Origin of the sequence: Flavobacterium degerlachei (genome assembly GCF_900106645.1) — a bacterium.
GTDB classification, from domain to species: domain Bacteria; phylum Bacteroidota; class Bacteroidia; order Flavobacteriales; family Flavobacteriaceae; genus Flavobacterium; species Flavobacterium degerlachei.
Map to the genome: position 1 here is coordinate 288357 of NZ_FNMV01000001.1, position 115343 is coordinate 403699.

104 protein-coding genes and 2 tRNA genes (2 of these 106 cut by a window edge) are annotated in these 115343 nt (G+C 33.2%); 63 read left to right on the forward strand and 43 right to left on the reverse strand.

The window, feature by feature from the left end:
* A protein-coding gene (locus tag BLV91_RS01210; protein WP_091428702.1) for a glutamine--tRNA ligase/YqeY domain fusion protein crosses the window boundary here: on the reverse strand, window positions 1-1847 show its 5' portion. The gene continues 256 nt to the left of window position 1, outside the view; only the first 1847 of its 2103 coding nucleotides appear in the window; its start codon is at window positions 1845-1847; its stop codon lies off the left edge, out of view.
* Between the two features lie 146 nt (window positions 1848-1993).
* On the opposite strand from BLV91_RS01210, the gene folB reads away from it, so the two are divergent.
* Both folB and BLV91_RS16945 read left to right on the forward strand, forming a co-directional pair.
* The gene (gene folB / locus BLV91_RS01215) at window positions 1994-2353 is read left to right on the forward strand and encodes a dihydroneopterin aldolase (RefSeq protein ID WP_091428704.1); all 360 of its coding nucleotides are present in this window, start codon (window positions 1994-1996) and stop codon (window positions 2351-2353) included.
* Between the two features lie 105 nt (window positions 2354-2458).
* Window positions 2459-2529 (forward strand) — tRNA-Cys (locus BLV91_RS16945).
* Between the two features lie 392 nt (window positions 2530-2921).
* Here BLV91_RS16945 and BLV91_RS01220 read toward each other — a convergent pair.
* Genes BLV91_RS01220 through rnr form a run of 3 tightly spaced genes read right to left on the reverse strand, consistent with a single transcriptional unit; the run spans window position 2922 to window position 6498 of the window.
* Window positions 2922-3605, reverse strand: a complete 684-nt coding sequence (locus BLV91_RS01220) for a LysE family translocator (RefSeq protein ID WP_091428707.1) — start codon at window positions 3603-3605, stop codon at window positions 2922-2924.
* Between the two features lie 29 nt (window positions 3606-3634).
* Window positions 3635-4303 (reverse strand): head GIN domain-containing protein, encoded by a 669-nt coding sequence (locus BLV91_RS01225; RefSeq protein WP_091428709.1) that lies wholly within the window; start codon window positions 4301-4303, stop codon window positions 3635-3637.
* A 5-nt stretch (window positions 4304-4308) separates the two neighbouring features.
* Window positions 4309-6498 (reverse strand): ribonuclease R, encoded by a 2190-nt coding sequence (gene rnr / locus BLV91_RS01230; protein ID WP_091428712.1) that lies wholly within the window; start codon window positions 6496-6498, stop codon window positions 4309-4311.
* 120 nt (window positions 6499-6618) lie between these two features.
* Between rnr and BLV91_RS01235 the strand changes: the two genes are divergently transcribed.
* Window positions 6619-6858, forward strand: coding sequence for a hypothetical protein (locus BLV91_RS01235; RefSeq protein WP_040473640.1), 240 nt, complete (start codon window positions 6619-6621; stop codon window positions 6856-6858).
* A 695-nt stretch (window positions 6859-7553) separates the two neighbouring features.
* Window positions 7554-7982, forward strand: coding sequence for a ribose 5-phosphate isomerase B (gene rpiB, locus BLV91_RS01240; RefSeq protein WP_091428714.1), 429 nt, complete (start codon window positions 7554-7556; stop codon window positions 7980-7982).
* Between the two features lie 172 nt (window positions 7983-8154).
* On the opposite strand, the gene BLV91_RS01245 is transcribed toward rpiB, so the two are convergent.
* Window positions 8155-8433, reverse strand: coding sequence for a DUF1294 domain-containing protein (locus BLV91_RS01245; protein ID WP_091429113.1), 279 nt, complete (start codon window positions 8431-8433; stop codon window positions 8155-8157).
* 54 nt (window positions 8434-8487) lie between these two features.
* On the opposite strand from BLV91_RS01245, the gene BLV91_RS01250 reads away from it, so the two are divergent.
* Window positions 8488-10611, forward strand: a complete 2124-nt coding sequence (locus BLV91_RS01250; protein WP_091428716.1) for a Tex family protein — start codon at window positions 8488-8490, stop codon at window positions 10609-10611.
* 129 nt (window positions 10612-10740) lie between these two features.
* On the opposite strand, the gene BLV91_RS17275 is transcribed toward BLV91_RS01250, so the two are convergent.
* From BLV91_RS17275 to tatA, 3 genes are all read right to left on the reverse strand, one after another.
* Window positions 10741-10929, reverse strand: a complete 189-nt coding sequence (locus BLV91_RS17275) for a hypothetical protein (protein WP_317039668.1) — start codon at window positions 10927-10929, stop codon at window positions 10741-10743.
* Window positions 10930-10934: 5 nt separating this feature from the next.
* Window positions 10935-11258, reverse strand: a complete 324-nt coding sequence (locus BLV91_RS17280; RefSeq protein WP_317039669.1) for a hypothetical protein — start codon at window positions 11256-11258, stop codon at window positions 10935-10937.
* 330 nt (window positions 11259-11588) lie between these two features.
* Window positions 11589-11771 carry a twin-arginine translocase TatA/TatE family subunit gene (gene tatA, locus BLV91_RS01260; protein WP_091428718.1) on the reverse strand — a complete coding sequence of 61 codons (183 nt, stop codon included), beginning with the start codon at window positions 11769-11771 and terminating at the stop codon, window positions 11589-11591.
* A gap of 213 nt (window positions 11772-11984) precedes the next feature.
* Between tatA and BLV91_RS01265 the strand changes: the two genes are divergently transcribed.
* The 7 genes from BLV91_RS01265 (at window position 11985) to BLV91_RS01295 (ending at window position 20548) form a co-directional block, all read left to right on the forward strand.
* Window positions 11985-12485, forward strand: a complete 501-nt coding sequence (locus BLV91_RS01265; protein WP_091428720.1) for a peptidase — start codon at window positions 11985-11987, stop codon at window positions 12483-12485.
* Window positions 12486-12555: 70 nt separating this feature from the next.
* Entirely contained in the window at window positions 12556-14043 is a 1488-nt protein-coding gene (locus BLV91_RS01270) for a GH3 family acyl-acid amido synthetase (protein ID WP_091428722.1), read from the forward strand.
* Between the two features lie 35 nt (window positions 14044-14078).
* Window positions 14079-15758, forward strand: coding sequence for a DUF6909 family protein (locus BLV91_RS01275; protein WP_091428725.1), 1680 nt, complete (start codon window positions 14079-14081; stop codon window positions 15756-15758).
* 189 nt (window positions 15759-15947) lie between these two features.
* Window positions 15948-16757 carry a hypothetical protein gene (locus BLV91_RS01280; RefSeq protein ID WP_245709579.1) on the forward strand — a complete coding sequence of 270 codons (810 nt, stop codon included), beginning with the start codon at window positions 15948-15950 and terminating at the stop codon, window positions 16755-16757.
* Between the two features lie 85 nt (window positions 16758-16842).
* Entirely contained in the window at window positions 16843-18147 is a 1305-nt protein-coding gene (locus BLV91_RS01285) for a lipopolysaccharide biosynthesis protein (RefSeq protein WP_091428730.1), read from the forward strand.
* A 75-nt stretch (window positions 18148-18222) separates the two neighbouring features.
* Window positions 18223-19293, forward strand: coding sequence for a hypothetical protein (locus BLV91_RS01290; protein ID WP_091428733.1), 1071 nt, complete (start codon window positions 18223-18225; stop codon window positions 19291-19293).
* Complete coding sequence (locus BLV91_RS01295; protein WP_091428735.1) at window positions 19256-20548, forward strand: O-antigen ligase family protein; 1293 nt, start codon at window positions 19256-19258, stop codon at window positions 20546-20548. Before BLV91_RS01290 ends, BLV91_RS01295 begins: the two co-directional genes overlap by 38 nt.
* A gap of 28 nt (window positions 20549-20576) precedes the next feature.
* Here the strand turns inward: BLV91_RS01295 and BLV91_RS01300 are convergent, their stop codons facing one another.
* Window positions 20577-20963: a hypothetical protein gene (locus tag BLV91_RS01300; RefSeq protein WP_091428737.1), complete on the reverse strand. Its 387-nt coding sequence runs from the start codon at window positions 20961-20963 to the stop codon at window positions 20577-20579.
* A gap of 202 nt (window positions 20964-21165) precedes the next feature.
* Between BLV91_RS01300 and BLV91_RS01305 the strand changes: the two genes are divergently transcribed.
* The 5 genes from BLV91_RS01305 (at window position 21166) to BLV91_RS01325 (ending at window position 26414) form a co-directional block, all read left to right on the forward strand.
* Window positions 21166-22284, forward strand: a complete 1119-nt coding sequence (locus BLV91_RS01305) for a glycosyltransferase (RefSeq protein WP_091428739.1) — start codon at window positions 21166-21168, stop codon at window positions 22282-22284.
* Window positions 22285-22297: 13 nt separating this feature from the next.
* Window positions 22298-23038 (forward strand): class I SAM-dependent methyltransferase, encoded by a 741-nt coding sequence (locus BLV91_RS01310; protein WP_091428741.1) that lies wholly within the window; start codon window positions 22298-22300, stop codon window positions 23036-23038.
* A 173-nt stretch (window positions 23039-23211) separates the two neighbouring features.
* The gene (locus tag BLV91_RS01315) at window positions 23212-24195 is read left to right on the forward strand and encodes a UDP-glucuronic acid decarboxylase family protein (RefSeq protein WP_091428743.1); all 984 of its coding nucleotides are present in this window, start codon (window positions 23212-23214) and stop codon (window positions 24193-24195) included.
* Between the two features lie 66 nt (window positions 24196-24261).
* Window positions 24262-25629 carry an exopolysaccharide biosynthesis polyprenyl glycosylphosphotransferase gene (locus BLV91_RS01320; RefSeq protein WP_245709580.1) on the forward strand — a complete coding sequence of 456 codons (1368 nt, stop codon included), beginning with the start codon at window positions 24262-24264 and terminating at the stop codon, window positions 25627-25629.
* A 2-nt stretch (window positions 25630-25631) separates the two neighbouring features.
* Entirely contained in the window at window positions 25632-26414 is a 783-nt protein-coding gene (locus BLV91_RS01325) for a glycosyltransferase family 2 protein (RefSeq protein WP_091428748.1), read from the forward strand.
* Here the strand turns inward: BLV91_RS01325 and BLV91_RS01330 are convergent.
* Entirely contained in the window at window positions 26398-27708 is a 1311-nt protein-coding gene (locus BLV91_RS01330) for a phenylacetate--CoA ligase family protein (RefSeq protein WP_091428750.1), read from the reverse strand. The genes BLV91_RS01325 and BLV91_RS01330 overlap by 17 nt on opposite strands.
* A gap of 131 nt (window positions 27709-27839) precedes the next feature.
* On the opposite strand from BLV91_RS01330, the gene purD reads away from it, so the two are divergent.
* Window positions 27840-29114, forward strand: a complete 1275-nt coding sequence (gene purD, locus BLV91_RS01335; RefSeq protein WP_091428752.1) for a phosphoribosylamine--glycine ligase — start codon at window positions 27840-27842, stop codon at window positions 29112-29114.
* A 46-nt stretch (window positions 29115-29160) separates the two neighbouring features.
* On the opposite strand, the gene BLV91_RS01340 is transcribed toward purD, so the two are convergent.
* A complete protein-coding gene (locus tag BLV91_RS01340) occupies window positions 29161-29391 on the reverse strand; it encodes a DUF6341 family protein (protein ID WP_091428753.1) in 231 nt (76 codons plus the stop codon).
* A 122-nt stretch (window positions 29392-29513) separates the two neighbouring features.
* Between BLV91_RS01340 and BLV91_RS01345 the strand changes: the two genes are divergently transcribed.
* On the forward strand, window positions 29514-30443 hold the full coding sequence (locus tag BLV91_RS01345) for a DUF6427 family protein (RefSeq protein ID WP_091428755.1): 930 nt from the start codon (window positions 29514-29516) through the stop codon (window positions 30441-30443).
* Here the strand turns inward: BLV91_RS01345 and upp are convergent.
* Window positions 30438-31091: a uracil phosphoribosyltransferase gene (gene upp / locus BLV91_RS01350; RefSeq protein WP_091428756.1), complete on the reverse strand. Its 654-nt coding sequence runs from the start codon at window positions 31089-31091 to the stop codon at window positions 30438-30440. The two genes, BLV91_RS01345 and upp, sit on opposite strands and share 6 nt — an antisense overlap.
* Window positions 31092-31226: 135 nt before the next feature.
* Between upp and BLV91_RS01355 the strand changes: the two genes are divergently transcribed.
* Window positions 31227-31832, forward strand: coding sequence for a DUF4254 domain-containing protein (locus BLV91_RS01355; RefSeq protein ID WP_091428758.1), 606 nt, complete (start codon window positions 31227-31229; stop codon window positions 31830-31832).
* Window positions 31833-31953: 121 nt separating this feature from the next.
* Entirely contained in the window at window positions 31954-32964 is a 1011-nt protein-coding gene (locus BLV91_RS01360) for a glycosyltransferase family 9 protein (protein WP_091428760.1), read from the forward strand.
* On the opposite strand, the gene BLV91_RS01365 is transcribed toward BLV91_RS01360, so the two are convergent.
* Together BLV91_RS01365 and BLV91_RS01370 are read right to left on the reverse strand one after the other, a co-directional pair.
* The gene (locus BLV91_RS01365; RefSeq protein WP_091428762.1) at window positions 32950-33333 is read right to left on the reverse strand and encodes a ribosomal maturation YjgA family protein; all 384 of its coding nucleotides are present in this window, start codon (window positions 33331-33333) and stop codon (window positions 32950-32952) included. The two genes, BLV91_RS01360 and BLV91_RS01365, sit on opposite strands and share 15 nt — an antisense overlap.
* A 172-nt stretch (window positions 33334-33505) precedes the next feature.
* A complete protein-coding gene (locus tag BLV91_RS01370; protein WP_091428764.1) occupies window positions 33506-34558 on the reverse strand; it encodes a ferredoxin--NADP reductase in 1053 nt (350 codons plus the stop codon).
* Window positions 34559-34708: 150 nt separating this feature from the next.
* On the opposite strand from BLV91_RS01370, the gene BLV91_RS01375 reads away from it, so the two are divergent.
* The 25 genes from BLV91_RS01375 to BLV91_RS01495 all read left to right on the forward strand — a co-directional run bounded on the left by BLV91_RS01375 (window position 34709) and on the right by BLV91_RS01495 (window position 56721).
* Window positions 34709-35050: a PadR family transcriptional regulator gene (locus BLV91_RS01375; RefSeq protein ID WP_091428766.1), complete on the forward strand. Its 342-nt coding sequence runs from the start codon at window positions 34709-34711 to the stop codon at window positions 35048-35050.
* Between the two features lie 10 nt (window positions 35051-35060).
* Complete coding sequence (locus tag BLV91_RS01380; RefSeq protein ID WP_091428768.1) at window positions 35061-35732, forward strand: hypothetical protein; 672 nt, start codon at window positions 35061-35063, stop codon at window positions 35730-35732.
* Window positions 35733-35738: 6 nt separating this feature from the next.
* Window positions 35739-36419: a hypothetical protein gene (locus tag BLV91_RS01385; RefSeq protein ID WP_091428769.1), complete on the forward strand. Its 681-nt coding sequence runs from the start codon at window positions 35739-35741 to the stop codon at window positions 36417-36419.
* Window positions 36416-37123, forward strand: coding sequence for a hypothetical protein (locus tag BLV91_RS01390; protein ID WP_091428770.1), 708 nt, complete (start codon window positions 36416-36418; stop codon window positions 37121-37123). The genes BLV91_RS01385 and BLV91_RS01390 overlap by 4 nt, the downstream gene beginning before the upstream one ends.
* 47 nt (window positions 37124-37170) lie before the next feature.
* Entirely contained in the window at window positions 37171-38640 is a 1470-nt protein-coding gene (locus tag BLV91_RS01395) for a DUF5687 family protein (protein ID WP_091428771.1), read from the forward strand.
* Window positions 38641-38703: 63 nt separating this feature from the next.
* A complete protein-coding gene (locus BLV91_RS01400; RefSeq protein WP_091428774.1) occupies window positions 38704-39399 on the forward strand; it encodes an ABC transporter ATP-binding protein in 696 nt (231 codons plus the stop codon).
* 87 nt (window positions 39400-39486) lie between these two features.
* Window positions 39487-42126, forward strand: a complete 2640-nt coding sequence (gene porW, locus BLV91_RS01405) for a type IX secretion system periplasmic lipoprotein PorW/SprE (RefSeq protein WP_175513926.1) — start codon at window positions 39487-39489, stop codon at window positions 42124-42126.
* Between the two features lie 2 nt (window positions 42127-42128).
* The gene (locus BLV91_RS01410; protein ID WP_091428776.1) at window positions 42129-42539 is read left to right on the forward strand and encodes a bactofilin family protein; all 411 of its coding nucleotides are present in this window, start codon (window positions 42129-42131) and stop codon (window positions 42537-42539) included.
* A 16-nt stretch (window positions 42540-42555) separates the two neighbouring features.
* Complete coding sequence (locus BLV91_RS01415) at window positions 42556-42732, forward strand: AtpZ/AtpI family protein (RefSeq protein WP_262488593.1); 177 nt, start codon at window positions 42556-42558, stop codon at window positions 42730-42732.
* Complete coding sequence (locus tag BLV91_RS01420) at window positions 42732-43115, forward strand: hypothetical protein (protein WP_091428780.1); 384 nt, start codon at window positions 42732-42734, stop codon at window positions 43113-43115. Before BLV91_RS01415 ends, BLV91_RS01420 begins: the two co-directional genes overlap by 1 nt.
* A gap of 179 nt (window positions 43116-43294) precedes the next feature.
* Complete coding sequence (gene atpB / locus BLV91_RS01425; RefSeq protein WP_394331828.1) at window positions 43295-44392, forward strand: F0F1 ATP synthase subunit A; 1098 nt, start codon at window positions 43295-43297, stop codon at window positions 44390-44392.
* Between the two features lie 40 nt (window positions 44393-44432).
* Window positions 44433-44633 carry an ATP synthase F0 subunit C gene (gene atpE / locus BLV91_RS01430; RefSeq protein WP_031453874.1) on the forward strand — a complete coding sequence of 67 codons (201 nt, stop codon included), beginning with the start codon at window positions 44433-44435 and terminating at the stop codon, window positions 44631-44633.
* Window positions 44634-44715: 82 nt separating this feature from the next.
* Window positions 44716-45207, forward strand: a complete 492-nt coding sequence (locus BLV91_RS01435; RefSeq protein WP_091428782.1) for a F0F1 ATP synthase subunit B — start codon at window positions 44716-44718, stop codon at window positions 45205-45207.
* A gap of 4 nt (window positions 45208-45211) precedes the next feature.
* Window positions 45212-45745: an ATP synthase F1 subunit delta gene (gene atpH / locus BLV91_RS01440; RefSeq protein ID WP_091428783.1), complete on the forward strand. Its 534-nt coding sequence runs from the start codon at window positions 45212-45214 to the stop codon at window positions 45743-45745.
* Between the two features lie 38 nt (window positions 45746-45783).
* Window positions 45784-47361 (forward strand): F0F1 ATP synthase subunit alpha, encoded by a 1578-nt coding sequence (gene atpA, locus BLV91_RS01445; RefSeq protein ID WP_091428784.1) that lies wholly within the window; start codon window positions 45784-45786, stop codon window positions 47359-47361.
* Between the two features lie 84 nt (window positions 47362-47445).
* Window positions 47446-48306: an ATP synthase F1 subunit gamma gene (atpG, locus tag BLV91_RS01450; RefSeq protein WP_091428785.1), complete on the forward strand. Its 861-nt coding sequence runs from the start codon at window positions 47446-47448 to the stop codon at window positions 48304-48306.
* A 150-nt stretch (window positions 48307-48456) separates the two neighbouring features.
* A complete protein-coding gene (locus tag BLV91_RS01455) occupies window positions 48457-48891 on the forward strand; it encodes a DUF547 domain-containing protein (protein WP_091428787.1) in 435 nt (144 codons plus the stop codon).
* Between the two features lie 185 nt (window positions 48892-49076).
* The gene (locus BLV91_RS01460) at window positions 49077-49520 is read left to right on the forward strand and encodes a GNAT family N-acetyltransferase (RefSeq protein WP_091428790.1); all 444 of its coding nucleotides are present in this window, start codon (window positions 49077-49079) and stop codon (window positions 49518-49520) included.
* An 11-nt stretch (window positions 49521-49531) separates the two neighbouring features.
* Window positions 49532-49993 carry a hypothetical protein gene (locus BLV91_RS01465; RefSeq protein ID WP_139262250.1) on the forward strand — a complete coding sequence of 154 codons (462 nt, stop codon included), beginning with the start codon at window positions 49532-49534 and terminating at the stop codon, window positions 49991-49993.
* Between the two features lie 74 nt (window positions 49994-50067).
* Window positions 50068-51534, forward strand: coding sequence for a lipopolysaccharide biosynthesis protein (locus tag BLV91_RS01470; RefSeq protein WP_091428794.1), 1467 nt, complete (start codon window positions 50068-50070; stop codon window positions 51532-51534).
* Window positions 51535-51669: 135 nt separating this feature from the next.
* Window positions 51670-52104 carry a dUTP diphosphatase gene (gene dut / locus BLV91_RS01475; RefSeq protein ID WP_091428795.1) on the forward strand — a complete coding sequence of 145 codons (435 nt, stop codon included), beginning with the start codon at window positions 51670-51672 and terminating at the stop codon, window positions 52102-52104.
* Window positions 52105-52191: 87 nt separating this feature from the next.
* The gene (locus tag BLV91_RS01480) at window positions 52192-53208 is read left to right on the forward strand and encodes a sugar nucleotidyltransferase (RefSeq protein WP_091428796.1); all 1017 of its coding nucleotides are present in this window, start codon (window positions 52192-52194) and stop codon (window positions 53206-53208) included.
* 78 nt (window positions 53209-53286) lie between these two features.
* Window positions 53287-54630 carry a tetratricopeptide repeat protein gene (locus BLV91_RS01485; RefSeq protein WP_091428802.1) on the forward strand — a complete coding sequence of 448 codons (1344 nt, stop codon included), beginning with the start codon at window positions 53287-53289 and terminating at the stop codon, window positions 54628-54630.
* Between the two features lie 7 nt (window positions 54631-54637).
* Entirely contained in the window at window positions 54638-55408 is a 771-nt protein-coding gene (locus BLV91_RS01490; protein WP_091428804.1) for a lipoprotein insertase outer membrane protein LolB1, read from the forward strand.
* A 23-nt stretch (window positions 55409-55431) separates the two neighbouring features.
* Window positions 55432-56721 carry a murein hydrolase activator EnvC family protein gene (locus tag BLV91_RS01495; protein WP_175513927.1) on the forward strand — a complete coding sequence of 430 codons (1290 nt, stop codon included), beginning with the start codon at window positions 55432-55434 and terminating at the stop codon, window positions 56719-56721.
* A gap of 85 nt (window positions 56722-56806) precedes the next feature.
* Here the strand turns inward: BLV91_RS01495 and BLV91_RS01500 are convergent, their stop codons facing one another.
* The 6 genes from BLV91_RS01500 to BLV91_RS01525 all read right to left on the reverse strand — a co-directional run bounded on the left by BLV91_RS01500 (window position 56807) and on the right by BLV91_RS01525 (window position 63567).
* Complete coding sequence (locus BLV91_RS01500; protein WP_091428808.1) at window positions 56807-57745, reverse strand: transglutaminase family protein; 939 nt, start codon at window positions 57743-57745, stop codon at window positions 56807-56809.
* Window positions 57746-57750: 5 nt separating this feature from the next.
* Complete coding sequence (locus BLV91_RS01505; protein WP_091428810.1) at window positions 57751-58704, reverse strand: alpha-E domain-containing protein; 954 nt, start codon at window positions 58702-58704, stop codon at window positions 57751-57753.
* Between the two features lie 31 nt (window positions 58705-58735).
* Complete coding sequence (locus BLV91_RS01510; protein WP_091428811.1) at window positions 58736-60172, reverse strand: circularly permuted type 2 ATP-grasp protein; 1437 nt, start codon at window positions 60170-60172, stop codon at window positions 58736-58738.
* Window positions 60173-60544: 372 nt separating this feature from the next.
* Window positions 60545-61402, reverse strand: a complete 858-nt coding sequence (locus BLV91_RS01515) for a polysaccharide deacetylase family protein (protein ID WP_091428813.1) — start codon at window positions 61400-61402, stop codon at window positions 60545-60547.
* Between the two features lie 10 nt (window positions 61403-61412).
* Window positions 61413-62438, reverse strand: coding sequence for a hypothetical protein (locus BLV91_RS01520; protein WP_091428814.1), 1026 nt, complete (start codon window positions 62436-62438; stop codon window positions 61413-61415).
* A gap of 127 nt (window positions 62439-62565) precedes the next feature.
* Window positions 62566-63567 carry a LacI family DNA-binding transcriptional regulator gene (locus tag BLV91_RS01525; protein ID WP_245709581.1) on the reverse strand — a complete coding sequence of 334 codons (1002 nt, stop codon included), beginning with the start codon at window positions 63565-63567 and terminating at the stop codon, window positions 62566-62568.
* A gap of 196 nt (window positions 63568-63763) precedes the next feature.
* On the opposite strand from BLV91_RS01525, the gene BLV91_RS01530 reads away from it, so the two are divergent.
* The 5 genes from BLV91_RS01530 to BLV91_RS01550 all read left to right on the forward strand — a co-directional run bounded on the left by BLV91_RS01530 (window position 63764) and on the right by BLV91_RS01550 (window position 73504).
* Entirely contained in the window at window positions 63764-66355 is a 2592-nt protein-coding gene (locus BLV91_RS01530) for a TonB-dependent receptor (protein ID WP_091428818.1), read from the forward strand.
* Window positions 66356-66426: 71 nt separating this feature from the next.
* A complete protein-coding gene (locus BLV91_RS01535) occupies window positions 66427-67737 on the forward strand; it encodes an amylo-alpha-1,6-glucosidase (protein WP_091428820.1) in 1311 nt (436 codons plus the stop codon).
* An 18-nt stretch (window positions 67738-67755) separates the two neighbouring features.
* Window positions 67756-69378, forward strand: coding sequence for a sodium:solute symporter family transporter (locus tag BLV91_RS01540; RefSeq protein WP_091428823.1), 1623 nt, complete (start codon window positions 67756-67758; stop codon window positions 69376-69378).
* Window positions 69379-69647: 269 nt separating this feature from the next.
* Window positions 69648-70775, forward strand: coding sequence for a glycerate kinase (locus tag BLV91_RS01545; RefSeq protein ID WP_091428830.1), 1128 nt, complete (start codon window positions 69648-69650; stop codon window positions 70773-70775).
* A gap of 641 nt (window positions 70776-71416) precedes the next feature.
* Window positions 71417-73504, forward strand: coding sequence for a TonB-dependent receptor family protein (locus tag BLV91_RS01550; protein WP_091428834.1), 2088 nt, complete (start codon window positions 71417-71419; stop codon window positions 73502-73504).
* Window positions 73505-73517: 13 nt separating this feature from the next.
* On the opposite strand, the gene BLV91_RS01555 is transcribed toward BLV91_RS01550, so the two are convergent.
* The 3 genes from BLV91_RS01555 to BLV91_RS01565 all read right to left on the reverse strand — a co-directional run bounded on the left by BLV91_RS01555 (window position 73518) and on the right by BLV91_RS01565 (window position 75533).
* Entirely contained in the window at window positions 73518-73988 is a 471-nt protein-coding gene (locus tag BLV91_RS01555; RefSeq protein ID WP_091428836.1) for a c-type cytochrome, read from the reverse strand.
* A 1-nt stretch (window position 73989) separates the two neighbouring features.
* Window positions 73990-75105, reverse strand: a complete 1116-nt coding sequence (locus BLV91_RS01560; protein ID WP_091428837.1) for a PQQ-dependent sugar dehydrogenase — start codon at window positions 75103-75105, stop codon at window positions 73990-73992.
* Window positions 75106-75209: 104 nt separating this feature from the next.
* Complete coding sequence (locus tag BLV91_RS01565) at window positions 75210-75533, reverse strand: hypothetical protein (RefSeq protein ID WP_091428838.1); 324 nt, start codon at window positions 75531-75533, stop codon at window positions 75210-75212.
* A 361-nt stretch (window positions 75534-75894) separates the two neighbouring features.
* Between BLV91_RS01565 and BLV91_RS01570 the strand changes: the two genes are divergently transcribed.
* On the forward strand, window positions 75895-76314 hold the full coding sequence (locus BLV91_RS01570) for a DUF2452 domain-containing protein (RefSeq protein ID WP_091428839.1): 420 nt from the start codon (window positions 75895-75897) through the stop codon (window positions 76312-76314).
* Between the two features lie 389 nt (window positions 76315-76703).
* On the opposite strand, the gene BLV91_RS01575 is transcribed toward BLV91_RS01570, so the two are convergent.
* The 11 genes from BLV91_RS01575 to rseP form a co-directional block, all read right to left on the reverse strand.
* Window positions 76704-79091 carry an AIPR family protein gene (locus tag BLV91_RS01575; protein ID WP_091428840.1) on the reverse strand — a complete coding sequence of 796 codons (2388 nt, stop codon included), beginning with the start codon at window positions 79089-79091 and terminating at the stop codon, window positions 76704-76706.
* On the reverse strand, window positions 79091-80062 hold the full coding sequence (locus BLV91_RS01580) for a PD-(D/E)XK motif protein (protein ID WP_091428841.1): 972 nt from the start codon (window positions 80060-80062) through the stop codon (window positions 79091-79093). The genes BLV91_RS01575 and BLV91_RS01580 overlap by 1 nt, the downstream gene beginning before the upstream one ends.
* 2 nt (window positions 80063-80064) lie before the next feature.
* Complete coding sequence (locus tag BLV91_RS01585; protein ID WP_091428843.1) at window positions 80065-82887, reverse strand: Z1 domain-containing protein; 2823 nt, start codon at window positions 82885-82887, stop codon at window positions 80065-80067.
* A complete protein-coding gene (locus BLV91_RS01590; RefSeq protein ID WP_091428844.1) occupies window positions 82884-84353 on the reverse strand; it encodes an ATP-binding protein in 1470 nt (489 codons plus the stop codon). Before BLV91_RS01590 ends, BLV91_RS01585 begins: the two co-directional genes overlap by 4 nt.
* Window positions 84354-84456: 103 nt before the next feature.
* Window positions 84457-85692, reverse strand: a complete 1236-nt coding sequence (locus BLV91_RS01595) for a DNA cytosine methyltransferase (RefSeq protein WP_091428847.1) — start codon at window positions 85690-85692, stop codon at window positions 84457-84459.
* Window positions 85682-85894 carry a helix-turn-helix domain-containing protein gene (locus BLV91_RS01600; protein WP_091428848.1) on the reverse strand — a complete coding sequence of 71 codons (213 nt, stop codon included), beginning with the start codon at window positions 85892-85894 and terminating at the stop codon, window positions 85682-85684. Before BLV91_RS01600 ends, BLV91_RS01595 begins: the two co-directional genes overlap by 11 nt.
* A gap of 617 nt (window positions 85895-86511) precedes the next feature.
* A complete protein-coding gene (locus BLV91_RS16815; RefSeq protein WP_139262252.1) occupies window positions 86512-86724 on the reverse strand; it encodes a hypothetical protein in 213 nt (70 codons plus the stop codon).
* 229 nt (window positions 86725-86953) lie between these two features.
* Window positions 86954-87091 carry a GIY-YIG nuclease family protein gene (locus tag BLV91_RS17160; RefSeq protein ID WP_245709582.1) on the reverse strand — a complete coding sequence of 46 codons (138 nt, stop codon included), beginning with the start codon at window positions 87089-87091 and terminating at the stop codon, window positions 86954-86956.
* Between the two features lie 394 nt (window positions 87092-87485).
* Window positions 87486-87776 carry a GIY-YIG nuclease family protein gene (locus BLV91_RS01610; protein WP_091429119.1) on the reverse strand — a complete coding sequence of 97 codons (291 nt, stop codon included), beginning with the start codon at window positions 87774-87776 and terminating at the stop codon, window positions 87486-87488.
* Between the two features lie 334 nt (window positions 87777-88110).
* Window positions 88111-88184 (reverse strand) — tRNA-Asn (locus BLV91_RS01615).
* 141 nt (window positions 88185-88325) lie between these two features.
* Complete coding sequence (gene rseP / locus BLV91_RS01620; protein ID WP_091428850.1) at window positions 88326-89669, reverse strand: RIP metalloprotease RseP; 1344 nt, start codon at window positions 89667-89669, stop codon at window positions 88326-88328.
* Between the two features lie 200 nt (window positions 89670-89869).
* On the opposite strand from rseP, the gene BLV91_RS01625 reads away from it, so the two are divergent.
* From BLV91_RS01625 to BLV91_RS01650, 6 genes are all read left to right on the forward strand, one after another.
* Window positions 89870-90937 carry an NADH:flavin oxidoreductase/NADH oxidase gene (locus BLV91_RS01625; RefSeq protein WP_091428851.1) on the forward strand — a complete coding sequence of 356 codons (1068 nt, stop codon included), beginning with the start codon at window positions 89870-89872 and terminating at the stop codon, window positions 90935-90937.
* A 731-nt stretch (window positions 90938-91668) separates the two neighbouring features.
* Entirely contained in the window at window positions 91669-92709 is a 1041-nt protein-coding gene (locus BLV91_RS01630; RefSeq protein WP_091428856.1) for a Gfo/Idh/MocA family oxidoreductase, read from the forward strand.
* 213 nt (window positions 92710-92922) lie between these two features.
* Window positions 92923-94134 carry an MFS transporter gene (locus BLV91_RS01635; RefSeq protein ID WP_091428858.1) on the forward strand — a complete coding sequence of 404 codons (1212 nt, stop codon included), beginning with the start codon at window positions 92923-92925 and terminating at the stop codon, window positions 94132-94134.
* Window positions 94135-94946: 812 nt separating this feature from the next.
* Complete coding sequence (locus BLV91_RS01640; protein WP_091428860.1) at window positions 94947-97784, forward strand: carboxypeptidase-like regulatory domain-containing protein; 2838 nt, start codon at window positions 94947-94949, stop codon at window positions 97782-97784.
* A 17-nt stretch (window positions 97785-97801) separates the two neighbouring features.
* Window positions 97802-99154, forward strand: coding sequence for a DUF5689 domain-containing protein (locus BLV91_RS01645; protein WP_091428861.1), 1353 nt, complete (start codon window positions 97802-97804; stop codon window positions 99152-99154).
* Between the two features lie 82 nt (window positions 99155-99236).
* A complete protein-coding gene (locus BLV91_RS01650) occupies window positions 99237-99698 on the forward strand; it encodes an FKBP-type peptidyl-prolyl cis-trans isomerase (protein ID WP_091428862.1) in 462 nt (153 codons plus the stop codon).
* A gap of 96 nt (window positions 99699-99794) precedes the next feature.
* Here the strand turns inward: BLV91_RS01650 and BLV91_RS01655 are convergent, their stop codons facing one another.
* Both BLV91_RS01655 and BLV91_RS01660 read right to left on the reverse strand, forming a co-directional pair.
* Complete coding sequence (locus tag BLV91_RS01655; RefSeq protein WP_091428863.1) at window positions 99795-101978, reverse strand: glycoside hydrolase family 97 protein; 2184 nt, start codon at window positions 101976-101978, stop codon at window positions 99795-99797.
* A gap of 319 nt (window positions 101979-102297) precedes the next feature.
* Window positions 102298-103944: a DUF6377 domain-containing protein gene (locus BLV91_RS01660; protein WP_139262254.1), complete on the reverse strand. Its 1647-nt coding sequence runs from the start codon at window positions 103942-103944 to the stop codon at window positions 102298-102300.
* 713 nt (window positions 103945-104657) lie between these two features.
* Here BLV91_RS01660 and hflX point away from each other — a divergent pair.
* The 3 genes from hflX to BLV91_RS01675 all read left to right on the forward strand — a co-directional run bounded on the left by hflX (window position 104658) and on the right by BLV91_RS01675 (window position 108364).
* The gene (gene hflX, locus BLV91_RS01665) at window positions 104658-105917 is read left to right on the forward strand and encodes a GTPase HflX (protein WP_091428865.1); all 1260 of its coding nucleotides are present in this window, start codon (window positions 104658-104660) and stop codon (window positions 105915-105917) included.
* Between the two features lie 343 nt (window positions 105918-106260).
* Window positions 106261-107220 carry a Fic family protein gene (locus tag BLV91_RS01670; RefSeq protein WP_091428867.1) on the forward strand — a complete coding sequence of 320 codons (960 nt, stop codon included), beginning with the start codon at window positions 106261-106263 and terminating at the stop codon, window positions 107218-107220.
* A 190-nt stretch (window positions 107221-107410) separates the two neighbouring features.
* Complete coding sequence (locus BLV91_RS01675) at window positions 107411-108364, forward strand: CorA family divalent cation transporter (RefSeq protein WP_091428868.1); 954 nt, start codon at window positions 107411-107413, stop codon at window positions 108362-108364.
* 197 nt (window positions 108365-108561) lie between these two features.
* On the opposite strand, the gene BLV91_RS01680 is transcribed toward BLV91_RS01675, so the two are convergent.
* The gene (locus BLV91_RS01680; protein ID WP_091428869.1) at window positions 108562-108888 is read right to left on the reverse strand and encodes a winged helix-turn-helix transcriptional regulator; all 327 of its coding nucleotides are present in this window, start codon (window positions 108886-108888) and stop codon (window positions 108562-108564) included.
* Window positions 108889-109027: 139 nt separating this feature from the next.
* On the opposite strand from BLV91_RS01680, the gene BLV91_RS01685 reads away from it, so the two are divergent.
* Window positions 109028-110026 carry a YhdH/YhfP family quinone oxidoreductase gene (locus BLV91_RS01685; protein ID WP_091428875.1) on the forward strand — a complete coding sequence of 333 codons (999 nt, stop codon included), beginning with the start codon at window positions 109028-109030 and terminating at the stop codon, window positions 110024-110026.
* A gap of 121 nt (window positions 110027-110147) precedes the next feature.
* Here BLV91_RS01685 and BLV91_RS01690 read toward each other — a convergent pair whose 3' ends face one another.
* From BLV91_RS01690 to BLV91_RS01715, 6 genes are all read right to left on the reverse strand, one after another.
* On the reverse strand, window positions 110148-110996 hold the full coding sequence (locus BLV91_RS01690; RefSeq protein ID WP_091429122.1) for a DUF3078 domain-containing protein: 849 nt from the start codon (window positions 110994-110996) through the stop codon (window positions 110148-110150).
* Window positions 110997-111016: 20 nt separating this feature from the next.
* Window positions 111017-111523 (reverse strand): DUF2480 family protein, encoded by a 507-nt coding sequence (locus BLV91_RS01695; RefSeq protein WP_091428878.1) that lies wholly within the window; start codon window positions 111521-111523, stop codon window positions 111017-111019.
* Between the two features lie 77 nt (window positions 111524-111600).
* A complete protein-coding gene (locus BLV91_RS01700) occupies window positions 111601-111924 on the reverse strand; it encodes an SUF system Fe-S cluster assembly protein (RefSeq protein ID WP_091428881.1) in 324 nt (107 codons plus the stop codon).
* A gap of 79 nt (window positions 111925-112003) precedes the next feature.
* On the reverse strand, window positions 112004-112423 hold the full coding sequence (locus tag BLV91_RS01705) for a SufE family protein (RefSeq protein ID WP_091428887.1): 420 nt from the start codon (window positions 112421-112423) through the stop codon (window positions 112004-112006).
* Window positions 112413-112856, reverse strand: coding sequence for a hypothetical protein (locus tag BLV91_RS01710; RefSeq protein ID WP_091428888.1), 444 nt, complete (start codon window positions 112854-112856; stop codon window positions 112413-112415). The genes BLV91_RS01705 and BLV91_RS01710 overlap by 11 nt, the downstream gene beginning before the upstream one ends.
* Window positions 112857-112866: 10 nt before the next feature.
* On the reverse strand, window positions 112867-114081 hold the full coding sequence (locus BLV91_RS01715; RefSeq protein ID WP_091428889.1) for an aminotransferase class V-fold PLP-dependent enzyme: 1215 nt from the start codon (window positions 114079-114081) through the stop codon (window positions 112867-112869).
* A 339-nt stretch (window positions 114082-114420) separates the two neighbouring features.
* Between BLV91_RS01715 and BLV91_RS01720 the strand changes: the two genes are divergently transcribed.
* Window positions 114421-115343, forward strand: partial view of a serine hydrolase domain-containing protein gene (locus BLV91_RS01720; protein ID WP_091428890.1) — the 5' portion only. The gene runs 424 nt beyond the window's last position; 923 of the gene's 1347 nt are visible here — the first part of the coding sequence; the start codon lies at window positions 114421-114423; its stop codon lies off the right edge, out of view.

A 115343-nucleotide genomic window follows, 5' to 3' on the forward strand; every position in this document is an offset into this window, starting at 1 on the left:
TTGTCATTTTTTACATTCTTGACTACCGTTTGATTGATCAAACTGAAATTATCAATACTTATAATGTTGTCAACTATGCTTTTTAATAACAAATTAGCATTGTCTGCATCCTTCTCTTTCACATATTTATTAATTTCCTTTTGGGTATTCATCAATAAATTAGCCTCTTTCTTACCTTTTTCTTCCCATGCATCCTTCAAGCCAACCGTTTTATTAAATACTATTTTGCCTTCTTTACTGTCTTTATCAACATTAAAATAACCCAAACGTTGAAATTGAAATTTATCACCAGCATCTGCAGTTACCAAACTAGGTTCTACAAATCCTTTTATGATTTCAAGAGAATTTGAATTCATAAATTCAAGGAAATTCTTTCCTTTATGACTATCTGGCGCCTCATCAGTGAACAAACGGTCATACATACGAACCTCTGCCTCAACAGCATGTTTCAATGAAACCCAATGTAATGTACCAGCAACTTTTCTTTGAGAAGCTTCACTCCCACTCCCACTTCGGCTATCTTCATCATAAGTAACATGGATTTCTGTAATGTTTCCTTCAGCGTCTTTTATTACACTTTCTCCCTTGATAATATATCCATTTTTAAGTCGAACCTCGTTTCCAATGCTCAATCTAAAAAATTTAGGTGGCGCAACTTCTAAAAAATCTTCTCTTTCTATATACAATTCAGCTGAAAAAGGAACTTCTCTAAAACCTGCACTTTCATCTTCTTGATTGTTTTCAGCTTCTAACCATTCTACTTTATCCGCTGGATAATTTGTAATAACCACCTTAATTGGATCTAAAACAGCCATTACTCTAGGAGCCGTTTTATTCAAATCTTCGCGCAAGCAAAATTCCAACAGCGAAACATCAATTACGTTTTCACGTTTTGCTACACCAATAATATCACAAAACTTCCGAATAGAATTTGGCGTATATCCGCGTCGTCTCAATCCTGAAATAGTAGGCATTCTAGGATCATCCCAACCATTAACAATATTTTCTTGAACTAATTGCAATAGTTTTCTCTTGCTCATTACGGTGTAATTCAAGTTCAAACGTGCAAATTCATATTGATGTGGTCTTACCTTGTTCTCATCATAAATTTGGTCTAAAAACCAATTGTATAACTCGCGATGCATCACAAATTCAAGAGTACAAATAGAATGCGAAATCTGCTCTATATAATCGCTTTCACCATGAGCATAATCATACATAGGATAAATATTCCATTGATTACCAGTTCTGTGGTGATGACGATGTAAAATACGATACATCAATGGATCACGCATCAACATATTAGTTGATTTCATATCAATTTTAGCGCGCAAAACATGAGTTCCTTCCGGAAAATCACCATTTTTCATTCCTTCAAATAAAGTCAAGTTCTCCTCAATTGAACGGTTTCTATACGGACCGTCAACACCTGGCTGAGTTGGAGTTCCTTTTTGAGTAGCCATATCCTCAGAAGATTGACTGTCTACATAAGCTTTTCCATTTTTTATCATGGCAATCGCCCAGTCATATAACTGCTGAAAATAATCAGAAGAATATAATTCTTCCGACCAATTAAAACCTAACCATAGTAAATCTTCCTTGATTGCATCTACATATTCCTGCTCTTCTTTGGCTGGATTTGTATCGTCAAAACGTAAATTAACTGGCGCATTATATTTTAATCCCAAACCAAAATTTAAACAAATTGATTTGGCATGGCCAATGTGTAAATACCCATTAGGTTCTGGAGGAAAACGAAAGCGCAATTGATCCTGTGGAAAACCGCTAGCTAAATTTTCCTCTATTATTTGCTCTATAAAATGTAATGATTTTTCTTCTGTAGACATGTTGTTGTATTAAAAAAGCAAAGTTATCAAAAATGTCGTGCAAACGATTAATCGGTAAGTTGTTTCTTTTGTATTGGTAACCAAAAAAAGAAATTATTCGTACTTTTATCGAATAAACAAACAACCACATTAACAAATACACTAAAATGGGAACTATAAAATTAAAAAATATACGCACTTATTCTTACCACGGTTGTCTTATAGAGGAAGGAAAAATAGGTTCTGACTATTCAGTTGACTTAGAAATAAAGACAGATTTAAGAAAATCATGTGTCTCAGATAATTTAGAAGATACAGTAGATTATGTACTTTTAAACGCCATTGTTGTCGAAGAAATGGATATTCGCTCCCATTTATTGGAACATGTAGCCCAAAGAATAATCACTAGGGTATTTAGTGAAATTCCTGAAGTATCAAGAATTCTTTTGGCAGTTTCTAAGTTAAACCCTCCTATAGGTGGTGATGTTGAAGCGGTTACCGTAGAATTGGAAGAGTATAGAAGTTAAACGAACAGTTGCTGTTTGACAAGAGATAATCTTTTTTTGAAATTTTATAAACTTAAGCTTTTAAACTCTAAACTTTTTAAGTACTTTTGCCATCCATTCAACAATGGCGTCGTGGCCGAGTGGCTAGGCTGGGCTCTGCAAAAGCTCCTACTGCGGTTCGAATCCGCACGATGCCTCAAAAACCTTCAAAGTAATTTGAAGGTTTTTTTATGTCTAATTTTTAAGAAAAATTAAATAAAGCATAGGTTCGAATCCAAACGATGGGTTAAAACCTGCAAGGAAACTTGGAGGCTTTTTTTTTGTTTAATTTTTTATAAAAATTAATTAAAGATTAGGTTCGAATCCAAACGATGGGTTAAAAACTTCAAAGCAATTTGCAGGTTTTTTTTATGTCTAATTTTTAGAGATGGATCACAGAGAGTCACAGAGAATCGCAAAAATTTAAACCATTAAACTAGATTTAGAGAGCATAATTTTTTTTAATCCCTTAATGATTAAATTTAAATTCATTTTTAAACATAAAAAAACCGCTCAAATTGAGCGGTTTAAAACAATCTATAAAACAAATTTAATTTTGTTTTTCTATATTTTGAAATGCTTTCTTTACCATTTCTTTTTCTTCTGGAAACCATCCTTGAGTTATTAAAACCAACCCAAAAACCATTAGTACAACACTGATTCCTTTTTTGATTTTAAGAATATTAGTAGGTGTCATTTTTGATTTTAATTGCTTTGCTAATAAAATCTTAATACAATCTACAAACAAATAGGTGATAATTACCGCACTAAAAAAGGTCATCATTCTAGAGGCCTCCATCTCCATTTTTGGACCAATTGAAATGATAATTGCCAACCAAAATCCTAAAACTCCTATGTTGATAATATTTAAGAAAAATCCTTTAATGAATAAGCTGAGATAGTTTTTTCTAATGATCTCGTTATCTATTTCTTTAGTGTTTATCTTTTTTTCTTTTCTTAAACTTATAAAGGAAATTACTCCATAAGCCAGCATTAATATTCCACCAAAAATAAAGAGGGCTGGTTTATCTTTTAAACTTTGAATTAATCTATAACTCCCCAAATAGGCTATTCCAATGAAAACAATGTCTCCTAAAATAACACCTAAATCAAAAACAATAGCAGCTCTAAAACCTTTTATTATACTAGTTTCAAGTAGAATAAAAAAAACAGGACCAATCATAAAACTTAAGAAAATTCCCCAAGGAATACCAGATAAAATATCGTTTATCATTAAAATTGATTTTCAATAAATATATATAATTATTCCTTCTCTACAATTTTTCCACCAAAGAGAGTCTCTTTATTAATTTGTCTTGGCTTACCATAGATGTAAACAGAGCCTCCTGCTTTTACTTTTGCATCTACCAATGTACTAGCATTGATTTCAGCATTTCCGCCCGCAGAAACGTTTATTGAGGTTTGAGAGGTACTTAATTCCCTTGATTTCAAAACTCCACCTGACATAATTGTTACATCTTGGTTAACAGCTTCTCCAGATAAAGCGATAATTCCTCCAGTAACTGCCTTAACATTTACTTTTTGTGTGTCTAATTTTACATTTATCTCTGCTCCTTCCCTAGCATTTAAATCCATAATAGTTTGCTTGAAAACAGACTCACTAGAAACATAAGATCCTTCACTTGCTGAGATAGCTTCAATATTTGTAAAGTATAATTTGATAGAAATATCATCCCCAGACAACAATTTTGGAAAAGGCATTCTTAATTTCAATTCGCCATTATTGTTTACCACTTCCACTTCACTCTCCCTGTTTCCTGTAATAACTACCTTATTTTCTGACGCTGGGATTAGCTTTACGTTCAGTTTGTCAAAAACTTTCACTTCATTAAAGTCACCTAAATTTTTGGTTACTTGTGCAAAAGTTGCCTGAGCAGCTAAAGCAAATACTAAAATCAATACTTTTTTCATTTTTTTTATTTTAAAGGTTCTTCGATTCTTCTTATAAAATTAAAATCCAATTGTTTTTTAACTAAATCGGCATTTTTAACTTTAACGAAGATTTCGTCACCTAATTGTAATAATTGATTGGAAGTTGCTCCAACCAATGCATATTGTTTTTCATCGAATGTATAGTAATCGTCTTTTATATCACGAATACGAACCATTCCTTCACATTTGTTTTCGATAATTTCAACATAAATTCCCCATTCGGTAACTCCTGAAATTACACCTAAAAACTCCTGATCTTGATGATCTTGCATGTATTTAACCTGCATGTATTTGATGGAATCCCTTTCGGCATTTGTCGCTAAACCTTCCATAGTAGAACAATGCAAACACTTTGTTTCATATAATTCTTCATCAGCAGATTTTGCTCCATCTAAATAAAACTGTAGCAAACGGTGTACCATAACGTCAGGATAACGACGAATTGGTGAAGTAAAATGAGAATAATAATCGAAAGCTAATCCGTAATGACCAATATTATCAGTTGAATATTTAGCTTTACTCATGGTACGAATAGCTAAAGTATCAATTAAATTTTGCTCTTTTTTACCATTCACATCTTCCATTAATTTGTTCAAAGCTTGAGAAATAGAACCTTGTTTGAAATCAATTTTATGTCCAAATTTAGCGATCACTGCTTGCATCGCAAAAAGCTTATCTTCATTTGGTTCATCATGGATTCTATAAATGAATGTTTTCTTTTGTTTTCCAATAAATTCAGCTACTTTTTTATTAGCCAAAAGCATGAATTCCTCAATCAAATGATTGGCATCCTTAGAAACTTTAAAATAAACACCTTCTGGTTCTCCCTCTTCACTTAAGTTGAATTTTACCTCTACTTTATCAAATGAAATGGCACCATCGTTCATTCTTTTTCTTCTGAAAATCTTAGCTAATTCATCTAATTTAAGCGTTGCTGAGACAATTTCTGGCGAAACTTGATACGAACTACCTGTAATCGAAATTTCTTCCGGAATAGTATCGTCTTTCGTTTCTATGATGTACTGCGCTTCTTCATAAGCAAAACGTTGATCTGAATAAATTACTGTTCGACCAAACCATTCGCTAATCACTTTGCATTTGTCATCTATTTCAAAAACAGCCGAGAATGTATATTTTTCCTCTTGTGGACGCAGTGAACAAGCAAAATTAGATAAAACCTCAGGCAACATAGGTACTACCCTATCTACTAAATAAACAGATGTCGCACGTTGATACGCTTCATCATCCAGGATTGTTCCTTCTTCAAGATAATACGAAACATCGGCAATATGAATACCAATTTCGTAATTACCATTTTCTAATTTTTTAAAGGATAAAGCATCATCAAAATCTTTCGCATCCTTTGGATCTATTGTAAACGTCAACGTATCACGCATATCACGACGCTTCGCAATTTCGGCTTCTGTTATCGTAGTATCTATCTTTTGAGCATAGGTTTCCACTTCAATAGGAAATTCAGACGGCAAACCGTATTCAGCTAAAATGGCGTGAATCTCAGTATCGTGTTCTCCTGGTTTCCCTAAAACTTTAATCACTTTTCCAAAAGGACTATCGGCTCTAGTAGGCCAATCTTCGATATGTACTAAGACCACATCTCCTTGTTCTGCTTCGCCTATTTTATCTTTTGGAATAAAAATATCAGTGTACATTTTTGGATTGGCTGTTGACACAAAAGAGAAGTTCTTTTGAATATCAATTACTCCAACAAAATCAGTTTTACTTCGTTCTAAAACTTCAATAACCTCACCCTCAGGCTTTTTACCTTTTCTTTTGTTGTAAACATATACTTTTACGATATCTTTATCTAGTGCATGATTTAAATTATTCGTAGGAATAAATACATCTTCTTCTAGTTCAGCACAAACAAAATAAGCTGTTTTACGGCCGGTCATGTCTATTTTTCCTTCGTAATATTCTTTGCTTTCGGCTTTTATTAAATATTTACCTGGTTCAGATTCAATAATCTTGTTCTGGCCTGCAAGTATTTTCAAATCCTTAATTATTTGATTTCTACTTTGGGTATCGTCTAACTCTAGCTTTGCTCCTATTTGTTTATAATTGAATGCTTTATTAGCACTTTGCGATAATATTTTTATAATTTGTTCAGAGAAATCTTTCTCTTTCTTTATCGGCTTTCTAATTCTTTTACTCATAAATCTTTTCTTAAAAGCCGAAAATTACAAAATAGTTGACAGTTATCGTATAATAGAGCCGAGTTTTAAAGAAAATATAACTTTAAAGAATAGTTGTATCTTTATGAAAAGAATCTAATTATGGAAGCATTTATCACTATCGCTGTTTTTGACTACATTCATGAAATTGAAATTCTGAAACATCGTTTGGATCAGGAAGGTTTGCAATACTTTTTTGAAAATGAAATCATGTCTTCTTTTGCTCCAATGTATTCCACTGCTTTGGGCGGAATCAAACTTAAAATTCATCCTAACGATTTTGCAACAGTTAAAACTATTCTTCAAGAAATGAAGTACGACAACAATTTAAAAATCGTTTAATTTTTTTGAAAGTTGTCAACACATATATAATACAACAAAAAGAAAAATTAAATTTAAATTATTTATTAATGGGTATTATAGCTTGTTAATAATGGCTATAAAATTAATTTAAAAAGACTTGAAATGAAGTTTTAGGTTGTTATTGGGAGTTATTAACAACGTTATATGTACTTAATTATCTAGTTTTAAAGAGTTTTTGTATTTTAATTAACAATGGTTGATAAAGTAAAAACTATTCTAATTGTAAATAAGTATTTTTTATTTTTTTGTTGATAAACTACTTTTTAATATTGATAACTATTCTAAAAATTCCGCTAACTAAATTAGGATTTTAAAAGTGGGTTTTGGATTACTTATTTTTTTAATACAACCATAAAATACTTATAATATTCTATCTGAAGTTATTAACAATTACTGTTAATATAAGGTTAACTGAATATCAAGCAATTGCGTTTCGCTATTAACAATGTAATTTTTTAACATTTTATATTAAGACTATTCATTGATTACCAATATTTTATATATTTATTAAAAATGTTTATAACTCTATAAATAGATGAAAATCTGATAGTTATAAAGGTAATAAATGAAACTGTATTTGTGGACTTTGTATTTTTTAAAATAAACAAATCTATCATTTATATTATCCAATATTCTTTTGGTAAATTTGCCAAACACAACTTAATAAAAATAGAATGAAAATCTCAATAGGAAACGATCACGCTGGTCCAGATTATAAACATGCAATTGTAGAAATGCTTATCGCTAAAGGTCATGAAGTAACTAATTATGGAACTGATACTGTAGATAGTGTAGATTACCCTGATTTTGCACACAAAGTAGCTACAGATGTTTCTGAAGGTAAAGCTGATTTTGGAATTATAATATGCGGAAGTGGTAATGGAATTGCAATGACCGCAAACAAGCATGCAAAAGTGCGCGCTGCTCTATGTTGGATGAAAGAGATTGCAGCTTTAGCGCGTCAACATAATGATGCTAACATAATAAGTATTCCTGCACGTTATACTTCAATTCCACAAGCAATTGAAATGGTAGATACTTTTTTGAATACTGAATTTGAAGGCGGAAGACATCAAAATAGAGTAGATAAGATTTCTTGTTAAAAAAGGAATTTTATTTTAAAATAAAATAAGGGAGAAGTCCTAAATTGTAAACGAGCTGAGTTGTCAAACTTAGCTCGTTTTTTATTTTAAACTCAATGAATTAATGTTAATTGAGTCAGTGGATGTATTTATTTATTATTTTTTTGAGGTTTTAATTTTTAAAGTAAAACAATTAGAAAGTTATTAGTTCCTTATAAAAAAGAAGATATATAAACACAATTTGTAGCAGCACTAAACCAAAGTACTTCCATAAAAAAGAAGCTTTTGCGGTTTTATGTCTAAAAAAGAACATCGCAATTCCGGCTCCTATAGTTCCTCCAAATGCTACGAAGCTTAAAAGTGTTTTCTCTGAAATTCTTCTTTTGTTTTTTATCGCCAGCCTTTTGTCATAGGCAGTGACTAAAAAAGAAATACAATTTAGGATTATAATAAAGTAGAATAAAATATACATTTTCACAGAAATTAGAGCCAAAGATATTATTTTAGCTATTCGAAAAAAATTAAAATGAACAACATACAATTCATATCAAAAACAGTTGCAACTGCAGCAGTTAATATTCAAAAAACGGTGCAACTTTTACAGGAAGATTGCACGATTCCATTTATTTCACGTTACCGAAAAGACACGACAGGAAACCTGGATGAAGTGCAAATCGAAAACATTGCCAAGCTTCAAAAAGAGTATGAAGCAATTGTAAAAAGAAAGGAAGCTATTTTAAAATCTATTGATGAACAAAATGCACTAACTCCTGAATTAGGTAAAAAAATAGAGCAAAGTTTTGATTTACAGGAACTGGAAGATTTTTATTTGCCTTACAAAAAGAAAAAGAAAACCAAGGCTGATATGGCTCGAGAAAACGGCCTAGAGCCCTTGGCTAAAATTATCATGGCGCAAAGTAATGATGATGTCGATTTTATTTCTACCAAATATTTAAATGATAATGTCATTAATGAAGATGCGGCGCTTCAAGGAGCTCGTGATATTGTTGCCGAATGGATTAATGAAAACATTTATGTTCGTAAGCAATTGCGTCGTTTATATGAACGTAAAGCGACAATCACTACAAAGGTTGTGAAAACCAAAAAAGACGATGAAGCAGCCCAAAAATTCAATCAATATTTTGATTGGGCAGAGCCATTGACAAAGGCACCATCACATCGATTATTAGCGATGTTACGTGCCGAAAACGAAGGTTTTATCAAGTTTAAAGTTGAAGTGGATCTGGATGAAGCCTATGATATTATAGATGCATTAGTTTTAAAAGGTCAAAATAAAACTACGCCACATGTGCAACTCGCTATTGAAGACAGTTACAAACGTTTGCTGAATCCGGCAATTTCAAATGAAGCTTTGCAAGAAGCTAAAGCTAAGGCTGACGCCAATTCTATTCAGGTTTTTGCTAATAATCTTGGACAATTGTTGCTGGCTCCACCTTTAGGAGAAAAACGAATTCTGGCTATTGATCCCGGTTTTAGATCTGGATGTAAAATCGTTTGTTTAGATGAAAAAGGAGATTTGCTATACAACGAAACCATTTATCCGCATGCTCCGCAGAAGGAGGAAGCGATGGCGATGAAAAAAATCCGTTCTATGGTAAATTCCTATAAAATTGATGCTATTTCGATAGGCAACGGAACGGCTTCCCGCGAAACGGAGTTCTTTATCAAGAAAATTGCTTTTGATAAACCGGTGCAAGTATTTATCGTTTCTGAGGCGGGAGCTTCGGTATATTCCGCATCCAAAATTGCACGTGAGGAGTTTCCTGATTATGATGTAACCGTTCGTGGATCGGTTTCTATTGGGAGACGACTTTCTGATCCATTGGCTGAATTGGTAAAAATTGATCCAAAAGCCATTGGCGTAGGCCAATACCAGCATGACGTTGATCAAGCTAAACTGAAAGAAGAATTAGATAACACCGTAATTCGTTGTGTGAATTCTGTTGGAATCAATATCAACACTGCAAGTAAACATTTATTAAGTTATGTCAGTGGAATAGGAGATAAGTTGGCCGAAAATATTGTGAACTATCGCTCAGAAAATGGCCCTTTCGAAAATAGAAAACAACTGAAAAAAGTACCCCGATTAGGCGAAAAAGCCTATCAGCAAGGGGTTGCCTTTATTCGAATTTCGAATGCAAAAAATCCATTGGATAATTCAGCTGTCCACCCAGAGGCTTATTCGATTGTGGAAAAAATGGCAAAAGATTTGAAACTGACAGTAAATGATTTAATTGCAAATAAAGAAAAAACAGCTTTGATAAAACCAGAGAATTATATCACTCCAGAAATTGGATTGTTAACCTTGAAAGATATTATCAAAGAGCTTGAAAAACCAGGATTAGATCCAAGAAAATCAGCCAAAGTATTTGAGTTTGACCCAAATGTTAAAACGATAAAGGACGTAAAAGCAGGGATGATTTTACCTGGAATTGTGAATAACATTACCAATTTTGGTTGTTTTGTGGATATTGGAGTGAAAGAAAGCGGATTGGTACACATATCACAACTCAAAGCGGGCTTTGTGAGCGACGTAAACGAGGTTGTCAAATTACACCAACATGTTCAGGTAAAAGTGAGCGAAGTAGATGAGGATAGGAAACGTATTCAATTGACTATGATTCTCTAAGTAGGACGCTAATTCTGCAGCATTTACTGAAATGTAGTAATCGACAAAGACTAAAATTTGCATAAAAAAACCAGCTTCTTTACAAAGTAGAAGCTGGTTTTTTATTTGAATACTAACTTATTTTTTGCCTTACAAAAAGAGCATTATAAGTGTCAATAGGATTCCTGCTGCCGTAAAGTACATTCCTTTTTTGAATATAGTTGTTTTGGGTAAAAACATCCAAAAAGTAGAAATAACGAAGAAAAGCAAGGATAAACCAAAAAATACATTCAAAAAGAATAGCGGTTCACCAGTTTTTGCTTTATGCAAATGATTCATTTTTTCTACAATAAATGGTAGACTCGTTGTAGTATATTTAGTTGCTCCTGTTTTTTTATTGTAGGTTCCTTCTTTAAAGAAAATAACACATCTCCTTCTTCATGTTCTGCTTTAAATTTTCTAAGATGTAATTCTTTCCCTAAATCTTCCCCGCTTAAATTGGGTGCTACTGTTTTAACAATATTTTTTTCTTGTTTTAAAAATTGAGTGTCCCTAAAAATTAATAAAACACCACTTAGCGCATAGACAGCCATAATTCCTGCAAGGAAAAAGCCTAAATAACGGTGGATTATTCGCATTAAATTACTTTGTTTATTTTTTTTTGCCATTTTTCTGTCAATTGTTGGTGATGATTTTTTTAGGCGACAAAAGTAAACAATCTAGTATATTTCTTAATATAACTTAGAAAATTTTATGACATTCTATTGCATTAGCTGTGTGTGGTACTTTATAGGTATTTGTAATAATAGAGTTTTGCATTCCTGAAAAGGTAGTTTTATTAAATGAATAGGACAGGGAAAATGAAAAGCAACTAATTGGGTATACTGATAGTTTTTTCTCAAAAAAAACAGAAAGTAATCTACATTATGTTTAAACAAAAAAATCCCAAATTCTAATAATACATTAGAGTTTGGGATTCAAATAAGAAACGATATTTCTTATTTAGTTTCTTCTTTGCTGTCTTCTTTTTTATCAGTTGAAGGCTCTTCTTTAGCGGCATTTTTAAATTCTTTAATTCCGCTTCCTAATCCTTTCATTAATTCTGGAATTTTTTTACCTCCAAAAAGTAATAAAACAACTGCTAATATAACTAGGATTTCTGTAACACCAAATCTTCCCATGATTGAATAATTTATGCCGAAGCAAATTTGTAATAAATCTTGTGACAAAGGTAAATAGAATAACTTAATATGAATTCAATTTAAGTCAATTATTTAATTTCAATTACGTTAAAAGTATATTAAAGTTAATTTACTATTAGGATTACGACCTTAGTTTGCAGTCAAAGTGCTTTATTGACATTAATTATTATATTTGTAACATAAAGAAATTGTATGTCAAAAAAGAGGTTGAAAAGGAAAAAACTCCACAATAAATTATTCGTAAAAAATCGTTTGGTGATATTGAATGAGGATACTTTTGAAGAAATTTTCTCGTTGAAATTGAACCTGATGAATGTTTTTATAGTGGCTTCTATTGGGGCTATTTTATTGATTTCAATCACTACTTTTATTATTGCTTTTACTCCTTTACGGGAATTTATTCCAGGATATTCCTCTTCTAAATTAAAAAGGGATGCAACAGAATTGGCTTTAAAATCAGATTCTTTGACCGTTGCACTAAAGAAAAATGAAGCCTATATTTTATCAATTCAAAAAGTACTAAATGGGCAGCTGGAATACGCAAAATTCAATAAAGATTCCATATTGTCATCGATTGAAGAGCCAATGCCAAAAGTAAAATTATCTGCCTCAGAGGAAGAATTAGAACTGAGGGATCAAGTGACTAAAGAAGAAAAGAAATACCTACCTACTAGCCCCAAAAAGAAGAAGTAAGCATTAAGTGACAATAAAGTTGTTTTTTTAAACTTTTAGCGGGAAAAACCCATAAAATCAGTAGTATAAAATGTCAGTAAAATCAATTGCAGCAAAATTATTTGCAAAAAAAATATATAAAAAAACTCAGGCTTGGGCAACAAATCCTGTGGCGAGTCAGCAGGCTGTTTTTAAGAACCTGATAAAAGAGGCGAAACAAACTGATTTTGGTCAGGATCATAATTTTGCTGAAATAAAAACATTTGAGGATTTTGCTAAAAATGTGCCTATCCGGGATTATGAAGATTTAAAAAACTATGTTGAAAAAGTGGTTAATGGTCAAGAAAATGTTCTCTGGAAAGGGAAACCACTTTACTTTGCCAAGACTTCCGGAACTACATCTGGAGCAAAATATATTCCGCTTACAAAAGAATCCATGCCTTATCATATTGAGGCTGCTCGAAATGCTATTTTGCATTATATACACGAAACGGGAAAAGCTGATTTTGTCGATGGGAAAATGATTTTCCTACAAGGAAGTCCAATTTTGGAAGAAATACACGGAATACAATTTGGACGATTATCAGGAATTGTAGCTCATTTTATTCCAAAATATTTACAAAAAAACCGAATGCCTTCTTGGGAAACCAATTGTATTGAAGATTGGGAGACTAAAATTGACGCAATTGTTGATGAAACCATCAACGAAAATATGACAGTCATTTCAGGAATTCCTTCTTGGGTACAAATGTATTTTGAAAGATTGCATCAAAAAGGAGGAAAGAACATAGGTGAAATATTCAAGAACTTTAATTTGTTCATTTACGGCGGAGTCAATTACGAACCTTACAGAGCCAAGTTCGAAAATTTAATAGGTAGAAAAGTAGACTCTATTGAATTGTTCCCGGCATCGGAAGGATTTTTTGCTTATCAGGATTCCCAAAAGGAAAAGGGAATGTTGCTGTTGCTGAATGCAGGAATTTTTTATGAATTTGTCAAGAGTGAGGAATTTTATTCTGATAAACCTAGGCGCTATACCATTGGAGAAGTCGAATTAGGAGTAAATTATGTTTTGATAATTTCTACTAATGCGGGACTTTGGGGATATAATATTGGAGATACAGTGCAGTTTACTTCATTAAAACCGTATCGAATTATCGTTTCGGGAAGAATTAAACATTTCATCTCTGCTTTTGGAGAACATGTTATTGCTAAGGAGGTAGAAAGTGCTTTACAGGAAGCAGTGGAAGGAACGACCGCTCGAGTGAATGAGTTTACAGTTGCTCCACAAATAACACCTGCCAGCGGATTGCCTTATCACGAATGGTTTATTGAATTTGAAAACGAACCAGATGACATCGTTGCTTTTGCGGAAGCGATCGATAATGCCATGCGAAAACAAAATATGTACTATGACGATTTAATTATCGGAAACATCTTGCAAAAAGTAGTTATAACAAAAGTGACTAAAAATGGATTTCAAGACTATATGAAATCTATTGGGAAACTGGGGGGACAAAATAAGATCCCGAGACTTTCTGATAACAGAAATATTGCGGACTTACTAAGCAAGGCATAAAAGAATTACATTTGAATTTCAATACTAATAAAAAAATGAAAGAAACTAAAAATATATCACGTTCAAGAGCACAAGAATCATCTGCTGCCATAGAGAAAATGTACATTACAATGCGCCATTTATTCAATAGGGGTTTTTATAAACCAATGGGAATTTCTGGGGACACTTTACGTGAAGCTTTATTGGCCTTACGTCCTGAAATATATGGAAATATTGCAGAAGAGAAAGTGGAATTAAATGGACTTTTGTATGTTATCGAACGTCTTCCTTTGGGAATTGAGGAATGTCGATTTATTAACCTTACCTCTGCAGAAGGATACTCAAAATCTCATTTCCAGGCAATTATTCCTCCAAAAAGAAGAAGAAATTGTTATCGAATTGATGAGGAGCAAATGAATGTGGAAATCACTCGTGGTCGTTCAGATATCTATGATATTTTAACGCATTTGACTTTTATTTTTATAGAAAGTCATAAAATTAGAAACCGAGTATTATTAGATGATGCTGGTGAAGTATCACGCGATTGGATGAAATTGCAATATGCCGTTTCTCAAAATAAAAAGTTATCTCTTGTAGAAAAAGAGAAAGCAATCTCACATACAGCTAATATTCTGGGGAGAACCTTTGAAGAAGTATTGGACATCTATGATGCCTTTGGTTCAATAACTGCACCAGATCGTTTTTTACATGTTATCTACTGGTTAGGAAAATTAGCCATTGAAGAAATTCTCGACAACAAAAAAAGAACCATCACCTTTAGCCCTATTTTAAGAGAGCGACTAGGTCACCATATTCATGGTGAAATTTGGGCTACTAACATCAAGGAGGTTTTAAAGGAAAAGAATCTTATAGATCGTCCTATTCATGTTATAAGCGCTAATATGCACTCTGTGATGAATTCCATTTTTGCTACAACCGTTTTAAAAACGCAATTCAAAGAAAAATCTGATTTCTTTATTTATGAAGAATTAAGCAAATCAGGTGCCAATGAAGTTCGAAATAAAGTAGAAGAAGTGGCTTTAAAGCACGGTATGATTTCGATTCCGGATACTTCTGGAACTAATATTGACGTACAAATTTTTGACACTGCTAAAATTAATTGGGCGCACTCTTCATTTCCTACAGCAAAATTAGGAGATAAAAAACCAGTATTAATTGTAATGGATTATGCTTTTGGGGAACAAGCGTACGAAACGATTGATGAGTTGTTAAAACCCTTCAAAAAAGACACTTTGCTAAATGTAGAATCCGTTTCTATAATGGGGAAAGCAGGAATTCTTGAAGGTGGAAAGGGAGATATCATGATTCCAAATGCTCATATCAATGAAGGAACGGCTGATAATTATTTTTTCGAAAATGAATTAACTGCTGAAATGTTTAAAGACAATGATATTGCAGTTTTTGCAGGGCCAATGGTTACGGTGTTGGGAACTTCGCTTCAAAATAGGGATTTATTAAAGTTTTTCCATGAATCTACTTGGGGAGTAATAGGTCTGGAAATGGAAGGTTCTTATTATCAAAAAGCCATTCAATCCGCTTCAAAAATTAGAAAAAGTGTACCACAAGATGTAAAAGTAAGATATGCTTATTATGCTTCAGATAATCCATTAGAAACAGGAAGTACGTTAGCTTCAGGTGGACTTGGGACAACAGGAGTAAAGCCTACTTATTTGATTACCATTAAAATATTGGAACAAATTTTCAACGTAAAATAGAATTATAATATGAGTGTAAACTTACCCCAACATAATCCTAACGATCAAGAAATTGATTTAACACAAATATCTAAAAAGATAAAAAGCTTTTTTCAAGGAATTAATACATTGATTTTTAATTGTATTCGGTTTTTTGTAAAAAATGCTGTTGTGATTGCCATTTTGTTGATTGTTGGATTCGGTTTGGGATTGTTTTTAGATAAAACACAAAAAAAGTTTGATCATCAAATAATAGTAACACCAAATTTTAAATCAGCAGATTACTTATATTCTAAAATTAATTTATTAAACGCTAAAATTATTGAAAGGGACACTGCTTTTTTAAAGAGAAGTGTTGGTTTAAAACATCCAGAAATACTAAAAGGAATAAAAATCAAACCGATAACAGACGTATATAAATTCATTGAAAATAAAACTGAAAACTTTGAGCTAATCAAATTAATGGCCGAAGCAGGTGATATTAATAAAATCCTTGAAGATAATTTGACTAGCAAAAATTATACAAATCATGAAATTATAGTCAAAACAGATGAGTTAGCATCCGATGAATCAACCATTCAGCCTATTTTAAATTTCTTGAATGAGTCCGATTATTTTAAGAAAATTCAAATAGAAGAGTTTAAGAATACCCAAATAAAGCTGAGTCAAAATGATACGATTATTTCGCAAATTGATGCTGTTTTAAATGGATTTTCAAGCTCTGTAAACAGGAATCAACAAAGTGATAAACTGGTTTATTATAATGAAAATACGCAGCTAAACGATGTTATCAAAACAAAAGAAGCTTTAATTTATCAGCAAGGAGTTCTTAGGGTTGATTTGATAGGAATGGATAAGATTATTAAAGAAAACAGTGCAACATTAAACATAGAGAATAGAAGCTCAATCAATGGTAAATTAAAACTGGTTTTGCCAATTTTGTTTTTGCTTTCATTTATTTTCATACACTTATTTTTAAAGTATTACAAAAGTCAAATGAGAAAGGCACAATTGATATAATTTCTTTTAAAATGAAGCAGAACCAAACAGAGATTTAATTAATTCAACTACATACAATTTCCTGAAATTTTGAAAAAAAATCAATATGGGTTTCAATAAAATAAAAAAAAATCCAATTGTTTTACAGAGTTTTACAACTATGTTTTTAAGAATCATAGGGGTAATCACTCTTTTTGGTTTTTCTTTGTTTTTAACCCATAATTACGACCCAAAAATCATTGGTCAATTTGACTTTATAAGAATGGTTTTATTGGTTTTAAGCAGTATTTGTGTTCTGGGTACTGATCAATCCATATTATATTTTACCGGCATTTTAAAAAGCAGCAATGAAACAGAAAAGTTAAGGGCGATTTATAAAAAAATTGCTGTGCTGATTTTTGCATTGTCTATGCTGGTGTTGATTGTGTTTTTAATCATTGGTCAAAATAGAATTAATGTTTTTTTTAATCAAAAAGGCACCTATTTACTGATTTATAAGGCCATTATCGCCTTGTTTTTCTATTGTATAACTTTGTTTAATACTGAAACAATTAGAGCATTAGACAAAATTTATACTGCTGAATTGTTTAGAAATACCTTTAAGTATGTTTCCGTTATTATTGGGGCTGTCGTTTTGTTTTATATACATGAGGAAAGCTATTTGGTAGATACTTTTTTAGTTGGGTTTGTTGCACTTTCGATTATAACGACGATTATTGTTTTTAGACTGTTCGAAAAGCAAAAAAACGATTCAGTACTTGTAGATGACACGGATCGTTTTAACTACTCTTTTATCGCTCACAAATCATATCCTATGGCTATAAGTAATTTAGCTATTTTCTTGATGATGACCTTTGATGTAGTGTTTTTGAAAAAGTTTAAAGGAGATGAAACAGTCGCTTATTATTCAATTGTGATGAAGTTAGTTTCTGTTTTGTTCATGATTAACAACTCCGTGTATATTTCTGTTTCTTTAAAAATTGCACAGCTTTATACTGAAAAGAATCACAGAGAATTAGTAAAAGTATTGAGAGAAAGCGCGAGAATAATTGTTATGTTGACATTGGCGGTGGTTATAACCGTTTGTTTGTTTTCTGAAGATATTTTATATTTCTTTGGAGAAAACTATATAGAAGGAAAACAGGCGCTCTTGATATTAATGGTGGGTCAATTGTTGGCTTCTTTTTTTGGAGTTGCTGCGATATATTTGAATATGACGGGAAGACAAAGTATTTTCCAAGTCATCTTGATTTTTGCGGTATTGCTTAATTTAGTTCTAAATATTATATTAATCCCAATGTATTCAATGACAGGAGCAGCAATTGCTTTTGTTGCGAGTTTACTTTTTTGGAATATAATTACAGCAATAATTATTTATAAAAAAGATAAAGTAGTGGTTCTATTTCATTAAAAATCGATTGTAAACAGCATCGATTTTTAACTGAATTATTCATAAACAAATTAAGGTTTCCTATAAAAAGCAAAAATGCGAACACTAGTTAAAAAAAATAAGGCAGTATTTATAGGGTTGTTTTTTTGCAATTTACTAGTTGCCTTTTTGACGCCTTATATTTTACCGGAAAGGTATTTTAATGATACTGTAATAATTGTGTTTGACAAAGGGCGCGAAATAGGTTGGTTTGGTAGTTATCCGTTTGCGATTATGTTTTATAAACTTACGGGTTTACGGCATCTCTCTTTTTTTCTTATTGCCTTGATTCAATTTCCCATAGTAACCTACATATTATATAAAATTGGGGTTCCGCACAACTTTCATAAGCTAAATGTAAAAAATATTTTGGTCTATATTGGACTGCTGCTTTTAGGAATATATATGTCGATGCCCACTAAGGAATTCATTACGTTTTTAATGTTTTGTACTATTCCTTTTATATTTCAATCTAATAAAAAGCCAGTATTTAAAATTGCGTTTTCACTTATTTTAATCGCTTGTTTTTCATTTTTCAGGCCTTATTATCTTTTGATGCCAATATTTGCAATTGGAATGTATTTACTGTCGTTTATCAAATTTGAAAACAAAACAATATCGATTATTTTTTATGGAATATTGATCGCGATTTTTTTATCACTGAGTCACGGAGCTATAAGAGGAGAATATATTTCGAAACAGACAAGGGAAAATTATGTCGTTGAGAATATAAATAAAAAGAATATAAATACGGCTGTAGTATCGCCAATATCACAAGACACATGGTACGGTGAAGCATTTGGTATTGTTTATGGTTTTATGGCTGTAAATGTACCCGTAATTGAAGCAATTAAACATATTTTATCACCACAAGTATTGGTTTTTGTATTGTGGCAGTTATTGCTATTTTATATTTTGTTTGTCCGGTTTTCCAGATGTTTAAAAAACAGGAAACAATATCAATTTGAGTTATGGACCTTATTGATTTTATTTGCTTTTTTTATCGTTCAAGGTATATTTGAACCAGATTTAGGCACTTCTATCCGACATAAAATAGGGCTTTTTCCTTTAATATATTTTGCATTGTATTATGAAGATTTCAGAAAAGACATTCGACAAAGTATTTAATTTATTTCTGTTTCTAATTGCTATTACATTAATTTTCAGAAAACTGTCTACTGTTTTTTTGATAGCTTTTGTAGTTTTCAATTTGCTGTTTTTAAAAAAAATAAAAATTTCAAAAAAACAACTGCCAATTATCTTGTTAGTGGCAGCTCCATTCTTAATGGAAATGTTGTTTTTTTGGAATAATGATTCTTACGCTCTCGGCTTAAAATCATTAGAGAAAAGTGTTTCGCTACTGTTTTTCCCAATATTTATAATTGGAAATTATCAGCGTATTCAATTTATAAAAATTTTGAAAGCCTATTGCATCACTACAACGCTTATTATGGTCTTCTTTTTTGTACGTTTTATAGTGCTGGACTCGGAGCATTTTTTTAAGTACCTCAATGGGAAAGACCTTTGGGAAATGGGCTATGTTTTTGCTGACAGTATTGGTATTCATGCACCAGCGCTCAATATGCACTTGGCTTTTGTTGCTTTTTCTAATTTTTATTTCTTGTTTGAAGCTTCCAAAATTAATTACAGTAAATGGTCTAAAACAAGAGATTTACTAGTTTTAATTATTTCCTTCTTTTTTGTTTTGTATGTGAATACCAGAATGGCTTTATTAGCCACTTTAATTGGTTTTCTGATAGTTGTTTATTTCCAAATTTCAAAAAGATACAGCTCTAATGTAATCTTCAAAAGAGCGATAATTTCTCTAGTTTTGATTGCTTCAGTTTTATTTTTATTCATACAGAAGAATCCCTTTATGAAAGAGAAGTATTCGACTCAAATTTTTTCGAATATGGATAAAGTAGGGAAATTAGACGAGATCGATCATCCTGAAATAGCGGTTTATAGTTCTTTTGTTACAAGGGTTTCCATCTGGAAATCGGTCTGGGAATTATCACTCAAGAACCTTCCTTTTGGAGTAGGAGCTTCAGATGGAAAGGCAGAATTAGTAAAGTATTTTAAAGAAACGAATCAGGTATTTCTAGCGGAATATGAGTTTCCAACGCACAATCAATTTTTAGATTTTTTATTGAAATTTGGAATATTGGGTCCCATTGTTGCCTTGTTCTATATTGGATTTATTGCTTATTTGGGAATTAAGACTAAAAACGCAGTTATAATATCGTTCTTTTTATTGTTTTTTACCTCAAACCTGACAGATGATTTTCTGCTTCGTTTTGATGGAATTGTCTTCAGCGGATTATGGATTTCTATATTTGCTAGTTATTGGCTTCAACAAAAAAGGGAGGCAATTTTAGCTTAATATTTTTAGAATGAAACAAAAAAACCGCTTATTTAGCGGTTTCAATTACATCTTTTTTAAATTCTAGATGTGGGTATATTTCTCCAACTTCTGAAAATTGTTGCAGTGTTTCCATAGGTACATTTTTCACAACATAATCTTTTCCAGGAGGCAATGTTTTTATATAATCATCTGTTGCTGCTATTGAATTTGTTCTCCAACGAGCGCCTTCTTTTATTAAATACCATTGACCATTAGTTCCTAAAACTATTTTGCCTTCGTAACGGTCAAAGTCAGTAACTTCGACTTTTACTTCATTAGATGTTTCCGGTGCAATCTCTTGCATGGCATCTTGCTGAGGCGTTTCCTCGTTCTTGTTTCCGCATGACAATGAAAATACTACAACAAGAGTCGCAATTAAAAACCTTTTTTTCATTTGAATTTATTTAATATAGTAAAATTAAAATTTTGGTAAATATCGCTATTTTTTTTATCAAAGAAACTGACTATATTTCATAAATTTAATTGTCTTTTTTTAAAGATTCAAATGGCATAATTTAAGGCAATACTATGTAATCATTAAAATAATGATACATTTGGATTTAAATGCAAATGGATAAATTGCGCATATAATTAAAATGGCAAAAACGAAAATAGCTCATCTATTACATTCCTTAGGAGGAGTCGATATTTATGTAAGATTGTTATTAAATAACATTGATACAGACTCATTTGAAAATATAGTCATTCATGGCACTAAAGACACCGCTGTGCCTTTTTTGGATAAAAATAAGAAGAATCTAAAAGAGTATAAAATTTCAATTTTTAGAGAAATATCAATATTCAATGATCTAAAAGCTACCTATCAAACCTACCAAATTTTAAAGAAAGAAAAACCCGATTTAATACATAGCCATAGTGCTAAAGGAGGGATAATAGGAAGGGTTTTAGGACCAATATTAGGTGTAAAAGTAATTTATACACCTCATGCTTTCTCGTATTTGAGCAGCCAAAGTAAATTAAAAAGAGGCATTTTTCTGGCTATTGAAAAACTGCTGGCAAAAAGAAGCAGTTTGCTGTTAGCAACCTCTAATTCTGAGAAAAAACGTGCGATTGATGAAGTGGGGTTTGATCCTCAAAACACCATCGTTTTTAATAACTGTATTGAACCAATATTAAAAATAGAACCCTTATCCATTCCTAAAACATGGCCTGATTATTATATCTGCACCGTGGGCCGACCTTCTTATCAAAAAAATATTGAACAGATGGTAAGGGTAATGAATGAGGTGAATAAAGAAGTTAAAATTCATTTAGTGGTAATGGGAGTAGGGCCTGTTTCAGATCAATTAGAATCAGTAAAAAGTCTTATTCAAGAACTTGATATGGAGAATGAGGTAACTCTTCTGAGCTGGACTGAAAGAACAGACGTTTTTAATATAATTGACCAATCTAAATTGTATATTTCGACAGCTCGATATGAAGGGCTTCCATACGCTGTCATAGAAAGTTTAGCATTATCGAAGCCTTGTGTCGTAACAAATTGTGACGGAAATAGAGATTTAATTAAAGACGGTTTTAACGGTTTTGTTATTAATGAAGACGTGATTCAATTCAAGGAGAAAATTTTAGAGTTGCTCGGAGATGAAAAGTTATTAGAGCGCATGTCAAAAAAATCGCAGCAAGTTTTTGCGGAAAATTTTTCAATTAAATCAAATATCAAACAATTGGAAGCAATTTATAAAAGCTACAATTAATTATAACAAATTCATGTTTAGAGAAGTAATTAAAAAAAGGATTAAAAAAGAAAAATTTAACCCTGGGGTACTTGGTTTTTTTATCAACTATAATTTTCTGATTAGAAGATCGATATTTTCAGTTATTAAGGATCATGCCGCTAAATTAGATGGTTCATTATTAGATTTTGGTTGTGGTACAAAACCGTACAAGGATTTATTTGTCAATGTAAAAGAGTACATCGGAGTTGATTATAAAATAGAAGGAAGAGAACAAAATACTGATGAAATTGACCGTTTTTATGATGGAAAAGTGATTCCATTTGAGAACGAAAGATTCGATTCTATCTTATCTACAGAAGTCTTGGAACATGTTTTTAATATTGATGAATTGTTGCAAGAGTTTAATCGAGTTTTAAAAGAAAAGGGGAGAGCAATAATAACAACTCCATTTACATGGGAAGAACATGAAATGCCTTATGATTTTGCTAGATATACTACTCCAGCCTTACAATTTTTATATCAAAAACATGGTTTTAGAGTTATTGAAAATTTTAAAACAGGGAATTATATTGAAGTGATTTTTCAATTTCAGTTAAATTACATAAAGAACATACTTCCCAGCAACAAGAATGTAAGGCAGGTATTTCTTATTCCTTTCATCATTTTCTTCAATTTTTTTGGACTACTGTTCAGTTTTATATTACCAGTAGATAAAAACGCCTATTTTAACAATGTCTTTGTGTTGGAAAAAACATCAAATATGGTAGAGTAAATAGTGGATTTGATAAATCGATTTACAATACTAAAAATTTTATACTAATTACTTTCGGAATCCTAATGATAAAGTTATTTTTGACAGAATCAAATTTATCATAAAAGCGGAGGTCCGTTTTTTTTATTCGCTTCTGTATTTTTTTATACAGGCATATTTCTAAATGTTTTACTATGAAAAGGATACTTATCACTGGTGCAGCCGGATTTTTGGGATCACATTTATGTGACCGTTTTATTAAAGAGGGTTATTTTGTTATTGGCATGGATAATCTCATCACTGGAGATTTAAAAAATATAGAACACCTGTTCAAACTGGAAAATTTCGAATTTTATCATCATGATATCACAAAATTCGTCCATGTTCCTGGTCAATTGGATTATATCTTACATTTTGCCTCACCGGCAAGCCCTATCGACTATTTAAAAATTCCAATTCAAACACTAAAAGTGGGCTCTCTTGGAACACATAATCTTTTAGGTCTGGCAAGAGTGAAGAAAGCTCGAATCCTGATCGCTTCAACATCTGAAGTGTATGGAGATCCCTTAGTTCATCCACAAACGGAGGAATACTATGGTAATGTAAACACAATAGGGCCCAGAGGGGTTTATGACGAGGCTAAGCGCTTTCAGGAATCCATAACGATGGCCTATCATACTTTTCACGGGGTAGAGACTAGAATTGTACGTATATTCAATACCTACGGTCCAAGAATGCGACTAAATGATGGAAGAGTTATTCCTGCATTTATCGGTCAGGCTTTGCGTGGTGAAGACCTCACTATTTTTGGCGACGGTATGCAAACACGTTCTTTCTGTTATGTGGATGATCAGGTGGAAGGTATTTTCAGATTGTTGCATTCGGATTACGTATATCCAGTGAATATTGGAAATCCTGACGAAATCACAATTAAGGATTTTGCTGAAGAGATTATAAAATTGACGGGTACCAATCAAAAGATTGTCTACCATGCTTTGCCAGAAAATGATCCTTTGCAACGTCAGCCAGACATCACTAAGGCCAAAGAAATTCTGGGTTGGGACGTTACAGTAAATCGTGCCGAAGGAATGAAAATAACCTATGATTATTTTAGATCATTATCAAAAGAGGAACTTTCAAAAGAAGAACACAAAGATTTCTCTAAATACATCAATTAAAATAGGATACATTTAAACCAATAAATTTAATTCTATTACAATTCAGTTAGAATAGATTCGCTACTCATGACATTACCCCAAATAGGAAGATATTCAAAATACATAAGGCCAATAAGTATCTTAATGGACTTATGTATTATTTCTGTTTTAGGGTTTTTTTTATTCGAAGATCTTAAAATAAATCTTGTTTTCTATTTAATATACCAAGGATTAGGCTGGATCGTTATTGCATTTCTTATAAAGTTTTATGGAGTCTATCGCTTTACAAAACCTATAGAAATAATCTCGAAAATAATAAAACAAGGCGTTCTTTTTCTTTTGATTGTCATTGCTTTTTTCCCCTTTTCGGATCAGGCTATTTTTAATGCGGAGCGTATTGGTTTATCCATAGTATGTAGCTTGATTTTAATCACTATTTCAAAATTATTTTTGTTTTATTGTTTGATAAAATACCGACTAATAGTAGGGAATAATCGCAGATACGCTGTAATCGTAGGCTATACGCCAGAATCTATTCAACTGAAAGAGCTTTTTGAAACTAGGAAAGATTATGGTTATCAGTTTTTGGGTTACTTTTCAGATAAAAAAATAAATCCAGAAATTAAGGGGAATTTGTTGGATTTTAAGAGCTTTTCAATAGCAAATCAAGTAGATGAAATATACTGTTCGCTAAGTGAAGTTTCAAATTCACAACTGAAAGATTTAGTAGAATTTGCTGATGAAAACAATAAAACAATAAAATTCATTCCAGACACAAAAGAGATTTTTTCAAAGAATTTAAAGGTAGATTTTTACGATTTTTTTCCTGTACTATCTTTGAAAGACACTCTTTTAAATGAGCCGACAATAAAGATATTTAAACGTTTTTTTGATATTATTTTTTCGTTGATTGTAATAATTGGTGTGTTATCTTGGTTAGCACCGTTGTTGGCAATTTTAATTAAATTAGAGTCCAAAGGTCCTATTATGTTCAAGCAAGGAAGACCGGGAATTGGTGAAAAACCATTTAACTGTTATAAATTTCGTTCGATGCAAATAAATGCGGTCTCAGAAACAGAGGCTTCTAAAGACGACCCTAGAGTTACTAAGATAGGGAAATTGATGCGGAAATCGAGTATTGATGAAATGCCTCAATTTGTAAATGTTTTGTTTGGAGATATGTCTATTGTTGGACCGCGGCCTCATCTTTGGTCACAAAATAAAACTTATGGCGGTAAAATTAAGAAATACATGAAGCGTCATTATGTAAAACCTGGGATTACGGGTCTAGCTCAAGTTAGTGGTTATAGAGGAGAGATTGAGACCGAAAAAGACATGATTAACAGGATAAAAATGGATGTTTTTTACATTGAAAATTGGTCTGTAATTTTAGATTTAAAAATCATTTACATGACTATTGTAAATATTTTAAAAGGAGATAAAAAAGCATATTAAAAATGGAAAGTCCACTTGTATCTGTAATTATTCCCACATTCAATTCTGAAAAATTTATTTCAGATGCGATTTTTTCTGTGCAAAATCAAAGCTACTTGAATTGGGAAATTATCCTTGTTGATGATTGTTCTACTGATGCAACTCTTAGTATTGTTTCAGAAATGGCTTTAAACGATAAGCGAATTAAATACTCTAAATTATCCAAAAATTCTGGAACTGGAGTGGCAAGAAATTCGGCTTTGGCTGAAGCCAAAGGAAAGTATATAGCTTTCTTGGATGCTGATGATTTATGGAAGGCCAATAAGTTAGAGCTACAGCTTAATTTCATGAAAACCAATAAATTGCCATTCACTTTTTCTTTTTATGACTGTATTGATGAAGAGGGGAAGCCCTTAAATAAAAGAGTGGAAGCGCCTATAAATTTGAGTTATCGACAATTGTTTTTTTGTAATTATATTGGGAATTTGACTGCTATTTATGATGTCAATTGCTTTGGCAAAATCCCCATTTCCTCTATTCGTAAACGCCAAGATTGGATGCTGTGGTTAACAGTTTTGAAAAAGATAAAAGTTGCCCATCCTGTTACTGAAAGTTTAGCGTATTATAGAGTAAGAGATAACTCCATTTCGACTTCTAAGTTTGATTTGATAAAATATAATTTTGCAGTTTATAGAAAGTATCATGGTTTTAGTTTTCTTTTTGCCGTAGCTTGTATGAAACTATTTTTATTCACACAATTGTTGATAAAGCCATGGTATATCAAGACAATTAAACCATCGATTTAAACTGTTTCAATTTCCCTCTTTTGTTTCTTTTTAAAACAGCTTTTCTTATAAAACTAAACTTTAAGTTGGGTTCCAAATACAGAATAATGGCTTGTTCAATTTTTTCAATTTGAACTAAATTTAATTCATTATCGCTAACATATTTTATCTGAAAAGTATCTATTTTGGTTTGCTTAATCGTAAACTCTTTCACATTTCCGTCGTCTTCAATGATACTTTTTGTTATGTAGTAAAAGGTTAATCCCGGGGCTTTTTTTCCACTAGGCAATACCGCAATATCATTAGTTCTTCCAATTAGTTTTTTCAGAATCGGTTTTTGAAGGATACTTTTTTTATCCAAGATGCCAATATCACCTATGTCATATCTAATAAAAGGATGTGCTTTGTTAAATAGGGAAGTGATTACAATGCGACCTTCTTTTCCATAAGGTAAAACACAATTATTTTCATCCAAAATTTCCACAAATAAGGTTTCCGAATTCACTTGCCAATCTCCTTCCGGATTCTCAAAAGCTATCAAATCAAGTTCTGATGCGCCGTATTCATTGACAATGGGAATCCCTAATTGTTTTTCTAAAAGTAGTTTATCATCTTCAAAAAGCATTTCTGAGGTAACCATGCAAACTTTAAGCGAAGGACAGATGTCTTTTAGTACGATATTTTTTCGCTGCAAAAATTTAGCAAAAAGTACAATTGAACTAGTATATCCGTTGATGTAGTCGAATTTTTTGTTTCTAAAGTGAGTCAGGAATTCTTCCAAAACTGGATCTGACAAGTCAAAAATGGCAAAACGGAAACGATTGCTTAAAAAATCTTTTAATCTCTCTTTTTTATTACCAATGAAATCCATCGGGATTCCATAAAAACGAGCTTGGTATGAGTTGTTAAAATCAAGACCGTACCAACCAAACCGATAGATGTTTGAAGCCCAAGTCAAAGCATGGCAATATTTGTCTTTGGCAAAAACAAAAGGATCTCCGCTTGAACCTGATGTTTTGTTTCGATAAATGTTTTTAAGTGTATAGCCGTTAGAAAGCCTTTCCTGCAAAGGTTTTTGCAAGTTTTTTTTATTCAAAATAGGCAAATCGGCCCAATTATTACAATCTTTTTCACCAACTAATTCCCGATAAAACGGATTATTTTCCAAATGGAAAGATACAATTTCTTTCTTTTTTTGTTCAATAAAAACCTGCTTATCCAATTCAGATAGCGCTGTGATTTTCAATAAATCGGCATTGGCCCTTTTTATTGGATATCCGTTTAATTGAAGCGATAAGTCAAAAAGAGATAGCATTTTATGTGTTTATTTGGTCAAAAATAATATTTAACGGCAACTAATAGGGGAGAACCAACAAGTTTTTAAAAATTAATTATTATTTACGTGCAAAAGCAATTATTTTTGCACGACAACTAAAATAACAACACATGAATATTTTACTATTGGGTTCAGGAGGAAGAGAACATGCATTTGCATGGAAAATGATTCAAAGCCCGCTTTGTGACACTCTTTTTGTAGCACCGGGAAATGCAGGGACCGCTTCGATTGCAACGAACGTCAACATGAGTCCAACAGATTTTGATGCCATAAAAGCATTTGTAATTCAGGAAAAAGTAGAAATGGTTGTTGTAGGGCCGGAAGATCCTTTGGTAAAAGGGATTTACGACTTTTTTCTAAATGACGATAAATTAAAGCATATACCAGTTATTGGTCCCTCAAAAATAGGAGCACAACTAGAAGGAAGTAAGGAGTTTGCAAAGGAATTCCTGGTAAAACACAATATTCCAACCGCAGCTTATGATAGTTTTACTGCTGAGACTGTAGAAAAAGGATGTGATTTCCTTGAAACTCTAAAACCTCCGTATGTATTAAAAGCGGATGGATTAGCGGCAGGAAAAGGGGTTTTGATTATTCATGATTTGGCAGAAGCCAAAGAAGAATTGAGAAACATGTTAGTAAATAAAAAATTTGGTGCTGCAAGTTCAAAAGTAGTTATCGAAGAATTCCTTGACGGAATTGAATTGAGCTGTTTTGTTCTTACAGACGGTAAAAGTTATAAAATTTTGCCAACGGCCAAAGATTACAAACGTATTGGCGAAGGCGACACAGGACTAAATACAGGCGGAATGGGAGCTGTTTCTCCGGTTCCTTATGTAAATGCTGTTTTGATGGAAAAAATAGAAACACGTATCGTTAAACCTACGATTGACGGTTTCCAGAAAGATGGAATTCCTTATAAAGGATTTGTTTTTATTGGATTGATTAATGTTAATAACGAACCAATTGTTATTGAATACAATGTAAGAATGGGTGATCCAGAGACCGAAGTGGTGGTTCCTAGATTAAAAACGGATTTAGTTCAATTGTTTATGGCTGTAGCCAATGAAAAGCTAGACGAAATCACACTTGAAATTGACGAAAGAAGCGCGACTACTGTTATGCTTGTTTCTGGTGGTTATCCTGAAGATTTTGAAAAAGGAAAAGTTATTTCTGGATTAGAAAACATCACCGATTCAATTGTTTTTCACGCAGGAACAAAATTGAATGACAATGAAGTTGTTACTAATGGAGGAAGAGTATTAGCAATAACGTCTTATGGGAATGACTTCCAAGAGGCCATAAAAAAATCTTACCAAAATATAGACAAGCTACATTTTGATAAGATGAATTTTAGAAAAGATATCGGTAACGATCTTTTATAGAAAAATATGATACTTAACCCTAAATTTTATTTGGGGTTAGGTTATTTTATTTAAAAAAAGAGTGCGCTGTAGTATCTTGGTTTTCTTCTCCATTGTCTTCAAATATTTTTAATTGTTTGATCCAATATACCATTGCAACCGCACAAATAATCATGAAAATCCAATTGATTGTATTAGCAACAAACCAAGATGAAAGTTCCAAAGAACGTAAAAAATCTAGGGGAGCAAATAAAATATTTACAAATAGGTATTGAATTCCTTCAAAAAATGCTTTCATATCGTATAAAATTATTTTGTTATTTTTTTAATTCTCAGCGTAAAGGATTTTCTTTTTAAACTAAAGGGTTTCCTTTTTAAACAAGTATTATATTTACAGTCACAAAAGTATAAAATATCCTTATGATTACAAGTGTTTTTAAAAAATCTACACCATTAAATTTTTCTCTTGTTGTATTTTTAATTTTTATCTTTTTTTTAATTTATCAAATTCAAGATCTGAGTTGGACTAATTCTGCTTTGATGATTTTTCAAAGAGTGGGATTGTTGTCAGTTTTGTTTGCTTCCGTTTTTATCTCAAATTTCGTTTCAAAAAAGAACGGAATGAGTAAAGACAGTAGTTACACGGTTTTATTCTACTTATTATTTCTGCTATTTTTCCCTTCGGTCTTAGATAATATTAACTTAGTTCTAGCTAATTTCTTTATCCTTTTGGCACTTCGAAGATTAATTTCACTTCAGTCACTAACTGCCTCTAAAGAAAAAATATTCGATGCCTCTTTATGGATTTTTGTAGCCTCTATGTTCCATTTTTGGAGTATTATTTTTATCATTTTGGTTTTTATTTCTATAATGTTTCATGTTGCAAGTGATTATAGAAACTGGATATTGCCGTTTATTGCTTTTTTTGCTGTTGCAATTATCTTTACATTCTTTTCATTAATATTCAATATTAGCGGGATTGAATATATAAATAGAAGTGTAAAAACGAGTTTTGAGATTAGTTACTTTACTAATAATTACCAAAATGCTGCTTTATCAATCTATGCAACTGCTGCTATATTTTTTGTAGTTTCCATGTTTGCAACACTTTCAAACAGACCTTTGCTACTACAATCCTCATTCAAAAAAATTATCGCTTCCTTTTTTATTGGAGTTTTGATTTTCTTGGTTTCTTCAAATAAAAGTAATGATTTACTGATTTTTACAATAGCGCCCTTGGCAATAATGGCAACAGCTCATATTGAACTGCCACAAATAAAGTTAAAAAAGGAAATGGTTTTAGTGGTGCTTATCGCCTGTAGTTTATTTGCTTTTTTCTCTCAATTATAATTTAGTTCCATAAGCCAAATCTCCTGCATCACCAAGTCCTGGTACAATATAACTGTGTTCATCCAGCTTTTCGTCTAAGGAAGCAATCCAAAGATGGCAATTATCAGGTAACTTACTTTCAAGAAGAGCGATTCCTTCTGGAGCGGCAATGACCACTGCAATATGAACTTCCTTTGGATTTCCTTTCTCCATTAGTTTATTAAAAACAGCAACAATAGATTGTCCTGTTGCAAGCATTGGGTCAACAATAAGTAAGTATTTGTCATTAAAATCAGCAATGGCTTGGTATTCAACTACAATATCAAAGTAGTCATCATTATTGGGATGGTGTCTATACGCTGAAATAAAACCATTTTCAGCATTGTCAAAATAATTCAAAAAACCCATATGCAAAGGCAAGCCAGCACGTAAAATGGAGCAAACAACCAATTGATCCGAAATTTCCGTTGTTTTTTTTATGCCAAGAGGGGTTTGGATTTCTATATCTCTATAGTGCAATTGTTTACTCAATTCATAAGACATTATCTCACCAATTCGCTCAATATTTCGTCTAAAACGCATACTGTCATTATGGACATTTACATTCCTGATTTGGCCTAAAAAGTGATTAAGTACGCTATTGGTTTCTGATAAATTATGAATTTGCATGATTGTATTTATTTGAAGTTTTATTCAAAAAATCAAGTTTTATATTGATTTTCGGGATCCAAAAATAGAATTGTTATTTGGAATTTTTTTATAAAAGTATAAAAAGTATCTTTGTATCTATAAAAATATAAAATTATGTTTTCAAAACTAGCGTATTCAATATTCGAACAAAGTATTAAAGATTATCATGAATTTGATAATGTTGACCAACCTATAAATAATCCATTCCCTAAAGACAAATTCGAACATTTATTATATGTGAAAAATTGGATTGACACGGTGCAATGGCATTTTGAAGATATTATTCGTGATCCTAATATTGATCCAGTGGCTGCATTGACCTTGAAAAGAAGAATTGACGCTTCAAATCAAGAACGTACGGACATGGTAGAATATATTGACGGTTACTTTTTACAAAAATACAGTGATGTAAAAGTGAAAGAAAACGCTAAGATAAACTCTGAAAGTCCAGCATGGGCATTTGACAGATTATCAATTTTAGCATTGAAAATTTATCACATGAATGAGGAAGCGACTCGTGAAGAAGCGTCTCAGGATCACAGGGATAAATGTCAGGCAAAATTAAATATATTGTTAGAACAAAGAACTGATTTGTCAACAGCGATCGATGATTTGTTGACAGATATTGAAAACGGTGATAAATTCATGAAGGTGTACAAGCAAATGAAAATGTACAATGACGATGAATTGAACCCAGTTTTGTACCAAGGAAAAAAATAAGAAAAGATAATTTAAACCATTAAGAGATTAAGAAAATTAAGTGAAACTTAATGAGCCTTAATCTCTTAATGGTTTTTATACATTTAGTTAATTGCCAAATAAGATTAAGCATATAGCCGTCATGAGACTTTCCGCAATGGGAGATGTCGCCATGACGGTTCCTGTTTTACGCGCATTTGTGATTCAACATCCAGAAGTTAAAATAACAGTCATTTCGCGTCCTTTTTTCAAACCTTTTTTTGAAGGAATTCCCCAAGTTTCCTTTTTTAGTTTTGACGAAAAAGAACGTCACAAAGGATTTTCAGGATTGTTGCGTTTGTACCAAGATTTAAAAAAATTGGATGTCGATGCTTTCGCAGATTTGCACAACGTTTTGCGTTCTAAAGTGATCAGAACACTTTTTGCTTTAGGCGGAAAAAAAGTAGCAGCAGTCGATAAAGGTCGTGAAGGAAAAAAAGCACTGACTCGCAGTGAAAATAAAATCCTGAAACAACTACCCAGCATGTTTGAAAGACATGCAGAGGTATTTGCTACATTAGGTTTCTCCATAGATTTAGCAAATCCTATTTTTCCTAAAAAAGCAGTTTTAAAGGAAGACATTACTGCTATAATAGGCACTGCAAACCTAAAACTGATTGGAATTGCCCCTTTTGCGCAATACGATTCTAAAGTCTATCCTTTGGACTTGATGCGGTCAGTAATCGAAGAATTGTCGAAAAATCCAAACAATAAAATTCTACTTTTTGGAGGAGGAAAAAAAGAAATTGAAATTCTGGATTCTCTTTCGAATAATAAAAGCAATGTTATTAATATGGCTGGTAAAATCAAGTTAAATCAAGAACTTGAACTGATCAGTAATCTTGACGTTATGCTTTCTATGGATTCTGGAAATGCACATATTGCGGCAATGCTAGGTGTAAAAGTCATTTCGCTTTATGGTGCAACGCATCCTTTTGCCGGATTTATGCCTTTTAATCAGGTAATAGATAACGCTTTGTTAGCTGACAGGAATAAATATCCTTTGTTGCCAACCTCTGTTTACGGCAATAAAATAGTTCCTGGTTATGAAGATGCTATGCGAACTATTTCAGTTGAAAAAGTAATTGATAAGATTAATTCAGTTCTTTTTTAGTGATTTTTTTTCTACCAATAGAACAACTGAAATTCCTATTACATAAGTCATTAGATCCCAGAAAGAAAATGAAGTGCCAATAACTGTTTTGGCGAGACTTGAATTTTCAAGACCAAGCATTTCGATCCCATTAAAATATTGCAAAGTTTCTATTGCGAAAGAAAAAATAAAAACAAATAGAGCCACATTAAAAACAGGCCAATCAAAAAATGATTTTATAAAGCAATAAATCAAAATAACCACCAATACATCGCCCAAATAAGGTCTTACAAAAGCATCATGAACATAAAGCGCAATAAAAACTTCTGTCCAAAAAATTATAAAAGCTAGTAAAAAGTACTTTTTGTTGAAGGTTAGCAAACCGGTCATTTATTTTTTAAATATAATTAGAAAGTATATACTGCTCTGTTATTAGTGAAATAAGTATACTAAAAAGTTAACGCAGAAGGATTTTGAGTTAAAAATAACGAAAAATAATACTTCCCAAAAATAAAAAAACTTCCCTTTTCAAGGAAGTTTTAATTATGATTTTAGCTACTTACTAAACATCATCATAATCTATATAGATACTTTCTGATGTAGGATGTGCTTGACAAGTCAAGATTAATCCGCTAGCAATTTCTTTATCAGTAAGAATCGAATTTTTAGTCATTTCAGCAGTTCCAGAAGTTACGCGCGCAAGACAACTACTGCAAATTCCTCCTTGACAGGAATACGGAGCGTCAATACCTTGTTTTAATGCTGCATCAAGGATTGTTTGTTTTTGCGACATTTCAAAAATCGTTTCCTCGTCATCAACCATAACAGTAATTTTCGAATGACCTTCTAGTGATTCAGTAATTACGTTTTCATGAGAAGAGGTCGTGAAAAGCTCGAATTTAATAGCCGATTCTTTTACATTTTTCTCCTTTAAAACACCTGAAACTAGTTCGATCATTTCCTCTGGACCACACAAATAGAACTTATCAAATTCCAATGCTGCGTGTTTGTTATTCAAAACAAAATTTACGGTAGATTTTTCTATTCGGCCAAACAAAGCGTTTTCTACTTTCGCTTGGCTGTAAATATTGTGGACAAATAAACGACTTACATATTTTAATTGTAGGTCATGTAATTCTTGGTGAAAGATCGTTTCCTCTGGGGTTTTATTCCCATAAACAAGAACAAACGTGCTTTTAGGTTCGCTTTTTAGCATCGATTTAATAATCGAAATAACGGGTGTTATACCGCTACCAGATACAAAAGCGGCGTAGTTTTTTTGACGATCTGCTTGTGGTTCAAATGTGAATTTCCCTTCAGGTTTCCCTACTTCAAGTGCGTCTCCTGCTTTTAGTTTTGTATTGGCAAACTGAGAAAAAGCACCATTTTTAACCGCTTTAACCGCAATACGTAATTCACCACTTTCTGGTGATGAACATATAGAATAGGCACGACGAATTTCTTGACCGTCTAATTTTAGTCTCAAATTAACATATTGACCAGCAATAAAAGTATAGTTTGGTTTTAATTCTTCGGGAACATTAAAAAGTATGGAAACTGCAGCTGCGGTTTCGCGCTTTACTTCTTTTATAATTAATTTTAAAAAGGATGGCATAGGATAATTTTTTTACAAATATACTAAAGAGATTAGGTTTCTTAAATCAAAGTGTTTGAAAATTTATATACATAGAATAGTTATGTATAAGAAACTTATGTATATTTGATTTTTAAAATTAGATTGCTTCGTACCTCGCAATGACAAAAAATGAAAAACTCACAATTATATAAAGGAAGTTTAAATACGATCATCATGAAGTTGCTGGAGGAAAACGGCAAGATGTACGGCTATGAAATCACCCAAAAAGTAAAAATAATTACCCATGGCGAACTCAATATTACCGAGGGTGCTTTGTATCCTGCCTTGCACAAACTCGAAGCCGAAGGTATACTGGATGTTGAGATTGCAAAGGTAGACAACCGCATGCGCAAATATTATAAACTCACCGAGAGTGGTCAAAAAGAAACCGTAAACCGACTTGCAGAATTAGAGGATTTTATCCGAAACATGCAAAGCTTAGTGAACCCGAAATCTAACCTAGAATTTTAATTTTTAGCCAATGAAATTAACTACTCAACAAATAGAATACGTAGAAAATTATATCATTAGTAAGGATATCAAATGGTATGAATTGCAAGTAGAACTAACGGATCACATGGTCACTAGTATGGAGGAATTTTGGGAAAAAGATCCTGAGCTTACTTTTCATCAGGTGAAATACTATGCTGAAGATAAATTTGGCAGGAACGGGTTTAAAGTAATTGAAGAGGAGCGTACTCAAATTCTTAGAAAAGAGTTTAGAAGAGCACAATTAAAAATGATTGCGGAGTATTTTAAATTCCCGAAAATTATTTTAGGTATTCTGTTAGGCTTTCTAGCTTTTAAGGCATCTTTTTATTTTGATGAACCAGTAAAGTTTGTTGCAATTTTATTCGGTTTATTAGCAGTACTTATTATTCCAGCATTCTATTCTTTTTATATAAATAGAAAAATTAATGGGAAACGTTTTTTAGAATTGAATATTAATCATGGTACTTTCACTGGAATTTTTGGATTGATGTACTGGGTAATGTATTTTTTAAATTCTTTTAAGGAGTCGGTTCAATCACATCCAATTTTAATATTAGCTTTATGTTGTTTATGGGTAGTGGGAATCTTATTTTTAATTACTGGAATTCATCTTCAAAAGAAGACAATTGAGAACGTAAAAAGGCAATACCAACTCACTTAATTTGCTATGAAACTAACCAACCAACAAATCACAACCATAGATGAAACCTTAGTTTTAAACGGCTTTGTCTATGACGATATCAAGCTCGAATTAGTAGACCATATTGCTACAGAAATTGAGTCGGAAGCTAGTATTGAAGACAAACCTTTTGAGGTTGTTTTAAAAGAGGTTTTTGATAGATGGAAGCCGCAATTGAAGCCAACTTCACATAATTTATTACTAGGTTATGGGTTTTTAGCCCCAAAGATTATTTCGGATAAATTTGCCGATGACAAAAAAAAGGAACTAATTGCTTCAGGAATTACTGTCTGTTTGCTTACGGTTTTAATTTTATTGATTGGAAATAAATTTCAGAACCCCTCGGTTTTATCGGGTATTGTATTTTTTTTACAATCGACATCACTAGTGGGTGCATTATTGATGATAAGCGGTAAATTATTTGTTTTAAAATCTAAAATAAATACGACTCATCTATTCTGGTTTAAGAAAAGTTTTAATCTGCTTCTGCTTTACGGTTTACTCATTGGGTTAGGTTTTTTTCCTATTCTTCCTTCGAATAAAAATACAGGAATAAAATTAGGTGGCTTGATTGTTACATTGATTTACTTGTTCTTGCTTTACGGGACTTTAAAGCAATTTTACAAGCATTTTCTATTCGAAAAAAAATTATCAACTTCTAAGCCATGAAACTAACTAGCGAACAAATAGACCAACTTTTTAGTTTTACCCGCCAGCATTATGTGGAATGGTATGACTTGCAATCAGAACTGGTCGACCATCTCGCGAATGCCATTGAAACGCAATGGGAAGAGAATCCCAAACTTACTTTTGACCAAGCCCTGAATGCTGAATTCAAGAAGTTTGGCGTATTTGGCTTTATGGATGTGGTCGAAAAACGTCAGGCTGTTTTAAGCAAAAAATACAATCGTTTGGTTTGGGAACATTTTAAAGACTTTTTTGGAATTCCTAAGATTGTGTTGTTAATTGCTATGACACTAGGGTTGTTTAGTATTCTTAAAATAAATTTTTACAGCCAATGGATTTTCATAGGACTGTATCTCATTTTGATTGTGTTTTCATTTCGTGAAATGTTCAAAAACAGCAAGCGCAAAAAGCAACAAATAAAAGAAGTCCAAAAAAGATGGTTGTTTGAAGAGATTATTAATCAATACGGTAGTTTTTCTGTGATAGCGCTTACGCCTTTAAATATTTTCATTCAGTTGCTAAATCACTCTAAGGACATTTTATCAAACCCCTATTATACATTGGGCTTAAGTTTCTTGTTTGTGCTTTTTGCTATTATCGTTTTCATCATCTTTAAAATCATGCCAGCCAAGGCAGAGGATTATTTGCTAGCCACTTACCCAGAATATAAATTAGATAGACTGTAACATTTTCTTACTTTTATTTACTTACTATGAAACTAAACCATTAAACTATGTTCAAACGTTTTATTTATCTAGAATGGAAAGCTTTTACAAGGTCAGCTTCTTTCGCAACTAATTTGGCTTTAAAAATCTTGATGGGGTTTGTAGCTATTTATTTCATATTGGTTTTCTTAGCATTAGGAGTTGGAGCTTTTTATTTTTTGAGAAAAATGAACTTAGATCCAATAGTTACGGTAAATAAATTCATGATTTATTATATTTTGATGGATTTAATTATCAGATTTATGCTGCAAAAAATCCCAGTAATGAATATTCGTCCTTTGTTGATTTTCCCCATAAAAAAATCCACAATCGTACATTTCTCTTTGGGAAAAACTATTTTGTCATTCTTTAATTTATTGCATGGCTTTTTCTTGCTTCCATTTAGTATTGTTTTAATTGTTGAAGGTTATGATGTGGTGTCTGTATTGCTTTGGTTTACAGCGATGTTTTCATTGGTTTACATTAATAATTTTCTAAATGTAATATTGAGTAATAAAGACAATCTATTTGCTATTTCAGTTGGCTTTTTTGCTGTTTTAGGAGGATTACATTATTATGGTTTTTTCAATATTACTGATTATACAGCGCCTTTTTTTGATGCTATTTTTAATAGCTATTGGGCTTTTGCAATTCCAGTATTTGTTTTAATCGCTTTATATTATTTTACTTTTCAATATTTCAAAAATGATTTATACCTCGATGCTGGTTTAAATAGTAAACTTGACATTGCAAAAACGGAAGAGTTAACGTGGTTAAACCAATTTGGAACCATTGGAACGTTCTTAAAAAATGACATCAAATTGATCAAAAGAAACAAACGTTCAAAAACCACGGTAGGACTAAGTGTCATGTTTCTTTTTTATGGTTTTCTTTTCTTTACAAACGGAATAGAGGCATACAACAATCCTGTGATGCACATTTTTGCCGGAATTTTTGTCTCTGGAGGATTTCTGATCACTTTTGGACAATTTGTACCTAGCTGGGACAGCGCCTATTATCAGTTAATGATGACACAAAACATTCCTTATAAAGGCTATCTGAGTTCAAAATGGTGGCTAATGGTAATTGCTACGATTGTGACCACAATAATTGCATCGTTCTATCTTTACTTTGGATTGCAGGTGTATTTAACCATTATTGTAGGTGCAATTTATAATATTGGAGTCAATTCTCATTTGGTTTTGTTGGGTGGCGCATATACTAAAACACCAATTGACTTGAGTTCTGGTAAAGGTGCTTTTGGAGATAAAAAAGCATTTAATATCAAAACCATGCTGATTTCTATACCACAACTAGTTTTACCTGTATTATTGTATTGGGTAGGTTCAACTTTAGTAAATGCTAATGTAGGATTAGTTCTAGTCGCATCAGTAGGTGTATTAGGTTTTGCATTAAAAGACAGAGCTTTTACCTTGATTGAAAAAATTTATAAATCCGAGAAATACGCAACAATCGCTGCCTATAAGCAAAAAGGCTAAGTCTGCAGTTGCACTAAGTGATTACCAAAACAATAACCAAATAACCGCATTAACCTTTCAAATATGATTCAAGTAAACAACCTTTCGAAAACATATAACGGAACAACCGTATTAAAAATTGATTATCTAGAAATAAAAAAAGGCGAAAGCTTAGGGTTAGTAGGGAATAACGGAGCAGGGAAAACCACTTTCTTTAGTTTGTTATTGGATTTAATCCAACCTTCAACAGGAAACATTATCAATAATGAAGTTCAAGTCAATACTAGCGAAAACTGGAAACCATTCACAGCTTCTTTTCTTGACGAAAGTTTTTTAATAGGATATCTCACGCCAGAGGAATACTTTTATTTTATAGGCGATTTACGAGGACAAAATAAAGCCGATGTTGATGCTTTACTTGCTAAACATGAAGAGTTTTTTAATGGAGAAATCCTGAAAAACAAAAAATATTTACGTGATTTATCTAAAGGAAACCAGAAAAAAGTGGGAATTATTGCTACGCTTATAGGTAATCCAGAAGTGATTATATTAGACGAGCCCTTTGCAAATTTAGATCCTACAACGGTAAACCGATTAAAAAAAGTAATTAAGGAACTTTCAGAAAATCCTAATATAACGATACTGGTTTCCAGTCATGATTTGCAGCATACAGTAGAAGTTTGCGATAGGATTGTCGCCTTAAACAAAGGAGAGCTTGTAAAAGACATTAAAACCTCTGAAGAGACCTTACAGGAGTTAGAAACGTTTTTCGCCGTTTAAATTTCTATATTTCGAAAAGAAACGTATTTTTACCAGTCATTATACTAAAAGACATTTTTAAAAGTTTAATGATAAAAACGTTTACCATTGAAAATAAACTTATTTAGATATTCAATTCCAGTAGGATTGTTAGTTTTTTTGGTAGCCTGCTCTACTAAGAACAACAGTTTCTTGTCTAGAAATTCTCATGCTTTAAGCACCCAATACAATATTTTATACAACGGTCAAATAGGATTAGACAAAGGTGTTGAGAGCATAAAATCCAGTAGCAATGACAATTTTTGGAAACGTTTGCCCATCGAAAGAATGCAAATTAACGAAGAGTTAACTGCAGAGGGGAAAACTAAAAACCAGGATTTTGAATTGGCTGAAACCAAAGCAACCAAAGCTATTCAAAAACATTCTATGAATATTGACGGCAGGGAAAGGAACTCTCAAATAGATGAAGCCTATTTATTGTTAGGGAAAGCCCGTTATTATGACCAAAGATTTATTCCTGCTTTAGACGCATTCAATTACATATTATATAAATACCCAAATAGCAGCAAAATTTATGAAGCTAAAATTTGGCGTGAAAAAGCTAATATGCGCTTGGGCAATGATGCTGTAGTAGTTAGTAACATGTCTAGACTATTGAAGGATCAAAAACTAAATAAGCAGGTTCTTGCTGATGCAAATGCACTTTTATCACAAGCTTTTTTAAATCTTGAAGAGAAAGACAGTGCTGTCGCCAAATTAAAATTAGCCGAAAAATACACCAAACGAAACAATGAAAGAGCGAGATATCGATTTATATTGGGACAGCTCTATGAAGAATTAGGTAAGAAAGACAGTGCTTTATATAGTTATGAGTCCGTAATAGAGATGAATCGAAAATCTGAAAGGAAGTACGTTATTCAATCGCAAGCAAGGAAAGCACAGTTATTTGACTATCAAAAAGGAGATACTACTGCCTTCCTGAAAAATTACAACAAATTGATTGCTGACCGTGAAAATAGACCATTTTTGGACTTACTTTTCTATCAGAAAGCTGTTTTTTATGACAAAAATGGCAATCAAAAACTAGCTTCTAAGTTTTATAATGCCTCACTAAAAAAAGCAACGACAGACGAATATTTGATTGCCTCAAATTATAGAGATTTAGGAAATTTGTATTTTAAAGAAGCGAAGTATCCAATTGCAGCGAAGTATTACGACAGCACTTTAGTCAAACTTGATGTAAAAACTAGAGAATTCATTCATATTCAGAAAATTAGAAAGGATTTAGACGAAGTTATTCTATACGAAGCATTAGCCTCAAGAAATGACAGTATTATAAATATCGTTTCATTGCCTGAAGCAGGAAGAGTTATGTACTTTGAAAACTTTATAGAGAAACTAAAAAAGGAAGACGAAGTTAAAAGAATAGCGGAAGCGGAATTACAAACGAAACTCGAGAACATTGAGAGAAACAGCAAAACGCTATCTATTGACCCAGCCATTGCTAACCAAAATCCAGGAATGTCAGTACGGAAATCACCGCTATTGCCTCCGTCAATGACAAGTATAAATCAAGAACAGAACACGTTCTACTTTTATAATCCTACAACAGTAGCATTTGGGAAAGTAGAATTTAAAAAAACATGGGGGCAAAGGGCTTTAAAAGGAAACTGGCGTCAATCATCATTCAATCCAACGGCAATTTCAAATATAGCTTCAACAGATACAATTAATTCCACCCTAAAATCTGAAGGAGATGCTGTAGCAGAATCAGAGCAAATTATAGACGAATACACTACTGATTTCTATCTAAAACAACTGCCTACAAGTCAAAAAGTGATAGATAGCATTGCTAAGGAGCGTAACTCGGCCTATTATCAACTTGGGGTGATTTATAAAGAAAAATTCAAGGAATACGAATTGGCTACGAACAAACTGGAACAATTATTGAGCAATAATCCAGAAGAAAAGTTGATCCTTCCGGCAATGTATAATTTATATAAAATATACCAAATTACCGATAGTGTCAAAGCAGAAGCGATGAGAAACAGTATCAACAGTAAATATCCGGATTCTCGATATGCACAATTGATAAATAACACAACTGTAGAGGAAGCCTCATTAGTTGGTACTCCTGAAGGGATTTACAACAAATGGTATAAATTGTATGAAGAAGAGAAGTATTTTGCTGTTTTAGAAGAATTAGATGGCTTGATCAATCAGTTTTCAGCTGATGAAATTGTTTCTAAATTTGAATTACTAAAAGCAAATTCAATTGGTAAACTAAAAGGATTATCTGCCTATAAAGTAGCATTACAATATTTAGCGGATAATTACTCGAACACTGAAGAAGGAAAAAATGCACAGGAAATTTTGATCAATCAAATTCCCTTTTTAGAAAAAATGGATTTTAATACCAAAGACACTAAAAACTGGAAAATTCTTTATAGAGTGACAACAAAAGAAGACAATAGCACAAAAGCAATTGAAGATAAAATAAAGAAATTTATTACCACTAATAATGGTCAAGGATTAAAATATTCATTTGATATTTATACTGGTAAAGAGAATTTCATAACAGTTCACGGTTTAAACAGTGAAGCGCATGCTCGAAATATAGCTTCGCTTTTGAAAGTAAATAAAGAATATAAAATTGAGGAACTAGCAGTTGTGATCACAAATGAAAATTATAAAGTAGCCCAAATCAATAAAAATCTTGATGCTTATTTAGCATCAATATACAAATAGACATGTTTAATAAAAAAGCGAAGCCCTACACTGAACTTTTAGGAAAAACCAATAGAATAGTTGAAGGAACCATTATTAAAGGGGATATCATCTCTACAGCTGATTTCAGGCTTGACGGGGAGTTAATTGGTAATTTTCAATCTACCGGAAAACTGGTCATTGGGCCTTCTGGAAGTATTATTGGAGATATCATATGCAATAATGCTGATATTGAAGGGAAATTTAATGGAAATATTCAAGTTACTGAAGTCCTAAACGTGAAATCTAAAGCAAGTATTCACGGCGAGGTAACGGTGGGAAAATTATCCGTAGAACCAGGTGCTGATTTCAGCGCTTCTTGTGTAATGAAGATTAATGTAAAAAAACTCTACATAACTGATGGACAAGAAAACAAACAAACAAAAACTAACTAATAAATGGCTTGTAATGATGAATATTCCTTTTCAAATGGGAATCATCATTTTTAGTTTCACTTATTTAGGAATGTGGCTCGATGAAAAATATACAGACACTTCTATTTTCACCATAATATTATCATTAACATCTGTTTTTTTATCGTTGTATAACATTATAAGGCAGGTTAAAAATTTAAATAAAGAAAATTAATGCAAAAAATTTACAGTTTCCTAAAATACATAATTCCATTTTCTGTCGTCTTATTTTTCGTACAAAATTATATTATTAATACAGTTTTTGAAAAAAGTTTGTTTTTCTATTCTACTTGGAGTATTTATCTTTTTCACTTTATAATTACAGTATTATCTTATTTGTTCTTGTTATTTGTAAATAAAACCTTTCCTGACAAAACAGGATTTGCGTTTATGGGAGTAAGTCTGATAAAGATGATGGCTGCAGTCGTTTTCTTAATTCCACTCCTTCAATCAGACCTTAAAAATCAGATTCCTGACGTAGGAGCTTTTTTTATTCCGTATTTTTTATACCTGCTTTTTGAAACTTTCTTTGCGATTAGTCTGATAAACAAGCATTAAATTATATATTTAGCGAATTTTAGGGTTGTAAATAGGAACATAACCTTAAAAACTAAATGATATATTTTCAATTGTGAATAAATTATGTACCTTTGCAAAAAATTTTAAAACCTAAAATTAGACAACAATTAATAATGATTATTTCAAAAAAACCACTTCAGTTCTTGTTAGTAGCTTTTATGGCTTGTGTTCCTTACATCAGTAACGCAAACCCTTTGATTGATAGCGTTCATGTTGCTAATGAAATAGTTGTTGAGCATCACGCTGAGGCAACTCACGAAAAGAAAGAATTTAATGCTACAGATTTAATTAATTCTCATATTGGAGATTCTCATGAATTTCACATTGCTGATTGGGAAGGACATCCTATTTCTTTTTATTTGCCTGTAATTTTATGGACAAATAATGGATTAGAAGTTTTTTCAGCAGAAGCATTTCACCATGATAATACTGGAGAACATGTTGTTGATGTTAATGGTCAAAAATTAGTTCGTTTCAACGAAGTTATTTTTTACGCAGATAAATACGAAGAATTATCTTTAGATGATAGAAAGAATGGTGCCTTTGCATTTGATGCAAGACCACTTGATTTTTCAATCACTAAAAATGTTTTCTCAATGTTCATGTCAGCTATTGTAATGTTCTTTTTGTTTTTAGTAGTTGCTCGTTCTTATAATAAAAACAAATTAGCTCCAAAAGGACTTGCTGGTTTCTTAGAACCGTTAGTAACTTTTGTTAGAGATGATATTGCTAGACCAAATATTGGTGAAAAACAATATGCAAAGTACATGCCGTACTTATTGACAATCTTTTTCTTTATTTGGATTAATAACCTTATTGGATTGATTCCGTTTTTTCCTTTTAGTTCAAACTTAACCGGAAATATCTATTTTACATTTGTATTAGCATTCATCACTTTTATTGTAACTACTTTAAGTGGGAATAAAGATTACTGGGGTCATATTTTTAATACGCCAGGAGTACCAGTTTGGTTAGCACCTATTATGATTCCTGTTGAGATCATTGGTATGCTTACAAAACCTTTTGCCTTAATGATTCGTTTGTTTGCTAATATTACAGCAGGTCACATTATCATTTTGAGTTTAGTTTCATTAATCTTCATTTTTGATACAGTTTGGATTTCTCCTATATCTGGAGCCTTTGTATTATTCATGAGTGTATTAGAAATGTTAGTTGCAGCGTTGCAAGCATACGTGTTTACGTTGTTATCAGCATTGTTTATTGGTCAAGCTGTAGCAGAGCATGATCATCATTAAAATGTGTTTTAATAATTATTAACTATATAAATTTACTATTATGGTATTAGCTGGAATTGGAGCTGGATTAGCAGTAATCGGAGCAGGACTTGGAATTGGAAAAATTGGTGGATCTGCAATGGATGCTATCGCTCGTCAACCAGAAGCTGCTGGAAAAATCCAAACTGCTATGATTATCGCTGCTGCACTTATTGAAGGTGTTGCGCTTTTCGCAGTTGTAGTTGCTTTAATCGCAAAGTAATTAAAATCTAAAATTTCCTGTAGCGGTTGGCTACAGGAAGTTTTTTTACAAAAACAAAAACAATTTTTAAATATATAAGTTTATGCAATTAACTTCACCAGAGAGTTTAATATTTTGGACAACAATTATATTTGTTGTTTTCTTTATTCTTTTAAGAAAATTTGCTTGGAAACCAATTTTGGGAGCTGTGCAAAGTCGTGAGGAGTCAATCAACAATGCATTAGCATCTGCTGAATCAGCTCGTCTTGAAATGCTAAATTTAACAGCTAGCAACGAACGTATTTTACAAGAAGCAAGAGTTGAACGTGATGCTTTATTAAAAGAAGCACGTGAAATGAGAGAGAAAATGATTGCTGATTCTAAAGCTGAAGCGCAAGTTCAAGGAGAAAGAATGATCGAGCAAGCTAAAACGGCTATTGCAGCTGAGAAAAATGCAGCTATGGCTGAATTGAAATCTCAAGTTTCTACTTTGTCATTAGATATCGCTGAAAAATTATTGAAAAACGAATTATCTAACAAGGAAGCTCAAACTAAATTAGTTGAGAACATGTTAGGAGACGTAAAATTAAACTAAGATTATGTCAGGAACTAGAGCAGCAATTCGTTATGCAAAAGCAATTTTAGAGATAGCTCAATCAAAAGGTGTGGCTGAAGCAGTTAGCATTGACATGAAATTGATCGCTTCAACTATTAAGGCAAACCAAGAATTAAGTAGTTTTATTCAAAATCCAACGTTAAAAGTGGACCAAAAAGAAAACGCTTTGTTAGAGGTATTTGCAAACACTAATGGTGTGACTAAAAGTTTATTTCATTTGTTATTTGAAAACAAAAGATTTGAAATTCTAGAAGCGATTGCATTAGAGTACAATAATTTGTTTGATGTTGTGAATGGTGTAGAAGTGGCGAAAGTTACTACTGCTATTCCAATGGATGCAGCTTTAGAAGCTAAAGTTTTAGCGAAAATTGCAACCTTATCAGATAAGAAGATTACAATTGAAAGTGTAGTAGATCCATCAATTATTGGAGGGTTTATTTTAACTATAGGTGACAAGCAATACAATGCTTCTGTTGCTAACAGATTACAAGTATTAAAAAGAGAATTAAGTAACTAGTTTTTATTACACATTAAGTGTCTAAATTATAAATTAAGATGGCGGAAATCAAACCTGCTGAAATTTCAGCAATATTAAGAAAGCAAGTAGAAGGTTTTGAATCTGGTGCTACACTAGAGGAAGTAGGAACAGTACTTCAAGTTGGAGATGGTATTGCTCGTATTTACGGGCTTTCGAATGTGCAATACGGAGAGTTAGTAGAATTTGACAATGGTCTTGAGGCTATTGTATTGAATCTTGAAGAAGACAATGTTGGTGTGGTACTTTTAGGACCATCAACAGGAATCAAAGAAGGTTCTACTGCTAAAAGAACACAACGTATCGCTTCTCTTAAAGTTGGAGAGCAAATGGTAGGACGTGTAGTAAACACTCTTGGTTTTCCTATCGATGGAAAAGGACCAATTGGTGGAGAATTATACGAAATGCCTTTAGAAAGAAAAGCTCCAGGAGTTATCTTCCGTCAACCAGTTACTGAACCATTACAAACAGGAATAAAAGCAGTAGATGCTATGATCCCAGTTGGTAGAGGTCAACGTGAGCTAGTTATTGGTGACCGTCAAACAGGTAAATCAACTGTTTGTATCGATACTATCTTAAATCAAAAAGAATTTTACGATGCAGGAAAACCTGTATTTTGTATATATGTTGCAATTGGACAAAAAGCGTCAACTGTAGCAGGAATTGCTAAAATGTTAGAAGAAAAAGGTGCAATGGCTTATACCATTATTGTTGCAGCTAACGCTTCTGATCCAGCTCCGATGCAAGTTTATGCTCCTTTTGCAGGTGCAGCTATTGGAGAATATTTTAGAGATTCAGGTCGTCCAGCTTTAATAGTTTATGATGATTTATCTAAACAAGCTGTTGCTTACCGTGAGGTTTCTCTTTTATTAAGAAGACCACCGGGACGTGAAGCATACCCTGGAGATGTATTTTACTTACACAGTCGTTTATTAGAGCGTGCTTGTAAAGTAATTGCTGATGATGGAATTGCTAAAAACATGAATGATTTACCAGATTCATTGAAACCTATCGTTAAAGGTGGTGGTTCATTAACTGCTTTACCTATTATCGAAACCCAAGCTGGTGACGTTTCTGCATATATCCCAACAAACGTAATTTCGATTACAGATGGTCAAATTTTCCTTGATGGAGATTTGTTTAACTCTGGGGTTCGTCCAGCAATTAACGTAGGTATCTCGGTATCTCGTGTTGGAGGAAATGCACAAATTAAATCAATGAAAAAAGTAGCAGGTACTTTGAAACTAGATCAAGCACAATTCCGTGAATTGGAAGCGTTTGCTAAATTTGGTTCTGACTTAGATGCAGTTACTTTAAACGTAATTGAAAAAGGTAGAAGAAACGTTGAGATCTTGAAACAAGGTTTAAATGATCCTTATACTGTTGAAGACCAAGTTGCAATTATCTATGCTGGTTCAAAAAATCTATTGAGAAATGTTCCTGTGAACAAAGTAAAAGAATTTGAGAAAGATTTCTTAGAATTCCTTAACAACAAACACAGAGCAACTCTTGATGCTTTAAAAGCAGGTAAGTTAACAGATGAAATTACTGATGTAATTCAAACTGTAGCAAAAGAAGTTTCAGCAAAATATAACTAATTAGGTTTCTAGGTTTTGGGTGTTAGGTTATAGATATTTCTTAGCCAAACACCTAAAAACCAATAACCTTATACCCATAATAAAATGGCAAATTTAAAGGAAATCCGTAATAGAATTACTTCCGTTTCATCTACGATGCAAATTACATCAGCGATGAAAATGGTTTCTGCAGCAAAGCTAAAGAAAGCACAAGATGCAATCACTGCAATGCGCCCTTATGCCGAAAAATTGACGGAATTGTTACAAAGTCTTTCTTCTACACTTGAAGGTGGAGCAGGAGATGAGTTTACAACGCAACGTGAAATCAAAAAAGTTTTAGTTGTTGCCATTACTTCTAATAGAGGATTATGTGGTGCTTTTAATTCGAATATAATTAAGGAAGCTAAAAAGCGTTCAGAATTATATACTGGTGTAAAAGTTGATATTTTTGCTATTGGTAAAAAAGGAAATGATGTATTGGCTAAAACAAATTCAGTAGTTGATAATCAAAGTGATGTTTTTGACCAATTGACTTTTGAGAATGTTGCGGTAATTGCAGAAACATTAACTCAAAAATTTGTTTCTGGAGAGTATGATAAAATCGAGTTGATATACAATCAGTTTAAAAATGCTGCGACTCAAATTGTTCAAGTAGAACAGTTTTTGCCTTTAGCACCTATAAAATCTGATTTAACGGTTTCAACATCTGATTATATCTTTGAACCTTCAAAAGAAGAAATTGTATTGACTTTGATTCCAAAATCATTGAAAATGCAATTGTACAAAGGGATTCGTGATTCATTCGCTTCTGAACATGGTGCTCGTATGACCGCTATGCACAAAGCGACAGATAACGCAACCGAATTGAGAAATCAATTGAAATTGACTTATAACAAAGCGCGTCAGGCATCTATTACTAACGAGATCTTAGAGATTGTTGGTGGAGCTGAAGCTTTGAAAGGATAGTATTTATTCTATCATATATAAATATAAAGAGCCGACATATGTCGGCTCTTTTTTTATGATTTAATAAAATCAAGTATTTATACCTATAACCATGTCTGAGTAAATAATTAAATTTGACAACTTAAACAATCTATTTTTAATCTTATAGAGATGGTTAACTTCCCAATTCAGTTATCAGAAAGTATCTTATTGTATGCCCAATTGGGTCAAGACTCTTCATCGCTAAGAAGGGAGCTTTACTTTATAAAAGAACATAAATTAGAATTGTATTTAAATACAGATCAGTTAAAATGTATTTTTTGGGTTAATATCTACAACGCCTACTCCATAATAATAGCAAGTGAAGCCTCTCGGTCAGAAGAGGCATATAAAACTAAGAGGATAAAAGTAGCGCACAATTCTTTTTCTTTAAATGATATTGAATATAAAATTCTGCGTATAAATAGTCGTAACCCCGTTTATAAATTCATTGATAATTTATTCTGTTGCTCTTATATAAGGAAACTGGCCGTTAAAGAGGTTGATTATCGTTTGCAATCAATGCTAGACCGCACTCCCTTAAGCAATGGTCTTAGTGACAATTAAAATTATTCTGTATTACTCCACTTTTCAGTTTTTAATTTTGAAAGCAGCTCGCTTTTATCATTATATGGCAAAAGCTTCAAAATTGGCTTTATCAGTATATTTTATGATTTTATTTAAGAGTCTTTACAGTTGCCAATTCTTTTTAAATATTTAATTTTGAGTTTTAATGTAATTCTATACTCACAATGAAATTGGATATTAAGGAACTGACTACAATAGAAGAAATGCTGCAAATTATTGAAGTAATTCGCTTTTTGTATCCCACATTTACTACTGAGAAATATCAAGGCTACCTTAAGGAAATGGTTCCTCATAATTACAAGCAAGTAGCCATTTTCGAAAATGATTTATGCGTTGCTGTTACTGGATTTTGGACAGGGTTTAAGCTTTGGTCAGGAAAATATATAGAAATCGACAATTTTATCGTTCACCCAGATCACCGATCAAAAGGTTTAGGCAAGATGCTTACAGATTATGTTGATGTCAAAGCTAAAGAGGAAGATTGCACCATGATCGTACTTGATGCTTATACTGGGAACTTTACAGCACACCGTTTTTATTACAATCAAGGATATGTGCCTAAAGGTTTTCATTTTTTAAAAATATTAAATGAAGAGAGGCTATCTTAAATCAATATGCAATGGAATTTTTCAAAAAATTGACTTTACTAGTGTTGATGATGTTATGCTTCAGTTATTGCGGATCTAAATACCAAACACAAATGGAATTTCCACAGGAAATAGCGCGGACTTATTATGAAACTGAGAAGGTCGATGACCAACAGCAAGCGGTTAAGCTTAGTTTTTACATTGAATTTAAGGAACCACTTTCTGAGGAAATTAACTTGCAAAAAGTATATTTCAGAAACCAAATTGGGGAAATTAAAAAAGTATCAAACAAGAAATACCTTGCTCATTTCATTCAATCTCCAGTAATTCAAGATATCATTTTAGATAGTGATAGCAGAAAAGAATATGGGAATAAGCCACCAGTAATTGTTAAATCAAAATTTGAATTAAACAAGGACGAGGCCATGCTGGAATACCAAAAGAACGGTGATACCATTTATTTTAAACTCAGAGAGATTGCTAGGGCGCAATGATTCTGTATCCTTCAATGATTAAACCAAAGAATTAGTTATTTTTGTTCTTTTAAATAGAAATTAGACACAACATTTTGGGATTATATAAAAATCTTTTTAAACAAACAGTTATTTACGGACTCGCGACAGTTTTGCCGAGAATGTTCAGCTTTTTGTTAGTACCGTTATATACTGACTTACTTCCTAAAGAGGAGTATGGAAAGTTGTCCGTTATTTTTGCCTTTATGATATTTTTCAATGTTATTTTGGCTTACGGTATGGAAACCGCTTTTTTTAGGTTTTTTAACAAGGAGTCCAACAAGGAATCGGTTGTAGAAACCTCTATGGTGTCCATTTTTTGGACTACGATTGGGTTTTTGTTCATCGCGCTATTGTCTCGTAATTATTTAGCTGAGTGGTCTGGAATAGATTCGCAGTATATTGGTTATACAATTTGGATTTTAGCATTAGATGCTCTTGTCATTATCCCGTTCTCAAAATTGAGAGCTTTTCAGAAACCTATGGTGTATGCCGTGATAAAAATTGGTAACGTACTTGTTAACCTGATTCTGAGCGTAGTTTTCTTAATTTATATCCCACAACTGATTGAAGCAAGCCCAAATGGTTTACTAAGTTCACTGTATGTTGAAAACTTTCAGATAGGCTATATATTCTTGGCTAATATCATTGCCAGTCTATTGACTTTTGTTGCCCTATCGCCGGATTATGTTTATTTAAAATGGAAATTCAATTTTGATTTATGGAAGCGAATGATGGGGTATGGATTGCCAATACTAGTTGCCGGAATCGCATTTGCCATAAACGAACAATTTGACAAAATTCTTCTGGTAAAACTATTACCTTCAAATATTGCTACAGCTGAAGTGGGGGTTTATTCCGCCTGCTACAAACTGGGGTTGTTCATGGTTTTATATAGGACCGCATATACACTTGGAATAGAACCTTTCTTCTTTAGCCATTCATCTGATAAGAATGCGCCGCAGACCTACGCAACGGTTACTAAATATTTTGTCATCTTTGGCTCATTCATTTTGTTGTCAGTGATCGTTTTTGCTGATTTGTTTAAACTGCTTATGATTCGCGATAGTTCTTATTGGGTAGCGATGAAAGTGGTGCCATTGATTATTTTAGCCAACTTCTTTTTAGGGATTTACACGAATCTTTCTGTTTGGTACAAACTAATAGACAAAACCTACTATGGCGCTTACATTTCCATTGTGGGGGCGGTAATAACTTTAGTGCTAAACTTTTTGCTGATTCCTTCCATGAGTTATTACGGTTCGGCGATCGCGACAATTGCGGCTTATGGTAACATGATGTTTATTTCATACTATCTGGGCAATAAATATTACCCCATTCCTTATGACTTAAAGAAAATAGGAGGCTATCTTTCCTTATCTATATTCTTCTCGGCCGTATCATTTTATGGCTTTAGAGAGAACTATTTTGTTGGAATTTCATTGCTATTAGCATTCCTATATTTCATTTATTATCACGAAAAAGAAACATTAATAAGAATTATAAAAGGTAAAGATAGTTAGGAGCTATTTCCTGCTGTATGCTATATCTTTTCTTTCCTAAAAAGTCAAGAAAAGGATGCCGCTTCCATCAGGGCTAAAAAATAAAAACATAATTTGGGAAAAGTAGCGACTTGTTCCAACATAAAAACAGAAATAATGACAATAAACATCATCAATAAATCCCAGCATGCCTTGCCTAATTATGAAACGATAGCTTCGGCTGGAATGGATTTAAGGGCAAATCTAACTGAATCAGTAAGCTTAGAACCATTAGGAAGAACAGTTGTTAAAACAGGTCTTTTTATCGAATTGCCAATAGGATACGAAGCGCAGGTACGACCAAGAAGCGGACTGGCTTTCAAAAACGGAATCACCGTGCTGAATAGTCCAGGTACTATCGATGCTGATTACCGTGGCGAAATTGGTGTGATTTTAGTAAATTTATCCGATAAAGCTTTCGTTATCCAAAACGGAGAACGCATCGCTCAACTTATTATCGCAAAACACGAACGCGCTGAATGGATAGAAGTACAGGAATTATCTGAAACCTCAAGAGGAGAAGGTGGATTTGGAAGTACGGGAGTAAAATAAATTTAATAATTTAAAGATTGAAATATTTAAAAATTCGAAGAGAATCATTTAATTTTTCAATCATTTAATCTTTCAATATAAAAAAACATGAAAATAATAGTACCAATGGCTGGACGTGGTTCACGTCTTCGCCCACATTCATTAACAGTTCCTAAACCGTTAATTCCAGTTGCAGGAAAACCTATAGTACACAGATTAGTAGAAGATATAGCTAGAATACTAAAAGAACCTATTGACGAGATTGCTTTTATCCTTGGTGATGAGGCTTTTTTTGGAGATGATGTGGTAAAAAGCTTAGAGGAATTGGCTGAAGGATTAGGTGCGAAAGCTTCTATTTATCGTCAGGATTTACCTTTAGGAACTGGACACGCAATTATGTGTGCGAAAGAATCTTTATCGGGACCTGCAGTTATTGCTTATGCAGACACGCTTATCAGAGCTGATTTTGATTTAGATCCTACTGCAGATGCTGTAATATGGGTAAAACAAGTTGACGAGCCAGAAGCTTTTGGAGTAGTTAAAATGAAAGAAAATAATGAAATCACAGAATTAGTTGAAAAGCCAGCTGAATTTGTAAGTGATCTAGCTGTTATCGGAATTTACTATTTCAAAGAAGTGGGTGATTTAAAAAAAGAATTACAAACTGTATTGGACAACAACATTCAAAACGGAGGCGAATACCAGATTAATGACGGAATCAAAGCTATGATGGCTAATGGTAAAGTTTTTAAAACCGGTAGTGTTGATGAATGGATGGATTGTGGAAACAAGAATGTAACTGTGGAAACCAATTCAAGGATGCTAGGATTTCTTCACAAAGACGGTGCTGATTTAGTACACAGAACGGTAAGATTAGAAAATGCAACTATTATTCCACCCTGTTTCATTGGTGAAGATGTTTCCTTGACAAACACTACTGTTGGTCCTAATGTGTCCTTAGGAAAAGGATGTCATATATTAGGTGGTACTATTAAAAACAGTTTGATTCAATCGCATGCGCACATATCCAATGCAAATTTGGACAATGCTATGATAGGGAATCATGTTACTTTTAAAGGTGATTTTACAAGTGTTAGTATAGGAGATTATTCAGTATTAGAATAAGTTTTTATCACAAAAAGTTAAAAATCCAGTAAAGCATAACAAGTTTTAAATTGTTGCGTTTCTATGATAAAGGGCTCAATGAAAAAATCGCGTTTATTAATTCTATTTCTAGTTTTGCTAAGCAATTCTGCATTGCTATGGGCACAAACGGAACCGGAAGAGATTAAGCAGGAGGTAAACAAATTCCAGGATTTTTTCTTTGAGTCACTCAAGCAAAAAGGGATTGAAAACTACGATAAGGCGATTGTCGCTTTAGAACAATGTTTAAAAATCGAACCTGAAAATGCCACAATTCATTTTGAATTGGGAAAAAACTATTTGGCATTAAAAGACTATAAAAATGCCTACACTTCTTTTGAACATGCCGCGAAGATTGACCCTACAAACAAATGGTTTTGGGTGGGGATGTATGATGTTAATTATGCAGCCAAGGATTTTAATGGCGCGATATATGTTATCAATAAATTAATTCCATTTGATTCGAAATTCAAGGAGGATTTGACATCGCTCTATATGAATACGAATCAGTATGATAAAGCATGGGCTCTTATCAATGAGCTCAACGAAACTTCAGGGAAATCGGATAGAAGGGAAGCGTATAAAATGCAAATTTTATCACAAGGGAAATACCAGAATGCTGAAATAGAAAATTTAATCGGACAAATCAAGGCGAATCCTAAAGAAGAGTCTAATTATATTTCGCTGATTTTCTTGTATTCTAAAAATAACGAAACAAACAAAGTGCTGGAAACAGCGCGTAAACTAGAATTGGCAATTCCAACTTCTGAATGGGCGCAAGTCAGCTTGTTTAAAACCTATTTAGAGAACAAGGACGGAGCAAAGGCTGTTATAGCTATGAATATGGCTTTGGCTAGTAGTAAAATTGATTCTAAAATAAAACACAGGGTTTTAAATGAGTTTTTGATTTTTGTGAATTCAAATCCACAGTTTACCCCTGATTTAGAAAAAGCCATAGGCTATTTTGATAATGATCCAGATGTAAATGTGGCAAAAGAAGTAGGGAAGTTTTATCAGACAAAAAAACAATGGAGTTCGGCCGTCAGCTATTATGAACTGGCAAATAAAAAGGGCTCAGATGTAGATATCGAAACAAATTTACTTTTGCTTCAAGCATACACCGAAACCAAGCAGTTTGAAAAGCTAGCGAAAAACGCTACGGAAATGATTGATGTTTTTCCTACGCAACCACAGTTTTATTACTATGCTGGTTTAGGGAGCAATCAATTAGCTCAATATAAAAAAGCAAAAGAGATATTGGAAATGGGATTGGATTATCTGGTTGATGATCTTTCACTAGAAACGAATTTCAATATTCAACTTGGCGAAGCATACAATGGTTTGGGAGACGCAAAGAAAAAGGATTTCTATTTCTCAAAAGCCAATCAATTATTAAAAAAATAAAATTCAAATGAATAAATTTTTAGCAGTATTAGTGGTGGTTTTTATGGTTTCTTGTAAATCAAAAGCTATTGTGGCCGGGGCGACAACTCCAGTAACTTACATGAAAGCAAAGAACATAATTGCGAAACATTACGACAACAAAAGTGATTTTTCGACATTGTATATAAAGGCAAAAGCAAAATATTCTGACGACAATCAGTCTCAGAATGTAACCGCTGAAATAAAAATAAAGAAAGACGAGCAAATATTGGTAAGTATTCGTTTTCTGGGAATAACGATGGCCAAAGCATCGATAACGCCAACATCTGTTAGCTATTATGAAAAGATAAAAGGAACTTATTTTGAAGGTGATTTTAGCGCGTTGAGCCAATGGCTGGGAACTGATTTGGACTTCGATAAAATCCAAAACATGCTAATAGGGGAAGCATTAGATGATTTGAAAAAAGGAAAATATTCAGAGTCTTTAGTAGAAGGCTTGTACCGTCTTGATGATATGGCAAACGATAACACAAAGAAGACGTTCTACATAAATGGGGGTGATTTTAGTGTAAACCGACAAGAAATTACACAAACGGCAGAAGGAAGAATGATCCAGGTTGCCTATACTTACATTAAAGAATATAAAGAAGCAATTGTGCCAGCGACTGTCGTTATTCATACGTATCAGCCAAAAGGAAAATCTGAAATTAATCTGGATTATGACACCATAACCTTCAATGAAGAACTTTCTTTTCCATATAGTGTTCCAAATGGTTACAATAGAATTATAATTAAGTAAATTTGCACAAATATATTTTTAAGATGCCAAAATTTCTCGTAAGCCTACTATTTATATGCATGACTTCTGTGCTCTGGAGTCAGTCTTCCCAACAAGAAAAATTAGAACAACGTAAAGCCGAAATCCAAAAGGAAATTAGGGATAACGAGAAGTTATTACTTTCAGTTAAGTCTAAGGAAAAGTCGGCGATGAATGTATTTATGATTCAAAAAAACAAGATTAGACTGAAAGAAATCTTGATTAATACTACTGAAAAGCAAGCTAAATATTTAGCTAATGATATGTATATAAATCAGATGAAAATCAATAAGCTTAATAAAGAACTAGGTGTTCTTAAGGAAGATTATGCAAAGATGATTGTGAAGTCTTATAAAAGCCGTTCTGAACAAAGTCGAGCGATGTTTATATTGTCATCAGATAATTTTTTGCAGGCTTATAAAAGAGCGCAATATTTAAAGCAATACACTAGTTTTAGAAAAAACCAGGGAGAAGAAATAAAATCAAAATCGGTTGAACTTGTTAATTACAATAACAAGTTAAATGCTCAAAAAATTGCCAAGCAAAAATTGATTGTTGAAAACCAAAAGGAAAAAGTCAGTTTAGTAAAGGAAAAAGAAGAGCAGGAAAAACTGGTAAATTCTATTAAGAAAGACAAAAACAGAATTGTATCTGATATCAGGAAAAAGCAAAGGGAGTCTAAAACCATCGACAAACAAATCGATCGTTTGATTCGCGAGGCTATTGCTGAAGCAAATAGAAAAGCGGCATTAGAGAAAGCACGAGCTAAAGCATTGGCAAGTAATTCGAATGCAAGTCCAAAAGAAGTTGCTGCTGCAGTTGCTAAAGAACCTGTGTCATCATCAAGAATTGAATTGACACCTGAAGCAAAATTAATAGCAGATAACTTTAGAGCAAATAGAGGTAGTTTACCTTGGCCTGTGGAAAAAGGATTTATTTCATTAGGATACGGAGATCAAGCCCATCCTATTTATAATACTTTGGTGATTCATAATAGTGGAGTAGAAATTACTACTAATGAAGGTGCTTCGGCAAGAGCTGTATTTGGTGGGGAAGTGGCCAGTGTCATGATTTTATCACCAGTTAATAAAGCAGTGATGATCCAGCATGGAGATTACTTTACAATTTATCAAAACTTAAGTTCCGTATCTGTTAACAAAGGAGATAAGGTAAGCATAAAACAGACTTTGGGAAGAGTGAGAACTAATGGAGATACCGGTAAGACGGTAATTAAATTTTTGCTATTGCAAAACACCTCTTACACGAATCCACAAGGTTGGTTGAGCAATAAATAATAGTTCAAGAATAGACTAAGTGTTTTAAAAAAAAAGCGAATCAATCACATGATTCGCTTTTTTTTTTGCTACAAAGTAAAATGAATTATTGTTGTTGCTGTTCAATATAATCGAGCTTTTCTTTTGCCTCAGCAGATACATCTTGGAGTTGTACATTGTTTACCTCCTCAAAATGCCTACCGTCTTCATATCCGATAGAAACCGATACAGATAGTGTTTGCTTCGCCAATCCTTTAAATGTTCCTTTAATAGGCGTGCATTCAATAAAGTTAAGGCCTACGGAGAGCTTTACGTGATTGTCCATGGTCCAAATATTATTTGTAGGATCAATACCTAGCCAACCTTGTATGGGGGAGTAAATTTCTACCCATGCATGTGTTGCGCCTTCACCCCTAAGGCCACTCTCATTAGGACAGATATAACCACTTACATACCTTGATGGAATACCAGCAGTTCTAAGAAGTTGTAATAAGACAAGGGCAAAATCTTGACAAACCCCTTTTCGATGTTCTAGAATCTCATCTAGTGTGGTTTCGATATTCGTAATTCCTTTAGTATACGTAAAATTAGTAAATATATATTCGTTGCATTGTTGTGCAATTGCAATAATCGATTTGTCACTGGAATCAATTTCTTTTAAAATCTTGATAATTTCTTCTTGCTTCTTAATTTTTTCTGGATATGATAGTCTTAATAAATAAACATCATTCTCTAGTTTAGCTACTAAGTCTGCTACTTTCACATGGTCTATTTCGGGTATTTTTTGTGAATGTGTTGTACGCACTAACATCTTAGACTCAACAATCATTTCTGAGTGCGGCTCCATAATATTGAAGTTTCCCACACGATTCCCATGGTAATCTGTGGTGATGGTAATCTGTGGGTTTTTAGTAATCGAAAGCTGAAATTCCAGTACCTCTTGATTTTCAAAATTATGAGGAAACAACCTGATTTCATTAATACTTTCATTAATTGGCCGGTTATATTGGTATTTCGTGATATGAACAATATTGAAAGTAGCCATTTTTTTTAGGAATAAGAGAAGAATAATTTAGAGAAATCAATCGAAAATTGAGTTATTTGTGTCCTTGTATTGTTCAGTAAATCTTCTAGTTGTTGATTCGTAAGTTGGTGATAATCGGTAAACTCCAAAGAGCTTTTTAGTCGGCCAAATTGATTGCGCATCGTTACCGCCTCGCTTTGATTGTTGTCTTTTAATATGGTGTTTAAATATGATTCTAGTAATGTTAAAGTATAGATTACTGAATGAGCAAAATCCTTATTAAAGATTAAGTGCTGTACTACCTTACGATTGTGAGCAATGTTACTATAACTTTTTTGATAAAATTCATAGCCAGAAAGGGACAATAATAATTTTCTCCAATACAGCAAATCTTCTTTGCCTTCTAGGTTATATTGTATTGGCCCATAATAAGACTGTGTCATAGATATGGTTTGCAAACATCTTTCAATATGTTTTCCAATTCTAGAAAATGACCAGCCCAAACCTCTTGGCATTGTAACTTGATAAATACCATTATAAAGTAAAAAATCTTTATTGATTTTACTTAAAACTGAATTTGCTTCAGGTGTTTCTAGTTTTTTGGGTAACTCTGGATCGTTAATAAAATGATACATAGAGTTAATATGTTCCCACAATTCTTTGGTAATTTTATCTTGAGAGCCTCTTGCATTTTCTCTAGCTTTAGAGATAAGACACTTCACAGAGCTCGTGTTTTTAGCTTCACAAATAATGTGCTTTAATACAAAGTTAGTATTGTGTTGTACTGCTAATATTTCCTCTGGAGATAAATTAGTATAGTTTTCTAATAATGGTTTATACCCGTGATAGTCATTTATTTCTTGATCAAAAGACATGATATAAAGCGTGTTGAGCGTAAGCAACATGCCATCTGCTCTTTCCATGTATCTGTTGAGCCAAAACATCCCATCAGCAACTCGGCTTAGCATATTTACTTCCATAGTGTTTGTTTTATTGGTTCTTTTGTATTGACTATTTCATTATCCAAGTATCCTTACTTCCGCCACCTTGAGAAGAGTTAACAACAAGCGAACCTTCAGTTAGGGCTACTCTTGTTAAACCTCCAGGTACAATTTGCACTCCATTAGGACCACATAAAGCGTAAGGTCGTAAATCAACATGTCTGAGTTTGAGTTCTCCATCGATAAAACAAGGAACTGTACTGAGTTGGATAATAGGTTGTGCAATAAAATTTCGTGGATTCTTTACAATAGCAATTTTAGCGTCTTCTAATTCTTTTTCGGTGGCTTTATTTCCCATAACCATTCCGTAACCACCACTTCCATTGGTTTCTTTAATAACCATATTACCCATATCGGAAAATACAAATTCACGTTCTTCTAAATTTTCCATTTGGTAGGTCGGAACGTTTTTAAGAATAGGTTCTTCATTTAGATAATAACGAATCATTTCAGGGACATACGCATAAACCGCTTTATCATCTGCAACGCCATTTCCTACTGCATTAACTAAGGCTACTGTGCCTAATTTGTAAGCACTTATTAAACCAGGAACTCCCAAGGCGCTGTCTGGTCTAAATACTAATGGATCTAAATATTCATCGTCTAAGCGTCTATAAATAACATCAACTTGCTGAAGACCTGAAGTTGTTTTCATATAAACTTTACCGTTATTTACCACTAAATCTCGTCCTTCAACTAATGGAATTCCCATTTGTCTAGCTAAAAAAGTATGTTCGTAATAAGCAGAATTATATACCCCTGGAGTCATTAAAACCACATTAGGCTTCGAAATGTTTCTAGGAGAAAGGGACACTAAGATATTATGAAGTATCATAGGGTAGTTAGCGACCATACTAACATTGTTAGCGCTAAACATCTCTGGGAAAATTCGCTTAGTGATTTCTCTATTCTCTAACATATAACTTACACCACTAGGACATCGTAAATTGTCTTCTAGGACATAAAATTCACCTTTCTCTCCTCTTATTAAATCAATACCTGCAATATGAACATGAATGTCATGAGGTACTTTAATACCATGAACTTCTGGCATATAATGCGGGCAGCTTGTTATTAGTGCAGCTGGAATGATACCTTCTTTTACAATGAGTTGGTCATTGTAGATGTCTTCTAAAAATAAATTAAGGGCTTTTAAACGCTGTGCTATTCCCGTTTCTACTTCATCCCATTCATTTTTTGTAAGAATCCTAGGAATTATATCAAACGGGAAAATTCGTTCTATTCCTTGATCTTCATCACTGTAAACCGTAAATGTAATTCCCTGGTTCATGAAAATATCCGAAGCGAGATTGTGTTTCTTATTTAACGTTTCAAGATTTAAACTTTCTAATGTTTGTAATACTTGACGATATGAGTCTCTTACGCCATTTTTAGAAAACATTTCATCCCATCCCCTTGGGTTTAAATTAGGTGTTAATTTTACCATGTCCTCTGTTGTTGAATAATTAATGAAAAACCAGTTTGTTGTAAATAAACTGTAATTTTTTAGTTAAAAATACGGTTTTAATACTTTCAAATAAAATTTTTATTGAAAAATTCAAGACAAATATATAATTCTCTTTATGTTGGCTTTGTATTTAAGAATAGTTATTTTTTCATCTTTTTTTTTTACTTATTAACAGTGTTTTATATACTACTAATAAGTAAAAAGCCTTTAAAACAGAGGTATGCGGATCTTTTGTAGTTTAGAAACCAACTTATAAAACGAATGCAAGTAGTGGTGCTTGGGGATTTTATTCTTGTACTATGAATTATTAGGAAAAAGCGGTGTTTTTTTAAATTGCAAACCACAATCAATTTATTTTTTGAAAGTGGATTCTGTGGATCTCATCATTCCTTCCGTATTCCATGTACCAGAAACAATCATACGTCTGATGGTGTATAGCGGGTCTATTGAATCTCTTTTAGTCGAAAGGATAAATGCCATTTCATAGCCACTTTCTTTTACTTTAGGAATGGCTTCTTTGTTCCATAAACCAAATGGGTAAGCAAAGTAAGTAACTGGTTTTCCGATGATGTCTTCTAATTTTTTCTTAGGTTTAACCAATTGAGTGTTCCAGTCGTCACCTGAATATTTCGTCACCATATGATGGTCCCAAGTATGAGCTCCAACAACATGTCCGTCATCTGATAACTTTTTAATTTCCTCTGCTGTCAAATAATTTGGTCGATTGATTGAAACCGTCATAACAAAGAAAACCCCTTTGAAACCGTATTTGTTCATTTCGGCAGCTCCTATGCTGAATTGTTCGCCACGCGTATCGTCAAAAGTAATCATGACTGGTTTTGAAGGTAGCGGAGCATCATGTACAAGATATTCGTACAATTGATCTGGCAAGATGGAATGATAACCAGCATCAGATAACGCTTTCATTTGCTCTGCAAAGTTGGCTGGTTTTACTGAATAGACTTTGGTCATGGGACCAGCATTAGCATCAAAATTCTTAATGTTGTGATAGCACAAAATAGGAACTTCTTTTTTTGAAAGAATAGTGGCAGCATCATTGGTCACTTTCTGTACTTCAGTTTCCTTTGCAACAGCGTTTACCAAAGTTGTTTTCTGTGGAACATCCTCTTTGCTTGTTTCCTCAGCTTTTGATTGGCAGCCTTCCAAAATGATAAGTCCTAAAATCAGACAGGCAAAATAATTTTTCATTGTACTGTATTTATTGAAATTGAATATAGCTTGGTTTTGGTGTGAATTTCAGCAATTCTTCTGGAGTGTACATTTTTGAATTGTTCCAATTGTCATTTTTATAAAACAATTTAAAACCAGTAAACTGGACCGGCTCTCTATAAATATAAGTCAGATAGGTTGATCTTTTTAACACTCTACTTCCAAAACCATCCATATCCATCACTACCTGAACCTCAGGAAGCGTTTTTATTCTTTTATAGTCGGTTACCATTCCTTGGGTGAAACGGTGTACAACAAGGACTTTAGGCGTTAGTTTGTTTTCACGAACAACCTTTGCTAGAATATCAATGGCGTCATTTATATCATCGGCTGTAAAACTTCCAATTTTAGTTCCAGGAACATGACCGTTTTTCAAAGAAAACTCAGGGTCAATTCCTAAATGAACATTGGGTAAAGAAAGGTATTTTATCAATTCGCTCACTTCTGCTTTAACAGTACTGTGTCCTATTTGAATGTCTAAAAACACCAAAGCATCAATGGGTTTTGCCCATTTAAGAACGGTATCTATTTGTTTGAACGGCATGCGCATGCGATACATGTTTGCGCTTCCTGGCGATCCTTGAGCTGTAACGGCTATGTAATGTAATGCGGGAATCGCTTTTACCGTAGAATCGGCTGCGTTCCATTTGGCAACCTCACCTTGCAGTTTTGCTATCATTTGCTCCCTTGGGATTTCACCTAAAATCCCCATTCTTGTAGAATATAAATTTCCGTAAAAAGCAATTATTCTGTTGTACGGCAATAAAGCTCCAGGCAAAGGATAAGGAGTTTTAACTGGCCACCTTCCGGTAGTGTCGTTGTTGCTTAGCGCAATCATTCTTTTATTGTAGTCTACAGTGTCGATTGTAGCTTGGGCCTTTTTCTTTACAGAATCTATCTTTACTTCTGTAATTTTTTCATTTCCTTTCACTTCATCGGCAGCTTTACCTTGATTGCAACTGGAAAGTAAAATTAATTGGGTAAAAATAAGGAAGGTAATTGCTGTCTTTTTCATAAAATAGGTATAGGTGTTTACTACAAAGGTAAACCTATTTATGTCGCATTTATTACGTTTAGACAGTTAGATTTTATAATATTATTTGCGATAGAAATGACGTGAAATTTACTGCGAATCAATAGTTCTATTTGCTTTTTAATGGATTAAAAGAGGATTTTCTAATGATGAGATTGGTTTTTATTTCGATTGTTTTATGGCTGACTTCATTTTCAGTATTAATTTCTTCAATTAGATATTTAACGGCAACTTCACCTATCCTGTTCCCTGGCTGATCAATACTGGATAAACTAGGTTTTATGATTGTAGAGAATCTAGAATTACTGAAACCTACTACTGCAATTTCCTTTGGAATCTTAACTTTATTTTTTTTGAGTTGCATAATTGCCCCAATGCCTGCCTCGTCTATTATAGTAAATATCCCATCCGGTTTATTTTGAAGACTTAGTAAAACGGTGGTTAGTCGCTCGCCTTCTTCGATAGAAAGGTCTTCAGAGCTTAGTATAATACTCTCGTCTACCTCTAAATTGTATGTTTTTAATGCTCGTAGGTATCCTTGAAATCGTCTTTCAGAAACATTGGAACTATCTGTTTCTTTAAGAATTGCAATTCTTTTTTTGCCAATAGTAATCAGGTGTTCCACGGCTTTAAATGCGGCATCCTCATCATCAATAATTATTTGCGTACAAGGCACTTTATTTGAAATTCTGTCAAACAATATCAACGGGATGTGTTGTGTCATTTCTAGAATTTCCTCCACATTTTGAGTTTTTTTGGTCAAGGATAATAAAACACCATCTACTCCAAACTGACTCATTGTTTCTAGTAATTCGGCTTGTTTACGTTCATTATTGAAAGATTCGCAAATAATAACTTTATAACCACTTAATTCTGCCGTTGAAAGTATTCCTCTTAATAACGTAGATGTAAATTGATGTTCGATATCAGGAATAATTACTCCAATTATATTTGATTTTTGGGAGCGAAACCCTTTCGCAAATAGATTTGGCGCGTATTTTACTTTATTGGCGTAAGCCTTAACTCGCTCTCTTGTTTCATCGCTGATGTCTATATGGTTATTTAATGCTCTGGAAACGGTTGAAATAGACAATCCTAATTCAAAAGCCATTTTTTTTAAGGTAATAATATTTTTTTTGCGCATTTTTTATAGATATAATAGCAAAAGTACTAATTTTATTCTTGTTCGCAAACGTTACCGCAAACGTTTGCGGAAGTTTTCGATTGAAATTTAGCATCAAAACAACGAAATCGATTTTAATTTAGCCAAACAAATAACCAAAAGATTAACTTAATTAAACCATGTTATGAAAAAGTATATTAAAGTTTTTTTACTGCTTATAGGAACTTATTCCTATTCGCAATCTACCGTTAAAGGGACGGTTACTGATGAACAAAACAATCCCATCCCTTCAGCAAATGTTGTGATTGTAGGAACAAATGATGGCGCTACAACAGATATTGATGGTAATTTTACTATCAAAACAGCTAAGACTGGTGCACAAAAAATTAAAGGGGTTTTTATTGGCTTTTTTCCACAAACTAAATCGATAACAATTTCTGGAGATGTAACAGTAAACTTTTCATTAAAAGAAAGTATTGAAAGTTTGGACGAGGTAGTTTTAACAGTGAGTTCTAGTAAGAGATCACAAAAAGAAACGCCACTTTCTATTACATCTTTAAGTGCAAAAGATTTAACCAAGTTAAACACAAGTAGCCAAGCTAATATTTTAAGAAGTATTCCTGGAATTACTACTGAAAACGGAGGTGGAGAGGTAGCATCAAACGTGTTTGTGAGAGGTTTACCTTCTGGAGGACAATTCCAGTTTAATCCTTTACAAATTGATGGAATGCCAGTTTTGGCAACTTTTGGTCTAAACTCATCAGCTCATGATGTTTATTTTAGAACTGACATCGGAATTAAAAGTTTAGAATTTGTACGTGGTGGATCTTCTGTATTGTACGGAGTAGGTTCAGTTGCAGGGATTATTAACTACACAAGTGTAACAGGTTCTGAAACACCAAAAAACATTTTGAAATTAGAGTTAGGAACTAACTCAAGATATAAAGCTGACTTCTTGACAAGTGGACAATTAGGAGGTAAAGATTCAAAATTATTTTATGCATTGACAGGTTTTTATAGATATGATGAAGGACCAATAAAAACGGGTTTACCTACTGAAGGATATCAGTTGAGAGGTAATATTAAGAAAGAAACAGAAAAAGGATCAATTACTTTTTCAGGACAATTTATTGACGATCAAGTACAGTTTTTCTTGCCTTACCCACTTGAGGGAGGAACTAGAAACAGACCTACTGGAAATGATGGAAACGAAATCTTGACTTTACAAACTGTAGCTGCATCTAACTTTTCATACAAAACTCCAAACGGAATGTACACTTCTCCTATTAGAGATGGGGTATCTACAAAAGGAGGATATTTCATGACTAATTTTGTACACAACTTTAATGACAATCTTAAAATTGATGCAAAAATCAGAAAATCTAAATACGAGCACCAGTTTAATTTATTTTTAGATGGAAGTGGAGTTAGCGGAGCAAAAGCTGTTGAAACGCAACAAGAATATAAAGATGCTAGAGGATTAACTACAGGAAATTTTACATTACAAAACGGTACTGCTTTAGATCCTAATGCTCGTTTATTTGAAAATAGAATATTGGATAGAAACAGACCTTTAAGTGAATTGGTTTCAGATATCAAATTAAGTTATAAAACAGGAATTCATACTCTAACAGGAGGGACTTTTATGTCAAGATCTGAGGCAGGTGACTTTAATGTAACAACTAGTTATTTAAGTGAATACAGCAACCGCCCAGATTTAGTTAACTTATCTGGATATACTGTAAACGGAATTACAAATAGAGGAGTAGGTTATACAAACAGAAATATCTCAAGTAATAAATTAGCTTTCTTTTTTGCAGATGAGATTAAATTAGATCGTTGGAATTTTGATATTGGTATTCGTCATGAAACAGCTTCAGGGAATATTGAAAACGAAAAAACAAAATCATATACTGTAGATAATACAGGTATTTCAAATTTGGATAATGTAGTTTGGGGTACAGGTTCTTTTCAAACAGGACACGTTTCAGCTAATGACTTTGCAGTTGCTTTAGCAGCTTTGTACAAAGTGAATGATAACGCAAGTGTTTACGGAAACTTTTCTAGAGGTTATTTCTTCCCAGAATTAAGAAGTGTGAAATTTGACGCATTTGACAATCCATCATCATACACATCTGAAAAAATTGTACAAGGAGAAGCGGGTTTAAAATATGGTAAAGGTTCATTCTCAGGAACTCTTGCTGCATTTATGTTGAACTTATCTGATAGAAGAGCGATTGAATTTATCAATGACCCAAATAGTGCAGCTCTTATTGAAAAAGTTGACAAACAAAGCACAAAATCATACGGTTTAGAGACTACTTGGAACTGGAGATTTATTGAAGGATTTACCTTCAACGGAACTTTTACCTATCAAAAACATGAGGTTACTAAGTCTGAAAAAACACCTGCAATCGTAGGAAACAAATTAGTAAGACAGCCTAATGTGATGTCAAAATTAGGATTGTCATATGATAAAGCAAACTTTGATGCTAACCTTGACTATAGTTATGCAGGTGATAAATTTGCAAATGAGGCTAATACAATCAAGTTAGAAGGTTTTGGTATAGTAGATTTAAACCTTGGGTACACTTTTAATATTGGACAAAGTGACGAGACTTTACGTTTAGGACTTCAAAGTTTTAACTTATTAAACTCTGATGGAATTACTGAAGGATCACCTAGAATAGGAAACAATCAAACAGAAGAAGAATTTTTTGTAGGAAGACCAATTATCCCAAGAACGGCTTTGGTTAACTTAACATTTAGTTTCTAATATAATATTATCCAGGATGTCTTGGTATTAAACTATCAAGACATCCTTTTAATAAAAATAAAAAAAACGGTATGAAAAAAGATTTGGTTATTGAAGCGCAAAATGTATTAGATGGAAATTTTCAAGAAAAAGGATATTCTATCCCTTGTAAAGGATTATACCCTTTTCAATGGAAATGGGATTCTGGATTTATAGCCATTGGTTTTGCCCATTACGATATGGAAAAAGCCAAAAGAGAAATGAAAACACTTTTAGATGCACAATGGGGGAATGGATTTATTCCGCATATTGTATTTCATGTTGAGACAGATAGTTATTTTCCAGGACGTGATTTTCATTTATCAAAATTACATCCGGAATCTAATGATGCCTATCCTTCAACAGGAATGACACAGCCACCAGTATTGGGTTTCACATTAGAAAAAATGTATCAGATTGCTACTGATAAAAAAGATGTTTTAGATTTTATCAAAGACAATATTGATAAGGTGTATGAAAATCATCAGTATTTTTATAAAAATAGAGATCCTCAAAATGAAGGCTTAGTTTACATTTACCACAACTGGGAGTCAGGAACGGATAATTCCCCTTTATGGGATGACATTTGGGATACAATGAACCCTCCTTCTTATACTTTTGAGCGAAGAGACACTACTCACGTTGATGCTTCTCAAAGACCTTCAAATAGAGAATACGACCATTATTTGCATATTATCGAAATAGCAAAAGAGCATAATTACGATGATAAAAAGATTGCTGAGCTGTCTCCGTTTTTGGTACAAGATCCTCTTTTTAACACCATGTTGATTAAGTCTAATGAAGCACTAATTGACTTGTATAAAATAATAGGTGGAAACGAAGACAAAATCAAGCAACTAGAGCAATGGCAGGCTAAAAGTAAAGCTTCATTTAACACTAAATTATACGATGCGGAATTAGGTGCTTATATCCATTATGATTTAAGAAATGAAAAACCAATTCGTTTTGTAAGTTCGTCTTCGTTCACTCCATTATTCGCAGGAATTCCAAGTAAGGAACAAGCAGCGACTATAATACAAACAATGATGACTAAATTTGGAGGTGACGATATGTACTTGTGTGCGTCTTTCGATCCTACTAATGAAAGATTTAATCCTAAAAAGTATTGGAGAGGTCCGGTTTGGATCAATTTAAATTGGATTTTATATAATGGATTAAAGGATTATGGATATGATGATATTGCTGCCAGAGTAAAATCAGATACAATGGAGTTGATTACAAAGGCTGGTTTTTATGAATATTTTGATCCAAGAAAATCGGAACATACTGAAGGAAGTAAAGGTTACGGCGGAGCAAACTTCTCTTGGAGTGCAGCTTTGTTTTTGGACATGTTAGACAATTAATATAAAAAACGAATCATTATGAACTGGATTGACTATACGGTAGTAATTGTTTACTTAATTGCTTTTTTAGGATTAGGTTTTGTTTTTAAAGAAAACAAAGACGCCAAAGATTATTTTTTGGGTGGTAAGGATATGGGATGGTTTCCCTTGAGTTTATCAGCGATGGCGACCCAGCTCTCTGCAATTAGTTTTATATCTGCTCCTGCGTTTGTTGGGTTAGCGCAGGGTGGTGGAATGAAGTGGTTGACATTTGAGCTGGCCGTTCCATTGGCTATGATAGGGATTATTTTAATAATCGTTCCACCATTGTACCGTGCTAATATAGTCAGTATTTATGAGTTCGTAGAGAGACGTTTTTCTACTTCAACACGTATTGTTTTGAGTCTTGTTTTTCAAATAAGTCGCTCGTTATCAACTGGGGTGGGAGTATATACGATTGCGATTATTTTGCAATCGGTACTGGATATTAGTTTTCACTGGACCATTCTTTTAATCACCATAATCACCATTGTGTATTCCTACATGGGCGGAATGAAAGCCGTAGTTTGGGGTGATGCCATTCAAATGGTGATCTTGTTCGGAGGTTTACTGATTTGTATTTATTATGGATGGGATGTTCTTAAAGCTAATCCTAATTTTACAGGTTTTGATAGTGAACGCTTACAAGTAATTGACATTCCTAATCTTGGTTTTGACGGTGGAACTTATGGGCTGTTGCCAATGGTTCTGGGAGGTTTGTTTTTATACCTTTCTTATTACGGTACTGATCAAACACAAGCGCAGCGATTAATTTCTGCAAAGGATGAAAATGCGGCTAAGAAAATATTATTGACTAACGGATTGTTGCGTTTTCCAGTGGTGTTGACCTATTGTATTATGGGTTTAATAGTAGGTGCATTAGTGCATTTGACACCTGATTTCATGAATGAAATTGCGTCTTTGACTCAAAAAAATTATCCTGAAGAATTCTTAAAAAACGGAATCAAACCTGATTTGATGTTGCCTGTTTTTATTATGAAATATTTGCCACACGGTTTAATTGGGATTTTAATTGTTGGGATTTTATCTGCGGCAATGTCTTCTGTGAGTGCTACAATACATTCACTTGGAGCGGTAACTGTTGAAGATCTTTTTAATAGAGGTAAAGTAAAATTAAGTCAAGCAAAATACATGAAATTCTCTAAGATTTCAATTGTGTTTTGGGGTGTTGTTTGTATTGCTTCGGCCTACCTTTTTGGGAATAACGGAGGGACAGTGATTGAATTGATAAACATGATTTCATCGCAATTTTATGGTCCTATTTTAGCCACTTTTATAATTGCTATTTTAGTAAAAAGAGTCAATTATATTGGTATGAATGTGGGAATCATAGGAGGAGTTTTGATAAATGTTGCTATCAAATTTTTCTTTGATGATATCTTCTGGATTTGGTTTAACCTTACTGGATTTGTAATCACTTTCGTTTTAGCATTAGTATTTAGTGCTTTGTTTAAAACCGAAAAAAATGAAGATATTAATATTGAGTTTAAGGTAAATAGAGGAGATATTTTTTCAAAAGATATAATCATATTAGCTGTATTTTTCTTAATCATATTAGCAGTGAGTTTCAGTTTACCAACACTTTTAGCGATGGTGAAATGATGATTAAATAGGTGAATTGCAATCTAAAAACAGTACGATTTAAATTATAATTGTACTGTTTTTAGTTTTATAAAAGAATGATTAAACAGCAATCCTAATTTCGACGATTTTGAAAGTAATAATTGAAATGTTATTTGCATTTCTAATTTTGGTTTCTATAATTAGTTCATTTGGTTTTGTACTCAGAATATTAGGAGGGCTGTTTTTAGTTTAATTTTTGTCGAATAAAGAGTCACTGTGACCAATGATTCTGTAATAAAATAAAGAAAATGAGAGTTGTCATTGCACCAGATAAATTCAAAGGATCCCTATCAGCGTTAGAAGTTTGTCTCGCCATAGAAAATGGAATTAAGAAATTTGATTCTTCTATTGAAACCATCAAGCATCCGCTTGCAGATGGAGGTGAGGGAACACTTGATATATTGCAAAACTACTTTGAACTAAAAACAGTTTCGTTACTTGTAAAAGATCCTTTATTTAGAGATATTACGGCTACTTATATGGTTTCTGAAGACACGGCTTATATAGAAATGTCTAATGCATCTGGACTTCAACTGTTAAGGGAAGAAGAAAAAAACTGTTGCAATACGACGACCTTCGGAACGGGTCAATTAATTTTAGATGCCGTCCAAAAAGGTTTTAAAAACATTGTGTTGTTCATTGGCGGAAGCGCAACAAATGATGCAGGTATAGGAATGGCAACAGCTTTAGGCTATCAATTTTATAATGCCGATAATAAAAGTATAGAGCCCATTGGAAAATCGTTGCTAAGTATTCACAAAATTGAAAATGACAAATTACTTTTCACTTTAAGTGATATCAATTTTACCGTGGTTTGTGATGTAAAAAACCCTTTGTACGGGCCAAATGGTGCAGCTTATGTTTATGGCGGCCAAAAAGGAGCTTCATCAGAAGAAATAGAAACATTAGACCTAGGATTGCAAAATTTCAGCAAACAGGTTTCTAAATATTTGCATAAGGAAGTGGCTGAAATTCTAGGAGCTGGAGCAGCCGGAGGATTGGGAGCAGGAGCAGTTTGCTTTTTGAATGCTACAATTAAATCAGGAATTGATTTTGTGATGGAACAAACGGGTTTTGATGCATTGCTAAAAGACCAAGTTGATTTAATAATCACAGGAGAAGGTTCTGTCGATAAGCAAACTATTGAAGGCAAAGTTATCAAGGGAATTAGCGAAAGAGCGATTCAAAACAACATTCCGTTTTCGATTATTTCTGGAATTGTAAAAGACGAGAAACTAATACAAGAAAACTTACATCCTAAAAGTATTGCTTCGATTATGGAATTAGGTGTTACTACTGCCGATGCTATGAAAAATGCTGCTTTGCACATAAATGGAATAGCGCATAAATTGATAAAAGAACATAAGGCAAACTGATTTTTTTGAATTTAAAAAAAGGCTTGAATCAAATTACAACAAAGACTGTCAGAAATGGCGGTCTTTGTTGTGTTTTAAAGAAGTAGCTCTGCTAGGAATCAATCTTAGAATAAAAGAGTTGGATAGCCCAATTATTGGATTCACATAGCTATGATTTTCTATGATAAAGTGAAACGACTTTTAAGATTTATAAAATCTATGTTCCTAAGTGGTTATTTTTTTTATTAGATTAATTACAGCTACTGGTTATATTCACTTTAAATTTTTTTAACCACATAGAAACATAGAGAAAAAAGAGTTGGATAGCCCAATTATTGGATTCACATAGCTATGTTTTTCTATAATAAAGTGGAACGACTTTTAAGATTTATAAAATCTATGTTTCTATGTGGTTTAACTTTTTATTTAGTAGATTAATTAATTTTATATTAATTATAGCCAAAGGCTTATCTTTAGTTTAACCACATAGAAACATAGGAAAAGAGAGTTGGATAGCGCAATTCTTGGATTCATATAGCTGTGATTTTCTATACTAAAGTGAAACGACTTTTAAGATTTATAAAATCTATGTTTCTATGTAGTTTAACTTTGTATCCAGCGATTAAAAAGCTAATTTTAGCTCTTCATTTAATCTCAAGTCCTTGAATACAAAAGCACAGTTGGTTTTTAGTCTTTTCATTATCCAATTTTACTTTTCCCCAGTTTTTGGACAAGTAAAAAAAGATACGACTTCGCTTGCTGAAATAATTATAAAAGCGACTCCAATCCAAATAGCATTACAAAAATCAGCTTCTTCAGTTGCAGTGATTCAAAGAGCAGATTTGGATAAAAGTGATGGAGTAATCCTGACTTCGGTACTCAATAAAATTCCGGGTATTAATATGCAGCAAGGTGCTTTGAATACCAATCGAATTAGTATTCGCGGAATAGGCGCTCGTTCTCAATACGGAACTAGCAGAATTAAAGCCTATTTTGAAGATATTCCTTTGACGACTGGGGAAGGAGATACCACAATTGAAGATATCGATTTAGAAACTATTGGCGGAATCGAAATTAGCAAAGGTCCTAACAACACTAGCTTTGGCTCCGGATTAGGCGGAGTGATTCATTTGTTTGCGCGAGAAACTCCCGCAAGAGAATCGTATGCTAAATCGGGGACGACTTATGGCAGTTATGGATTAATCAAACAAAGTCTGGGTGCCGGCTATAGTGATGCTAATTCGAATCTATTTTCTAATTATACGCATTTACAAAGTGATGGCTTTCGGGCAAATAGTTCTTATGATCGGAAGTCGGTTAATGTGCATGCGAAACAAAAATTAGGAACAAAAGGGAGTTTGTCTTTTCTGGGAATTTTTACTCGTCTGAAAGCGTTTATTCCGAGTTCTATAAATGAGAATGATTTTATAAACCATCCCGAAAAGGCGGCGAGTACTTGGGCAGCGGCACAAGGATATGAGTCGTATGACAAATCACTTTTGGGCATCGGTTACAACTATTCTTTTTCAGACAAATGGACTTTTAAAAGCAGTGTTTTTTCTAATTTCAGAAAAGCGTACGAGCCAAGGCCTTTTAATATTTTGGACGAAAAAATAAATGGTTTAGGTTTTCGATCTACGCTAAATTATAAAGCCAAATTGTTTTCATTGCCTTTTGAAGCGAGTGTCGGAACTGAAATGCTAGCGGAGCAATATGCTTTTTCACTTTTCGAAAATTTGTATGTATCGCAGCCAGGAAAGGGCAGCATAGCTGGAGCCGAATTCAGCAAAATGAACCAGAATCGGAATTATAGTAATTATTTTTTAGAAGTGAATATTGAGCTTGTAGAAAATCTTCATTTAGAAAGTGGCTTGGCTTTAAATACTACAAAATATACGCTGGAAGATGTTTTTGAGCAAAACGGAAATCAATTAGAACAAGGCTATACTTTTGGGAAAGTTTGGTCACCTAGACTTGGGATTTCCTATCAGCTAAGCGGCGGAAAAAATATATTTGGCTCTATTAGCAAAGGGTTTTCAGTGCCTTTGGTGGCTGAAACGCTAACTCCCGAAGGACAAATCAATACCGACTTAAAGCCAGAAGTGGGACTTAATTATGAATTGGGTTTTAAAGGAAATTGGTTAGCATCAAAATTACACACAGAACTCGTTTTGTATAGCACCCAAATCAGCAATTTATTAGTAGCGCGACGTACTGCCGAAGATCAGTTTGTGGGGATTAATGCGGGAGAAAGTTCGCATCGCGGAATAGAACTTACGCTTAATTATAAACTTTTAAAAAGAGCCAATTTCGAAATAGACTCTTATTTATCCGCATCTTTTAATGACTTTAAATTTAAAGATTTTGTTGATAATGGGATTGATTATTCTGGTAATCGGTTGACAGGAGTTCCCAATCAACAATGGAATGCCGGAATTGACTTGAAAACAGCAAGCGGATTTAGTTTCAACAGCTCTTTTACGAGTATGGGAAAAATCCCGATGAATGATTCGAATACAAAATACAGCGAAGGGTATTCGCTTTTGGATGTCAAAGCAACTTATAGTTTTACAATTTTAAAGGTTTTAAAATCAACATTAAGTAGCGGAATTAATAATGTACTAGATCGCAAGTATGCCGCTAGTATTTTGCCTAATGCTACTGCTTTTGGCAACGCAGCGCCACGGTATTATTATCCGGGAAGTCCAATCCAGTTTTATGGCGGAGTTTCTGTTACTTATCTTTTTTAGTAAATCAGCTTACTTATTGCTTTACGGCTTCCACTTGTTCCAGGCTAATCATTTTAGGATTTTTGTTGCTCCAAGAATTCCTAATATAATTCATCACATCAGCCACTTCTTGATTGGATAATCCCATGGCAGGCATGCTACTGTTGAATTTTTTTCCGTTGACTACAATTTCACCTGATTGTCCAAATTTTATAGCATGAATACTTTGGGTTTCTTTTTTGCTGAGCCAATCAGAACCGTCCAGCGGAGGGAAGTTTTTAGAATCTCCTTTGCCGTTTGCAAGATGGCATTGCATGCAAAAATCAGCATAAACTTCTTTGCCTTTCGCCATGCTTTTTTCTAATGGTGTTTTTTCCTGATCGATTTTGGCAACAGCCAAATAATCACTTTCCCGACTTGAATTAAAGGCTTGAGTAGTATTCGAAAAATAGAACGCAGACGAGAGTGAAAGCGCGAGTCCTACAATTAGTTTAGAGGTTAACATATTAATTCGGGATAATTTTAAGAATTCCTTTTCCTTCCACTCCTATGTAAATATAGCCGTCTGGACCTTGAGCTACATTTCGTAAACGCCCAACATCAGTAGCAATTTTTTGTCGCCCAATGATTTCATTTCCGTTTAGTTTTACCAATTCTAAGTATTGAAATTTTAGTGAACCTACAAGCAAATGTCCTTTCCAGTCAGGATAGCGATCGCTAGTTACAAAAGCCATTCCGCTTGGTGCAATAGAAGGCACCCAATAGTAAATGGGGTCTTCAATTCCCGGTTTTACTGTTTCAGAACTAATAGAAGTTCCGTCATAATCGATTCCGTAAGTAACCACAGCCCAGCCATAATTAGCGGCTTTCTTGATGATGTTAATTTCGTCACCACCTTTTGGACCGTGTTCGTGTTCCCAAACATCTCCTGTAATAGGATTTATAGCTAATCCTTGTGGGTTTCTGTTACCATAAGTATAAATGGCTTCTTTTGCATTTTTTTGACCTACAAAAGGATTGTCTTTTGGAATACTGCCATCATCATTTAGACGGTATATTTTTCCGTTATCACGTGTAATGTCTTGTGGATTTACAAAATGCTCACCTCGTTCCCCAGCTGAGAAATAGAGATATCCCGCTTTGTCAAAAACAATTCGAGAACCAAAATGTTGCCCCTTGGTCGTATTGGGTCCGCATTTGTATAAAGATTCTATTTGTGTTAAAGCTCCGTCTAGCAATTTAGTACGAATCAGTTTAGTGTTTCCTCCCTCGCCTTCACCCTCAGTAGAGGCGTAAGTGATATAAATCCAACCATTTTTAGCATAGTCAGGATGCACGGCAATATCAAGTAATCCTCCTTGTCCACGATTGTAAACTGCAGGAACATTTTTTATTTCCGTTTTTACCCCATTTTTAATTTGGTATAAAATCCCGCTTTTTTCGGTAACTAATAAAGTTCCGTCTGGCAACCAAGCCATTCCCCAAGGGTTTTGAATACCATCAGCGACTGATTCAAGAGTATAATTTTTGACTTCGTCCTGAAGGATTAGATCATTTGGATTTTTCTGCGCTTGGCAGCTGAATATAATAAAGGGAAGTAGTAGTAGGCTGATTCTTTTCATGGTTTTCTTATTTAAATCGCGTTTGAATTAATCCTAACATTCGAAGATAGTAAAAGAAGAGAAGCGAAACAATCTATTTTTGAAAGCTTTGTTAAGGCAAATTTTTAAAATGGCATTATGTCTAAAAGGATTTGGTTGTTGTTTTCGTTAACGACTATTGTAAGTAGCGAATGTTTGTGTACAGTGTCGTAGAAGCTATAATCAAGAACTACTTTGTCTGTATCGTCTGTTGACTCTTCAATCTTTAGGGTTAGTTTTCCCTTTGCTCTAGCATGAGCGTTGTTTAGCATGTCTTTAAAAAACTCATAAAAATCCATTTTGTTGGGCGCTTCAGTTTGAACATCGGCAGACATTAAGAAAGGGAAGAAGGACTCAGGGGTATTGTTAGTGCAGGATGAGATTAATTCTGCTTTTATTTTTTCATTCATTTTTTTTAAATAGAAAGTTATCTGTCAGGGGAACTCTGACCAAATACGAAAGTAGTAAAAACAAAAAAGACCTTAGACTGCTATTACGTTTTTTTGAGAAGTCACCCTAGATAACTAAGTGGTTTGGGTTCTAAGCGGCTGATATATTTCGGGAAAGCTGCTTTATTCAGGTTGAATTAGACTCAGAGTTAAATTTTTTGTTTAATTTCACATGGTAATTGTTAAACAAAATGTCATTGTGTTTCAGAATATAGCTTTTGAAGCTTGTAGAAAGACTTTTGCTTAATACAAAATATTGGTAAACATAAAAAGAGGAGCTAATAGTTAATTATTTAGATCTCTTGAATTAAAATAAAATCAGATGAAAAGTAAAATACCCGATAATGTTGTCTACTCTGTTGAGGAAGGATTTAATGCCAATATATTGCCCTACGGAACAAATGTAGGTGCTCCAGTAATTAGAGTTGATGATGTTGTTTCCTGGAAAAGCAGAGGCATTGAGAATGTAAATAAAGAGCTTGGAAATAAATTCAACGAATTGAAAATTCAATATCAAAAGTTGATGGAAGAATACGAATGGAATGAGTTGGTTTATAGTGCTAAATTTTCATTTGAGCCTGTTATTGGGGAAATCTATCATTTATATAGAGATGCTAATGCAGTAAACTTTCTCTCTTTGATAGGACCACAAGAATGGAATAGAGAACACATTGGTACCTTTAAACTCAATAGTGATAAAAAGTGGATACTACTAAAAGCAGAAAACGCTGCTATATTCTAAAGTTAGTTTACCCTGTTCATAAGGAGTAGGTAGTATTATGAATTCGTGCTCCATTATAAGAAACGTACTCTAATGTATTTTCTACGATGGTATCGCAGGTCAAAATATAAACCGTAAACCGTCAATGAATTGCACATATATCGAAATTTATTCCACATAATAATGTTTTAATCTAAAGATACGTAATTTTAAAGGAAGCGACGCGCCATTCTGATATTAAAGCTAGTTTGAGCTTTTTAAGATTGTTAGATATTCCTGAAATAATAGAGGAATGTATATTAAGTTTATTTCTTTTAGGATAAAAATTCACCTATATGGCGAACTCTAACCCAATACGAAAGTTGTAAAAACAAAAAAGACTTTACAGTAATGTAAAGTCTTTTAGAATTTTAAAATTTCAGGCCAAATTTGGACACTTTTTTTATTGAATCTAAAGCTTTTATGAGGTTTATCTCTTTAATGCTTTCATTTTTGGAAATAGATTTGAAAACTGACTTTAAATTTAAAAACTCATTATTTTCAAATATTTTTGTTTGTTCACTTAAGTCAAATATTTTGTCCCAATCATTTTTACTTATTAATTTTAATCGATCGTAAATTACTTTTACATCGACAATTTCAATTTCAATTTCACTGGAAAGTAATTTAACCTGATCAACGTTTATTTGATTTTCCTCGATGTACAATATAAATTTGTTTCCAATCGATATGTCTCTGGCATTTAGATTTTTTGATCGTTTTATTTTATTTGCAATTTCCCAAAGATCTGTAGACATTAATTTAAAATCATCAATGTTTAAAATATACTTAGAGAGTCCATCCCAAAATTTATTTCCATAACCTAGTATTTTGGAAATAGTGATTAAATTATTTTCAGATTTATTATCAACTTCTTCAACTTCAATATCTCGAAGAATAACCAAATCATCAGTAATAAAGCAATCACTAAAAGTTTCCATTTTTATAGAGTAAACTTCTTCTTTTAACAACTTCCAACTAGATTCTCTTTTTGCGTACTCAGAAATTAGCGAACTGTTCGAAGACTTTACCAAATGATTGTAGACAAAAACTATCAGCTGCTGTAATTCGTTTACAATGCGGCTATCTATTACTTGCTCTTCATAGATCTTCCATAAATCAAGCTTATTTGAAGTTAGGTGATGAAAAAAAGATAGTGTATAGGCAACAGTAAATGATTTTAAGTTGGTATCACCAATAGCATTAACATTTTTTCTACCAAATAACTTATCAACTGTTTTAAATAGAATGGCGTTCGAAATTAATTTCTTGTAATAATTTTCACCGGGTAACTTATTCCTCTTAACTAATTCGTTTATTTTTTTTGTATATTGAATAAAGTTTTTCTGAGCACCTTGAGAAACGTAGTGTGGTTCTAATTCCCAAATGTTTATAAATTTTGCTACTTCTGATTTGATAATTTTTTGACTCGTAGGATTCTGTTCTTTGAATTTTCTTTGTTGAACTACCGTTGTTAACTTGTTTAATGATTCTTTGTATTGGCCGTTTACACGTTCAAAGTACCACAATGTCGATATGTTTTTATTCGTACTATCAACAACATATTTTTTTCTAGATAATGATTCAATTTGAACAAAGAAGGGATTGTTAGACGATAAATCTAATTCAGAAACTTTGTTTTGGCTGTTAGCATATCGTGCAATATTTGGCACTTCAATATTCTTTTGATCAATATCTTTGATCACTGTCAATTTCATTTGAACAAATACTTTGCTTATATCAGCATCTTTGTATTTCTTTTGAGTGTGAAATAATGAGGCAGTTGTTTGTCCACCGTTAACAATTTGAAAATCATTCATTTTTGTTAAATAAAGTTGATTTTCAATTATTTCGGTTTCCACAATTTCAGCAGTTGCTGTTATACCGTTATTATAAGGCAAAAACATTTGTGGTTTATCTCTTATGGTATCTCTAATTCCTTTATTGAATTTACCTAATTGTCCTAAAAACGCACGTACATTACTTTCTAATAATTCATTGGAATGTAAATCATACAATTTTGCAAGTACACTACCGGGAATAATTGCTAAATAACATTCATACAACTCATTTAAATCAGGAACTTTAAGACATTGAATACCTTGAACGTCATCTGTTAGAAAATCTTTAAATTTAATTTCAATTGGTTCTCTATTGCTAGAATTTTGATTTAATTTATAAAACCTTTGTATATCCCATACGTGAGTATAAATTGTTAAATCGTCATATCCTTTAATGAAGGAGGAATCTAAATTATATTTTGAATTACCATTAATTAAAAAGAATATATTAATTCTAATGAAGTTTGTTTTTTGTTTTGTTATAACTTTTAAAAGTGCGTTTAATTCTGTTTGTGCTGGATCAATATAATCTATATGCCCTTTTAAAGCGGCATTCAAAAATCGTTTGATTTGGTTTATACTCTTATCAAAATCAATTTTTTGAATATTATAATCATATGTTGAATGATTAAAATGTGTTATGAATAGATCTAAAGTTTCGAAATAGACTTTGTTGTTATCATCCTTGAATTCATCCTTCAAACAATATCCATTTATTTTCCAATCTATTCTTCCTTGTGAATCTGGATGAATATAAGACAAAACACTTGCTCCTTCAGATTTTTCAGCTCCATCTAATATTTCAAGACAATGCTCTGTAAACTTATCTTCAAAACTAGCGCCTTCACCATCTGAGTATACTAATGCAGCCACATCCGATTGCATAGATTCTATATAATTTTGTAATCCTCTTTCCATTATTTTATTAATTCAATTATCGATTCAACATTTACAACAAAGGGCTCTATCGCAGAGAGTTCAATATAATAAGAAGCGTTATAAACCCCTGACACTAAGTCCGACGGTACTATTTTTGGGAAATCACTTTCAACTAAATATTTATAATTTCTTTTGAGGGCGTATTGACTATTATAATTTTCAAAATCCTCATCAAAATAACCAATCAATACTAATCTTTCATTAAAGAATTTCAACGCATTGTGATTGCTAGCTATTTTATTGCGAATATCTGTAATAATGGTGTTCAACGTAAAACCTCTATCTTTTACTTGTTCTGCAACATATAGAATAAGATACAAATGAGATAGGTTTTGTGCGTCAAGTTGTCTTTCGCTAGTGATTCTTATTTTTGGTGTTTTTGCAGATGTGAATTTTACTTCTATTCCTTTAGATCCAAATAAAAAATCTTTGTCTTCATAATCTGGACCTGTCCAACTTTCAAGTACTTTATCTATAGAGTATTTTTCATCTAAAAATGAGTTAAATAATAATAACTCACCAATTAATCCTTTTTGGTTTTCTAAAGTGAGTCCTTGAAAATTAACTTTATCAAATAATCTTTTCCATTTTAAAACAACATTTGAAGTTTCTACTAATGCTTCATTTTCCGTTGTACATTTTGATATTTCTTCGACGATATTTTCTATAAATAAGCTAAAAATATCTTTAAGCTGATTGTCTAAAAGATAAATGTGAAATTCTTTTACTTCTTTAAATTCAAATGTTTCAACAAACAATCCTTTGAACTTATAGTTCTTAAATTCAGGATATTTAGCAGTTTTTAAAGTTTCGAATATGAATAAGTGGTTTCCTGTAATGTGATTAGTCGCTGCAAAACATTTAAAAGGTTTTACATGTTCAAGTTGTGTTTTGATAATGATTTCATCAGTAGGTATATGAGTTTCCCAGATAGATTTAATACTAATCATAATTATTCGTCTTCGTTAATTAAGTCATCATCTTCTTGAGTTTCTTCATCAAATCCATTATTTATCGTGGCAGTATAAGATACTTTTTTTTCGTTTTGAATTGTCGGAAAATGAAGGCTATATCCAATGATTGGAATGTCATTTTTTACATTCGGTGTTCCGCGTTCATCTAAAGCATAAATCAATAATAACCCTTTCTTTTCTTTTGAACGTTCAAGTTTAATTTCACTATTCAATTTAATTTCAGTTTTTGTTAAATCAATTTGTCTATCAATAGTGTCGTCAATTTGGTTTTTAGAAATATGATAATATTCACTATTTCTATTTAATTGTTGATTACGAACACTACAACCTAATGTGATTTCTTGACTACCAATAGAAAGAGTATAGGTTTTCAATTTTTTATTTTTAGATCGTTCACCTTTTTTTGACTTACCTTTCTCGTCAATAAAAATATCACTATCCGTATTTGAAACTATTGCAACTGACCATTCCTTTATTTCAGACTGTTTCAAAATATATTCTCCGAGTTGAGCGTTTTTAATTTTTGGCAAATCAATTTTATAATTGTCTAAAAAAGATGCAATCTTTTCTTTGTCAAAATCCTTTATCAGAATATATCTAGGAATTAAATCTAATTCTTTATGTTTAATTATTTGAGTTTTTTTATTTCCAATATTTAATAATTCTTTAAACAGTTTGAAGTTGTTTTCAATAGCAGTCTTAGTTTTCAGTAATTGATAGGTTTGTGGATTGGTACCAGAAAACGAAATTTCAATTTTATCCGAGTGATAAAGTTTTGCCAAGCTCGTAATGGTCATTAAACCAGAATGATTTCTTACTTTTAGTTTGAAATCTTTCGGTTTTTGTAATGCTGCTGTCATTTCATCAAAATCATCACGCATTTCTTCAGTGGCCATTGTAATGTGGTTGAACCATTCAAAAATTTGTTCTGTTGTATAAAGGCGACATAAGTCAACATATCCTGGACGATAACCAAACCAACGTCCCATTTGCATCAATGAATCATACATTTTTGTAGTTCTCAAATAATAACTTATAGATAATCCTTCCAAAGTTATTCCTCTCGACAATCTACTTCCTCCAACTGCAATAACAGAAAAGCCATTGTCATATCTACTGTAATCAATTTCTTCAATTTTATGATATTCTAAATTGGTTGTCGATCGGGTTCCGTGTACAGAACGAACTTCAATTTTTGAAGCTGCTTTTTTCAATTCTTTTTTTACGTCTTCCCAAGAATGGACTTTAATTCTTATGTCTGTATAATCTAAATTTTCTAAAACATTTTCAGTTGTTGGTAAAAAATCAGATTTATACAAATGTTCAAAATCAATCAATAATAATTCATCATTACCATCGATTGCATTTTTATATTCCCGCATTTTATCATTAACTAAGTAGGCAACTCTATCTATCCATTTTACCAATAAAGCAACGTGAATTAACATAGAATTGTGTTTCTTTTCTTGACCACGAACTCTTCTGATTGCACAAGTTAAAATGAATGATTTTATGGCTTTTTCTAAACTTTTAGGTAAATATTCAGGTAAGTCTGCTTTATTGTGTTTATTAATTGTTCTGAAAAATGGAGGGTCGAAGTCATCAATTGCTCGGAAAATATCTAATGGTTCATTGTCTGTTCCATTTGGATTTTCAAAGCCAAATATTTTTGCCGCACCAATGTAATTAGTAGGAGCTTTTATGTTGATTATGAAATCTCTCGGGAATAAATCTTCGCCAATTTTATATATTTTGTTTTTTACAGTAGTTGTTAATTCTTCATTGTGATCTTGTGAAATAAATAGGTTTGCGTATGGAGTTGCAGTGTAACCAATAAATGTGTTTTGATTAAAAATAGTAAGTAAAGTTCTAATTAACTTGTTGATTGTTTTAATATCGTCAATATCTTTTGCGGTATTTACGGAAGCTGCATCTGCTTCATCATCAATAATTAAAACAGGAACATCGAACAATTTTGGCGTTCCGTCTATAATTTTGATGTTTTCATTTTTTGAAAACCAGTCTATTAAATTTTCAAGAATACTTTTGTTTTTTTTGATAACAAAAACAACAGGGTTTTTTCCAATTGGGATATTTAATCGATTTGCAACAGATTGACTAAAATCGCCTTCGTCACCACTTTTGTAATAGGAAGAAGTAAGGGAATAAATATCCGTTTCTACTTTCAATTTCCCTACACCAATAAGTCTATTTTCATTTTCTCGAATAAAGGCAGAACTACTTCTTCCAATAAATCCAGCATCAATTCGCTCTTGAGTCTGTCTTCTTAAAGAACTAATAGTTCCAGCGATAACAATTATTACTTTATAACCTGAATCAGTTGCTTTGTTAATCAATCCCACATAATTAGATGTTTTCCCAGATTGAACATGTCCTACAACCATTCCACGTCGGTCCCAAGAATTGTTATCTTTAGGATTTACACATTTATCTAAAATTTTATCTGTAAAGTCATCTAATTCATTGACAGGAAATGAAGGGTCATTTTGAGACATAAATAATTTATACCTATTCCATAATTCAAAATTGATATTGCTTTTTTCTTCACTCAACCATGGGTCGATATCATCAGACATTACAGTTATCTTCCCTTTTCCGATTTCGCATTCGGATCTAATCACTTCAAATAAATTCGCAAAATCAGCATCTTTAAATTCAGGTGCTGATTCAATTTTTTCTTTTATTATTTTAAGTATAATATCATCGGTTATTTGTTCCTTAGGGATCATATTCAGGAATGCGTAACATACTAATTTGGCAGTTTGATTTATATCGTTCATTTTAAATAATCGTTGATTAATGGAAAAAAATTAAATGGTGTTGCATTCATTATTTGTTGACGTGATAATGATTCCGGTATTCCTTGAGATATATAAATTTGAAATAATTCAACAGCTAGTTTTATTAAATCGTCACTTGGCGTTTCTGTTATTTTTTCCAATTCGTGAAATGAGGGATCTTCATTTTGATTATAAAGAATTAGTTCTACGGGAATATTTTCTTCTAACAGTTTCAATGCTTTTGAGAATAATTTATTTGAACTATCCGATTCAATTACCTGTCTTATAATTGGATGCTTTTTATTTATTTTATATTTTTTAACTCCCTCTCTATTGGTTTCATCTTTCCATAAACTTTCAAAAGATGCATTTCCATTTTCTTTTGAAATTGTCTTCTGACCCCTCCAATTATATATTTTTGCGGACTTCATTATTGCAATTTTAGCAATACGGGATAATTCTTTTCTAATCTCAATAGGTGGCATTGCTGTAGATTTTTTTATATCTAAATTCCAGTCAAAATCATTTGCATTAGGGAAGTTTATTGCTATTCTTGCTAATTTTGAATACTCTCTTTTCTTTTCAATTCCAAGCCAATCACCCGCAACGAGTAATCGATCTCCTCTATAGACATAAAATCCTTGTTGTTGATACCACCCTAATGGACCGCCTGATTTTTCATAATCTTCGGTGCTTATTTTTGACATGTGGGGTAATATAAAATAGGTTACTTCTACATTATTGAGTAGTAACTCTATTTGTCCCATTTCTGGTTTGGGGTCTAAATTTAAAAGGAAGGGGTTCCAAGCATCAATTTCATAGGTATTAGAAATGAGCTTGATTTTTTTGCTTTCGATGAATTTATGGAAGACAATGCCAAGATGTTCTTTAACTGTCACCATTTCTTGGTAAAAGGCGTTTTTTACTGATTCATTCTCCTCACTAGCATTGCCAACGATTCTATCTAAACATTCCCAGATTATTAGTGTCCCACTTACTAAGTCATCTAGTTTTTTTAAATACGATTCGTCTGAAACATAATCCAATAAAGTCCATTCTTCTTCTTGATTGATAAAGTCAATATCCCAGCATCTCTTGATAGTATTGAAACCTTCTTTTTTTGTAATAACAGTTAGTCTTTTGCACTGTGAAAAAGAGGCGGTTTTTAAGCCCATTCCAAATCTACCCAAGTCTTTTTCGTCCCTAAAATCTTCTGGGTCTTTACTGCCTGGAGTCATTGCAATAATCAATTCTTCTAAATTCATTCCTTTTCCATTGTCTAAAATGGAGATCAAGGAGTCTTTACCTTTCCATAAATAATCAATTGTAATTATTTTAGATTCTGCAGATATGCTGTTGTCAACAATGTCCGCAATAGCAGTAGATAAATTATATCCAAAACTACGATAGGAATTTATGGTAGATTTTGGATTTGGTTTTGCATTCTCAGCTTTGTATTGGTGCATAGTATTTCAGAATGAATGCATTACGAAATACATTCGATTAATAGATTATTTTCATTTTTGTGTGGTATTTAAAAATGTTCTTAGTACTATTTTTTTATAGAGTTTATATTAACTCTTTAATTTTTTTTGCAATTCCTTCGGCCATAAGCACTGGTACTGCATTTCCAATTTGTTTGAAAGCCGTAGTTCTACTTTTTTCAAAAAAATAATCATCTGGAAAAGATTGAATTCTAGCAGCTTCTCTAACTGTAATTGATCTGTTTTGAGATATATCTGGATGAATATAATAATGTCCGTCAGCACATATGTGTGCAACTACTGTATGAGATATACCCGCATGGTTTACAACCTGAAATCTATTTGTAAAAGACTTGGTGTTTTTATGTTTTATTAATCTTTCAGGTAATTCAGAATAATTTAATCTTTTGTTTTCATTAACCCATTTATTAACAGCTATCTTATAGATTTCTAGATCATTTTCGTTGTTTGGTCTGGCAATATGCTGTGTCGTGAAGTCAATACCGTTACGAATATTAGTACTTTCTAGATATTTATTTGATTTCTTTACGTATTTTGAAATACCCCATTCACCTTGACCATTTTGAATTTTAGGTAGGTCTGCAAATAAGTCTTTAAGAATTTGAAATTCGTTTAATTTTTCTTCAAATTCAGGGTATTTCAATTTTAAGCTCTTCTTCCAGCCGATAATTATTACTCTTTTTCGGTCTTGTAAAACACCAAAATTCTTTGAGTTTAATACTTTTTTATCTAATTGATAACCAGCTTCTTGCACGGCATCAAAAATCAAATCTAGATACATGCCGTTATTTGCAGAAAGTATTCCAGGAACGTTTTCAAATACAAACATTTTAGGTTTATACCTTTTCAAAAACTCAACATAGTATTTGTATAAATGATTCCTTGGATCTTCCGACATTCCCTTAGGGTCTCTTGCTCTGCCCGCTACAGAATAAGCTTGACAAGGTGGTCCTCCAATAACCAAATCAACTTTGTCATCACCTAATTCCATATCGATTTTATCGAAAATAAATGGTAAAGTGTCAGATGAAATTTCAGTGTTTATAACTGAATTAATTAAATTATTAGGTATTCTTGACCAGAACTCATCCCTTGAAATATTACCCTTTAAGTAATCATGATATTCTGATATTCTATTATTTTCTTGTAGGTAATGAAATGCAGTTCTAGTTTTCAATGTGTCACAAGCATCTTTATTCATCTCAACGTGTGCAATAGGGGAAAATCCTGCTCTAACAAAACCTTCTGATAGTCCACCTGCACCAGCAAAAAGGTCTATATATTTTAACTTATTCTTCATAATTAAATAATTCTTGAACTTTAACTTCAAGACCTTTTGAAAGTTTTTCTATTATTGTAATTGACACGTTTCTTTTACCTTTCTCTATATCAGAGATATAATTCCTGTCTACATTTGAAATATTAGCTAAGTGTTCAATTGAGATTCCTTTTTGCTCTCTCAATGATTTTATTTTTTGGCCAAATTTTTCTTTAATATTCATAGTTTATAAAATTAGATTGGCAGTTTAAAAGAACCCGCCTACTATTGTATGCGTCTGTAGTGTTTTTGTGAACAACTTGTTATAATATTGAAAATGAGAAAAAAAAAACATTGAGTCTTTCAATGTGTATTTTTTGATTATCAAAAAATATCTCATCAAATTAACTATCTCCTAGCCCTGACTGCAATGGAATTCCTAATGCAAGAGGCTGCTGTTTTTCTAGGGATAAAAGAGCGACTGCAAGAAGCTACTTTTATGCCGTAGAAAAGCAAAGCCTATAAATAAGAATGAAATGTAAGCCAGGAATAGCTCCTAAAATAAGGCGTAATTTAAAAAAAGGAGGGGTAAATGGAATTATTGTCGTGAATTGCTTTTTAGGCAGTTTTAAGCGCTTGTAAATGTGTTTAGCTGTAATTGTGGGAATTGTAGATTTTGACTTCTTGTACCGTGTCCAGATGTAGTTGTAAAATAAAAGGTTTCTAAAACGCGAGCTTCTGTCAAATACGAAAGTAGTAAAAACAAAAAAGAGCTTACATTATTGTAAAGTCTTTTTAAAATGGTGTTGTAGAAAACTAACGCGACTTTGACTTGAAGTAAGACATACCACTATGGGTATTTTAGTTGTTTCTTATTTGTTGAATTTTTGTGCTGTCTATTAATTTGCCAATTTGACCTGGGTCGTAATCACAAGGAACCTCACGTTCTTGTGCAGGATAATAACCACCACCAATATGGTATGCTGGTGTTGTAATTGTTTTTAAACATTCGTTAGAGGAGCATCTTGATAATAGTAAAATTAGTATAATGCCGAATATAAATTGTTTGCCCAAAGTTGTTGTATTAAAAATTTATAATAAAAGATGTTTATTTTAAATCGAAATTATTAAATAATCCTCACTTAAGTTATTTTATTCAATCTTTTTTTTAACAAAGAATTCTCCGTGATTTTAGGATATCGTATTAGGTTTTCGATATAAATTTTACTTTTCATTTTCTTGATATGCTTCTCGATTGCTAAAGCTTGTGTTTTGGTGTCACATTCAATTTAAAATAGATTTCTCAATCTGTAGCTTTACTCGTAAATTTTCTAGTTTCGTTTGAATTTAAATGAAATTCCAATCGTAGATCCAAATCAGAAGTATAGCCAATGTAAAATCGATTTAATGTGGCGGAGTGAAGAATGTAAACTAAATCCATTTTTGTAGCTTTTATAAAATGAAAGGTTTCTAAAACGCGAGCTTTGTCAAATACGAAAGTAGTAAAAACAAAAAAGACCTTACATTGCTGTAAAGTCTTTTTAAAAAGTTGCTCCTGATAATAATTGGGATGGGCTCCAACCAACCCCGAAAGCTTTCGGGGCTATGATTAACAGTCTTTGTGTTTTTCAAGTAATTTGATGGTGATTTCAAGAAATCGTATTAAGTTTTCAATATAAATTTTACTTTTTCCACTAAACCGAGAGCTACATAAGAACTTCGTTGAGTTTATTGCAAAAAAAAAGCCCGACATTGCTGTCAGGCTTTTTAAAAAGTTGCTCCCGATAATTATTGGGATGGGCTCCAACCAACCCCGAAAGCTTTCGGGGCTATGATTAACAGTCCTTATATTTTTCAATTAATTTGATTGAAATTTCAGGATATCGTATTAGGTTTTCAATATAGATTTTACTTTTCATTTCCTTGATATGCTTCTCGATTGCTAAAGCTTGTGTTTTGGTGTCACATTCAATTTTAAAGTAGATTTCCCAATCTTTAGCTTTACTCGTAAATTTTCTAGTTTCGTTTGAATTTAAATGAAATTCCAATCGTAGATCCAAATCAGAAGTATAGCCAATGTAAAATCGATTTAATGTGGCGGAGTGAAGAATGTAAACTAAATCCATTTTTGTAGCTTTTATAAAATGAAAGGTTTCTAAAACGCGAGCTTTCATCAAATACGAAAGTAGTAAAAACAAAAAAGACCTTACATTGCTGTAAAGTCTTTTTAAAAAGTTGCTCCTGATAATAATTGGGATGGGCTCCAACCAACCCCGAAAGCTTTCGGGGTTATGATTAACAGTCCTTATATTTTTCAATTAATTTGATTGAAATTTCAGGATATCGTATTAGGTTTTCAATATAGATTTTACTTTTTCCACTAAACCGCGAGCTACATAAGAACTTCGTTGAGTTTATTGCAAAAAAAAAGCCCGACATTGCTGTCAGGCTTTTAAAAAGCTCCCTCTCTTGGGCTCGAACCAAGGACCCTCTGATTAACAGTCAGATGCTCTAACCAACTGAGCTAAGAAGGAAACTGTATATTTTATATTCTGGTAATGAATGAACGTTTTTTTGTTGCTTTATGATGATGTGCGTTTCAGCGGTAAAGCGGTGCAAAGATAGGGGTAAATTTGATATCTGCAAGCAAAAATTAAATTTTTTTTACTTTTTTTTTACTTGCCTACAATTGCTTTATAAATGTCGTTTCCGTTAGCAAATAGTAGTAGTGTTATAAGTAATACGAAACCAACCATTTGTGCGTTCTCTAGGAATTTATCACTTGGTTTTTTACCTGAAATTATTTCGTATAATAAAAACATTACATGACCACCATCAAGTGCCGGAATAGGCAATAAGTTCATAACACCAAGCATAATTGATAATAATGCCGTGATGGTCCAAAAAGTTTCCCAGCTCCATGTACTTGGAAAAATATCAAATATGGCTTTAAATCCACCTACTTGTTTGTATGCACCTGTACTTGGACTAAAAATCATCTTTAGTTGTTTTCCGTAACCTACTAATTGGTCTTTTCCTTTTGTGATTCCAACAGGAATTGATTCCATGAAAGTGAATTCTTGTGTGCTCACCTTGTAGTATCCTAGTTTTTCTAGGTTGGCTATACTTAAACCTCCTACACCTACGCCTAGTTTTCCTTCTTTGTCAACCGTTACTGGAACTTGTGTTTCTTTTTGATCTCTTAAAACCGTCGTTGAAATCGTTTTTCCTTTGTTGTTGTCTAAAATAGTTTTTGCCTCATCAAAGTATTTAATTTTTTGACCATTAAGAGCAAGAACTAAATCTTTTGGCTGTAAAGCAGTATTTAATGATCCTTCTGCAACACCGCTAATTACAAATGGCATTCTGATGCCTACAAGAGTACTTTTTTCAAACTTCGACAATTGATCGATAAAATCAATAGGCATTTGTATTTCTTGTTCGCTTCCGTTTCTTTCGATCAACACTTTTTTAGACATGATGATTTTCATGTTGATGTCATTGTCAAACCTTGCTATTTTTTGACCATCTGCTGAGATGATTTTATCTCCAGTTTTAAAACCTGCATTTCGCATGGCTTGATTCTCGATCAATACACCGTCTTGAAAGTCAGAGTTAGCAATATAAGTATCACCGTAGGCAAATGCCATCCCGATGTAAATGATGAATGCCAAGATGAAATTTACCGTAACACCACCAAGCATGATGATCAAACGTTGATAGGCTGGTTTAGATCTGAATTCCCATGGTTGAGGTGGCAAAGCCATTTGTTCCTTGTCCATACTCTCATCGATCATTCCAGAAATTTTTACATATCCACCCAAAGGCAACCATCCGATACCGTATTCAGTTTCGCCGATTTTCTTTTTGATAAGGGAATATTTGACGTCAAAAAACAAATAGAATTTTTCTACTCTGGTTTTAAACAATTTAGCAGGAATAAAATGTCCTAATTCGTGCAGTATAATAAGTAATGATAAGCTCAATAGGAATTGAGAAAGCTTGATAAATATGTCCATTTTTTAATTTTAATTCTTTAAGTGATGCGCAAAAGTAAGGTTTTCTAAGTTATCTTGAAAGGTTTAGAATTCACCAATATAATAAATGGTTTGTCAACAATTGTGCCATTAGATTTTTTAGTTAGGCGCAGCTCTCGTAACTTTACGTGTTATATGTGAATTTTATTTATGGTTCACTAAAACATTTCAAAATCAAATATATGTCAACTATACTATTCAGTCCGCTTCAAATAAAAAGTATTACGCTAAAAAACAGAATCGCCATTTCTCCAATGTGTCAATATTCAGCCACAGATGGCTTTGCCAATGATTGGCATCTTGTACACTTGGGCAGTCGTGCCAGTGGTGGTGCGGGACTGATCATTCAGGAAGCGACTTCGGTTTCTCCGGAAGGCCGAATCTCTCCAGGAGATTTGGGACTTTGGAAAGACGAACAAATGGATAAGATGAAAGTTATAAATCAATTCATCATCGGTCAAAACGCAGTTCCCGGAATACAGTTAGCACATGCCGGCCGAAAAGCCAGTGCAGCATCACCATGGCAAGGCAGTAAGAAAATCTTTCCTGCTGATGGTGGATGGGAAACTGTAGCGCCAAGTGCAATAGGGTATCATGATGATGAGACGCCAATAGCCTTAGATAAAACAGGAATTCAAAAAGTGATTTCCGACTTTAAATCAGCTACCAAAAGATCCGTTGTAGCAGGTTTTCAAGTAATGGAAATTCATGCAGCACATGGTTATTTATTACATCAGTTTTTATCGCCATTATCTAACTTAAGAACGGACGAATATGGAGGAAGTTTTGAGAATAGAGCTCGCTTAACGATGCAAGTACTGGAAGCAGTTCAGTCAGAATGGCCAAAAGAGCTTCCGTTATTTGTGAGAATTTCTGCCAGCGATTGGGCTGAGGGCGGATGGAATATTGAAGAGTCGATACAACTTTCGAAAATACTAAAAGAAAAAGGCGTTGATTTAATCGATGTCTCTTCAGGGGGATTAGTTTCTCACCAACAGATTCCGTTGGGGCCTAACTACCAAGTGCCTTTTGCCGAAAGCATAAAAAAAGAAACCGGAATTATGACTGGCGCCGTAGGTTTAATCACCGAAGCCAAGCAAGCAGAAGAAATTTTGACTTCTGGAAAAGCTGATTTGGTGTTGTTTGCTAGGGAGTCATTGAGAGATCCTAATTTAGGATTGACATTTGCGCATGATTTACAGGCAGAAATTGCATGGCCAAAACAATACGAACGAGCGAAAATCAGATAATTTTTTTTGAAACATATATGTCATATAAGTTTTTTTAACTGCTGGTTTTTTGCAACATATAAGTCATATAAGTTTTTTTCTCGATGCTGATAAAGTTTAGAATTGAAAGCTCATATAACATGGAGTGTTTAGTTTGCGGATAATTTTTTTAAAGATATAAGTCATGTAAGTTTTATATAGTGTAAAATAGTAACGAGTCAGCTTTTTCTATTTCTTATATGTTTAATTTTAAAGACAAAGAATTAAAAATAAAAAACCCGCGATAATCTATTATAATCCGTTTCATCCGCTTTCCATAAGACAATACAGAGTAAGCGCATTCTAATTCTTATATGACTTATATGTTTAATTTTGAGAATCCGTAAAGATCAGTTTCATCCGCGTTCTATAAGACAATACAGTGTAAGCTCATTCTATTTCTTATATGACTTATATGTTTAAAATTTAGAGACAAAGAATTAAAAATCCGCGATAATCTATTAAAATCCGATTCATCCGCGTTCCATAAAACAATACAGAGTAAGCGCAAACTATTTCTTATATGACTTATATGTTTAATTTTAAAGACAAAGAATTTAAAAAAAATCCGCGATAATCTGTTAAAATCCGATTCATCCGCGTCCCATAAGACAATACAGAGTAAACGCAAACTATTTCTTATATGACTTATATGTTATAAATTAAAGAATAAAAACGCGATTAATCCGCGTTCCATAAAAACACAACAACCTATGAAAAAAATAAAAACAGCTTTGCTTTCCTACGGTATGTCAGGAAAAGTGTTTCATGCACCATTTCTGGAATTTCACCCTGGATTTGAATTGCTTGGATCTTGGGAAAGAAGCAAGCAATTGATACAAGAAGATTATCCTAATACGAAAAGTTATCCCACTCTAGAATCAGTTCTCGAAGAGGATGTTGATTTGGTAGTAGTTAATACGCCAGTGGGAACTCATTTTGAATATGCCAAACAAGTATTGCTAGCGGGAAAACATGCCATAGTAGAAAAAGCATTTACTACCACTGTGGCCGAAGCGCAGGAACTAGCTGCTTTGGCCAAAGAAAAAGGCGTGAAACTGTCGGTTTTCCAAAACAGAAGATGGGATAGTGACCTCAAAACGGTACGACAAGTCCTTTCGGATGGTGTTTTGGGTGATATTGTGGAAGCCGAATTTCATTTTGACCGCTACAATCCTAACTTGAGTCCAAAGCAACATAAGGAAACTGCTAATGACGGAGCAGGGATTCTGAAAGATTTAGGTCCGCATTTAATAGATCAAGCGCTATATTTATTCGGATTCCCGAAGTCTGTTATGAGTGATATCAGAATTACTCGAGAACATTCCTTGGTAGACGATTGGATCGATATCGTTTTGTATTATGATACTTTTAGAGTGAGACTGAAAGCTGGTTTTTTTGTCAGAGAAGCCATTCCGGCCTATCAGCTTCATGGAAAAAAAGGTTCGTTCTTGAAACCACGCGGAGACGTACAGGAAGACGATTTGAAATTAGCTAAAAAACCAAACTTAGACACATGGGGAAAAGAACCCATAGAACTAGAGGGAGTGTTGCATACTAATATAGACGGAGTAACCATGCATGGAAAAATCCCAACATTGCAAGGGAACTATTATGCGTTTTTTGATGGCGTTTACAATTCAATTGCTAATGATACTGTTGAACCAGTAACTGCCCAAGATGGTGTTAGGGTAATGCAAATTATTGAAGCTGCAATTCAAAGTAGCGCTCAGAAAAAAGTAATCGATTTGTAGTTTTTAAACAATAAGCATAGAAATTTTACCGCAGATTCGCAGATTTTATTAATTTATAAAATCTGCGAATCTGCGGTCTTTTTTTATAAATCTGATTTCAAAAGGCTCTATTTATAAACAATAACGTTGTAATTATTGCGACAAATTTTATTTAATGACTACGGCTGATTGCTTTTTGTATTTTTGCCGCTCAAATTATTAAAGTCCGTTATTTTGATAGATATAAAATTTATTGCCAAGTTTAAAGCAAAAGGAAAGTATAAGAAAACCTACGAAAACGCTAAGATTTCCTATCTCAACAGAATCCGTTGGGCGGTTTCCTCTTTTTATTTTGGTATGGGATTGTGTTTCGCTACATGGGCAAGCCGAATTCCAGATATTAAAACAACTCTAGATTTAGGATCGGCAGAGCTAGGAAGTATTTTGTTTGCAGTTCCTGTAGGGCAATTGTTAATTATGCCTTTTTCAGGGAAATTGGTAACCCGTTACGGGAGCCACCGCATCCTGATATTCGCCTCTTTATTATATGTTTTAAGTCTCGTTAATCTTGGACTGGCAACTACGGCCTGGCAATTGTCCTTCGCATTATTTTTGTTTGGACTATTTGGAAACCTAAACAATATTGCAGTAAACACACAAGGTGTTTATACCGAAGTACTTTTCAAGAAAACGATCATGTCTTCTTTTCATGGTATGTGGAGTTTTGCAGGATTTACCGGAGCTTTGGTAGGACTCGGAATGTTGGCTTTGCAACTTTCGCCATTCCATCATTTTCTGATCGTTGGAGCCATTGTGGTTTTGATGATGGCATTCAATTATAAATTCCTGATCAAGGCCAAAGAAATACCTAAAGCCGAAAAGAAAAAATTATTCTCAAAACCAGACAGTGCCTTAATATATCTAGGTTTGATCGGTTTTTGCTGCATGGCCAGCGAAGGAGTAATGTTTGACTGGAGCGGTGTTTATTTTAAGGATGTCATCCAAGCGCCGGGACCTTTAGTGATTTTGGGATATACTTCCTTTATGATTATGATGGCTGGAGGCCGCTTTTTTGGCGACGGTCTGATACTTAAATTTGGTAGGAAAACAGTCATGCAAATCAGCGGTGTTTTAATTTCGGCAGGACTTTTCACATCGGTATTTTTCCCATACATTATCCCATCTACGATCGCCTTTATGTTCGTCGGTTTAGGAGTTTCTACAATTGTACCTACACTTTATAGTATTGCGGGAAAAAATCCAAATGTTCCACCAGGCGAGGCTTTAACGATTGTTTCAAGCGTGAGTTTCCTTGGTTTTTTAATGGGTCCGCCCGTAATTGGTTACATCGCTGAATTGTCAAGTTTGCGGTTTTCTTTCGCTTTTATAGGGCTTTTCGGGGTTTTGATTGCCATTATGGTTTCTAGAATCAAAGCGATTCAGTAATTTTTTTAGGAGCACAAATATTCATTTTCATACTACATTTAGTCCCGCTGTACGCAGTATCTTTATTGCCGCCCCAAAATTTTGGGTCTGGCAATAAAGGATACTTGCTTCCATCGCGGCTATGCATCACTTTTTGTGGGTTTCATTTCTTTCGATATTAAGGCGTCCTTAGCTTCCGCAGTCGAGCGTCAAATGTTTGAAGAAGTCGTAAAAACAAAAACTGTTTGAGCGGAGCGAGTTTTTTTTGTTTTAGACTTCGAAAACTAATTTGACCGACGAGGGAGCTGTGACTTGATTTTTTTGTTTCTTTTTTGATCAAGCAAAAAAGAAAATTAGTAAAACACAATTTTTACTTTCAACCAAACGGTTTTCCATACATTTTTGCTTAGATTTTACTGCATATCAAACACTATCATTGACGTTTTTGAATAATTGTACCACTGTTTAGTTTTGTGTAGATTCCTGCAACATTTCATTCGATACAAAAAAACCAACCTCAATATATCATCCCAAGAACGATAAATCCCAAAATAAAAAACAAATTTTATTTTCACTGAAAATCAACAACTTATAGATATTTTAATTACATTTAATTAATAATTTCAGATAATAAAATTGACTGGCCTTCTCAATACCACTGTTTTATAGCATTCTTTTAAATTTTCCAAAAACATTTTTTATTGATTTCCATTATTTCTCCCTTGGAGATGTTTTTATATGGTCCAAAATCGAAAGTTTTCAAATTTATTTAGAATTAAAATTCCCAAGTCTCATAAAGGGAATTAGTTAGCCTATAAAACAGAAATACATCTATGAAAAACGTTTTCCTGACTCTTTTGCTACTATTCCAGTTGGGATTAGCTTTTGCGCAAAATGAAACTGGGATTAAGGGAATGGTTTTGGAATCCAAAACCCAGAAGCCACTTGCCTTTGTTGTCGTTTCAATCCAGAATACCACCTTAATGCAATTGACCACAACAGACGGGGAATTTGCTTTTGAGAACTTAACCGAAGGTGATTATTTAATCCTTTTACACAGTCAAGGATTCAAGGACGCCTTGATTCCTGTTTCAATAATTTCAGGTCAAATTCTTGACCTAGGAACTATTATGCTCGAAGAGGACCAAATTTCAGAAGTACAAACAAGCATAATCCGTCTGTTTGATAATGACTTAAGCGAGGACAATAGCGGTTCAGAAAGTACTTCGGGACTTTTACAATCCTCTAAAGATGCTTTTCAGCAAGCCGCCGCTTTCAATTGGGGGCAGGCACGGTTCAGGATTCGGGGACTCGATAGTGAGAACGCCACCACAATGATAAATGGAATTGCCATGAATAAATTATATGATGGCAGACCGCAATGGAGCAATTGGGGCGGTCTCAATGACGCCACCCGAAATCAGGAATTTTCTATAGGAACAGCTCCTTCTGATTATACTTTTGGGGGAATTCTTGGAACCCAAGAAATCAATACCCGCGCTTCAACTTATCGAACCGGTTCAAGAATCACGGTTTCGGGAACGAATACTAATTACAGTTGGCGTACGATGGGAACTTATGCTTCAGGAATGGGAAATAGCGGTTGGGCTTTTGTCGTTTCGGCAGGAAAAAGATTGGCACAAGAAGGTCATTTTGAAGGTACAACTTATGATGCAAGCTCTCTTTTTATGAGTGTCGAAAAGAAATTAACCGACAGTCATTCGCTCAATTTTACTGGATTTTATACGCCTAATACCAGAGGAAAAAATTCTCCAAATACAGATGAGGTAACGCAACTCACTTCTGTAAATTATAATTCTTATTGGGGGTATCAAGACGGAAAGAAAAGAAATGCCAGAAATAAAACCATCGAAGAACCGATCTTGATGCTCAATCATTTTTTCAAAATAAACGATCATACTAATCTGAATTCGGGTTTGATGTATCAATTTGGTAAAATTGGAAATAGTAACATCGATTATCAAAGTGCAAATAGTCCTGATCCAACCTATTTCAGAAAATTACCATCGTATTACACCTCACTTTATGCTCGGGATAACGGAGAATATTCTGGAGAATTTACGCCTGATTATGAGAATGCAGAGAAAAGCAGAATTCTATTTCTGGCAAATCAGCAGATTGATTGGAATGCTATGTATCAAGCCAATCAAAATCCAATTCTAGATGGCAACGGAAATATATCAGGATATGAAGCGGCTATAAGTCATTACGTTTTATACGAAGACCGTACCGATGATAAAACAATGGTGGCGAGTTCCATTTTCAATACGCAACTGAATGAAAATTTGATTGTGAATGCAGGAGCCTCGTTCCGGAATTTAAAATCACACAATTACCAGAAACTACTGGATTTATTGGGCGGTGCTTATTTTGAAGATATCGACGGTTTCTATAGCGGAAATCAGGCGCAATCAGATTTAAATAATCCAAACAGACAAGTGGCGGGGGGAGATGCTTATGGCTACAATTATAATTATGTTGCGAATACGCTGGATGCTTTTAGCCAATTCAAATTTTCATACGACAAAGTCGATTTCTACTTGGCACAATCCTTTACTAGTACAAATTATCAAAGGGAAGGATTGTATAAAAACGGAATTTATGAAACGATTTCTTTTGGTAAAAGCGAGAAACTTCAATTTGAGAATTTTGGTTTCAAAGGAGGACTGACTTATAAATTATCAGGAAAACAATTGTTGACTTTTAACGGAGCTCATTTGACCAAAGCACCTACGATTAGGAACAGTTTTCCTAATTCACGATTAAATAATTCTATTGTAAATGGGCTACAAAGTGAGAATATAAATAGTCTTGATGCAAGCTATATATATCGTGCTCCAAAACTCAAAGCGCGACTGACAGCCTACTACACTACCATAAAAGATGCAACTAAAACTTCCTTTTTTTATGCCGAAGGGATTTTTGATAATGGCGCGGGATATACAAACACGAATGCATTTGTGAGTCAAACATTAACCCATTTAGACAAAAAGAATATGGGGGCTGAACTCAGTTTTGAATACCAATGGAGCGCCACAATTAAAAGCAGTTTTTCAGCGGCTTATGGACAACATACCTATGATAGCAATCCTGATTTAAGTATAAACAATGATGCCGTTGCTACAGTTGAAAACACCAATCCGTCCTTTGATTTTGGAACCACTTTGCTCAAAAATTACAAGCAAGCCGGAATGCCACAGCAAGCGTATGCTTTAGGAATCGAATACCGAGATCCAAAATACTGGTGGATTAGCTCTAACATAAATTATCTGGCAGATAACTATATTGATGTGTCGCCTATTTCCAGAACGAGTCACTTTTATACAAATCCCGCTAGCGGATTCCCATTTCCCGAAGCAACAGAAGAAAGAGCCGCTGAATTACTAAAACAGCAACAATTTGATGCCGTTGTACTACTGAATATTATTGGAGGTAAATCATGGCGCATTCGAGGAAAATATTTAGGCCTTTTTGTGAGCATTAATAATGTCTTGGACACTAAATATAAAACTGGTGGATATGAACAAGCGCGAAATGCGAATTTCAGACAACTCAATCAAGATGTTTCCAGCGGAACGCCGTCTTTTGGCAACAAATATTTTTATGGTTACGGCAGAACTTATTTTGTAAATCTCAGTTTCAATTTGTAAATAAATAACTATCTATTATGAAAGCTACTTCCTTTAAAATGATTCCCTTGCTGCTTTCGGCATTCTATTTTTCAAGCTGTGTCAATGATGAGGTTGAGGTTCCTAAACTGAGCTGCAATCAGCCTGATTTGTCAGTAAATAAAACGGTTGCAGATGTTCATGCTAAATCAGGAGCAATAGTTTCTCAATACAAATACGATGATATTATTGAAGCCTATGTGGTTTCAACAGATGAATACGGTAATTTCTTTAAGAGTATTTCGTTTCAAACTTTGGCAACAGCCACAACGCCAGCGATAGGGTTTAGCGTTCCAGTAGATGCAACCAATATCTATGTTGATTTTAGATTTGGAAATAAAGTGTACATAAAACTGAAAGACCAATATACTGATATTAATTACGGAAGTCTGCGAATAGGAGGGATTTATGTCAATTCCTATAATGAAGGTGCTGTGGGCAGGCTGTCGCAAAATGAGTACAAAAAAGTATTGCACGCTTCCTGCACGACTTTAACAGACGACCAACTAGTGCGAAAAATCACAATTGCCGATTTACAGAATGATTCAAACTTGAATACGCTTGTGGAGTTGTCAGAGGTACAATTTGCTGAAGCTGCTATAGGCCGTCATTATTTTGAAGAAAGTAATAATATTGGCGGAGCGACAAATTGGAACTTAATAGACAAAAAAGGAAATCAAATTATTTTTAGAACCAGTAGTTATGCTGATTTTTCAGGCAAATTAGTGCCTGACGGTAGCGGTAAAGTAAGAGGGGTTTTGACTAAATTTGGTTCTGATTATCAGTTAGTCGCACGTTCTGAAAGTGATGTTGCAATTTCAGGAGTACGGGCAGTTCCCTTCTTTTCGGAAGATTTTAGTAGAGTTGTTGATAAGTCAAATTTAAGCCTTCCGGGTTGGGCAAACATCGTTCAGAGCGGTACACTATTTTGGAAAGGAACCGTTTATTCAGGTAATGGATATGCCGAGTTTAATATTAGTGGGACAAAAGTAATTTCTAATATCGCTTGGTTGATTTCGCCCAAAATTGATATGGATACACATACTAATGAGATATTGACTTTTAGAACTGCCCAGCACCACCTAGATGTGGACTCACCACTAAATACTATTGAGGTTTATGTTTCTACTAATTTTGATGGTTTGAATGTGACTAAGGCAACTTGGATTCCAGTTCAGGTTATTTTGCCAAAGCAAGCCACACCATGGTATCAGTTTGTGGGAAGTGGAGGAGTAGATTTATCCTCTTACAAAGGAAAAATAAATATTGCTTTTAAATATATTGGCTCTGGAAAAAACCTTGCGCTGGATGGGGCTTTTCAGATAGATGATGTTCAGGTTTTTGGGGATTGATTTTAGTTATATAGTAGTAAAAAATATAATTTATGTAGGCTGTATTTTATATATTTGCGAGCTTATCAATTAAATTATTATTATGAAATCTATTTTATTAGCATTAGTTTCTATACTATTTGTTTCTTGCTTATCAGAAGGTGATGCAGCGAAAACTGTTGATTATACAGTTGAAAACGAAAAAGAAATTGTCGATTACATCGCGGCAAACAAATTAACAGCTACAAAAACTGATTCAGGTTTGTATTATGTTGTTAATGAAGCAGGAACAGGAACACAACCTACAGCTTCTTCTAATGTTACAGTAGCTTACAAAGGATATTTTACCAATGGAAATGTATTTGATAAAAGTACTGATCAAGGTATATCCTTTGGATTGAATCAAGTTATAAAAGGTTGGACAGAAGGAATTCCTTATTTTAAAGAAGGCGGTAACGGTATTCTTTTAATTCCATCTCATTTAGGTTATGGAAGCAATGGTAGCGGACCAATTCCTGGAGGTTCTGTACTAGTTTTTGATGTTAAACTGATCAAAGTAAATTAGTTTTAAACTATTATAAACAACAAAAGGCTGTCCGAGAAGACAGCCTTTTGTTGTTTATAAATCCTATATCCTTTTTCTTGGAATAGTTATTTTAAATTATTTTTTGATTTCAATAATGCTAATCGCATAACCTCCACCTGGAGCAGATAACTGTGATAATTTAGATTTGCTAGTTACCGTCATTTTGCGAATAACATACGCTTGAGGATTTGTTTTGTAATGAGCATCTTTTGCATCAGCATAAATAGTTGCCTCATATTTTTTTCCTTTTTCCAAGAAATCAAATTTAATGTTCGAGGTACGTGGAGTTTCTCCATTTACATTCCCTAAAAACCAGTTGTTTGTTCCTTTTGCTTTTCTAGCAACAGTAATGTATTGTCCCGGTTCAGCCTCGATGTATTTACTCACTGTCCAGTCAATAGCAACATCTTTAATAAACTGGAACGCATCTAAAAAGCGATTGTAGTTTTCAGGTAAGTCGGCTGCCATTTGCAACGGGCTATACATCGTTACGTATAATGCTAATTGATTAGCAATTGTACTGTTTACATGCGAATGATTGTCAGGATTCAATTTTGATAGATCCATTTCAAAAATTCCCGGAGTATAATCCATCGGTCCACCAATTAATCTGGTAAAAGGAAGTACTGTTACGTGATTTGGTTTTGAACCTCCAAATGATTGATATTCCGTTCCTCTAGCTGATTCGTTTCCAATTAAATTTGGGTACGTTCTAGATATTCCAGTTGGGCGCACCGCCTCGTGTGCATTGACCATAACTTTATAATCAGCTGCTTTTTCAATTGCATATTGATAGTGATTGACAGTCCATTGGCTATAATGATTTTCGCCTTTAGGTAAAATGTCACCTACATAACCACTTTTTACAGCATCATATCCATTGTCTTTCATAAACTGATATGCTGTGTCCATATGGCGCTCGTAGTTACGAACTGACCCCGAAGTCTCGTGGTGCATGATCATTTTTACTCCTTTTGACTTGGCATACTCATGAATTGCTTTTACATCAAAATCTGGATATGGAGTTACAAAATCAAAAACATAATCTTTGGCATGACCAAACCAATCTTCCCAACCTTGATTCCAACCTTCAACTAAAACACCATCAAAACCATTTGCAGCAGCAAAATCAATGTATTTTTTTACATTGGCATTGTTTGCACCATGAGTTCCGTTTGGTTTTGCTTTTGAATAATCAGTAATACCTAGTTGTATTGATGGAAATTCATTAGTATATGACCAAGAGCTTTTTCCTGTAATCATTTCCCACCAAACTCCAATATATTTAACAGGCTTGATCCATGAAGTATCTTCAATTTTAGAAGGCTCGTTTAAATTCAATGTCATTTTTGAAGCTAGAATGTCAGTAGCATCATCACTTACCATAATCGTACGCCATGGGGTTTGTTGCGGAGCTTGCATATTTCCTTTGTCGCCATTCGCGTTTGGAGTCAACCAAGATTCAAATACCATGTTTTTGTCATCTAGGTTCAGGTGCATGCAAGAATAATTAATTAGTGCCGCCTCATGTAGATTGATATACAAACCATCACTAGTTTTCATCATCAAAGAAGTCTGAACCCCTGTAGGAGAAAAAGAAGTCTGTGACACGTTGTCCGTTTTAGCTTTTTCGGTTAATCCTCTAATTTCAGATAATTTTGAGGTTGTATAATCGTATTCTTGTGTGTCATAATCTCCCGGAATCCAAAAAGCAGTATGATCTCCGGCCATTGCAAATTGCGTTCTTTCCTCTTTGATTATAAAATAAGTTAGGTTCTTTTGAGTAGGAAATTCGTAACGAAAACCAAGACCATCATCAAACAGACGGAAACGAATCACCAATTGTCTATCAGTTTCGTTTTGGTTAAGAGTAATCGCCAATTCATTATAATGATTGCGAATTTGATCTTCTTCACCCCAAACTGGTTTCCAAGTTTCATCAAAAGTGCTTGTTTGGGTGTCTTTTATCGTGAAATTATTTAACAATGAATTTTTGTCAAATAACAATTTTTTTTCAGATGCATTTGTACTAAAGGTCAAATCATACAACATTGTCTTTTTGTCGCTTTTTAGTTCAAGACCAAGTTTACTAGGTTTTATGACAGCTTTACCTTTGTAGTTCAAAGTATAACTTGGAGTTCCGTCAGCTAATAATGAAAATTCCATTGTGAATTTTTCATTGGGTGATTTTAACTGTTGTGCAGCTGCATAATTAAATAGTGCTAGCCACAATAAAGAGGTGATAATAAAATGCTTCATTTTTAAAATAGAATTTAATAATTAATTTCAGTTTTGATAATAGAATGTGGTGATCATGATTATCGCATATTTTACTTTTTGCGAAATCGATTTTTGTCGAAATTCTAAAAGTCTCATCTGAATTTAGAATTTCGTGGAGGTAAATATAAACCCTTTATGTGTTGCATATTTTTACCATTATAAAAAAGTAGATTTAAATATAGTGATAAATATTTAAATCATTGTTTAATAGTGGTTTGAATGTTTTTTTTAATAAAAAAAAGTGGTGGTTTTGTGGACTAAAAATAGTGGGTTCTTACTGGATTAGTCCTAAACCAATTCATTTTATGTCCTTTCCTATCGCCATCACATTTGATTCAAAGGCATCACGTGGACCTACAGCTTTGTTCTTGATTTGGGATCTGTAATTGTAAATTGTCGATACAGAATAGCGAAGGAAAACAGATATTTTGGCGCTATCTTTTATGCCTAAACGGATCAATGCAAAGATGCGAAGTTCAGTATTAAGCAATTCGCCTTCCTTTAATTGAATGGCATCTTCATCAACTAATAGGGCTGCAAATTCTTCGATAAAGGTGGGAAACAGTTGTAAAAAAGTTTGGTCAAAATTAGTGTAGAATTCTTTCAGCTCATTTTCGATAAACTGTTTTGACTTAACAGCAGTCACCAAATCATTCATTTTTCCAGTTGTTACCATTACATTTAGTTTGCGTCGGTATCCCTCAAGTTTTCCTATATAATCCGAACATTGATCCATATAACGCCCAATATATATTTCTTTTAGTAGGTTGGCTTCAGTCAACGTGAAATTAGCTTCGTTTAACTTCTCGTTAAAAAAAGAGAGTTCTTTATTCAATTCAGAAAGCTGAATATTGGCCAAATAGATGTCTTGTTTCGCTCTATTCAATTTCTTCATTTGTTTGAAAAGCATAAATAATATGACCAATAAAACAAGCGAGAGCAGACTGGCGCTGACTAGAAAAAGCACTATTTGAAAGCGGTTTGTTTCATTTTGCTGTTGGTAGGCTTCATTGATGATGGGCATCATCTTCGAAATTTCATAGGTTCTTAAACGGGCATTACAAAAAAGTGCATCTTCAAGAGATCGTTTCATGTATTTGTACGCTCGGTCTATGTCGCCATCTTCATACATCATAAAAGCGAGTGATCGAAGCGAAATGTATTCTTTTTTGGCCAATTGTAAGTCGGAGATAGCTGATATTGTCAACCATTTTTTTTCCTGTTCATGGTCCTTTTTTCCATGATAGGATTGTGAAATCAAATAAGCTACAACTGCTTGTTCTGGATTATCATTAGATATATTAGGGAAATAATCAAGCAATAAATCTAACGATTCCTCATGTTTTTTGTCCCCAAGGAGTTTGCTGGCTTGGTCAATAAATTTTAAGTTAGATTGGGATGGATAAGACTGCATGGTGGAGTCCCGATACTGTCTAGTCAATAAATCGTATTTCTTTTGTTCCTGAAGTGAGGCTGCATAATCAGACATAGAGCCATAAATAGTAGTATTGACACGGTAAAAATAACTGTATAGATCAGCCGAAGATTTGATGTCAATTTTATGGAGAACATCAGTGGCTTCTTTATACATTCCTAATGTTCCCATTATGGAAGCTAGATTTAATTTGGCCGAATTGATTTTTGTAATATCCTTTAAAACAGTGGCTATTTGAAGATTTTTTCTGGCATACCCTAAAGCGGAATCCGACTGATAGAGTTTGTACTCATCGAATAAGTTTTGACCAATTTCATATTTTTGAAGATCGCTAGAAGATTGTTTCAGCAAAACTTTCAGTTGTTTTATTTTATCCTCTTTGCGATTGGAATAAATCTGGTAATTATCAACTGTTGTATCCAACTCATTCAACAAAGTGTCAAAATCATTTTGCGCCATAAGTAGTACAGGAAAGAGCAATACAACAACAAAATTCAAAAGTCGATTCATTCAAATGGGATTAAATTGGGGTAAAAATAATTAAAATAACCTATTGCAGCGGGAGTATTTATTTTTTTACCACATAGAGATATAAATAAGGTTGTTTTTGAGAAGACGTTTTACTTTTTTAAAGAAAACATAGCTTTTGGAGCTTAATGAAAACAGCAATTCCTATTTATGAAAGCATTCGAAAAAAAAGATCTCTTTGCAACTATGCTATGTGACAAGTAAAATTTCTATCTAATTCTTTTTAAAGACAAATAATTCTATGGCTCTATGTAGTAAAAGAGATTCAGAAGTCAAAAGCTTCCCCAATAAATAACCTGTAAAAATCTGTGAAATCAGCGGTAAAAAAAAATAACCGCAGAGTAGAATGATTCGCGCAGATTTCTTTCAGTAGTTTAGTCAAAAAAATAATCTGCGAAAATCTGTGGAATTAGCGGTGAAAATATTTTACAGTTTGCTATGTGACAAGTAAAACTTCTATCTAACTCTTTTTAAAGACAATTAACTCTATGTCTCTATGTAGTAAAAGAGATTCAGAAGTCAAAAGCTTTTCCGATAAATTATCTACGATAATCTTTGAAATCAGCGGCTAAAACACACTATTGTTAAATAACAGCAGTGCTCAAAGTATCAATTTTCACAGCTATTGTTTATTATGAAGGGATAAATTCCATAAGTCGCTGACAAATGATTAAATTTGTGACTTATTCAAAGTTATGTTAGAAAAAGAAACAATAAATTTCGAAAAAACGGCCATTGTCGGTATTGTAACCCAAAACCAAAGCGAAGAGAAATTAAAAGAATATCTCGACGAATTGGAGTTTTTGACTTACACAGCAGGTGGAGAAGTGGTAAAACGTTTTTCACAAAAGATGGAGCGTCCTAATCCCAAAACTTTCGTTGGAACCGGAAAAATTGATGAAATTCATTCGTATGTAAAAGAGAATGGAATTTCAACATTGATTTTTGATGATGAATTGACTCCTTCACAACAAAAAAATATTGCCAAAATAATTGAGGAATGTAAGATTCTAGATAGAACTCACCTTATCCTTGACATTTTTGCACAACGTGCCGAAACTTCTTATGCAAGAACACAGGTAGAACTGGCGCAGTGCCAATATTTGCTGCCTAGACTTTCTGGAATGTGGACTCACCTTGAGCGTCAAAAAGGGGGAATTGGAATGCGTGGACCTGGGGAAACCGAGATTGAAACAGACAGACGTATTGTTCGCGACAGGATAGCGTTATTAAAAGATAAAATTAAAGCCATTGACAAGCAAATGGGCACGCAACGCGGGAATCGTGGCGCCATGGTTCGTGTTGCTTTGGTTGGTTATACTAATGTTGGAAAATCGACATTGATGAATGCCGTAGGGAAAAGTGACGTTTTTGTCGAAAACAAACTTTTTGCGACTTTGGACACCACCGTTCGAAAAGTAGTCATCAAAAACCTCCCTTTCTTGCTTTCTGACACCGTAGGTTTCATCAGGAAACTGCCAACACAACTAGTCGATTCTTTCAAAAGTACGCTTGATGAGGTTCGTGAAGCTGATTTGTTGTTGCACGTGGTTGATATTTCACATCCTGAATTTGAAGATCATATCGCATCTGTAAACCAGACTTTATTAGACATCAAAGCTAATGATAAGCCGGTAATAATGGTTTTCAATAAGATTGATTCTTTCAAACATTTGACCATTGATGAAGATGATCTTATGACCGAAAAAACACCAAGACACTTCACGCTTGAAGAGTGGAAATCTACATGGATGAGTCGTGTAGGAGAAGAAAATGCTTTGTTTATTTCGGCAACCAACAGAGAGAATTTCGAGGAATTCAGAGAGCGTGTATATGAAGCGGTAAGACATATTCACATTACCCGTTTTCCTTACAATAAGTTTCTATACCCAGACTATAAAGACGCTGTGGAGAAAGAAGACAAAGACGAGCAAGAAGAGGAAACAATTGATTAATTCATAGTTTCCCAAAAACATAAAATACCCCAATCCCTTTTGAATTTTCATTAGGGATTTTTTTTGGGCATGCCCCAGCTTCCACTACGTTACAGCTGCGTCAGGCTGTACGCTGCAATCTCCCGAAGAAAAATCTGGAGGATTTCCGCTGCCATCCTTCATGCGAAGCTACAGTAGTAATTGCTAGTGCGCTTCTTTTGATGTGTTGTAAGATATAAAAACATTTGAATAAAAAAACGGTGAAAAGTAGGACGCCATTGCACATATATACAGTTTTATAACGATAATATTTGCACTACTCGAGAAACAAAACTACTTTTGATAATATCAAATGATAGTATCGATGAAACCACCGTATGAGATTACACCAAATATTTTAAAACTAATTAGCGCTATTTCTGAAAAACTTGGAGAAGTTAACGCAAACTTTTTAAACAGACAATCTCCACAACTTAGAAAACAAAATATAATAAAAACAATTCATTCTTCTTTGCAAATTGAGGGCAATACATTAACAGAAGAACAGATTACTGCGTTAATTGAAAACAAAAGAGTTATCGGGCCTGAAAAAGACGTTTTGGAGGTTTTGAATGCAATTAAAGTGTATGAAAGCCTAAAAGAATTTAACTTTTCATCTGATAAGAGTTTTTTGAAAGCACATTCGGAATTGATGGCCGGTTTAATAGAAAACGCAGGGAAATATAGAAGAAAAGGAGTAGGAATAGTTAAAGGAACTAAAGTCGAGCATGTTGCTCCGCCTTATGAAAATGTTCCATATTTAATGAATGACTTATTTGAATATCTTAAGAATTCAGATGAATTGGTTCTTATAAAAAGTTGTGTCTTTCATTATGAAATGGAGTTTATTCATCCATTTCTAGACGGAAATGGTAGGATGGGTAGATTATGGCAAACTTTAATTTTAATGTCAGAATACCCAGTATTCGAGTTTTTACCTTTTGAAACACTCATTAGTAAAACTCAGAATGAATATTACAAGTCATTGGCTATGAGTGACAAATCAGGAGAATTAACTTTTTTTATTGAGTACATGCTTGGGGTGATTAATGAATCCCTAAGTTCTTTACTCTCTTATAATAACAGAGTTTTAAAAGATATTGATAGATTAGACTATTTTTTAAATCTTGGTTTAAACGAATTCACAAGAAAGGATTATATGAACATTTTTAAAGATTTGTCATCGGCAACAGCAAGTAGAGACTTAAAAAAAGGAATGCAACTAAATTTATTTAAAAGTGAAGGCAGTCTTAATAAAACTAAATATATTGTAAGTAAAAACTAGGGTTCGCAATGCCGGATTATTAAAAGATAATCTTCATGAGATTGCTTCGGCAGTTCGCTATCGCTATAATCCCATCTGGAGCTCGTCTGCGACGAGTACCTACTTAAATTTAAAGATAAAACGTAGCGTTTGCAACGAGGTTAACTACATATAATGCCGCAACAAAATAGCTACAATAAATAGAAAAACTATGATAGAGGTTTATGTAAATGGATTAGTAAAAAAAGTCACAGGAATCAAAGATATAATTGGATTCGAAAAGGAAGATATTATTTACATCAAATTAATTGGCAATGAAGAAAAAAAATTAAATGAAATCGCTGAAAAATGGAATATAAATTTAGAACCATTTCAAAATAGAGAAGATATTGAAATTAGTTCTCATTATATAGATGTTTCCAACCAACTTACCTTAAACCTATCTATTCCTATTAATATCTCAGAGGGAACAACCAAAGAGGAGAGTATTCATATCGTCATTAAGGAAAATATACTTTTTCTATTTTTATCCGAAAACATGAACAAAACACTAAACCAGTTGATTAATTTAAGATATGACATTGAAAACCTAAAATTAGAAACACATTTAGACTTTTTAGCTTTCCAGATCGGAATCTTATCTGATTATTTTGCAGACATTGTAGAATTAAACTCGAACAAAATCCGAGACACATACTATAAGGCAATGAGCTTTACAAAAGTATCTGATGATATTTTAGACATACTTACAAAGTACAATTTTAATAATTTTATACTAAGAGATTCAGTTTCGGAATTTCAAAGAGTAATTTTATTGCTAAGAAAGAAGTACTCAGGAAACAAAATTATTAATGAAAAATTAGAGATAGAAATAAACGATTTAAATGTAGTTTCGGAGCATATTCAATATAACTTTGAGAGAGTAAATGACTTGAAAACAAACATAAATAGTAAAATTGAATTAGAGCAAAACAAAATCTTCAAGACTTTGACAATTATTACAGTTTGTGTATCAATTCCATCATTAATAGCTGGGATTTATGGGATGAATTTTAAAAACATGCCTGAATTGAATTATTACTACAGCTATCCAATTGTAGTAGTTGTAATTATTTTAAGTTGTTTGGTACCTCTAATCTATTTTAAAAGAAACAAATGGTTTTGAGAAATAGTAAAGCTAATAATGTATAAAACCTGTATTGACAGCAAAAGATGGCAGTGTCATTTACAAGAAACCGCTTGGTATCATTGCTCGCAAATTGAGGTAAAATGAATCTTTCTAAGCATTTCCATTTGGTTAATAATAATGTTAGCGAGGGTAAAGTTTTTGTATCATCGAATATAGTAAAAGTCTATTTGTAATTAACTTTCGAGTGGTTCAAGACTATTTTCAAAAATCAATCCTGCTTTGTACATTCCTTTTAAAACGGGATGTATTTCTTGTCCCATTTTTGTTAAGCTATATTCGACCCTAAGCGGAACTTCAGGAAATACAGTCCTGTTAATTAAACTATCCTGCTCTAACTCTTTAAGTTGTTTTGTCATCATACGCTCACTAATATCAGGTATTAGTTTTACTAATTCACCATATCTTTTATTCCCTTGAAAGAGGTGCAAAATAATGGTGCCTTTTCTTTTTCCTTTTATAGAATTTATAAATGTATCAATAGGACAATAACTTTTTTTCATCTTTTTTGGGTTGGGAACGCAGTAAATACACAAAATAGCACAAAATGTTCGTAATGGAATATTTTGTAAGCTATTGTTTATCAGTATATTTTAGTCGAAATTTGATGTAAAAGTAATCAAATCATATAAAATAGCAACAATGAATAGTAAATCAACATACAAGGCCTTTAGAGTAGAAGAAAAAGACGGAAAATACATTTCGACAATAAAAGAAATGCCATTTGAATCTTTGTCCAAAGGAGAATTATTAATCAAAGTACACTATAGTTCATTAAACTACAAAGATGCTTTATCAGCTAGCGGTAATAAAGGGGTAACGAGAAATTATCCGCATACACCAGGTATTGATGCTGTTGGAACAATTGTTTCATCTGAATCAGGTAAATTTAAAGTAGAGGATACTGTTATTGTAACCAGCTACGATTTAGGAATGAATACAAATGGAGGTTTTGGTCAATACATCAAAGTTCCTGAAGACTGGGCTGTTAAATTACCGGAAAAGCTATCTATGAAAGAAGCTATGATAATAGGAACAGCTGGATTGACAGCTGGTATGTCAGTATTAAGACTTACTGAAACAGTTAAACCTGAAGATGGAGTGATAGTTGTCTCAGGTGCTACTGGAGGTGTAGGGTCTTTAAGTGTCGCTATTTTAAGTAAGCTTGGATATAAAGTGTCAGCAATAACAGGGAAAGAAACTGAAATTGAATTTTTAAAGAAACTAGGAGCAGACAACATTATTATGCGTACAGACTTTGAGGAAATGGATAAAAAGCCACTTTTAAAACCAGCTTTTGCTGGAGCTATTGACACTGTAGGAGGAGTAATTCTTGAAAACATTATTAAATCCGTAAGTCCAATGGGAGTTGTTACTTGTTGTGGTAATGTAGCGTCTCCAAAACTTGATTTAACGGTGTTTCCTTTCATATTAAGAGGAATTAGCCTTATAGGTATAGACTCTCAAAATTACCCAATGAAATACAGAGAGATAGTCTGGAGTAAATTAGCAAATGAATGGAAAATGGATAATTTAAATGAAACATGTACTGAAATAAGTTTAAATGAATTAGACGAAAAAATAGATTTAATGCTTAAAGGAAAATTGAAAGGAAGAACAGTGGTGAAAATGGAGATGTAAAACCATACTTACTTCGATTTTTCTTTTGGAAATAGGATATATTGACTGAATAAAACCGAAAATAAAAAGCCCTTTTGATGAATTTCAAAAGGGCTTTTTATATACTTATTTTTGTTGGTTTCTAGAAACCATAATTCACTCCAATTCCAAAAACTTCACTTACCTGAACGGCTTGTATAGAGTTGTCATCGTATATTGTTCGTAAAGCCACGTTAGCCGAAAGGTATTTGTTGATTTTCATAACCAAATTCATTTGGTAATCGATATCTACATTTTGCGGATTGTCCAAATAGTTGGAATACAAATTCAAACGGTTCTCAATCGAGACATTTGCCATCACGTTAAACTTGTAATTAGCCGAAATACTGGCTCCAAACTCAAAACGAGAACTGTCACCCTGCAATACACCAAACGACGGTCCAAATTCAGTGAAATGGTCGTGAACAAGGATCAGTTTTGCGGTAGCGGGAGAAAAGTTGACACTTAAATTATTGCTTTTTTTCCATAACATTCCAGGTCCAAATTGAGTATAGGCAGGTGAGAAAAAGTGCGAGATTTTTAAGTCGTCTTTATCATAACCTGAATCCATTTGAGTTTTAAAATTGAAGAACAACGAATAGTACCAATCGCCTTTTGCTTTTTTACCCCAAAGTGAATTTAATTCCAATCGGTCGTCAGTTTTGGCAATTTGATTATCTCCTTTAATTTTGGTCAACCCATAAGCGGCGATAAGTTTGTTATCCCAAACAACATCTCCTTTTTTATAATTGAAATCATAATTCAAGTTAAAGTTTCCAGCAATGTTTGAGGTTCCGCCACCAAGCCACTGCTTGTTATAAGCAGATTGGTTAAAAAGTAAGGAGATATTCCCTTTTTTTGTCCAAAGTTTTGTGGTGTCTTTTGAGACTTCCTGAGCATTTACAGTTACTAAAGCCAAAAGGAATACGAAAGAAAGTAGTATTTTTTTCATGTTCTTGTATATTAAGGAATTTATTTTTTCGCCTTGTACAAGGGAACTGCTGAACAAGCTTCGCCATACATTATGCTTCTAGCAAAGGGTTGCAAATTGCTTGCTGCCAAAACATATGCACGCATGGGTACTGGTTTTCTAGAACAGCCTTTTATAATAATCGCTTTATTGGCATAGACAGAATAGTCAATTTTAGCTAGTAATTCCTCATAAAGGGAGGCGTCTAAATCTTCGATGTTTCCGTTAACCACTTTCTTCGCAAATGGAGCCACTTGAATGGTGACCAAAATGCTAGCCCAGGCTGGAACTATTGCATCCGTACTGCAATTGATAGCCACAAATTGATCTTGGTATTGTGTCCAGTCATGATTTTTAAGATGTTCCCTAAAGTCTTTTTCTTTCAACAAAAAACCTTCCAAAAGCCATTGCGAAATATCTATTTGCGCACGAACACCCTTTGGATAGTAATCTTCAAGATCGAATACTTCCAGAGCACTGGTGGCTACTTTATTTATAATTTCTTCCATGTTTCTCGTTTATAGTTTAAAAGTTTAAGGTTTAAAGTTAGTTAGACAACTTTAAACCATTAAACTTTAAACAATTTTTAAAGCATTCCCAATTCTAACTTCGCTTCCTCGCTCATTAGATCTTTACTCCATGGTGGATCAAAAGTGATTTCTACTTCAGCATCTTTTATGTGCTCAATTGATCTCACTTTTTCTTCTACTTCTCTTGGCAAACTTTCCGCTACCGGACAGTTAGGAGAAGTTAAAGTCATCAGGATTTTCACCTCGTAATCTGTGTTGACCATAACGTCATATATCAATCCTAATTCGTATATATCAACAGGGATTTCAGGATCATAAATTGTTTTTAATTTTTTTACAATTGCTTCCCCTAAATCATTAGTGTCTATTTCTTGTGTCATTTTTATTTTAGTTTTATTCTGTTATTGTATTTTTAAACATATAAGTCATGTAAGTTTTTAGTGTACTTATATGTTAAAACTAATTCTTTGCATTGAATGCCAAAGCATACATTTTAATGTTTTTTATCATCGATACCAATCCGTTTGCACGTGTTGGTGATAAATGCTCTTTCAGTCCTATTTCATCAATAAAATTCATGTCAGCTTCAAGGATATCTGTAGCGCTTTGATTGGAGAAAGTCCGAATCAAAATGGCGATAATACCTTTGGTTAATATCGCATCGCTATCGGCGGTAAAGACTATTTTGTCTTCGCTTTGTTCGCCTTGCAACCAGACTTTCGATTGGCAACCTTTAATCAGCTTATCTTCTGTTTTGAATTCTTCTTGTATTAAAGGTAAATTCTTCCCTAATTCGATGATGTATTCATAACGTTCCATCCAGTCATCAAACATGGAGAATTCGTCTACGATTTCTTCTTGTATGTCTTTAATTTTCATTATTTTGTTTTGCAAATGATGTTATTTTATTTACGAATTTCTTAATTTTTTTTGGTGGAAAACCGTTATCAAAACTAGTAGTTTCGTATGCTTTGTCTTTATAGGTGATTTTTAAATTGGCAATTGCCGCTCCGTCATAAAATCGCTTTTCTGTAGGTGCTTTTAATTTTGCCAAACTATCCAACTCTACTGTTTGGAAACAATTCACCAATTCTTTCCAGTCGGCATCTGAAATTTTTGTGGGAACAGTTTTCTCTTTTCCACTGCGGTCTGAAGAAATTGTAACCATTTGTTTCTCGACCGTTATTTTTTGATAAAATCCCCTCGAATTGGCCACATATTCAATTACAGCTGTTTCGATGTCCTGTTTTTGTTGATCGTCGCAACTTTTTCCCAGAAAAAGGGTTAAGAACAATAAGGATAGTATTTTCATATTTTAGGTATTAGGATAACATTGTTTTTGCTCTCTTAATGGCTTCTACCATCGCATCAATTTCCTCTTTGGTATTGTAAAAAGAGAACGAGGCTCTTATAGTTCCTGGAATCTTGAAGTAATTCATGATTGGTTGTGCACAATGGTGCCCAGTTCGTACCGCTATCCCTAATTTGTCAATAATAGTGCCAATATCATAAGGATGAATTCCCTCAATATTAAACGAAATTACAGATGTTTTTGTTGCTGCCGTGCCATATATTTTCAAACCTTCAATTTCAAGTAAGCGTTGTGTTCCATATTCCAACAATTCTAGTTCTTGTTTCTGAATATTTTCAAAACCAATAGAATTCATATAGTCAACTGCTGCTCCTAGAACGATTCCTCCAGCAATATTAGGCGTTCCAGCTTCAAACTTATGAGGTAATTCAGCATAAGTAGTTTTTTCGAAAGTTACTTCTTTGATCATTTCGCCACCACCTTGATAAGGAGGTAATTTATTTAACCATGCTTCTTTTCCGTATAGAATTCCAATTCCTGTAGGTCCACACATTTTGTGTCCAGAAAAAACATAAAAATCACAATCAAGTGCTTGAACATCAGGTTTAACATGCGGAACGGCTTGAGCACCATCAATTAAAACTGCAGCACCAAACTCATGTGCTTTGTCAATCATGTATTTAATGGGATTGACTGTTCCAAGTGCATTTGAAATATGGTTTACGGTTACGATTTTTGTTTTATCCGATAGTAATTTGTCAAACGCTTCCATAATCAATTCGCCATTGTCATTCATAGGAATCACTTTTAGCGTAGCACCCGTTTTCTCGCATAGCATTTGCCAAGGCACAATATTACTGTGATGTTCTAATGAAGAAACTAAAACTTCATCGCCTGGTTTTAAAATTGAAGCAAAACCATTTGCGACTAAATTAATTCCAAAAGTGGTTCCTGAAGTAAAAAGCACTTCATGCGTAAATTCAGCGTTGATGTGATCCTGAATCTTCCCACGGGAAAGTTCATAGGCATCAGTTGCCAATTGGCTCAAAGTGTGAACACCACGATGAATGTTAGCATTAATTTCTTGGTAATATTTTGAAATCGCATCAATAACGACTTGTGGTTTTTGTGAAGTAGCTCCATTGTCGAAATAAACCAATGGTTTTCCGTTTACTTTCTGGGTTAGAATGGGGAAATCAGCTCTAATTTTATTTATATCTAACATTTTAGCTACGTGTTTTTATAGTTTTTTATTGGTCAGATAGTACGCCAATAATCGACATTTTTTAAACAATCCAAGTTGTAATTGGGGCTTGTTTATTTAGAATTTTTCTAAATACAAAAGTAAGAAAAACTAAATTGTTTTAGGCATTAATTCACCAATTTACTTGTGTTAATTTCGCTTTTTTATGAAATGAAATCAATGAATTATTAATTTAAAAATAATTATATTGCATTGTTTTACAATTAACTACTATGAAATGCGCATAGTTAAAACTCGAGATGAAAACCGATGGAGATATTCGAATTCCATAGTCTGATAAAAAACAAATAGTAACTAGGTATGAAAAAATTCTTTAAACTTCTGGGATTAGCTGTATTTATCTTAATTTTTTATTTAGGATTCACCACCTGTCCAAAACTTGATTTGATTTCTGGCTTTTCGGCTAAAAGTGTCGCTTCCGGTCATTTTATTGATAATCGTTCACAAGAAATGATTGAAAAAGGGGACAATGATATCGATATGATTGACTTGGCTACCAACACTATTTTCGAAAAGGGAAGTTTTGCAACGGCATCAGTATATGGCTTGAAGGAACGAAAAGCGATTTATCGAAAAGGCTTGGGTGTAACTTTGGTTGACAGTGATTTTGACGAGACAAAACCCTATGAAGTTCCTAATAGAACAATCGTGAAGAGTAATTTGACGTTTCCTTATGGGAATAATGAGCCAATGGATACTGTTTTTAGTAACGTTGATTATGGCAAATTAAATTCGGCTGTAGCCAATGCATTTGATATTAATGGACAAAAGGTTAAAAGGACGCGTTCTTTATTAGTGATTTATAAAGACAAAATCATTGCCGAAAAATACGATACGGGATTCAATAAAGACAGTAAAATTCTGGGATGGTCGATGACCAAAAGTATTACTGCTACAATTTTTGGAATCCTAGAAAAACAAGGGAAATATGATATTAACAGACCGGCACCAATACCAGAATGGAAAAACGACGAGCGCAAAATCATTACCACAAATGATTTGCTACACATGAATTCTGGTTTAGCTTGGGAGGAAAATTACAGTACAATTTGCGATGCAACGCAAATGCTTTTTCAGGCAGAGAATATGGGAAAAGTGCAACTAGAAAAAGAAGCGGCTTTTAAACCAAATACACATTGGAACTACTCATCAGGAACTACTAATTTGCTGTCTTATATTTTAAGAAATCAGTTTAAGACGCATCAAGAATATTTAGATTTTTG

Excerpts from the sequence above, each read along its gene's own strand:
- BLV91_RS01565 (WP_091428838.1), bottom strand. The coding sequence starts at position 75,533 with ATGAATGAAAAAATAAAAGCAGAATTAATCTCATCCTGCACTAACAAT.
- BLV91_RS01570 (WP_091428839.1), top strand. The coding sequence starts at position 75,895 with ATGAAAAGTAAAATACCCGATAATGTTGTCTACTCTGTTGAGGAAGGA.
- atpG (WP_091428785.1), top strand. The coding sequence starts at position 47,446 with ATGGCAAATTTAAAGGAAATCCGTAATAGAATTACTTCCGTTTCATCT.
- BLV91_RS01435 (WP_091428782.1), top strand. The coding sequence starts at position 44,716 with ATGCAATTAACTTCACCAGAGAGTTTAATATTTTGGACAACAATTATA.
- BLV91_RS01235 (WP_040473640.1), top strand. The coding sequence starts at position 6,619 with ATGGAAGCATTTATCACTATCGCTGTTTTTGACTACATTCATGAAATT.
- BLV91_RS01695 (WP_091428878.1), bottom strand. The coding sequence starts at position 111,523 with ATGGAAGAAATTATAAATAAAGTAGCCACCAGTGCTCTGGAAGTATTC.
- BLV91_RS01270 (WP_091428722.1), top strand. The coding sequence starts at position 12,556 with ATGTCAGTAAAATCAATTGCAGCAAAATTATTTGCAAAAAAAATATAT.
- BLV91_RS01485 (WP_091428802.1), top strand. The coding sequence starts at position 53,287 with ATGAAAAAATCGCGTTTATTAATTCTATTTCTAGTTTTGCTAAGCAAT.
- rseP (WP_091428850.1), bottom strand. The coding sequence starts at position 89,669 with ATGGACATATTTATCAAGCTTTCTCAATTCCTATTGAGCTTATCATTA.
- BLV91_RS01310 (WP_091428741.1), top strand. The coding sequence starts at position 22,298 with ATGTTTAGAGAAGTAATTAAAAAAAGGATTAAAAAAGAAAAATTTAAC.
- BLV91_RS01685 (WP_091428875.1), top strand. The coding sequence starts at position 109,028 with ATGAATAGTAAATCAACATACAAGGCCTTTAGAGTAGAAGAAAAAGAC.
- upp (WP_091428756.1), bottom strand. The coding sequence starts at position 31,091 with ATGCAAATTCATAATTTATCAGAAACCAATAGCGTACTTAATCACTTT.
- BLV91_RS01265 (WP_091428720.1), top strand. The coding sequence starts at position 11,985 with ATGTCAAAAAAGAGGTTGAAAAGGAAAAAACTCCACAATAAATTATTC.
- BLV91_RS01545 (WP_091428830.1), top strand. The coding sequence starts at position 69,648 with ATGAGAGTTGTCATTGCACCAGATAAATTCAAAGGATCCCTATCAGCG.
- BLV91_RS01395 (WP_091428771.1), top strand. The coding sequence starts at position 37,171 with ATGTTCAAACGTTTTATTTATCTAGAATGGAAAGCTTTTACAAGGTCA.
- BLV91_RS01690 (WP_091429122.1), bottom strand. The coding sequence starts at position 110,996 with ATGAAAAAAATACTACTTTCTTTCGTATTCCTTTTGGCTTTAGTAACT.
- BLV91_RS01495 (WP_175513927.1), top strand. The coding sequence starts at position 55,432 with ATGCCAAAATTTCTCGTAAGCCTACTATTTATATGCATGACTTCTGTG.
- BLV91_RS01555 (WP_091428836.1), bottom strand. The coding sequence starts at position 73,988 with ATGTTAACCTCTAAACTAATTGTAGGACTCGCGCTTTCACTCTCGTCT.
- BLV91_RS01360 (WP_091428760.1), top strand. The coding sequence starts at position 31,954 with ATGAGACTTTCCGCAATGGGAGATGTCGCCATGACGGTTCCTGTTTTA.
- BLV91_RS01710 (WP_091428888.1), bottom strand. The coding sequence starts at position 112,856 with ATGAAAATACTATCCTTATTGTTCTTAACCCTTTTTCTGGGAAAAAGT.
- BLV91_RS01315 (WP_091428743.1), top strand. The coding sequence starts at position 23,212 with ATGAAAAGGATACTTATCACTGGTGCAGCCGGATTTTTGGGATCACAT.
- BLV91_RS01510 (WP_091428811.1), bottom strand. The coding sequence starts at position 60,172 with ATGGTAAAATTAACACCTAATTTAAACCCAAGGGGATGGGATGAAATG.
- BLV91_RS01370 (WP_091428764.1), bottom strand. The coding sequence starts at position 34,558 with ATGCCATCCTTTTTAAAATTAATTATAAAAGAAGTAAAGCGCGAAACC.
- BLV91_RS01535 (WP_091428820.1), top strand. The coding sequence starts at position 66,427 with ATGAAAAAAGATTTGGTTATTGAAGCGCAAAATGTATTAGATGGAAAT.
- BLV91_RS01530 (WP_091428818.1), top strand. The coding sequence starts at position 63,764 with ATGAAAAAGTATATTAAAGTTTTTTTACTGCTTATAGGAACTTATTCC.
- BLV91_RS01625 (WP_091428851.1), top strand. The coding sequence starts at position 89,870 with ATGTCAACTATACTATTCAGTCCGCTTCAAATAAAAAGTATTACGCTA.
- BLV91_RS01420 (WP_091428780.1), top strand. The coding sequence starts at position 42,732 with ATGCAAAAAATTTACAGTTTCCTAAAATACATAATTCCATTTTCTGTC.
- BLV91_RS01705 (WP_091428887.1), bottom strand. The coding sequence starts at position 112,423 with ATGAAAATTAAAGACATACAAGAAGAAATCGTAGACGAATTCTCCATG.
- BLV91_RS17275 (WP_317039668.1), bottom strand. The coding sequence starts at position 10,929 with ATGAATCATTTGCATAAAGCAAAAACTGGTGAACCGCTATTCTTTTTG.
- BLV91_RS01225 (WP_091428709.1), bottom strand. The coding sequence starts at position 4,303 with ATGAAAAAAGTATTGATTTTAGTATTTGCTTTAGCTGCTCAGGCAACT.
- BLV91_RS17280 (WP_317039669.1), bottom strand. The coding sequence starts at position 11,258 with ATGGCAAAAAAAAATAAACAAAGTAATTTAATGCGAATAATCCACCGT.
- BLV91_RS01655 (WP_091428863.1), bottom strand. The coding sequence starts at position 101,978 with ATGAAGCATTTTATTATCACCTCTTTATTGTGGCTAGCACTATTTAAT.
- BLV91_RS01415 (WP_262488593.1), top strand. The coding sequence starts at position 42,556 with ATGAATATTCCTTTTCAAATGGGAATCATCATTTTTAGTTTCACTTAT.
- BLV91_RS01520 (WP_091428814.1), bottom strand. The coding sequence starts at position 62,438 with ATGAAAAAGACAGCAATTACCTTCCTTATTTTTACCCAATTAATTTTA.
- BLV91_RS01645 (WP_091428861.1), top strand. The coding sequence starts at position 97,802 with ATGAAAGCTACTTCCTTTAAAATGATTCCCTTGCTGCTTTCGGCATTC.
- BLV91_RS01640 (WP_091428860.1), top strand. The coding sequence starts at position 94,947 with ATGAAAAACGTTTTCCTGACTCTTTTGCTACTATTCCAGTTGGGATTA.
- BLV91_RS01330 (WP_091428750.1), bottom strand. The coding sequence starts at position 27,708 with ATGCTATCTCTTTTTGACTTATCGCTTCAATTAAACGGATATCCAATA.
- BLV91_RS01610 (WP_091429119.1), bottom strand. The coding sequence starts at position 87,776 with ATGGATTTAGTTTACATTCTTCACTCCGCCACATTAAATCGATTTTAC.
- BLV91_RS01385 (WP_091428769.1), top strand. The coding sequence starts at position 35,739 with ATGAAACTAACCAACCAACAAATCACAACCATAGATGAAACCTTAGTT.
- BLV91_RS01290 (WP_091428733.1), top strand. The coding sequence starts at position 18,223 with ATGCGAACACTAGTTAAAAAAAATAAGGCAGTATTTATAGGGTTGTTT.
- BLV91_RS01540 (WP_091428823.1), top strand. The coding sequence starts at position 67,756 with ATGAACTGGATTGACTATACGGTAGTAATTGTTTACTTAATTGCTTTT.
- purD (WP_091428752.1), top strand. The coding sequence starts at position 27,840 with ATGAATATTTTACTATTGGGTTCAGGAGGAAGAGAACATGCATTTGCA.
- BLV91_RS01355 (WP_091428758.1), top strand. The coding sequence starts at position 31,227 with ATGTTTTCAAAACTAGCGTATTCAATATTCGAACAAAGTATTAAAGAT.
- BLV91_RS01250 (WP_091428716.1), top strand. The coding sequence starts at position 8,488 with ATGAACAACATACAATTCATATCAAAAACAGTTGCAACTGCAGCAGTT.
- atpH (WP_091428783.1), top strand. The coding sequence starts at position 45,212 with ATGTCAGGAACTAGAGCAGCAATTCGTTATGCAAAAGCAATTTTAGAG.
- hflX (WP_091428865.1), top strand. The coding sequence starts at position 104,658 with ATGTTAGAAAAAGAAACAATAAATTTCGAAAAAACGGCCATTGTCGGT.
- BLV91_RS01245 (WP_091429113.1), bottom strand. The coding sequence starts at position 8,433 with ATGTATATTTTATTCTACTTTATTATAATCCTAAATTGTATTTCTTTT.
- atpA (WP_091428784.1), top strand. The coding sequence starts at position 45,784 with ATGGCGGAAATCAAACCTGCTGAAATTTCAGCAATATTAAGAAAGCAA.
- BLV91_RS01285 (WP_091428730.1), top strand. The coding sequence starts at position 16,843 with ATGGGTTTCAATAAAATAAAAAAAAATCCAATTGTTTTACAGAGTTTT.
- rnr (WP_091428712.1), bottom strand. The coding sequence starts at position 6,498 with ATGAGTAAAAGAATTAGAAAGCCGATAAAGAAAGAGAAAGATTTCTCT.
- folB (WP_091428704.1), top strand. The coding sequence starts at position 1,994 with ATGGGAACTATAAAATTAAAAAATATACGCACTTATTCTTACCACGGT.
- BLV91_RS01600 (WP_091428848.1), bottom strand. The coding sequence starts at position 85,894 with ATGAATATTAAAGAAAAATTTGGCCAAAAAATAAAATCATTGAGAGAG.
- BLV91_RS17160 (WP_245709582.1), bottom strand. The coding sequence starts at position 87,091 with ATGGATTTAGTTTACATTCTTCACTCCGCCACATTAAATCGATTTTAC.
- BLV91_RS01560 (WP_091428837.1), bottom strand. The coding sequence starts at position 75,105 with ATGAAAAGAATCAGCCTACTACTACTTCCCTTTATTATATTCAGCTGC.
- BLV91_RS01365 (WP_091428762.1), bottom strand. The coding sequence starts at position 33,333 with ATGACCGGTTTGCTAACCTTCAACAAAAAGTACTTTTTACTAGCTTTT.
- BLV91_RS01670 (WP_091428867.1), top strand. The coding sequence starts at position 106,261 with ATGAAACCACCGTATGAGATTACACCAAATATTTTAAAACTAATTAGC.
- atpB (WP_394331828.1), top strand. The coding sequence starts at position 43,295 with ATGGCTTGTGTTCCTTACATCAGTAACGCAAACCCTTTGATTGATAGC.
- BLV91_RS01320 (WP_245709580.1), top strand. The coding sequence starts at position 24,262 with ATGACATTACCCCAAATAGGAAGATATTCAAAATACATAAGGCCAATA.
- BLV91_RS01490 (WP_091428804.1), top strand. The coding sequence starts at position 54,638 with ATGAATAAATTTTTAGCAGTATTAGTGGTGGTTTTTATGGTTTCTTGT.
- tatA (WP_091428718.1), bottom strand. The coding sequence starts at position 11,771 with ATGGGAAGATTTGGTGTTACAGAAATCCTAGTTATATTAGCAGTTGTT.
- BLV91_RS01390 (WP_091428770.1), top strand. The coding sequence starts at position 36,416 with ATGAAACTAACTAGCGAACAAATAGACCAACTTTTTAGTTTTACCCGC.
- BLV91_RS01380 (WP_091428768.1), top strand. The coding sequence starts at position 35,061 with ATGAAATTAACTACTCAACAAATAGAATACGTAGAAAATTATATCATT.
- BLV91_RS01595 (WP_091428847.1), bottom strand. The coding sequence starts at position 85,692 with ATGAAGAATAAGTTAAAATATATAGACCTTTTTGCTGGTGCAGGTGGA.
- BLV91_RS01325 (WP_091428748.1), top strand. The coding sequence starts at position 25,632 with ATGGAAAGTCCACTTGTATCTGTAATTATTCCCACATTCAATTCTGAA.
- BLV91_RS01410 (WP_091428776.1), top strand. The coding sequence starts at position 42,129 with ATGTTTAATAAAAAAGCGAAGCCCTACACTGAACTTTTAGGAAAAACC.
- BLV91_RS01220 (WP_091428707.1), bottom strand. The coding sequence starts at position 3,605 with ATGATAAACGATATTTTATCTGGTATTCCTTGGGGAATTTTCTTAAGT.
- BLV91_RS01700 (WP_091428881.1), bottom strand. The coding sequence starts at position 111,924 with ATGACACAAGAAATAGACACTAATGATTTAGGGGAAGCAATTGTAAAA.
- BLV91_RS01575 (WP_091428840.1), bottom strand. The coding sequence starts at position 79,091 with ATGGAAAGAGGATTACAAAATTATATAGAATCTATGCAATCGGATGTG.
- BLV91_RS01650 (WP_091428862.1), top strand. The coding sequence starts at position 99,237 with ATGAAATCTATTTTATTAGCATTAGTTTCTATACTATTTGTTTCTTGC.
- BLV91_RS01460 (WP_091428790.1), top strand. The coding sequence starts at position 49,077 with ATGAAATTGGATATTAAGGAACTGACTACAATAGAAGAAATGCTGCAA.
- BLV91_RS01660 (WP_139262254.1), bottom strand. The coding sequence starts at position 103,944 with ATGAATCGACTTTTGAATTTTGTTGTTGTATTGCTCTTTCCTGTACTA.
- BLV91_RS01585 (WP_091428843.1), bottom strand. The coding sequence starts at position 82,887 with ATGAACGATATAAATCAAACTGCCAAATTAGTATGTTACGCATTCCTG.
- BLV91_RS01300 (WP_091428737.1), bottom strand. The coding sequence starts at position 20,963 with ATGAAAAAAAGGTTTTTAATTGCGACTCTTGTTGTAGTATTTTCATTG.
- BLV91_RS01680 (WP_091428869.1), bottom strand. The coding sequence starts at position 108,888 with ATGAAAAAAAGTTATTGTCCTATTGATACATTTATAAATTCTATAAAA.
- BLV91_RS01465 (WP_139262250.1), top strand. The coding sequence starts at position 49,532 with ATGGAATTTTTCAAAAAATTGACTTTACTAGTGTTGATGATGTTATGC.
- BLV91_RS01275 (WP_091428725.1), top strand. The coding sequence starts at position 14,079 with ATGAAAGAAACTAAAAATATATCACGTTCAAGAGCACAAGAATCATCT.
- BLV91_RS01630 (WP_091428856.1), top strand. The coding sequence starts at position 91,669 with ATGAAAAAAATAAAAACAGCTTTGCTTTCCTACGGTATGTCAGGAAAA.
- BLV91_RS01590 (WP_091428844.1), bottom strand. The coding sequence starts at position 84,353 with ATGCACCAATACAAAGCTGAGAATGCAAAACCAAATCCAAAATCTACC.
- BLV91_RS01480 (WP_091428796.1), top strand. The coding sequence starts at position 52,192 with ATGAAAATAATAGTACCAATGGCTGGACGTGGTTCACGTCTTCGCCCA.
- BLV91_RS01455 (WP_091428787.1), top strand. The coding sequence starts at position 48,457 with ATGGTTAACTTCCCAATTCAGTTATCAGAAAGTATCTTATTGTATGCC.
- BLV91_RS01505 (WP_091428810.1), bottom strand. The coding sequence starts at position 58,704 with ATGGAAGTAAATATGCTAAGCCGAGTTGCTGATGGGATGTTTTGGCTC.
- dut (WP_091428795.1), top strand. The coding sequence starts at position 51,670 with ATGACAATAAACATCATCAATAAATCCCAGCATGCCTTGCCTAATTAT.
- BLV91_RS01675 (WP_091428868.1), top strand. The coding sequence starts at position 107,411 with ATGATAGAGGTTTATGTAAATGGATTAGTAAAAAAAGTCACAGGAATC.
- BLV91_RS01525 (WP_245709581.1), bottom strand. The coding sequence starts at position 63,567 with ATGGCTTTTGAATTAGGATTGTCTATTTCAACCGTTTCCAGAGCATTA.
- BLV91_RS01580 (WP_091428841.1), bottom strand. The coding sequence starts at position 80,062 with ATGATTAGTATTAAATCTATCTGGGAAACTCATATACCTACTGATGAA.
- BLV91_RS01305 (WP_091428739.1), top strand. The coding sequence starts at position 21,166 with ATGGCAAAAACGAAAATAGCTCATCTATTACATTCCTTAGGAGGAGTC.
- BLV91_RS01715 (WP_091428889.1), bottom strand. The coding sequence starts at position 114,081 with ATGTTAGATATAAATAAAATTAGAGCTGATTTCCCCATTCTAACCCAG.
- BLV91_RS01340 (WP_091428753.1), bottom strand. The coding sequence starts at position 29,391 with ATGAAAGCATTTTTTGAAGGAATTCAATACCTATTTGTAAATATTTTA.
- BLV91_RS01295 (WP_091428735.1), top strand. The coding sequence starts at position 19,256 with ATGAAGATTTCAGAAAAGACATTCGACAAAGTATTTAATTTATTTCTG.
- BLV91_RS01500 (WP_091428808.1), bottom strand. The coding sequence starts at position 57,745 with ATGGCTACTTTCAATATTGTTCATATCACGAAATACCAATATAACCGG.
- atpE (WP_031453874.1), top strand. The coding sequence starts at position 44,433 with ATGGTATTAGCTGGAATTGGAGCTGGATTAGCAGTAATCGGAGCAGGA.
- BLV91_RS01400 (WP_091428774.1), top strand. The coding sequence starts at position 38,704 with ATGATTCAAGTAAACAACCTTTCGAAAACATATAACGGAACAACCGTA.
- BLV91_RS01375 (WP_091428766.1), top strand. The coding sequence starts at position 34,709 with ATGAAAAACTCACAATTATATAAAGGAAGTTTAAATACGATCATCATG.
- BLV91_RS01345 (WP_091428755.1), top strand. The coding sequence starts at position 29,514 with ATGATTACAAGTGTTTTTAAAAAATCTACACCATTAAATTTTTCTCTT.
- BLV91_RS01515 (WP_091428813.1), bottom strand. The coding sequence starts at position 61,402 with ATGAAAAATTATTTTGCCTGTCTGATTTTAGGACTTATCATTTTGGAA.
- rpiB (WP_091428714.1), top strand. The coding sequence starts at position 7,554 with ATGAAAATCTCAATAGGAAACGATCACGCTGGTCCAGATTATAAACAT.